Origin of the sequence: Trueperella sp. (assembly GCF_043424875.1) — a bacterium.
GTDB lineage: Bacteria > Actinomycetota > Actinomycetes > Actinomycetales > Actinomycetaceae > Trueperella.
In genome coordinates this window covers 1-84,102 of record NZ_JBHWPL010000015.1, presented here as the reverse complement: position 1 = coordinate 84,102, position 84,102 = coordinate 1, and the positions used below count along the sequence as shown (strand labels likewise).

Genomic DNA, 84,102 nt, shown 5'->3' with positions numbered 1-84,102 from the left:
GGAATTGCCGTGGGCAGGGTCTGGCGCGAGGTCGAAGGCGATCTTGCCGAGCTTCCTACGGAGCGTGCGGAGGACGACGGCGTCGTCGATGAGCTCGCCGCTCGCCGTGCACGACGCAACGTCATGTAACGAACTCTTTGATTGCCCCGCGAGGATCGACCTCGCGGGGTTTTTCGTGCCCTGCGCACCGGCGCCCATCTGCGCAGGCGGTGGTCAAGGCCGTATTCTAAAGGTATGACACGTCGACGAGATGCGCGCAGGAACCGCGAGAGGATCGTTCTCGCTGCCAAGCGGGTCTTCGCTCACCAGGGAGTGGAGGCGCCTCTCGAGCTCGTGTACTCAGAGGCGGGCGTCGGTCGAGCGACCTTCTACCGAAACTTCTCGGGCCGCAAGGAGCTCATCCACGGCATTTACGAGCAGCAGCTCGATCATCTGGAAGCCCTGGCGAGCGAGGAGGCGTTCGGCAGCCTGAGACGCGTGATCGAAGGCTACGCGGTTCAGGTCACGCAATCGCCCAACCTCATCAGGATCTTCGTCGAGGGACCCGAACAACTCGGAACCCTCGGACCGTTGCGTACCCGGTACCTTGAATTCGTGAGCGAGCTACTTGAGCAGTCCATCAGCAGGGGAGAGGTGCCGCCGAGCACGAGCATCGAGGATGTCCACGTGCTCCTCGCGATGGTCCAGGGTGCGATTCTCCTGCTCGAGACTCCGGGCGCGTGGTCCAGAACGCGGCTAGCCCTCAGGGTTGTGGACTCATATTTTGAATGGTCCTAACTGAGACTTTCAGCCCGCCGATTCTCACTTGACCGGGTTATCCGCGCTTGCCATAGATACGGCCAGCGACCTTCGACATAATGAACGAAACGATGACCTGGGAGGGTAATTTCGAATGGAACATACGTGGGACGAGAGCTACGACGTCGTCGTCGTCGGCTCGGGTACTGGTTTGATGGCCGCGATGACGGCGGCGAAGAATGGCCTTTCAACAATCGTTGTTGAAAAGACGGAAGTGTTTGGCGGGTCAACTGCGATGTCCGGCGGCGGCATGTGGATGCCGAACGCCTCGGTCATCGAGCGCAATGGGGCAGTGGACACGCCGCAGCGCGTTGAGACCTACCTTGATCACCTGTGCGGAGACGATTCGCCACGTGAGCGCCGTTCAGCGTTCGTCAAGTACGCGCCCGTCGTCGCTGACGCCATCGAGCGTTACACGCCGCTCGTGCTCAGCCACATGCCGGAGTACGCGGATTACTACTCGGACGTCGAGGGAGGCTCCGCCATTGGCCGTTCCGTAGAGGCGAAGCCGTTCGACGTCAAGAGTCTTGGCGACGACGCCGAACTCGTGCGTTCGGGGGAGATGGAAGCTCCCGTGCCGATGCCTGTGACGTCCGTGGACTACAAGTGGATGAACCTCATGAGGAGCAAGCCGGTGACGGCTTTCCCGAAGATCACCAAGCGCCTCGTGCAGGGCGTGGGCGGCATGGCTCTCAAACGCGAGTACGTTGCGGGCGGCCTGGCGCTCGCCGCTGGCCTGTACGCCGGAGCGAAGGCAGCGGGGGTCACCCTGCGCAACAATGCCGGCGTTACCGAGCTGATCAAGGACGGGGACCGCGTGGTCGGCGTCGTGGTGAACTCCAACGGCAAGGACGTGCGCATCAACGCAAAGAAGGCCGTCATCTTGGCCAACGGCGGTTTCGACCGCAACATGGAAATGCGCCACAAGTACCAGTCTGAACACCTCGAGGACGGCTGGCAGTTCGGCAATCCGGGCGCAACGGGCGAGGTGCACAAGATGGCCGAGTCCATCGGCGCAGAGCTCGTGCTCATGGATCAGACCTGGTGGTTCCCGGCCATTAAGCCCGTCAGCAAGGACGCCGGACCTGCAGTTCTGCTCGCTGAGCGCTCGCTGCCCGGCAGCCTAATCGTGGATAAGACGGGCCATCGGTTCATGAACGAATCAATCGACTACATGAGGGCGGGCAAGACCATCCTCGGCATGGACGACGGCGAGGAACCGCATCTTCCCGCGTGGCTCATTTTCGACAAGAAGTACCGCGATAGCTACGTGCTCGGCGGTGGAGTGATGCCGGGTATGCCGCTTCCCAAGGAGTGGTACGAGGCCGGCATTGCGTTCAAGGCGGACACGATTCAGGAGTTGGCCGCGAAGATGGGCGTGGACGGTCTTCCGGACGGAGTCAAGCACTTTAACGTGCTTGCGGCCCAAGCGAACGACGACGATTTCCAGCGTGGCAACACCCATTACGACCGCTACTACGGAGATCCGACCAACACGCCGAACCCGTGCCTGAGGCCACTGGGGAAGGGGCCGTACTACGCGATCGAGATCGTGCCGGGAGACCTTGGAACCTGTGGCGGTGTAAGTGCGGACGAATACGGCCGTGCGCTGACGCCGAGCGGAGAACCGATCGAGGGCCTGTATGCCATCGGCAACGCCGCCGGAAACGCGTTCGGCAAGGTGTACCCGGGCGCAGGCGCGACCATTGGCCAGGGCGTCGTCTTTGGATACATCGCAGCATTGCACGCAGCAGGAAAGCTGAACTAGAGCGTTTCCTCCAGCAGCGCCCCCGCCAGGAACGTCCACCTGGTGGGGGCGCCCTCTTTGTGGGAAGACCGCGAGAGGGGTAGGGGCACAATTGTCGAGTGGTAGATGCACAGAGACTATCGTCGGCACATCCCGCCCAATTTGACATAATGTACATTATCGGATCGGAGTGCCGAGCACGACCCTAACCGCGATAGCCACCTTTCGGTGACAGGCCACCGCTTCCGTCGTCGTCGGAATTTCTCAGGAGCGCTCCCCGTTAAAATGTAGACGGAAGCTATTGAAGGAGAATACATTGGCAGAACGTTCACTGCGCGGAATGAAAATCGGCGCGTACTCACTCGAATCTGATGTCGGCGTCGCTTTCGTGGAACGCCGTGAGGAAAGGTACGAGTGCTCCAACGGCCACACGTTCTACGTGACCTACGCCAAGGACGCCGAAACGCCCCAGTTTTGGGAGTGCAAGTGCGGACAGAAGGCTGAGCTCGTCCGCGGCGGTGGCACAGACGATTCCAAGCCCGCTAAGCCGCAGCGCACGCACTGGGACATGCTCCTCGAGCGTCGTGACATCGACGAGCTCCAGGTCCTCCTCGACGAGCGCCTCGAGCTTCTTCGCGCCGGCAAGCTCTACAAGCGCCGCCGCTGAAGGCTTGAGGGCTAGCGGCCGAGCACCTGTCGAATCTGCGCGCCACGACGCTTCATTCCGAGCTTCGTGGCGCGAATAAATGCTTCCTGGATGATGTTTCCAGACATCTTCGAGTCGCCAATCTCGCGCTCGACGAAGGAAATCGGCACTTCCACGATCTTCGCGCCCAGATCCCTCATCTTCAGAGTCATGTCCACCTGGAAAAAATAGCCCTTCGACTCGATAGTTGAAAAATCAAGTTTCTTCAGCGTGTCCGTGCGGAAGACCCTGAAACCGGCGGTTGCGTCTTTCGCGGGTAGGTCGAGCCACAGCTTGATGTATAAATTGCCTGCGCGCGACAGGACCTCGCGGTGCTTGGGCCAGTTCACCACTTCCCCACCGCCTACCCAGCGCGAGCCAATAACAAGGTCCGGTTTATCCGGTTCATCGGCGCGTTCGAGCAGTTCAGGCAGGTGTTCGGGACGATGAGATCCATCGGCGTCCATCTCGCACACGTGCGTGTATCCCCGATCAATCGCCCATTCGAAGCCGGCGAGGTAGGCCCGCCCGAGCCCTTCCTTGGCCGTGCGGTGCATGACGTGGATCTGCGAATCATCGGCCGCGCGCTCGTCGGCGTAGGCGCCGGTTCCGTCGGGCGAGTTATCGTCAATGACGAGGATATCCACCTCGGGAACAGCCGCTCTGGTGCGATCCAGCATGCCCGGAAGCGACTCTCGCTCGGTGTACGTGGGGATACAGATCAAAACCTTCATGAACGTCCTCGTTCGCGCGTTGACAATGCGGCCACACCTGCAACCATAGCGCTTAGCGCACCGAGAATGTAGATCGCCACCACGCGCACGCCAGCCGTTCGTGTGGCGAACGTCGTGTACTCGTGAATCCCCACGGGGATCACCCGGGCGTCCTGGGTAAACAATTCGGTCTGGTAGGCAATCTGGCCATGCGTGTTGACCACGCCAGTGATACCGGAGGTCGACACCTGCACCACCGTGCGCTGATGCTCGATCGCGCGAAAACGCGACATAGCAAATTGCTGCGAACTCAGGCCCGTGTATCCAAACGTGGCGTTATTCGTCGGTACGACGATGAGCTGTGCCCCCTCGTTGACGGATTCCGCCACGATCTCGTTGTAAGCGACCTCGAAGCAGATCGGCACCGCGAGGTTGATCGTCGAGTCAGCTACCGAGACGAGCACGTTTGCCGGGCCATCACCCGCGAACATGTCGGCTCCCACCCGATCAATTGCCTCTGAGAAGTTCCGGAAGAAGTCACGATGCGGCACGTATTCACCAAACGGCACGGGATGTTGCTTGGAATATCGGTCTGTCACTCCCACGTTCGGCTCGATCACGAGCACGTCGTTGTAGCGCCCGCCATCCACATACTCCTGCGTGCCCATGACGAGCGGTATCTGCGCCTCGTCGACGAGCCCGAAGACGATCTGCCCGGCCTGTTCATCTGCGCGCACGTCGCGATCTGACGACGATTCGGGCCACAGAATGATGTCCGGCGTAATCGTGGTCTCCTTGAGAAGCGCACGGGTTGCCTCGGCGTGGTTTTGGGTGACTACGAGCGCCCGGTTCTCCGTACCGGGTTCGGGAATATTGCCCTGCACAATGGCAACGTTTATCGTTCCCGAGGCGTGTGAGCCAATGGGAACGAACACAGGCACGATAACAAGCGCGAGCACGCTCACCACGGCGGTCATGGCCCCCAGGAACGTCATGCGCACGGCCATCGCTATGAGGAGCGCGACGACGATCGCCGCGGCTCCCACGAGCGTTGTCGAGCCGTAGGGCGCGAGGCGCACGAGGGGCGTATCCACGAGTGCGAAGCCGAGGGTTCCCCAGGGCATTCCCCCAAACGGCCACGCGGATCTTAGTTGTTCCATTGCGAGCCACGTGAAGACGGCCAACAGAATCTGCGCGGCGGTTCTCGCGGATGGGCGCAGGTTCTCCATGCGCTCGACGCGCGAAAAGAGTGACCAGGTCCCGCCTAGAACGCCGATGTACACGGCCTCGACCGCTGCGAGGGCAAACTGCGCGAGGAACGTGCCCGAGGCCGGCGTCGCCCACTGAAAGAGAGGCAGAAAGTACGCGAAGGCCCATATCCATGCATAGCCGAAACCGGCGGTCACTCCCCTGCCTCGCACGGCGGTCCACAACAGCGCGAGACCTGCAAATGCGAGGAACCACAAGCCCACGGGCTCGTTGGCGAGCCACATGGCGAGGCCGCCGCCCACGGCGGCGAGGAGCCGAACAATCACCGTTAGATCCTATGCCAAAAAATAGCGCAGACCCCGACCAAGTCCCTCGGACCGATCCGGTGGATCGTTTTCTATCGAACTTGCGGAGTCTGCGCTCACACTATTATCCGTGCGTCCCTTTAGACTAGGTAACCCCCACCGCGCTGGCAACTTCAATTGAAGACTGAGACGGGCCACCGCGACTTTGGCACGTGTTTACGTCAGTGCGATTGGCATCACATTAGCGTGTCTTGTTCATCGGCGTGTCGCACTTGCCTGTCGCCGACTAGAGCCATTCCCATCGGCGTACCAAATCACGGGCCTGACGTGCGGTTTCTCCCAGATACTCGGCGGGCGCGATGTCGATGATTTGCCCAAGGAGGTCGATGAGCCGCCGGTTTGCCGAAATGAAATCTCCGACGACGACGTCGCTCATGGCCAGCACAGACTCCAGATCCGCTCCCCCGGCCCACGCCATAAACGCGTCCATCCCACCCGGGTACGGCTGCGCTGTCCGGGCGATGCCGTGCGCAGCCTCCATGTCGAGGAGGAAGTCGAGATTGCGGTTGATCGCGGACCAGGCCGCTCGCAGGCGTGGGTGAGTCGGCACGTTGACGCCGAGTCGGCGGTCGCACAGGTAGGCCGAACATACGCCGGCAAACTCTGCCGGAGTGAGCTCGGCCAGCTGCTTCTCGCTCAGCGACTGAACGATGAGCAGATCGGCTTCGTTGTGGACGCCGCGAAGCATGGAGGCGCCGGCGGCAAGTTTGACCATGCCCGAATCCGTGCGTCCGGATTCGCCGGGTTGGAAATATCCCAGGCGGGCAAGAACGGCGGCCGTGGCGTCAAACTCCTTTGCCACCGATTCGTCAAAGCTCTCGGAGAGCTCCTCGAGTTCGCGCAGGCTCGCCTCAAGAGCGATGTATTCGGAGGCCTGCTCGATGTGCTCGGCCAGTTCCGGGCAATGATGCACCGGGTGCGCTTCGAGTTCGGGATTGGATCGCACGGCAAAGCGGTCCCACGATCCCATCAGGTCGCGATCTTGGCCCAGCTCCTCGCGCTCGGCGATCGCGGCGTACATGTCGTCCGCAATCTGTTCGCGCACCTCGGGCTTCTTCGGCGAGACGCCGAACGGCATCTCGATGGTTCCAAGATCTCGCAGTTCCGAGGAGAGCTCGTCGTGGGCCAGCCACACCATCTCTCCGTAGATGTTGATGAGCCGCAGCCGCCGCCCGAGTGAAAGCACGACGCCGTACTCAAGCTCTCCCTCGCGCGCATAGGCGTATAGGTGGCCCGTCTGCGCAGCATCCCACGAGTCCTGGATGCGCTCCCGGTAATTCTCCTTCGCGCGCTTGCGCTCACTCTTCGTTGCTCGATCAGCCGTGCGGCGAATGCGCAGGTACTCCACGAGGTCGCCGAGCAAGCAGGCCTCGCGGAGTTCCGTTTCCATCGACTCAAGCCGCGACCGGATACGAGTGATTCGGCCACGGATTTCACCGAGGTCAGCATTGCGCTGATACTGGGCGAACGAGGTGCCCATGATCGCCCGCGAGTCCTCATAGGTGTGGAACGCGAGCAAGTTGGCCACGGAGTTATACGAGGGGAAGAACGCCGATTCCAGCGGCTCAACCCTGCCCGATCCAAGATCGGCGAGCCGGCGAACGTCGAGCTCGTCGGTATGAAGAACGACAGCGTGCCCTACCGTATCCTTGCCGCGGCGTCCGGCCCGCCCGATCAGCTGGGTGTATTCCGTAGCCGAGAGCTCCACGAAATCGGCGCCATTCCAGCGCTGGAGGTCTTCGAGGACGACCGTGCGCACGGGCATATCGATACCCAGGGCGAGCGTGCCCGTCGCGTACACGAGTTTAAGCAGGCCATCTTCCATGAGGTCTTCGGCCAGTTCCTTCAGAGCGGGGAACATTCCGGCGTGATGCGCGGCAAAGCCGCGAGTCATCGCCTGGGACCAGAATCCGAACCGGACTGCTCGCTGGTCTTCCTCCGTCAGCTCCTCGCGTAACTCGCGCAGGCGCCGTCGGATCCTCGTGGCCTCCTCCTTGGAGGTCAGTGACACGCCGCCATCGAGTAAATCGCCGACCGCGCGATCACAACCCTTGCGGGAGAAGATGAAGTGAATCGCCGGAAGCAGGTCGCGCTCGGCAAGCTGGGTGAGCACGCGCTTACGCCGGGCAACGGACGTCGTGCGCCGGCGCCGGTATCCTCCGGACTCATTGCGCTCAGCCAGTTTGGCGTCCGCCTGCAGGAGCCGCTGGGAAATGTCTCCATCGGCGTCAAATAGCGGGTGGAGCTTGCGTGAGACGGCCACGTGCTGGAGAAGCGGAACCGGCCGGACGGTCGAGACGACGACGCCCGTCGGCCCGCGCACAGAGCGCAGCCACCCCGAAAACTCCTCGACGTTGGAAATCGTTGCCGAGAGCGAGACGAGGCGCGTGCGCTCGGGCAGCTGCAGGATGACTTCCTCCCACACGGGCCCACGGAATTCGTCGGCAAGGTAGTGTACCTCGTCGAGAACTACGTAGCCGACGTCGCGAATCATGTCATCGCGTTGGAAGAGCATATTGCGCAGCACTTCGGTGGTAACCACGAGGATGGGTGCGTCGCGATTGATCGTCTGGTCGCCGGTGAGGAGGCCGACCGTGTCCTCGCCTAAATCTTCGGCGAGGTCCCGGTACTTCTGGTTCGAGAGCGCTTTGATGGGCGCGGTATAGACACAGCGCGCCGAGCGAGCGAGTGCCAACTCCACGGCGTATTCGGCCACGACTGTTTTGCCGGCGCCCGTCGGCGCGCACACCAGCACGTCTTCGTCGCCGTTGAGGGCCTCGATCGCTTCCAGCTGGAACGCGTCCAGGTGAATCCCGCGGGCGGCGTACTCGTCGATGAAATGCGAGGCAACGAGATCCATTACATCACCATTCTGAGCGCGTGCGGGATCACGCGAATCGTCGCCGGCGCCCGGCAGATCTCCTCGCCGTCGGCCATGATGAGCGGTAGGTCAATCCCGTGCTCGGGGGCGGACTCGATCCGCACCTGCGCCGTGCGGAACACGTGCACCTGAGGATCCTTCGTGTGCCTGATCAGCAGCAGTTTCGGAATGAGATCCACGAGGTCGATGCGGCGGAAACCGGGAGTGACGACGACGTCGAGCAGGCCGTCGTCGGGAAGCGCACCCGGCGAAATGCAAAAGCCTCCGCCAAAGAACCGCGTGTTCGCGATTGATAGCAGGGTCATCGGGCCGGCGTGGCTGTGCCCGTCCATCGTCAGCCGCACGCCGTAGGGCTCGTACTCGCGCACGGAGGTCATCAGGCCGCGCACGTAGCGCAGGTTTCCCTTTGGCCACGTCAGTTTGTTTGTGCGATCGTTCGCGTCGGCGTCGATCCCGACGGACGCGATCGCCAGGGCGCGCTCGCTTCCGCCTTCCCATTCGATCTCGATAACGTCAACGTCCCGATAGCGCCGGGTGAGCAGCGAGGACGCGATCTGATGGATCGAATCGTGCACGGAATGAATCGGCAGGTCGAATTCGCGGGCGATATCGTTGCCCGATCCAGCGGCGATGATGCCAACGGGTATGTGCGAATCCCCCACCGCGTTCACCGCCGTGTGGATAAAGCCATCGCCGCCCACGAGCACAAGGGCGTCGATGAGCCCGTCCGCGATGCGATCGTGCATGACCTGTTTAGACTCGGCGGGATCGCCGACGGGAAGCCAGTCGATGTCGACGGGATACATGTCGAGGACTTCGCGTAGAACCTCGCGATACTTTTCTCCCCTTCCCTTGCCCGAGGCAGGGTTCAGCGCGACACCTATCCTCATGATCGGAACTCGTCCACGCGCTTGCGGGCCCGCTCGCGTTCCTCGGGGCCGATCGATGTGAAGCTGTCTTCCGTGATGTCTTCCCACCTGCCAGTTGCCTGATTGAGTCGACGACGACGCGCCTGGGCACGCACCTCGGAGATACGACGCCGGTCGCGGCGGGCTTCCTCAAGCCTGGCCGGGTCCTCGTACACGTCACCAATTGGCGTGATCTCGCGATCTGAGGACCCGGAAAAGCTGCTCACTGCCCGGCCAAATTCACCCGCTTGCCTGGTGAGCCGCTTGAGCGAGCGCCAAATGTCCCGGACGGTGAACCCGAGATAGATGGCTAGGGCGATCAGCCCGATGATGAGAACCCACACCCACACGTTAGTGTCCCGCTCCTGCCAGATACTGTTGCGCTTCCCGCGCGATGGCCTGCTGAACGCTTGGCGGCTCAACCGCGACCACGGCGTCGCCGATCTGGATCAGCAATGTACGTAGCCACGATATCGAAGACGCAGTCAGGTCGATAATCAGGCGGCCATCACGTTCAGTGACGGATTGAACGGGGATCGTCTCGACCACCCACCGAGCGCGCGACTCAACGGTGAGCGTGATGGCGTGACCAGCGAATTCGTTGCGGTCGAGGTACTGCGCGCGGATGTCCTTCTCGAGTGCGCGCGTGTACGTCTGATCGAGCACCTCAACCGATGCGATGCGATCGAGGCGGTAGGTGCGCAGGTCGGTGCCCTTACCCGCGATGAGTAGCGGGTGGAAGCCCGTGGTCACCGACACCGGGGCGACGACGGCCCGGTCGGTTCTCACGGTTAAGCCATCGCCCATCTTGATGTAGTCCACGGCGATGAGGCGCCGCTGATCGATGGCGCGCACGAGATCGTCGGCCACGCCCGTCTCGAGGTTGACCGTGGGCGCCGGCCACAGCGCGTCTTCGAAACCGGCGTCGGCGGCTGCCGCCGACATGCGCTCGCGCAGGCGCGTCAGTTGCGAGCGCGTCGCGGAATCGACGGATCCGTACATGTCATCGATGAGGGCGAGAAGGGAAATGATCTCGGCGAGCGTGAGCGCCGGAAACACGTCCGTCTGGTTATCGATGAGGAAGACCTCCTCGTCGAGGTCCTCGGGAATGTCCACATCCACCGGGGTCTCATAGTGGCCGCCCACGTCGTATTCGGTGGTAAACAGACCCATGAGTTCGTTTCGCATGCGCTCAGGCTGGGTCTTGAAGTGCTTGGCGAGCTCGCGCAGCGTGGGTGAATTGCTCGCCAGGTACGTCAGAATCGCGATTTTGCGCGTGAGCGATAGATCAGCCATGGCGCTCCCGTCCAAGCTCAGCCAGATGCCGTACGCGGCGTTCGAAGTCCTTCACCACGTGCGGCGGGCCGATGAGCTCGGCGTCGAGGCCGTAGAACATCAGCGTCGAATACAGATCGGAGCGGTCAATGTTGGTGAGCTCGATGTCGATGCCCTCGTCGTGGCGTGTCGAGCTCGTTGCCTGCGAGAGCAGCGGGAGCGGGCGGCGCAGCCGAACGGTCGCCGAGATCGGCGCGAGGTCGGTCGGGGTGCTCTCATCCCAAGCGCGCGTGATGTCGTCGTCGAGTACGCTGACCTTCCCCACGATCCGGTCAAGCTTATAGACCCGGTGGCCGTGAGAATCGCTGCCCTCGACCTTGACCTGATACCCGCGCAGGTAATAGACGTCGAAGTGCACTTCGAGCCGGAACGGTTCGACGGTGTAAACGGCGGGCGCGGCGCTACTGGCCGACTGATAGGTGAATCGAATGCGCTTGCCCAGTTGAATGGCGGCCGCGATGCGCACCGCCTCCTCACCGCGTGGCGTGTGGACCGTGAGGTTCGCGGCTTGGGTTGTCACGGCCCCGCTGGATAGGAGTTTCGTGACGCCCTGCTGGGCGGTGACGAACGGCGTCGTTTTACCTTTCGACCCCAAAAGCGACTGAAGAATTCCGAGCTCGATGCCCGTGCCATCTACGTGAATGTTCGTGGAGTCATCCAGCACGTAGCGCCCGAGATCGTCAACGGTGATGAGGTAGCCGGTCTCTCGCAGATCTTGAAGGTCACGCTCGACATACCGGCGCACGTTGTCCGGGTGGATTCCCTGATATGCGGGCATGGCGATAATCTGTTCCACCGTGGGCTTGGACCGGCGAATGTAGACGAGCAATGCGAAGCGCCGCTGATCCACGGGTCGAGAATCGTGCGTCATAGTTCCAACCCTAATGCACTAGGCTCGTAGTCGTGATGAAGTGGAGAAGCGCTCACATCGAGCGGGAACGAGCATCGTGGGGCAAGGCCGTTGAATACGACGCCACGCTGGCCGACGGCACGTCAGTTCGCGCCCTCGCCTACATTCCTCAGGTTGGCCGCCCGCAGGCCGGCGAGCGAGTGCTCGTGACAGCCGCCGCCCACGAGCGAGGCCTTGGCACGGGCGGGTACGTCATGATCGTCGCCATTCCTGACCGCCTGCCCGAGGATGGGCCGCACGCGCCCGGGCACATCGTGAAGGCGCGCTATACGCCCATGCAGTACATGGTGCTCGGTGTCGACGAGGAAGAATCCGCCCATCACGAGATCCTTCGCGACGCGGACTCGGTTGACGGCATGCCCGTCATCGCCGCGGATCTTCATTCAGCGCTTCCCGCGATCGTGGCCGGAATCCACCACGTGGCGCCCGGGGCGAAGATCGCCTACGTCATGACCGACGGCGGAGCGCTACCGGCGTGGTTCTCTCAGACGGCTCACCGACTGCGCGACGGCGGCCACATCCTTGGCACCATTTCGTCCGGACAGGCCTACGGCGGCGAACTAGAATCAGTCAACGTGTACACGGCTCTGCTCGCCGCTCGCTACGTCTGGAACGCCGATGTTGCCATCGTTGCTCAGGGGCCTGGCAACCTCGGCACGGACACCCGCTGGGGCTTTTCCGGAACCTCCACGGGAGAGGCGCTCAATGCGGCTCACGTGCTCGGTGGCAGGCCGATCGCAGCGCTCCGCGCGTCGCAGGCCGACCCGCGCGAACGCCACCGCGTCATCTCCCACCACACGATGCGCGTGCTCAGTGACATCGTGCGCGTGCCGTGCGCCGTCGTCGCGCCGGAACTGACGGATATCGACGACGAGGTTGCGGCAAAGATGGCCCGCCAGCTCGTGGAGTTGGCGGGCAACGACTCCCTCACGCTGGTCGGCGTGCCCGCAGACGACTTGGATGAGGTCTTGCGCACGCCGCCCGCACCCTTGAGCACGATGGGTCGCGGCTATCTGGACGATCCGCTCTCGTTCCTCGCGGTGGCGGCAGCAGGCGTCTACGCGGGACGGTTACTCAGCCACCGCTCCTGACGGCTCAGATACGCGAGGTGATAATTGGGGTCACGATGATGCCGCGCGCGCCGACGTCGTGAAGATCGTCCATCACTCGGTTCATCGTGGAGCGCTCGACCATCGCGCGCACGGCCACCCACTCCTCATCGTGGAGCGGTGAGACGGTTGGCGACTGGTAGCCGGGCGTGAGCTTGACGGCCGCGTCGAGGTGCTCGCGCTGGATGTCGTAATCCATGAGCACGTAGCTGCGGGCCATGATGACGCCCTCGAGGCGCCCGTCGAGGATGTGGATGTCACGCGTGACCTCCATGTCCGCGTTGCGAATGAGGATCGCTTCGGACCTGAGGAGCGGGTCTCCAAAGACGTCCATGCCTGCGGCGCGCAGCGTTGAACCCGTTTCGACGACGTCGGCGATCGCGTCCGCCACGCCGAGGCGAACCGAGCTCTCCACGGCGCCATCGAGGTGCACGACCTCCGCGTCGATGCCGCGCGTGGCCAGGTAGTTCGTCACGAGCGCGTCATAGGACGTGGCAATACGCTTGCCCGCGAGATCCTCGAGAGTCAGGTCCTGCCCGCCCGGCGCCGCGAACCGGAAGGTCGCGCGCGCGAATCCAAGGCCGCGGTGTTCCACCGCGTTCGCGCCCGAGTCCAGCAGCAGGTCGCGGCCAGTGATGCCGACGTCGACTGTTCCGGCCCCGACGTACACCGCCACGTCACGCGGGCGGATATAGAAGAACTCCACCTCGTTCTCCGCGTCCACGAGCACGAGCTCGCGGCTCTCACGGCGCTGGCGGTATCCGGCCTCGGCAAGCATGCGCGAAGCGGGTTCGGACAGGGATCCCTTGTTCGGGACGGCAATGCGAAGCATGGTTCTCCTAGAGGTATCGGTAGACGTCGGTGAGGGTCAGCCCGCGCTTAATCAGCATGAGCTGAAGGTGGTAGAGCAACTGGGAGGCCTCTTCCGCGAGAGCATCGTCCGACTCGTACTCGGCCGCGATCCACACCTCGCCCGCCTCTTCCAGAATCTTCTTCCCAATAAAATGGACGCCGGCGTCAAGCTCCTTGACCGAGCCAGACCCCTCGGGCCTCTCGACGGCCTTGATGGATAGTTCCTCAAAAAGTTCCTCAAAGGTTTTCACGGCTCTATCCTATCGAAGCCTCTCTACTCAGCGGATCCCGTCCGGTAGTCAAGAACGGAGGTCGTGTACGCATCCGCTGCGGGCACGGGGATCTCGAGCAGATCGGCGTCGGCCATGAACGTTGCCATCGCGTCCCACCGCTCGGCGTCCTGATAGCCGAACGTCTCGCCGCCCATGTAGAGCTCGAGCGTCGCTTCGAGCACCTGCGCCGAGACCTCGCGCTGCTCAGGCTCACTCAGAGCCGGCACGTACGTTTCGACGATGTCGAGCGTCGCCTGCGTATCCTCAGACGCCGCTGTGGCGCCGCGATCGATGGCCTCGAGGACTTTGGCCAGAGTCTCCGGATCGAGGTTGTCCGCCATGCTTCCGAGCCCGACGCCGATCAGCGGCAGATCGCCTTGGACGAGCGGGAGCTCAACCACGTCCATGCCAGCGTTCCTCATCGCGACGGCGTCGTTATTAGAAAAGCCAATAATGGAGTCCACAGAATCCGTGGCGAGCGCCGTGGTCTGCGTGTAGCCGATGTATTCGATCTGGACGTCGCTAAGGCCATAGTCCTCGATCATCGCCAGCAGGCCGAAGTAGTTCTCGCCGTAGGGCCCGGGCAGCCCCACGGACTTGCCCTCAAGGTCCGCCGCCGATTCGATGCCGGAGTCCGCCTTGACGATGAGGGTGACGGGGTAGGTCTGGTACATCGTTGCCCAGTTGACGATATCGACGCCGGTGGAGCGGGCTTGCATCATTTCGTCGCCGCCCGCGAACACGATGTCCTCCTCCCCACTCTGAATGGCTCCGAACAGAGATTCCTGCGCGCCGTGGTGTCGAATCGTCACGTCCACACCCGCCTCGTCGAAGTATCCATTCGCCTCGGCCACATAGATCGGCGCGAACTGCACGTCAGGGATGTAGGTCAGGCCGATGGTCACGGCCAGGCGCTCACCCTCGGATGCCGGCGGGGCCGTCGTCGCCGGTTCTCCCCCGCCACTGGAGCATGCTCCGAGAGCGAGAAGTGCGAGCACGGCACATAGTTTCTTCATTGCCTTACCTTTCCGAGACGGCCTCGTGGGCCTTGTTTTCAATGATCAAGATGACGACGTAGATGGAGATCGCCGTGACGGCGAGAATGCCGATGGCGGCGAACATTCCGGACGAATCGTTGAGCGACTGGGCGCTGCTGAGGAGGATGCCGAGGCCAGTTTGACCTCCGACCACCATTTCGCCGACGACGGCGCCGGTGATTGACAGCGTGAAGCCGTTGCGTAGCCCGGCTAGGATCAACGGGGCGGCGAGCGGTAGCTCGATGAAACCCAAGAGGGTGAGGGAGCCAGCGCCGTCGATGCGCGCGGCGCCGATGAGATCCGGATCGATCGAGCGCACGCCCACCGTCGTGTTAATGATGATCGGGAAAACGACCATGATCGTGCACAGCACCACGATCGGCGTCATTCCGTAGCCCACCCACACCACAAGAAGCGGTGCAATGGCGACGGCGGGGATGGCTTGGGACGCGGCTAGATACGGCTGCACCGACGCGGCCAGAGGCTTGAAATGGGCGATGGCAAATCCGAGTGGCACGCCGATAACGGTGCCGAACACGCAGCCAAGGAGTGCCTCGGTCATGGTTTGGGCGGTCGCATCGAGAAGGTAACCATTCGAAATACCGGAGACGATGCGCCTCCAGACGTGGCCAGGCGAAGGTAGCGCCCAGCTACCGACCATGCCCGTTTTAGTCGCAGTAACCCAGGCGATGAGGATGACAAGGCCAAGCACCAGCGGCGCAGCCCATTTCATCGTCGAGTTCATATGTCCTCTCCCCACGCGTCGGGGTTCGGACGCGCAGGCCAAAGGCCCGCGACATTAACGACGGCCATCGGCCGTCCATCCTGCTTCTCCCATCCGGACTTTAACCGTCGGTTGAGGAATTTCACCTCATCAACCGGCCGAAGGCCGGGTCGCGGACTATCACCGCCGGTTCAGATTTTCACTGACCCCGAAGCATGTGAGGCCAGTATATGCTGAAATTTCAATTAGTGGGAATGGCCGCTGACGAGCGAACGCAGGTGCTCGACTTCCGCGTAGGCATCTTCGGCCTTATACACCGCAGATCCAGCCACAAACGTGTCTGCACCAGCCTCGGCCGCGATCTCAATCGTGTCACGTGACACACCGCCGTCGACCTGGATCCACACGTCCAGACCGTGCTTGTCGATCGCCTCGCGCGTGCGCCGAACCTTGGGCATCATCGAGTGGATGAACGATTGGCCGCCAAACCCCGGCTCGACGGTCATGACGAGGATCATGTCGAACTCATCGAGGATATCCAGGTACGGCTCGATCGGTGTGGCGGGCTTGAGCCCCAGACCCGCGCGGACGCCCATGGCGCGTAGCTCGCGGGCTAGGCGCAGCGGCGCAGCTGCGGCCTCCACATGGAAGGTCACCGACTTCGCGCCCGCCTCCGCATACTGTGGCGCCCAGACGTCCGGGTTCTCGATCATGAGGTGCGTGTCGATCGGAATCTCGCTGGTTCCCACGATCGCTTCAACAATCGGAACACCCATCGTGAGGTTCGGGACGAAATGGTTGTCCATCACGTCCACGTGAGCCCAATCCGCATTGCGGATCTTATGAAGCTCACCTTTGAGATCGGAAAAATCGCAGTTCAAAATGGATGGGTTGATTCTCATGAGCCCAGCCTATCGCTTTTTGATGAGCGCCAAGAACATTGAGTCCGACTTATGCTGATCCGGCCACAGCTGCAGATACGGACCCTCGCCCTCGATGTCCATCACCGACTCGCCCGTTGCGATTTCGTTGGCGTCGAGCAAGATCGCGTCGTCCCTGCCCGCCAAGAACGTCTCCATCACCTGCGTGGTTTCAGCCAAGTATGGCGAGCACGTGGAGTACCCGAGCACTCCCCCGCTGCGCAGCGCGTCCCAGCCGGATTCAAGGAGCGAGAGCTGGAGTTTGACGAGGTCGAAGGCGTCCGCCGCTTCCTTGTTCCAGCGAGATTCCGGACGACGCCGGAGTGCGCCGATTCCCGTGCAGGGAGCGTCGATGAGAACGCGGTCATAGCGCTGCGGTTCCTCGGCGCCGATCTCTCGTCCGTCGCCAAGGCGAAGGTTCACCCGGTCCGACCACGGTCCCACTGAATTAGCCACGAGGTCGAGGCGATGTTCGTGCAGTTCATTGGCGAAGATCGTTGCCTTGGGGTTGAGCGCCGCGAGCGTGGCCGTCTTGCCGCCCGGGCCGGAACACATATCCAGCCAGGCGCCGTCTGGGCCGTCGATCGGCGCCGCGGCAAACGTGCGAGCCACGAGTTGCGACCCCTCGTCCTGCACCCCGGCGTAGCCATCCTTGACGGCAAAGACGCGGCCGGGATCGCCTCCTTCGAGGAGCACGGCGGTATCGACGAGGTGGCCGGGCGTGGAGTCCATGTGGCCCCTGCCTATATCGGCACGCAGTTCCTCAACCGGGATGTCGCGGGCCACAAGCGCGACCGCCGCCGGTTCGTTGTGTGCGCGCAGGACGGACAGAAGATCCTTGTGAGTGCGGCCGTGGGCTCTCAGCGACTCGGATAGGGCTCGAACAATCCACTTCGGGTGCGAGAACCAGTCGGAGAGGAATCCGACGGTGTTGACCTTACCGTGATCCTTCTTGAGCTGATCCTGCCACTGCTTGGGCGTGCGCTCGGATACCCGGCGCAAAACGGCGTTGATAAACCCGGACGAGCCCGTGCCGACCTCGTTGCGGGCGAGCATGACTGTCTCGTGAATGGCGGCGTGCGGCGGGGTGCGAAGCTCGAGGAGCTGGTGGGTTCCCATTCGCAGGAGCACGCGGACCTCGGGGTCGACGTCGGGGCGATCCATGCAGTGAGCAAGGATCGCATCCCAGCGGCCCTGCATGCGCAGGGTACCGTATGCAAGATTCGTGGCGTACGCGGCGTCCTGGCGGTTCAGTCTGGCCGAGCGGATTGCCCGTGGAAGAGCGATATTCGCATAGGCGCCGTTGACCTCCACGTCCATGAGCACCTCAAAGACGACGGTGCGTGCCGGATCCGAGGATTGGCGGCCTGGTCGCCAATTTCTGGGGCGCTCATGCATTGTTCTCTCCAAACGTTAGATGGTCAGTGTTCAGGCCTCGCGCCCAGTCTGCAGCATTCATCCACGCTTTGCCGGCGGGCCCGACGCGATCGAGCTCGACCGCCGTCGTCCCGGTGCCAACGAGCACGGTCGCCCCTGCGCGAATTTCCCCCACCGCAAGTCCCTCGACGTCCGTCACGGCAACGGGGCCGAGTTTGACCCTGGTTGTTCCGACGCTCGTCCACGCACCTGGCGCAGGCCACCATCCGCGGGTCTTTGCCGAGACGACCTCAGCAGGCTCGGACCAGTCGATGCGGGCATCCTTCGACGTCAGCCGGGGTGCGAACGTGGGCTCGCCCTCTTGGGGCCGCGATTCGCCCTCGCCGCGCTCGATGCGTGCAAGAACCTCGGACAGCTGGCGCGCGCCGCTGACGGCGAGTTCATCCAGCAAGCTTTCCGCCGTGTCTGCCGCGGACATCTCTCGTTCTTCGACGTCAAACACCGGACCCGTGTCCAAGCCCTCCTCGATCTGGAACACGGCGGTCCCCGTGGTGGAGTCTCCCGCCGCGATGGCGTACTGAACGGGAGCAGCTCCGCGCCACCGTGGGAGAAGCGAAAAGTGAAGGTTCAGCCATCCGTGCACGGGCACGGCGAGCAGCTCCGGTGGCACGAGCATTCCATAGGCGACGACGGCGATCGCCTCTGGCTCGTAAGCCGCGATTTCGGCGTGCACCTCGGCGTCGCGCAGCGAGGCCGGTGTCAGCACGGGCAGGCCGAGCTCCTCGGCGCGTTCGTGGACGGCCGACTTCGTCAGCACGCGCTTGCGCCCAACCGGCGCAGGCGCGCGTGTGAGCACCGCGAGCACCTCGTGGTCTCGCACTAACTCCTCGAGAGACGGGACAGCAGTATCTGGTGTTCCAGCAAAAATAATACGCACGGGAGTCAGTCTATAAGGTGGGTACGCTAGAGCTGAGGATCCACCACGATCCGTAATCCCGGAGACAGCCGATGAGCCGAGGCCGCTCGGTGTGCTGCATAGACGACGTCGGTCTTTTCGGCGCGTTCGGCTTCGGAATAACGCAGGTAGGCAACCATCTCGCCGCCAGCCGGATTGGGCCCGAGCACAGCCATCCCCGGGATCACGTCCTGCGCTCCGCCCGCGAACAGGGCATCGACTGGCACGCCTTCGGCGTCGTACCCGCGCTCGTGGGCAACCGATCGCAGCATGCCAAGATAGTCGCGAAGTGAGTGCTCGGGGCCTTTGAGTTCCACCCACACGGAGGTGGGTGGAAGCCCGATCTCCGAACGCTCGCGCAGGAGGTTATCCGTCCATCCCGCCATGTCCCACGTGTGGAGGGCCGAGATGAGTTCGTTGGACACGTCTCCCACCACGAGGAGGGTTCCGCCGACCGACCGGGCGCGAATGTGCGCTGCCGTGTGTGCGATGGTACGCAGGAACTGCACCTCCGATTCGAGCCGGGAGGAGCGCAACATGTAGCCCGCGTCGAGCACGATGCCGGCTGCGTATCCGCCGTCGACAATGGGAGCTACACCGGGGGTCGACACGACGATGCGCCGGGAGCCGTCCAGAGTTGATCGCGCCTCTCCCACGCCCGCCACGTGGATCGATTCGCCCTTGAACGCCCGCCCGATTTCTTGGGCTGTGCGCTGGGAGCCGATGCGCACCGCTCGAATTCGTGCTCCCCCGCAGTTGAGGCACCGGAAGTTGCGCACCACGAACGAACACCGGGTGCATACCGGCGGCGAATCGGGCTGCGGGATCGCTAGGGTGCCGGCGCACTGCGGACACTCGGCAATTTCCCTGCAGTTCTGGCAGGCAAGGAGTGGAATGTAGCCCGCGCGCGGGACGATGAAGAGCACGGGGCCGCGATCGAGCCCGGCGCTCGTCACCTGAAAGACCGAGGACGGCATGCGCGCCAGGTCTACGCCCTCGGTGCGGAAATCATTCGCGGACAGAATCTGGGCGACCCCATCTCGATGCTCGCTCACGGCCGGCGTGATCCAGCGGGCTCTGCCCTGAGCGACCATCTGCCCGAGCTCGGCCGACGGGCCGTAATTGAACGCCATAAACGAGGCGCCAGATTGGCTCGCCCGGACCGCGAGTACCTCGCGGGCATGAATGTATGGACTGCGAGGCTCGGCGAAGGCCGAATGATGGTCGTCAACGATCGCCACCAGGCCGAGATCTTTCACCGGCGCCCACACCGCAGACCGAGTGCCCACAACGATCCGGGTGCGGCCCGCGAGCACACCCAGGAACGTTTGGTAACGCGTGGCGTGGTCATCCTCGGAGACCATGAGAGCAACGTGCTCCCCCACCCGCTCAGACAGCGTGGCGGCAAGCGTACGCGCCATTGCGGGCGTAGGAACGACGACGATCGCGCCCTGATCCGCTTGGCGAACCGCGGCCAACAGGAATGGAAGAAGATGATGTGCTCGGTCACGAGCCCGCAGGTTTACGATGCCGCTTGGCCGCTGACCCGCACGAAACTCCGCGGTGAACTGAGAGCCGCCGATGTAGCGATCCCACTCCGCACCATCGTGGCTAATCAGTGCTGCGGGCGCGAGAGGAGGTAGCTCGAGGAACTCCTTTTCCGCCCGGGCGTGACGTTGCGGGACGGCGAGGCGGATCGCGGATGACACCGGGCTCGCCTGACGCCGGGCAACGTGCCGGCACAGCTCGAGGACCTCGGGAGTAAGCACGCCGATCCGGGATACAACGCGGCGGATCGGCCGGAGCTTGTGGTAATTCGTGGACTGAGCGCGCTCCACAACGAAGCCATCGACCCGGCGCGAACCGATATCGACCACGACCCGCGCGCCAACCTCCACGTCGGCCATCTTCGCCGGAATCTCGTAGTCAAACAGCCTGTCCATGTGCGGCTGCGGCATATCTGGAAGAACGCGAGCGACTGGCAACGCGACATCGGAATCGATATCGCGCGCGACGGGACTCAGGGAGAGCAACTCTTCCTGATATCCGTAGTCGGGGAGGTCGAACAGACCCTCGCTTTCACTCATGACATTATTCAATCACGAGTGTCCGACACTTTAGAGCGCTGCTCGCAGCTCCTCGACCTTCGTGGTCTTCTCCCACGTAAAGTCCTCCAAGGCGCGGCCAAAGTGACCGTATGCCGAGGTCTGGGCGTAAATCGGGCGCAGCAGATCAAGCTCGGCGATCAGCGCGGCAGGCCTGAGGTCGAACACTTTATCCACAGCCTTCTCGATCGCGGCAAGCTCGTGCTTCTCGGTCCCGAACGTATCGAGGCGCACCGAGACTGGCTGAGCCTTTCCGATCGCGTACGCGACCTGCACCTCGCACCGATCCGCAAGGCCAGCGGCGACAACGTTCTTGGCCACCCAACGCGCAGCGTACGCGGCCGAGCGATCCACCTTCGACGGATCCTTTCCGGAGAAGGCTCCGCCACCGTGACGAGCCATGCCGCCGTAGGTATCGACGATAACCTTACGGCCGGTCACGCCGGCATCTGCCTGCGGACCACCGAGGACGAAACGGCCTGACGGGTTCACGAAGACCCTCATCGTGGAGGTATCAACGTCGGTTTCCGCGGCCAGCACGGGATCAATGACGTGCTCGCGAATGGCGCGTTCCAGCCATTCGCAGGTGACGTCGTCGTCATGCTGAGTCGACACGACGACGGTGTTGATCGCAACCGGGCCGTTGTCGTCGTAGTCCACGGTCACCTGGGTCTTGCCGTCCGGGCGCAGGCCGGGCACGATGCCGCGCTTGCGCACCTCGGAAAGCCGCTCAGCGAGGCGGTGCGAGAGATGAATAGGCAGCGGCATGAGCTCGGGCGTTTCGTTCGTGGCGTAGCCGAACATCAGGCCCTGATCTCCCGCGCCCTGAAGGTCGAACGGATCCGTCTCGCCATCGGTGCGGGCCTCGTAGGATTCGTCCACACCACCGGCAATATCGGGCGACTGCTGGCCAATCGAGACCATGACGCCGCATGAATCGGCATCGAAGCCAATCTCCGATGACGTGTAGCCGATGTCCTTCACAGCCTTGCGAATGATCTCGGGAATTTCGACGTACGCCTTGGTCGTCACCTCGCCGGCCACGAGCACGAGGCCCGTGGACACGAGTGTTTCGATCGCTACGCGCGCCTGCGGGTCTTGCGCGAGCATCGCATCGAGAATCTCGTCGGAAATGCGGTCGCACACCTTATCGGGGTGCCCCTCGGTCACAGACTCCGAGGTAAAGGGCTGAAGAGTCACTTAGTTCGTCCTGTATGTCTTAATTGAATCAATAATCGCGGCGGCGGCATCGGCCTTCGAGCCGGCTGCCTCAGCCACGGTGCCGCCATTGCGGTCAACAATCGTCACTGCCGTATCCACGTCACCAAACCCGGCCTCCGTGCCCACTCGATTGATCACGAGCAGGTCAGCACCCTTGCGGCGCGCCTTCTGCCGGCCAAATTCGAGGTAGTCCGTCTCGGCGTCACCGGTCTCGGCCGCGAAGCCCACGATGGTTTGGCCCTCGCGCCGCTCGTGTGCAAGCCCAGCCAAGATATCCGGATTCTCAACGAGCATGAGTTGGAGATCGCCGTCGCGCTTCATCTTCGTGTCAGAGCTCGAGTCGACGCGAAAATCGGATACGGCCGCGCTCATGACGAGCACGTCCGCGTTCGCGGCAAGATCTTCCATCGCAGACTGCAGCTCGAGCGCGGATCCGACGGGAATCACTTGCACGGTGGGATCGAGATCGGCTAACACGGCAGTTTCGATATTCGCCGCGCCGAGGTGGACCTCGGCGCCGCGGGCTGCCGCCTCATTGGCAAGGGCCACGCCCATCCGGCCGGTCGAGCGGTTCGCGATGAACCGCACGGGATCGATGGGCTCGCGTGTGCCGCCGGCGCTGATGGCGATCCGCAGACCGGCGAGGTCGGCCTCACAGCGGGCGGGCGCACCGAGACGATCGAGGACCGCCGCCACAATCGTATCGGGCTCGCTCATGCGTCCAATACCGGAATCTTGACCTGTCAGGCGCCCCGATTCGGGACCGATGAATTCCACGCCGCGCTCGCGCAAGGTAGCCACGTTGGCCTGCGTGGCGGCGTTGTTCCACATTTCCGTGTGCATCGCTGGCGCGAGAACGACGGGCGCGGTCGCAACGAGCACCGAGGCGGTGAGCAGGTTATCCGCGATACCGGCGGCGATCTTCGCCATCGTATTTGCTGTGGCCGGAGCAATCAGAACGAGGTCGGCGTCCTGGCCCGTGTGCACGTGCACCACCTCGTCCGCGCCCTCGGGCGTATACACGTGAACGGGATTGCCAGAGATGGCCTCCCACGTCGTCTTACCCACGAAGTTCAGCGATTCGGGGGTCGGCGCCACGACGACGTCGATCCCCGCTTCGCGCAGACCCCGAACGACAGCGGGGACCTTATACGCGGCAATACCGCCCGTCACTCCGAGGAGGACGCGCGGCGTAGAAACAAAAGAGCCTCCCCGATGGGAGGCTCCCGAGCTATTAGTCATCAAGGGACATCGAGAGCTTGTCTTCGGCAATCTCTTCGAGAGCTACCGACAGAGGCTTGTCCTCGGGCGTCGCTGGAACCAGCGGTCCAATATTGGTGACGTTCTGATCGCCGGACTTCATTTCCTGACGGTAGGAGTTGATCTGGCGAGCACGCGCAGCGCTGAGCACTGCGAGCGTGTACTTCGAATCTACCTTGTCCAGCAATTCATCGATTGCCGGCGAGGTAATACCCTCAGGATTGGGGGTCGTTCCGAACATGTTTGCCTCTCCACGATGGTTTACCTTGGATAGCCAAGGTATCAGCCTTTAAGTCTAGTCGGCTCGGTCCATAATTTTAAGTAGGTCTGCGGTGGCTTGTGCCACTGTCGTATTGACGACGACGTGGTCAAACTCGGCTTCCGCAGCCAGTTCCACCCTCGCCGTCTCCAGTCTGCGGCGCTGCTCTTCTTCGGTTTCGGTGCCGCGCCCGCGCAGCCTCGCCTCAAGATCGTCCCACGAGGGTGGCGCGAGAAAGATCTGCTCGGCGCTCGGCATCGATTCGCGCACCTGCCGCGCACCGGCAAGATCGACTTCGAGGAGCACGGTGTTCCCCTCCTCCAGTGCCGCCTCGACAGGCCCGCGCGGCGTGCCGTACTTGGCCAGACCGTGAACAACCGCCCACTCGAGCATCTCGTCGTCGTGAACCATGCGGTCGAATTCCTCGTCCGACAGGAAATAGTAGTTCACGCCGTCCACCTCGGTGGGCCTGGGCGCGCGCGTCGTCGCTGAAATCGAAAACCAGATGTCCGGGCGCGCCGCGGTCAACTCCGCGATCACCGTGCCCTTGCCAACTGCGGTGGGACCAGTCAACACAAACGCTTTTGCCATGGACCCATCGTGCCAGAAATCGGCCCACCCGTGCCACACGCCGCACAAGAAAGCGGCACCCCGAAAGGTGCCGCCAGAGTGCGTCGAAGGCCTAATTAACCGAACAGGTCAATGAGGCGCTGAGCTTGGTGCTTGCCAAGACCACCGACGCGGCGCGAGGGAGAAATCTTCGCCGTCTCCATAATCGACGCGCTCTTAGCCGGCCCCACCCCAGGCATGGCCTGCAAGAGTGAGGTCACCTTGAGTTTGGCGACGACCGGATCGTCCTTAGCGAGTGCGAGAACGTCGGACAGCTTGGTTCCCCCAGTTTTCAACTCTTCTTTGATCGTTGCGCGACGCTTGCGAGCAACAGCCGCCTTCTCAAGCGCGGCTTTGCGCTCCTCGGGCGTAAGGGTTGGTAAAGCCATGATGTTCTCCTCACACTTGACTCTATTACCGTAAATATAGCGCTCAAAGGAGCAAATTACCGCCGTTTAATACCATTTGCCGTCGAACATTTTAGAGTTGTGTATTCGCACTGGTCACAGCCGCATTATGGCATGATCGCGCGACACGCGAGCCAAACATGCAAGCGATGTACCTGCTTATTTACCCGCGTTGTGTTCCTGGAGCGTCACGACCCTGAACTCCCGCTCACGCTGGTCTTTAATCGCCTGGACCGCCGCACCGAATTCCGCGATCGTCGTCATGATCGGAAGGTCGGCGGCCGTTGTCGCAGCGCGGATGGAGTAGCCGTCCGCGCGGCTGCCTTTGCTGTTCGGAGTATTGACCACCATGTCGATCTTGCCGGAGGTGATGAGGTGGACGACGTTGTGGTCTGGCTGCTCCGAAATCTTGTCCACGTGAGTCGACGTGATGCCATAGCGCCCAAGCACGCGCGAGGTTCCGGACGTCGCGTAGATCGTAAAGCCCATGTCCACCAGCTGCGAGACCGGGAAGATCATGCCGGACTTGTCGTCGTCAGACACCGAGACGAACACGCTTCCCGACGTCGGAAGGCCGCCATACGCGCCCGACTGGGCCTTGGCGAACGCCACCGGGAAGGTCGAGTCGATACCCATGACCTCGCCCGTTGAGCGCATCTCGGGGCCGAGCACGGTGTCCACAACCCGCCCGTCCGTCGTGACGAAGCGCTTGAACGGAAGCACGGCTTCCTTGACCGAAATTGGCCCGTCAAGATCGAGCACCCGGGCGTCCACCTCGGGTAGCGAGCCGTCGGCCTTGAGCTCGGCGATGGTCTCGCCCATCATGACGCGCGTGGCGGCCGGGGCGAGCGAGACGCCCGCCGCCTTCGATACGAAGGGAACCGTGCGCGAGGCGCGCGGGTTTGCCTCGATCACGTAGAGGATTCCCGAGCGGATCGCGTACTGAATGTTCAACAGGCCGATGACTCCGACGCCCTTGGCAATCGCCTCCGTGGCCTCGTAGATTGTGTCGATCAGCGCTTGGGAGATCGTCAGGGGCGGCATGACGCAGGCCGAGTCGCCCGAGTGGATGCCCGCTTCTTCGATGTGTTGCATGACGCCGCCGAGGAACAGTTCCTCGCCGTCGTACAGGGCGTCGACGTCGATCTCCACGGCGTCGTCGAGGAAGCGATCGATGAGCAGCGGGGAAGCCACGCGCGAGGCGTCGGTCTTCTCAGACTCGCGTCGCTCGAGGTACTCCTCCATCTCCGACCGGGAGAAGACGATCTGCATGCCGCGGCCACCGAGCACGTACGAGGGGCGAACCAGAACCGGATAGCCGATGGACTCTGCGACCTCGAGCGCCTGCGAGTCGTTCATCGCCGTGCCGAAATCGGGGGCCTGCAGGCCGGCGTCTTCGAGCACGGTGCCAAAGAGCGCGCGGTCCTCCGCCAGGTCGATCGCTTTTGGCGACGTGCCGACGATGGGCAGTCCCGCCGCCTCGAGATCCTTGGCGAGCGAGAGCGGCGTCTGGCCACCCAGCTGGACGATGACGCCTGCAATGGGACCTGCCTCCGACTCCGCGCGATAGATTTCCAGCACGTCCTCGAGCGTCAACGGTTCGAAGTAGAGCCGATCGGAAATGTCGTAATCGGTGGAGACGGTCTCGGGATTGCAGTTGATAATGATCGTCTCGTAGTCCTCGCCCAGCGCGAAGGTAGCCTGCACGCACGAATAGTCGAACTCGAGACCCTGACCGATGCGATTCGGCCCCGAACCAAGAATGAGAACGGCCGGCTTTTCACGCGGGAGAACCTCGGACTCCTGCTCGTAGGTCGAGTACAGGTAGGGGGTCGTGGATTCGCGCGTTCCGGCGCAGGTGTCGACCATCTTGTACACGGGATGAAGCCCATATGCCCACCGAACTTCGCGCACGGCAGCCTCGCCAATGCCGCGGATCTCGGCGATCTGCTGGTCGGAGAATCCGTGCCGCTTAGCCGTCTCCATGACCTCGCGCGTGAGCGCCTGTGCGCTCGCGATCTCCTCGGCCACGTCATTGATGAGCACGATCTGGTCGAGGAAGAGCGGATCGATTGCCGTCACCTCGTTGACCTGCTCGACGCTGGCCCCGCCGCGCAGCGCCTGCTGCACTTCGATGATCCGATCCTGCGTGGGCCGTGCCATCGACGCGAGGAGCGCATCGACGTCGGGCTCACCTCGCCAGTGGAACGTTGAGCCCTTCTTGTCGATCGAGCGCGTGGCTTTTTGAAGCGCCTCGGTGAAGTTGCGGCCGAGCGCCATGGCCTCGCCGACCGACTTCATCGTCGTCGTCAGCGTGTCGTCAGCCGCCGGGAACTTTTCGAACGCAAAGCGCGGGATTTTCACGACGACGTAGTCCACGGCCGGGTCGCCCGCCGAGAGAGGCTCGCCGGTCATGTCGTTGGTGATCTCATCGAGCGTGTAGCCCACCGCGAGCTTGGTGGTGACCTTGGCGATCGGGACGCCGGTAGCCTTCGAGGCGAGCGCGGATGAGCGCGAGACGCGCGGATTCATTTCGATGACGACCATGCGGCCGGTCTCCGGCTCGATCGCCATCTGGATGTTACATCCGCCTGCGGCGAGCCCCACTTCGCGGACGATGGCGATTCCCAGATCGCGTACCGCCGTGTACTCGGCGTCGGTTAGGGTCAGCGCGGGCGCCATCGTGATCGAATCGCCGGTGTGCACGCCAACGGGATCGAAATTCTCGATCGAGCACACGAGAATTGCCACGTCGTCGGCGTCGCGAATGACCTCGAGCTCGATTTCCTTCCAGCCAAGGATCGACTCCTCGAGTAGAACCTCGGCCGTGTGCGAATAGTGCAGGCCTCCCCCGACGATCCGCTCGAGCTCCTCGGGCGTATGTGCAAGGCCCGAGCCGAGCCCACCCATCGTGAAGGAGGGGCGCACGACGAGCGGATATCCAAGGTCCTGCGCCGCATCGAAGCACTCATCGAGGCTGTGTGCGATGTGCGAACGGGCGGATTCCCCGCCGCAGGCGTCAACGACCTCCTTGAACGCCTGCCGGTCCTCGCCCTTGCGGATCGCCTCCGCGTCCGCACCAAGGAACTCCACGCCATAGGTCTCAAACGTGCCGTTATCGGCCAGTGCCATCGCCGTGTTCAGCGCCGTCTGACCGCCAAGAGTCGCCAGAACGGCGTCGGGTCGCTCTCGCTCGATGATCGTTGCCACGACGTCTGGGGTGATCGGCTCAATGTAGGTGGCGTCCGCGAGATCCGGATCCGTCATGATCGTTGCCGGGTTGGAGTTGACGAGGACCACGCGGTAGCCCTCCTCCTTGAGCACGCGGCATGCTTGCGTGCCCGAGTAATCAAATTCGCACGCCTGGCCGATGACGATCGGGCCAGAGCCGATGACGAGGATGGACTCAATGTCTGTTCGCCGTGGCATTACATCTCGCTTTCGATCGTCACGTTGAGCTCGCGCCCGCGCGCGTGACGAGTGAGGGCTCGGGTATCGACATCGCGGATTCCAACGACGCCGTCCGCCTCCATCTGGGAAACCAGTTCGGCAGTTGCGTGGGTCGAGGAGGATCGCGGCACAGGATCGCGAGCGATGATGCCCGCCACCGCGATGCTAACGGCGCCGAACTCGCCGAGGTTCAGGCCGGTATTGCCAATGTGGGGCGTGGTGAACGCGGCGATGGCACCTGCGTTGGTGGCGTCGAGGATGACGTTCTCATAGCCAGTGGCCGTGGTGCTCACGATGAGCCGGCCAGAGGCCCGGCCTCGTGCTCCGAAGGCTCGTCCGGTGAAAACCGTTCCATCCTCGCACAAGATCCTTGCCTGACTGTCCATGGATGCTCCTTCTGGTTGGCTAGAGACCATCATAAAAACAAGACGCCGGCACAATGGCCGGCGTCCATATGGCGAGGAAAATGTGTCTCACTCCTCGTCCGCAGTAGTCTCATCCGAGTCTGGCTCGGTTGTCGGAACCGTCACGACGTCGTCGTTCAAGCCCGCCGTCTCAGCCGCGCGGATCTCCCCCACGCGATTGAGCACGCCCATCGTGAACCCGACCGAGGAATCGGATGACAGGTCGCGTGCGAGCGACTTGATTTCAGAGACGACGACGGGCACGTCCACGCCGAGGAACATGATCTCCGTAGCACCGATGCGCAACAGGTTGCGATCCACCGTGCTCATGCGAGCGAGCGACCACGTGGGCGACGCGGCCTCGATCATCGAGTCGACATCGCCGGCCGCATCCGCATAGGCGTCAACGATCGTGATGCCGTATTCCCCGATGGGCACCATGTTCGTGGAGATGGTCTTACGCTCTTCAAGCAGTTCGCGCAGATCGGTTGCGCGCGCATCAGCTTCGAAGAGGACGTCGAGTGCCTTTTGGCGCTGAAGTGACCGACCCTTCCGCTCCGGATTGACACGCTTCTTTGACTTAGACATTAGTCGCGGCCGAGGTACTCGCCGGAGCGGGTATCAACCTTGACCTTGGTGCCCTGATCAACGAACAGCGGCACCTGGATCTCGTAGCCGGTCTCCAGCGTGGCGGGCTTCGTTCCGGCGTTCGAGCGGTCGCCCTGCAGGCCGGGCTCGGTGAACGTGATCTCGAGGACCACGGACGCGGGGAGCTCCACGAAGAGCACCTGGCCGTCGTACATGGCGACAGTTGCGTTCTCGTTCTCAAGGAGGAAGTTCTTGGCGTCACCCATGGTCTCGGGCGTGACGTTGAGCTGCTCGTACGTCTGCAGGTCCATGAAGACGAAGTCTTCGCCGTCGTTGTACAGGTACTGCATGTCGCGGCGGTCAACCGTGGCCGTTTCGACCTTGACGCCAGCGTTCATCGTCTTGTCGACGTTCTTGCCAGACATCACATTGCGTAGCTTCGTACGAACGAAGGCTGGTCCCTTACCTGGTTTGACGTGCTGGAATTCGACAACCTGCCACAGCTGGTTATCGAGCTTGAGGATCATGCCATTCTTCAGATCATTCGTGGTTGCCACAGTTATCCATTCTTTGCCGGGCCGAGATTAACGGCGAGTTCACGCTCACAAGGATAGCGCGAACTCGCCGTCATCGCCCATTTCGTGGGGTGTCTATGAGGCGCTACACGATCACCGAGTCAGGGACCGCCGCCTGCGTATCGGCGAAGTGAGCGCTCAGCTGCTTCTCTTCCTTTGAGGGGCGCGCGGCCAGCAGTGCCCATAGGATGCACGCGAGATCGACGAGCTCCTGCATCCACGCGCCCACGAACGCGGGCATCACTCCGGTGGCGCCGATCAGCATGAGAACGACCGAGAATCCGACACCGATCGCAATGGCCTGCCAGGCAATGCGCATCGTGCGCTGACCGACCAGGAGCAGGCGCGGGATGCGCGTGAGGTCATCGAGCATGATGACGACGTCGGCCGACTCAACTGCCGCCGCGGAGCCGCGCGCTCCCATGGCCACGCCCACATCCGAGGCGGCGAGGACGGGTGCGTCATTGACGCCGTCGCCGACCATCATGACGGGGCCGGGCTTGACGTCGGTAATGGCGTTGACCTTGTCCTGCGGCAGGAGGCCAGCGCGAACGGTATCGATGCCGAGATCAGCCGCCACACGCTCGGCGGTCTCTTGAGAATCGCCCGTCAGGATGACGGTGTTGGTGATGCCGATGGCGTGGACGGCGTCGAGCGAGGCCGGGGTCTCGGGCCGGATCGGGTCGGACATCTCGAAGCGGCCGGCGAGCTCGCCATCCACGCTCACGTAGATCGACGATCGGCCAGCCTCCATGACGTGGGGTGCGGGCTCGTCCGTGCCGGTCACGAAGCCGTATTTGCCGACCTTGACGTGCCGGCCCTCGACGACTGCGTCCACACCCTGAGCGGGGATGTCCTTTGACTCCTCGGGCTGGGGAACGTCGCGCCCCGCCGCGGCCACGATCGCCTCGCCGAGCGGATGAGACGAGTAGAGCTCCGCACTTGCCGCGAGCCGCAGAATCTCTGACTCCGCCAGCTCGGAATCGACGACGTGGATCTCCGGCTCTCCGCGCGTGAGGGTGCCGGTCTTATCGAAGGCCACCGACTGCACCTTCGAGATCTGCTCGATCGTGCCCGCGTTCTTGACGATGAGGCCCGACCGTGCGGCTCGGGACATGCCGGCCATAAAGGCAACGGGCGCAGCGATGATAAGCGGACACGGCGTGGCGACCACGAGCACCTGAGCGAATCTCATCGGGTCTCCAGACAGCGCCCACGCGGTACCCGCGATGAGGAAAGCAACGAGCGTGAAGGGAACGGCAACGCGGTCGGCCAGGCGGACGAACGGCGCCTTGGACTCACGGGCCTCGTTCACGAGCGACACGATACGCTGGTACTGCGAATTTGCGGCGGTCGCTTCGGCAACGACCTCGATGGTCGAGCTGCCGTTCATCGCGCCCGACATGAGCGAATCGCCCTCGTGGTGTTCCACCGGGAGAGATTCGCCGGTCAACTGGCTCTCGTCGACGAGCGCCGACTCGGAGATCAGCTGGGAATCGACCGGGATCGTCTCGTGCGGCCGAACGACGAGACGATCGCCCACCTGAACGGCGTCGATATCGATTTCCTCAATCCCGGAGGCGCCCTGACGGTATGCAACGGTGGGCGCGCCCTCGAGCAGCGACGTCAGCTCAGCGCCGGCGCGGTTCTCGGCGTAATCTTCGAGCGCCTCGCCGCCGGTGAGCATGAGGCAGACGACGAGCGCCGCCCAATACTCCCCCACGGCAATCGTGGAGGCAATGGCCGTGACCGCGAGGATGTCGATGCCGAAGCTGCCATCGCGAAGCGTGTCGACCATGCCCTTGAACTGCAGCACGGCGATGAATCCCGCGACGCCGGAGACGAACCACCTGGCGGCATCGTTATTGCCCGTGAGCTCGAGGGCGACGCCGATGATCGCCGTGATCGCCACGAGCGCGACAAGCGGGTATCGAGAGAGAAATGTCTGAATTCGTTGCATGACTCCATCTTATTTTAGAGTCAGTCCACAAACAACGAAGGTTAGGCTCCCCTATCCTCGGTCGAAGCGGCTATTCCCCCTGATGAACGAAGGAGATGATCTCCTCGGCCGACTCGGCCGGAGTGCGGCCCGTTGTATCACAAACGTGAGTGGCCACCGAGTCATAAACTGGCTGGCGCGCCTCCATCATGATCCGGAATTCCTTGCGCGGCATGACCATCGCTCCCGAGCGTGGGCCAATGAGTCCGTTGCGGGTGACGAGCGTGGACAGATCCGCGCTCAGGCGAACGATCGTGGCCTGCGGCAGCGCCGCGAGGCGATCGCGGATGTCCTGGAAATCGTCGTCGAGGGAGGTACCAAGGCCTCCCGAGGGAATCGCCAGCGCCCACAGCTCGTCGGGCTCGGCCTCGATGTCGTCGAAGAACGCGTGGAGCTCCGCGCGGATCGCCTCGTTGCGCTCGCGTTCCTCCACAAGCACGTAAAAATCGTCAAGGGTCACGCCGTTGCGGCGGGCCACGGCGTCTTCCACGTCCGCGGCCGTCCAGCCGCGCTCCCCCAAGTCGGCGACGACGGCGCTCTTGCCCGTCCCCGATGGACCGATCAGAATAATCGCGCTCACAGCCCGACCTCCTCAAATGCAGCGTCAAGCTGCTCGCTCGTGGGCGCCACAAGAATCTCCGGCGCACCCAATTCACGCAGGACAACAAAGCGCAGTTTGCCATCCCGGACCTTCTTATCCGAGTGCATGATGGCAAGCACGTCCTCGCGGCTCACGCCCGAGTAGCTCGTTGGCAGATCAAGCCGGGCAAGAATCGCGCGGTGGTGGTCGGCCAGGCCAGCGGGCGCGACGCCGGCGGCTTCGGCGAGCGCGGCGGCAAAGACGCATCCGATTGACACCGCCTCGCCGTGGCGAACGCCGTAGTTCGAACTCAGCTCGATGGCGTGTGCGAGCGTGTGGCCGTAGTTAAGGAATTCGCGCTGACCCGATTCGCGCAGGTCTGCCGAGACAAGGTCGGCCTTGACCTGCACCGAGCGAGCGATGTGCTCGAAGAGCGCCGCGTCGCTCAACGGATCGTCGGATTCGGAAATGATCCGCGTGATCTCCGCGTCCGCGATGAACCCGCACTTGGCTACCTCGCCCATACCGGCTCGAATTTCCGCGGGGTCGAGCGTCGCAAGCGTATCGACGTCGGCGAAGACGCCGATGGGCGGATGGAACGAGCCCACGAGGTTCTTGCCGTGCGTGGAGTTGATGCCGGTCTTGCCGCCCACGGCGGCGTCGACCATCGCGAGCAACGTGGTGGGTACTTGGATGACGGAGACGCCGCGCAGCCACGTTGCGGCAAGGAAGCCGCCCATGTCCGTCGTCGCGCCACCTCCGATGGCGATCACCACGCCGTCGCGCCCGATACCGGCCTCGCCCGCCGCGGACCAGCCGTCGATGATGACGCGGGCCGTCTTGGCATCCTCGCCGCTCGGAACGACGAAGGTCGCCACCGGGATGTCGGCGATCGTCAGCTCGGTAATAATCGGCTCGGCGTACCGGCGCACGTCCTCGCTGAAAACAACGAGGCTGGCCGCCTTCGTGCTCGCCAGGCGCACGACCTCGTTGACGAGCTCGCGGCCAATCACGACGTCGTAGGGCTGGTCGCCGCCCACGGGAATTCGGGTATATGAACTGTTCAAATGGTCCACCACTTCGTTGACGATGCGCGCCACGGGACGCGCGTCGGAGAGCACAACGTAGCTTGCCACGCTGTGGTAAATCGTTGATCGTTGCCGGCGCAGGCGCTGGATGCCCTGGCGCGGATTGTGTTGGAGCAGCGGGCGCACCGTTCGAGAGCGGCTGACCCGGCGCGTCAGTTCTTCGTCCGTGGCCTCGATGAGGACCACGTGCTGGTCGGCCAGCATGGCGCGGGTGCGCTCGTGGGTGACGGCGCCGCCGCCGAGTGCGAGCACGCCGTCGAATTCGTTGATCGCCCACTCGATCGCGTCCGCTTCCGCCTCTCGGAATCCGCTCTCTCCCCGGGTGGAAAAGATGTCCTCGACACTCATTCCCTCGCGGGTGACGATGAGCTCGTCGGAATCTCGAAAGTCAAGGCCCAGAGTTTTTGCCACCCTGCGACCCACCGTCGACTTGCCCGCACCGGGCATGCCGATGAATATTGCGCGCGGCGCCATTATCTTCGCACCTCTGGCAGCGCCTGCCACCAACCTTCGATATTTCGCTGGATTTCTGCGAGCGAGTCCCCGCCGAATTTCTCGACGAGCGCTTCGGCGAGCACGATCGCCACCATCGCCTCCGCGATGACGGCTCCGGGAACGACGGCGGTCGTGTCGGACCGCTGATGAAGGGCGGTGGCTTCCTCTCCCGTGGCGACGTCGATCGTGCGAAGCGCGCGCGGAACAGTCGAGATCGGCTTATAGGCGACGCGCGCGACGACGGGCTCGCCGTTGGACATCCCGCCCTCGATCCCGCCGGCGCGGTTGGTTTCCCTGGCAATCGCTCCGTTTTCGCGCACGATCTCGTCGTGAGCAACCGAACCACGGCGGCGGGCGGTGGCAAATCCATCGCCGATCTCTATGCCCTTGACGGCCTGGATCGACATGAGTGCACCGGCAAGTCGGGCATCGAGTTTGTCCGAGCCGCGCACGTACGTGCCAAGACCCTGCGGAACGTTCCACGCGACGACTTCCACGACTCCACCGAGCGTGTCGGCGTCGCCTTTCGCCGCGTCGACCTCGGCGCGGAAGGCATCTGCGAGGTCCGAATCGAGTTGGCGCACGTCCGACTCGTCGAGAGCTGGCCCATCGCCTGGCTCGGCGAGTGCGTGGCCCTCGGGCGCGGCGACGGATCCTACCTCGACGACCTGCGAGACGATCTCAATCCCCGCCGCTTGGCGCAGAAGCTGCTTCGCCAGTTCGCCGACGGCGACCCGGGCGGCGGTTTCGCGCGCGGAGGCCCGCTCGAGGACTTCGCGCGCCGAGTCGAAGCCGTACTTGTTCATGCCGACGAGGTCAGCGTGCCCCGGACGCGGCCGGGTCAGCGGTTTGTTGCGCGAGACCTCTCGTTCATCGCCCGTCCCGGCGTCCACGAGCAAGGATTCGGCGGGGACGGGATCGGGACTCATGACGACCTCCCACTTGGGCCACTCCGAGTTTCCGATTTCGAGTGCGATCGGGGAACCGAGCGTGCGGCCGTGGCGGATGCCGGAGAGGATCGTCAGCTCATCTTGCTCGAACTTCTGGCGCGAACCGCGCCCGTATCCCAGGCGGCGACGCCACAGCGCGTGCGCGATGTCCTCACTCGTGATCTCAACACCTGCGGGCATTCCCTCAAACAGTGCAACGAGTGCTCGCCCGTGCGACTCTCCTGCTGTACTCCACCGAATCATGCCCCTATTGTGCCAGTTTCGCCGGGCAGGTGCGCCACCGGGTCAGGCCATGAGAGCCCAGACCAGCCACGAACCCAGCACGAGCGCGGGTCCCAAGGGGTGCCGATCGCGCAGTCTCACGCGCCGACGCAACGCCAGCACTAGAACAGCAAGGGCGTGAAGTCCGAAGCCGGCCACGAGCATGATCACCGCTCCCCACGGCGCCCACAGCCCATTCCATCCGGCCAACACCACGAGCAGGCGGGCATCGCCCATTCCGATCAGTCGGCCGCGAGAAAGCGCCGACACCGCCACAAACGGCGCACCGATCGCGATGGCCGAAACAATGGCGGCGATGCGGTGGTCGCCAACGGTGAGAGCAACCAGCCACGCCACCGCGGCAAGATGCGTCCAGTTCTTCAACAGGACGTGGCGGCGAGCGTCAATCCACGAATTGATCGCCAGCGGAATATAGAAGGCCACCGCACAGCCCGTTGCAAATACGCCAGTGAGCCACGAGCCCAGCGCGTCCGGCGCCGATCCCCCGGCGGCCACCGGAACGACGACGGCGAGAATCGTCATGAGGGCAACGCCCAGTGACAGAGCAGCGGCCTGCCGATTCGTCATTGAGTTGTAGAGCAAGGGATGATAAGCCATGCCCTGACGCTAGTGGGCGCCGCGCAAGTACCGCCCCGCTTATCCACAGCCGTTAGAGAACCGCCAACAGGTCGTCGAGCTGTGGACTCTTTCCGGTGAGCACGCGCACCTGATCCTGGCGCTGATGGGCTGTGATCAATTGCGGCGAGACGTACGACCCTGCGAATCCATCCCACGCGCCCGTCAAATCGCAGACCGCACGCGGCGTGGCCTCGACCTGCGTCTCCAGAGTATTTATCAGGAGGTCCACGGTCGCATCGCGCAGGGACGCGAGGCGAACCAGGTCGACGTCGAGATCCATCCGGTGGGCGGCGCCGACCGCCGGGCCGGGCACATCAGCGGCAACAACAATCGAGGAGAAACCGTGTTGAACAGCCGCGGCGATGGCACAGCCAGCGCTCTCCCCCGCACCGACGATCACGGCCGTCGTCGCCGATTCTCCCCGACCTGCGTGCTCGCCAAGCACATCGGTTATCGCCCGTCCCAACGCTCCAGGCAGGGCTGCGAAGCCGACGACGAGCTGCGAAGCACCCGCAGGCTGGAACGCGATCGTGTCGAGGGCCCCCACCCGCGTAGCAATTCCGTCGAGGAAATCGCATCCGGCTCTCAGCGCAGGATCGGCCGTGAGCTCGAGCGCGAAGCCGGACAGATCCGTTAGCTCCTTCAGAAAGCTCGCTGGCTCGCCGGCTGGATGGTGAACGACGTCGTCGCCGTTCACCTCAAACGGGGCCGGATCGAGCCCGACAACTCCGAACGTCAATTGCCTTCGTTCTCCGCTTCCTCCGCGGACTCGGCCTCCGCAGGGTTGGCCGCAACCCAGTCGCGCAGTTCGAGGACGTAGACGTTGTGCTCATCGAGAGTGGTGGAAAACTTCGTCTCGCCCGTTTCTAGGTTGGTGGTCACGAAGTAGAGCCAGTCGCCCTCCGGCGGATTGTACGAAGCCCCGATGACTTCGATGCCCGGATTCGAGATCGGAGCAGGAGGCAGCCCGGCGTGAATGTAAGTGTTGTACGGGTTGTCCGCCGCGAGGTCCTCTTGGGTGGGCACGCCGCCTGTCTTGCCGACGCCGTACAGCACGGTTGAATCCATCTGCAGGCGGCCCACAACCTGGGTGGTGTCCGTCAGTCGATTCTCGATGACGCGCGCGACCTGGCCGTAGTACTCGGGCCAGTTGACCTCGCGCTCCACGATCGAGGCCACGATGATGGTCCGCTCCCAGTCCTCCGGCGGAATGCCGAGGTTAGTGAGCTCGCTCGTACGCTGGCTGACCATTGTCGATAGCGCTTCTTGCGCGGTTGTATCCGGCGCGAAGGAGTACGTGACCGGCGAGAGCCATCCCTCGGGATTGCCTCCCGCTTCCTCGGGCAGGCCGAGCGCCGCGGGATCGGCGAGGACGGCCTCCACCTCGGCGGCGTCATAACCCATGACGTTGACGAGACGCGCGGCCACCTGATCCGTGGTGAAGCCCTCCGGAATCGTAATTCTGACCTCGGCGCGATTCGCCGGATCCAGCAGGCTCGCCACGGCGGCGGAGGCAGACATCTGATTCTTCATCGCGTAGCTACCGGCCTGAATCGAGGATGCCCGGCGATCCGCGTTGAACGCGTCGATGAACGCGGTCTCGGATGCCACCACGTCGTTCGCCACGAGGATCGCCGCGATGTCCGATCCCGTGGACCCTTCCGGAATCGTAATAACGACTTCGCCAGTTCCCTCGCCCGAGTAGTCGTCGGCGCTGGGCGCATCGAGGTCGAGCAACGTTTTCACGTGCGGCCACGCCAAGACGGCCGAAAAGACGAGGAGGAAGACGGCGATAAACAGCACGATCGTGGTGCGCGTGTGGCGCTTGCGCCGACTTTGCGTACGCGCGGAGTTCTTTCGCTTGGGTCTTCTCCTGTTATCAGGGAGTTGATCAAAAAGTTCAGACACTTTATCCCTCCGCGGATGGCCCGACTGGCTGGCCAGGTGCCTGACCGCTCGTTCGTTCGTATTCGAGTGCGTTCTCCAGAATGATCACGGCCGCCACCTGATCCACGACGGCGCGGTGGGCGATTTCCTTTCGCCCCGCCTCGTGCAACTGCCGGTGGGCTTGAACACTCGAGAGTCGTTCATCGAGCATTCTAACCGTAACCGGCTCAATTCTGCGGAATAAACGGCGAGCCCACTTGCGCGCCGCTTTCGCCGATGGGCCTTCGGTTCCGTCCATATTCAGAGGCAACCCCACGATGACCTCGAGAGCCTCAGTTTCGCGCACAAGCTTCGCGACCGAGTCGAGGTCTCCGCGACCCGCCTTCAACGTGGCATACGGAGTGGCGAGAATGCCCGCGGCGTCGCTTCGAGCGACCCCGACACGCACCTTGCCGACGTCTACGCCGATACGTACCCCGGGCCTCATCGCTAGTTGATCTGGCCGACGATCGCCTCGAGTGCTTCCCCGACCTTGCTAGCGTCGGTTCCGCCGCCCTGGGCCATGTCCGGCTTGCCGCCGCCACCGCCGCCGAGGATCTTCGCCGCGATCGACACGAGAGCTCCCGCGCTCACGCCGCGCTCACGCGCCGCCTCATTCGTAGCGACGACGATCGACGGGCGTCCCTTCGCGGTTGCGGTCACCGCGACGACGCTGGGCTCGGCGCCCAAACGTTCGCGCAACTGGGTGGCCATCTGGCGTGCCTCGTTGGCATCGGCGCCCGGGCCGAAATCGTGGGCGATCACCGACACGCCATTGATCTGGCGGCGGTTGTCCACGAGTGAGCCGAGGCTGGAGGTCAGCTTCTCACTGCGGAGGGAGGCGAGCTCCTTCTCTGCGTGCTTGATCTTGGCAAGGAGCGAATCGATCTGTTCGGGGAGCTCCTCCGGGCGCACGCGAAGCTTTCCGGTGAGCTGGTTGACCAGCGCGCGCTCCTTCGCGCCGGCGGCGTATGCACCGCGGCCTACGAGGGCCTCGACGCGGCGGATGCCCGAACCAATCGAAGATTCGCCCAGCAGGGTCACGAGGCCGATCTCGCCGGTCTCCTTGACGTGGGTGCCGGCACACAGCTCGAGGCTCCACGGGCCGCCAATCGACACGACGCGTACCTCGTTGCCGTATTTCTCGCCAAACAGCGCCTGGGCACCGAGCTTCTTCGCGGCATCGAGACTCATGATCTCGTCGGTCACAGCAAGGTTGTCCTGCAGCTTCGAGTTCACCTCCGCCTCGATGTCGTGCATCTGCTCGGCTGGAACCTGTGCGCCGTGGCGGAAATCGAATCGCAGTGCGGACGGCGAATTCTCCGAGCCAGCCTGCGTGGTTTGCTCGCCGAGCGTTTCTCGCAGAACCTGATGGACCATGTGGGTCGAGGTGTGTGCGCGGGCGATCTGCTCTCGGCGGTCGACGTCGATCTGCGAGTGGACTGCGTCGTCGAGTGCGACGCTTCCCTCGGTCAGGCGCGCCCGGTGGACGAAAAGTCCCTTGACGGGCATCTGGACGTCGTCGACCTCAAGCATGCCGCCGCCAGCGACTGAAATGGTGCCGTGGTCGGCCTGCTGGCCACCCTGCTCCGCCCAGAACGGCGTCTGGTCCAAGACGATGTCCACATCGGCCGGAGCCTCGGCGGCGGGCACGGGCTGACCGTCCTTGAGGATGGCGACGACGGTGCCGTCGGCGGAGTAGTCGGTGTAGCCGAGGAACTGGGTGGTGCCACCCGACTTGGCCTCAATCTCGTGGTAGACCGATGCGTCAACGTGGCCGGTCTTCTTTGCCAGCGCGTCGGCGCGGGCGCGATCCTTTTGCTCCTGCATGAGCGCGCGGAAGCCCTCTTCGTCCACCTCGACTCCGGCCTCGTGGGCCATCTCGAGCGTGAGGTCGATGGGGAATCCATACGTATCGTGCAGAGTAAAAGCGGTGTTGCCGGGAAGGCCCTTGCCTGCGTCCTTCGACTTTTGAACAGCGACGTCGAAGATCGCCGTTCCCGATTCGAGCGTGCGGCGGAAGGCGTTCTCCTCCGCGTAGGCGATCTGCGAGATCATCTCGAAGTTCGCCTCGAGCTCCGGGTAGGACTCCTTCATGACGTTCATGGATTCGGGCAGAAGATGCGGGAGTGCGACGTCGTCGTAGCCAAGGAGTCGCACCGAACGCACCGCACGGCGAATGAGGCGGCGCAGCACGTAGCCGCGGCCGTCGTTGCCGGGGCGAACGCCGTCGCTGATAAGCATGAGCGCCGAGCGAACGTGGTCGGCGATGATGCGCATGCGCACGTCATCTTCCTCGTCCTCGCCGTACGTCTTGCCCGTGAGCTTCTCGGTCGCCGCGATGACGGGATAGACCTCGTCGATCTCGTACATGTTGTTCTTGCCCTGGAGCAGGTAGGCGATGCGCTCGAGGCCAGCGCCGGTGTCGATCGAGGTCTGATCGAGCTTGCCGAGCAGCGGGTAGTCTTGGCCCTGGCCTTCGCCACGCAGGAACTCATCGAACACGAGGTTCCAGATCTCGAGGTAGCGATCGCCACCCGGATCCACGTTGCCGCCAACGGCCTCGGGGCCGTATTCGGGGCCGCGATCGTAGTGAATTTCGGCGCACGGGCCGGCCGGGCCCGGGGTGCCCGTTGACCAGAAGTTCTCTTCGCGTGGCAGCTTGACGATGTGGGCGGGATCCACGCCGACGACGTCGACGAGGTGGTTGTAGGCGACGTCGTCCTCTTCCCAGATCGTCACCCACAGGCGATCCTTCTCCAGGCCGTAGCCGCCGTCGTCGACGGAGGTGGTCAACAGGCCGAACGCAAGATCGATCGCGCCTTCCTTGAAGTAATCGCCGAACGAGAAGTTGCCGCACATCTGGAAGAACGTTCCGTGCCGTGTGGTGCGCCCGACGTTGTCGATGTCGTTCGTACGGATGCACTTTTGCACAGATGCCGCGCGCGGGAAGGGCGCCTCTTCGGTTCCCACAATGTAAGGAATGAACGGAACCATTCCGGCGATCGTGAACAGAATCGACGGATCTGGCGAGACGAGCGGAACGGAATCGACAATTTCGTGATCATTCTTGCGGAAATAATCGAGCCAACGCTTGCGAATCTCTGAGGTACGCATAGTGCTCCTGTGGTTGTTTCTGAGGCGTAGGCCCCAAGTCTATGACTAGTTAGACGTATCGAAAAAATCTGATTGATCGCCGGGCGCCTGCTGCGGCTTGTCCTGACCGAAGGCACCCCGAAGGCGAGATGCGCCCTTGCGGGCTGCGAGGAATGGCGCGCCCACGGTTGACGTCACGAGGGTGGTCATCGCCGAAATATCCTCGGATGTACGGGTTGCCGCTTCCGTGATCGCGTCGAGCTTCTTCACCTGGAAGTTCGCCTCGGCAACCGTCTGCGCTGCCTCGTCAATCGCCGGAAGTGTGTGCTCGGTGAGTTCGCGCAGCGATTCAGTCAACCGATCCAACACGCCCGAGAGCTTTCGCAGCGGCTTGATCGAAAAGTACACGAGAACGAGGAAGCCAAGTGCTGCCAGAAGGCCAGCAATCTGCCCAAGAGTAATATCTGCCATGTGGTAAGCCTACCCGGATATGACAACGCGCCACGGCTGGGCCGCGGCGCGTTGTTGTGAATAAGTCTTAGCGCGAGTAGTGCTCGACGACGAGCTGGACTTCGCAGGTGACCGGAACTTCCGCACGCTTGGGGCGGCGGACGAGCTCGGTACGCAGCTTCGTCAGATCAACGTTGAGGTACTCGGGAACGGCCGGCAGGACGTCGGCGTGCTGACCCTGAGCTGCCACCATGAACTGCGGCGAGGTCTGCGAGCGCGGCTTGACCTGAACGATCTGGCCCGGCTTCACGCGGTAGGACGGACGATCGACGATCTTGCCATCCACCATGACGTGACGGTGGACGACGACCTGACGAGCCTGCGCGATCGTACGAGCAAAGCCCGAACGAAGAACGAGGGCGTCCAGACGCATTTCCAGCAGTTCGATGAGGTTCTCACCGGCCATGCCTTCCATCTTGCGGGCCTCGTCCCAGGTCTTACGAAGCTGAGCCTCGCGAATGCCGTACTGGGCACGCAGGCGCTGCTTTTCCTTCAGACGAATCGAGTAATCGGATTCCTTGACGCGGCCACGGCCATGCTCACCGGGACGGTACGGGCGGCGCTGCATGAGGCGCTCCGCCTTTGGGGTCAGAGGAATACCAAGGGCGCGCGATTCGCGCACCGACTTACGAGAACGGTTTCCGGCCATGTATAAACTCTCCTGTCGACTCATGGCACGCACGGTGTGTGCGCGGGATCAACACAAACGGCTAAGATCCCAGGGGTTTACTCCAAATGGAGTGAGCTACTTCGGCGAAGCAACCGCTCTAGGTTAGCACTACTCCCCTTTAAGAATCGCCCTCACGCGTGCCATTCTTGACGTGATATTGGCCTCGTAGCCCCGATCAAGTGGCTCGTAGTAGACAGTGCCCTCCAGCTCATCGGGCAGATACTGCTGCGCGACCACGCCCGAGTCATAGTCGAAGGGATACTTGTAGTCCGGGTTCTTGCCCGTCTGCTCCGCCGCGATCTTCGACGCCTTGACGGACGTGTCACGCAAGTGCACGGGCACGGCGCCGATCTGCCCGGATCTGACGTCCGCAATCGCCTTGTTGATCGCGAGGTAGGCGCGGTTCGACTTCGGCGCGGTTGCAAGGTGGACGACGGCCTGCGCAAGGATGATGCGCGCTTCGGGCATACCCACGAGCGCCACCGACTGGGCGGCCGCCGTCGCCGTCTGCAACGCCGAAGGATCAGCCATACCGATATCCTCCGCGGCCGAGATCATGAGCCGGCGCGCCACAAAGCGCGGATCCTCGCCCGCCTCCAACATGCGGGCCAGATAGTGCATTGCCGCATCCACGTCGGAGCCACGAATCGACTTAATGAACGCCGAGATCACGTCATAGTGCTGGTCGCCGTCCCGGTCGTATCGCACCGCGTAGACGTCAACCGCCGCTTCGACGTCGTTGATCGTGAGCGTGTCCGACGTGACCGCAGCCTCCAAGATGGTCAGCGACCTGCGCCCGTCGTTTCCGGCGAGGCGGACGATTTCGGCCAGGGCGTCGTCGTCGGTGCTCACCGTGCCGCCGTACCCGCGCTCGTCTTCGAGGGCGCGGCGAAGCAGCTCGGCGATGTCCTCATCCGAGAGCGGGTGAAGCGTGAGCAGGAGCGAGCGCGAAAGCAGTGGCGAGATCACCGAAAATGACGGGTTCTCCGTGGTGGCGGCGATGAGGATGACCCAGCCGTTTTCGACGGCGGGCAGCAGCGCGTCTTGTTGAGTTTTCGAGAAGCGGTGGACTTCGTCGATAAAGAGCACGGTCTCTGTGCCGTAGGTGACGAGGTGGCCCTTGGCGTCCTCAATGACCGCGCGCAGTTCCTTCACACCCGCCGAGACCGCCGAGAGCTCGACGAAGCGGCGATTGCCGTGCCGCGCCACGAGGTACGCGAGGGTGGTTTTCCCGATACCGGGTGGCCCCCACAAGAACACCGACGACGGCGCCCCGGCCTTATCCGGCTCGATCAGCCTACGCAGTGGCTGCCCTGGGCCAAGGAGGTGTTGCTGACCCACGACCTCGTCAATCGTTTGCGGCCTCATGCGCACGGCAAGCGGGGCCTGTGCATCCACAGGCGTGCCATGTTCATTGACGAGCGCAGAATCGAAAAGGTCCATGTGTTCAGTCTAACCCCGCCCACCGACACCTCCACATGCACCCGATGTTTACTGGCACTGACCGAGATCGCCGAGTCATCCGTTGCCATGTTGTCGGTGCTCACTCTCACTTTCTGGGCCGGACCAAAAGGTGCTGAGGCATAATTGATGTATCTCAGGTGAAAGGTAAGCGAATGTTTGATCGCTTGGGCCACGCAATTGCGCGCCGGCCAAAGTTCTTCGTACTCGGATGGGTTCTCTTCCTCGTGCTCGGCGGCATGTCTGCCCTGTGGGGCTTCGGGCAGGGCAACCTTTTCCAGCGGATGGAATCGTCAGAATCGATGGTGCCCGGTTCGGAATCGGACGCCGTCATGGACAAGACGTCCGAGGAATCGTCGGTCGAGTCTGCCGTCATTGTGGTGACGGGCGTGCAGGCCAGCGACGTCGAGTCCCAGCTCGAGACCCTGCGCACGGAGCTCGAAGGTATCGACGGGGTTGAGCAAGTTGCCGATCCCGTCGTCATCGACGCCGAATTCACCCAGGCGACGAACGAAGCGGTGGAGGACGCCGTCGCTCAAGCACTCACCGACAACGAAGCCACCATTGAAGAGGCCGCCGACGGCGCCGTCGCCCAGGCCGAACCCCAGATCCAAGAAGCAATCGCTGGCGCCGTTGCTCAGGCCGAGCCGGAAATTCAGGCCGCCATCGAGGGCGCGGTCGCACAGGCGCATGCGGAAAACCCGGGGGTCCCCGCCGAGATTCTCATGCAGCAGGTCGAACCCGAGGTTCGGGCGCAGGCTACCGCGGACATCGAAGAGCAGGCTCGCGAAGCCGCCACCGCCGAGATTCGCGAACAGGCCCGTGACGCGGCGAGCACCGAAATTGAAACGCAGGTGCGCGAAGCTGCCGAGGACGAGGCGGCATCGACGCCTAACCCGGCCGACGACTTCCGATCGGAGGACGGCTTCGTCATTGCCGTCAACGTCCAAGGCCAAGACACGGAGGCAACCGAACCGATCCTCGCCGCCGCGGACGTGTTTGAGGCCGAGATCCAGAACGTCAACTCCGACGCTCAGGCCAACGTGAACTCGGGCGCGATCCTCGAGAACCTGATCCTTGACATGGTCAAGGTCGATCTCATCCGCGGCGAGGCTATCGGCCTGCCCATCGCACTGCTCCTGCTTGTCATCGTGTTCGGAGGTCTGCTCGCCGCGGGCCTTCCGATGATCGGCGCGCTGACCTCGATCGCGATCGGCATGGGTCTGCTGTGGGCGCTCACGTACGCCACGAACGTCGACACGTTCGTCCTCAACATCATTTCCGTGATCGGCCTCGCGCTATCCATCGACTACGGTCTGCTCATCGTCTCGCGTTACCGCGAAGAGGTTGCAGCCGCACTCGAGGCGCGCGAACTGGAATCGAACGGCGCGACTGTGCCCGACGACGTCGACGCGCTCGTCGACGACGCCGTGACGACCACCGTCGCCACCGCCGGCCGCACTGTGTCGTTCTCGGCGCTGACCATCGCATTCTCCATCGCCGGCCTCGCCATCATGGAAGCACCGATGCTCAAGATGATCGCAATCGGCGGCGTGATCGTGACGGTCTTCGCCGTCGCCACCGCCGTGACGATGGTTCCCGCGCTCATCAAGCTGCTCGGCGAGCGTCTGGTCAGCCCGTCCTGGCTCTCGCAGCGCAAGGGCTTTGGAAAGCTCGTTGAAAAGGTCGGCGATTCGGCCTCCGACGAGGGCTTCTTTTCGAAGCTCGCCAAGTGGGTGCACGATCGCCCGATTCCCATCCTGCTCGCCGTGACGGCGATCCTGCTGGTTATGGCCTCCCCCATCCGCGACCTCCAGATGCGCTCGAATTTCATCGAGTACGTCCCCGAGACCTCGGACGCGGCCGTTGCCTACGACGGGATGCAGGACTACAGCGCCTTCGCCACGCCATCTGGCACGATCGTGGCCGATGCGCTGCCCGAGGACACCGGTGAGTTCGTGGAGTTCATCGAAAGCGTCGACGGCGTTGAGTGGGTGTCTGAGCCCGTTGAGATCAATGGCGACGAAACCCAGATCGACTTCTACGTCCCTGCCGATGACCAGGTTGGCTCCGAGGTGACGGGCGTTGTGCAGGATATCCGCGACCACGATCCGGGCTTCGAGACCAAGGTGGGCGGTTCGGCCGCCCTACAGATGGACTTCAACCAGTCCGTCGTTGAGGGAGCACCGCTCGCGGCCGTCGTCGTGGTTCTTGCAGTACTGATCCTGCTGTTCCTCATGACGGGTTCGGTGATCGCTCCGCTCAAGGCGCTCGTCATCAACACGCTCTCGCTCCTTGCCGGCATGGGTGCGACTGTGTTCGTGTTCGAGAACGGGCTCTTCGGCATGCCGCAGACGAACGGGCTCGAGACCTTCGTCGTCGCTGCCGCGATCGCCTTCGGCTTTGGCCTCGCCATGGACTACGAGGTGTTCCTGCTCGCGCGCATCAAGGAATATTGGGACAACGGCGAGGATAACGACACGGCCGTTGAGAAGGGTCTGCAGCGCTCTGGTCGAATCATCACATCCGCCGCAGCGATCATTATTGCCGTGTTCATCGGCTTCGTTTTCGGCGACATGCTCGCGATCAAGCAGATCGGTGTGGCGCTTGCGCTCATCGTGATCGTCGATGCGACGCTCGTGCGCATGCTGCTGGTTCCGGCGACGATGACCCTGCTCGGCAAGTGGAACTGGTGGGCGCCTAAGCCGCTGAAGCGGGTCTACGAGAAGTTCAAGATCGTCCACTGACGCCGGGCGGCCACCTCACACCCGCAAACGGTGCAGGTTTCTACCAAACCGGGCAGGAACTTCCTGCACCATTTAGAGAGAACTTGCCCCAGTTGCGAAGTAAGACCCGCGCGAGGAGCGGCTAGAACGCCGTGATCTTCTCGAGGCGGTCCGGGGTGAAGCAGTACGTCGACCCATCGGTCCACTGGCACTTGGCGCCCTCAATCACGCGATCGCCGGTCGCCACGTCGAACGTTGCGGCGACCTCGCCGTCGGGGCCGTGCCCGAACACCGAGACGTACGGGTAGTCGACCACCCACAGGCCCTGGCTCTCTGGAGAGATCGGGTCGAATCCGAGCTTCTCCCCCGTGGACAGCTCAAAACCTTCGATGTTGGCGAAGGCGGGCGCAACGGAATCGCTGAAGATCCGCTCGAATCCGACTACCTCGCCGTCCGAGAACACGAACGCGTGGCTCGTCCCTAAGCCCGCAACCTCGTTGACGATCTCGCTCATGTCCGCCTGCGTCCACTCGGGATTGACCGACATGTGCAGCGACGTCTCGACCGTGATTTCCTCGGTCTCAGTTCCGTGGAGGTCGAAGATCGTCACGGTGGTCGGGTCCACCGACGTCAGCTGAACCGCCCCGCCGTCGATGATGACGTGCCCATCGGCAAGCGGCTGGCCAAGCTGCGCAATCGCAGGAGGATTGAGCCACGCCGAGTTGTGCCGGAGCACTCCCGCGTCCACGAGCTCTTGGATCTGCGCTGGGTAGCTGCCGTCCTCGCCGAGCTCGATGCGCGTACCTTCTGGCAGATTGGCGTAGCGGCCGTCGTATACCGCAACGGTCTCACCCGACGCGATGTCGTCGATCGACGCATCGGGATCGGCCTTGATGAGCTCCACGCGGTCCTCGTAGGCCTGCGCCACATAAACCCCGGCCGGGCCGCTATATTCCACAGCCAACCCGACGTGTTCAGCACTGTTGCCCTCGCGATCGAGGGCAACAGTCGTGTGAAGACCCGTCGCACACAGCACGTTCGATCCCGCAGGCAAGCACTGCGAGACCTCCTCCCCCAGCGTCACCGTCCACGCGAGTTCGTTTGAGGCCGCGTTGAAACCATAGACGGTATTGGACACAGGTACGACGACGGCGCCGTTCGCCTCGGCGATCGACAGCACGTTCGTCGTCGTGTATGAATCGCCGAGCTCGAGCGGAACGATCCACTCCGCCTCAGGGCCAGATGAGCATCCCGCAAGAGCCATCGTGGCCGCGGCCGCGAGCAGAGCGAATTTCTTCACGCCATGTCCTGGAGATTCTCGAAGGGTTCTTCGCGCCCGATGATCATTCCGCCGTCGTGGTGAATACCAAGCCTGCGATATAGGCGCATCGCGCCCTCGTTCCACGACCACACACCGAACTGAACGTGGCTGACGTGTTCGAGCGAGAGGTTGACGGCGCCGACCATCGTGGCGCCACCGTAGCCGTGACCGCGGTAATCCGGAATGGTGCCAAGGCCCTCGAAGCTCATGCCCTCTTCCTGGGTGGAGCCCATGACCGTGGCAATCTTGCCATCGTCGGCGCGCAGGATGAACCAGTCGAGCCTGTCGAAATGCTCGATCGCGCTCGTGATCGGATTCGATGCGAGAAGGGCCTCGCGAACCTCGTCCTCAACGGCCTTCAGTTCCTCGGATCCCGAGCGCAACAGCTCGACGCGATCGGAATTGTCAACGGCAGGCAGGGGCTCTTCCGTCCAGAAGAAGTCCCACGCGTTACCCCAGTTCGGACCGAAGTGGTTGCGCAGGTCTGCGTCCAGCGCGCCGTAGATCTCGCGATTCATCATCGTTCGGGCCGGAACGATGCCCTGCCCGAGGAGGTTTTGCAACGCGGGCACGCCGCGGGAAGGCTCGCCGTACATGACGAGGGTCTCACCACGCTCGCTGTCGACGAGCACGAGTCCGAGATCCGGATCATTGACGGCCTCGATCGGCGATCGGTCGAGGCGATACTTCCACGCGGATAACCGCCAATATGGTGATTGCGCGCCGAGCACTTATGCGCCCTCCGATTCAGCCTGTGCCTTCTCCGCCATTGCGGTGTCGGCATTCTCATCAGCCTGTTCGCCCTTCTTGGCTTCCTTGGGCTTGGCGTCCACGCCCGCTTCCTTACGCTGTTCGGGCGTGATGGGAGCCGGCGCGTTCGTCAGCGGATCCCAGCCGTTACCGATCTTCGGGAACGCGATGACGTCGCGAATCGACTTGGCCTTGACCAGGAGCGAGACGATGCGATCCCAGCCGAAGGCGATACCGCCATGCGGAGGTGCGCCGTACTTGAACGCCTCGAGCAGGAAGCCGAACTGCTTTTGCGCGGTCTCCTCGTCAATACCCATGATGTTGAAGACGCGCTGCTGGACGTCGCCGCGGTGGATACGAATGGAACCGCCGCCGATCTCGTTGCCGTTGCAGACGATGTCGTAGGCCGATGCGAGCGCGTTGCCTGGATCCTGATCGAAGGAGTCGACCCACTCGGGCTTGGGCGAGGTGAAGGCGTGGTGGACGGCCGTCCACTTTCCGCCGCCAACAGCGACGTCGCCCTCTTCCTCAGCTTCGGAGGTGGGCTTGAACAGAGGTGCGTCGACGATCCACACGAACGACCACGCGTCCTCGTCGATCAGATCGCAACGCTTGCCAATCTCAAGGCGCGCCGCGCCGAGCAGATCGCGCGAGGGCGCGGGCTTGCCGGCGGCGAAGAAGATCGCGTCTCCCGGGTTCGCGCCGGTGATCTCCGCGAGGCCGTCGCGCTCGGTGTCGGAAATGTTCTTGGACACGGGGCCGCCCATGGTGCCGTCCTCGGCAACTGTCACGTATGCCAGACCCTTGGCTCCGCGGGCCTTCGCCCACTCCTGCCACTTGTCGAAGGCTCGGCGTGGCTGCGAGGCACCACCGGGCATGACGACGGCGCCCACGTATTCGTTTTGGAACACCCTGAACGGGGTGTCCTTGAAGTAGTCAGTCAGATCCACAAGCTCTTGGCCAAAGCGCAGGTCGGGCTTGTCCGAGCCGAACCGCTCCATGGCCTCCTTGTATGGCATGTGCGGGATGGGGGTCTTAATCTCGTAGCCGATGAGCTTCCAGATCTCCTTGAGCACGTCCTCGGCAACAGCGATGACGTCCTTCTGCTCGACGAAGGACATTTCCACATCGAGCTGGGTGAACTCGGGCTGACGGTCTGCGCGGAAATCCTCATCGCGGTAGCACCGAGCAATCTGGTAGTACCGCTCCAGGCCGCCCACCATTAGCAGTTGCTTGAACAGCTGCGGCGATTGCGGCAGTGCGTACCACGAGCCGGGCGCCAGACGCGCCGGCACGATGAAATCACGAGCGCCCTCGGGCGTAGACCGGGTCAGAGTCGGAGTTTCAATCTCAACGAACTCGTGGCCATCGAGCACGCGGCGCGCAGCCTGGTTGACCTTGGCGCGCAGGCGCAGGGCGTTCTGCTGGAATGAGCGGCGAAGATCCAGGTAGCGGTACTTCAGGCGCACCTCTTCGTTCACGGAGCCTGAATCCTCGGCGTGGTCCGAGACCTGGAACGGCAGCGCCGCGGCCGAGTTCAGGACCTCAACCTCGGTGGCTTCCACCTCGATGTCGCCGGTGGGAATTGAGGCGTTCGCGTTGCCCTCGGGGCGCGCATTGACGGTTCCGGTGACTTTGATGACGAACTCGCTGCGGAGCTCGTGCGCCACCTCCTCGCGGATCGTGACCTGTGCGATTCCAGATGCGTCACGCAGATCGATGAAGGCGATACCTCCATGATCACGACGACGATCAACCCAGCCCGTCAACGTGACTGTCGAACCGATATCTTCCTTACGCAGGGAACCTGCCATGCGGGTGCGAAGCACTCTTACCTCTTTCTTCATCGTGACACCCGCGAGACGAGCGGGCGATGCCAACCGCGAGACGGGCGGCAGGCACGCAATTCACTCTACGTGTCACCCGCACAAAGATCACACTGCGCCATAGTTGCGTTTCCAACACTGTGTGGCAAGATTCTTGCGTGAGAGAACGTCGTCAAAAGAAGCAGCGCATCAGCAGGAGCCTCGAACAGTGGCTGACCATTCTCGCAGTGGCCCTCATCAGTCTGGTGGCGTTCGAAACGCTCGCTGTGGCCACAGCTATGCCGTTCGTCGTCGAATTCCTTGATGGCCAGCACCTGTATGCGCTCGCCGCTGGAGTGGCTCTGGCCACCCAGCTCATGACCACCGCACTTGCCGGACCGTGGACGGACGCCAAGGGCCCCAAGCCCTCTCTCTACACCGGACTCGGCCTGTTTGTGCTCGGACTGACGGTCGCGACGTTCGCGCCAAACATCGAGGTCATCGTGCTCGGCCGCGCCATTCAGGGCCTGGGCGGCGGTCTCATGATCGTCCCTCTTTACGTCTTCGTCGGCAATTACGTCGCACCAGAACGCCAGCCAAAGATCTTTGCTTGGTTCTCCGCCGCGTGGGTGGTCCCTTCCCTCATTGGACCGTTCGTGGCGGGCTTCTTCGTCGAGCACCTCAACTGGCGCCTCGTCTTTGGCATCGTGCCACTGCTCATTTTGCTCATCCTGCCGATGCTCATCGTCCAGTTCCGGAAGTTCCCAGATCTTCACCCGCCTCTGCCGTTCGGCCGCCACCGCCGCGTGGTCTTCTTTGGCGCGACGACGGGCGTGGCCGTGGCCGGCATTCAGGTTCTCTCGGGCATGCGCGGGGACAGCTTTGGTTGGCCGGTCGTCGCCGTCGTCGTCGCGCTCTCAGCTCTCGCATTCATCTTGGTTCGCCCGCTCCTTCCCGCCGGCACGCTGAGCTCCCGTCCCGGGCTTCCGGCGACGGTCCTTCTGCGCGGCATCGTCAACGGCGCGTTCATCGCCACCGAGATCTTCTTGCCGCTCATGCTCAAGGAAGTCCACGGCTGGTCCCCCACCCAGGCGGGCCTCATCATGACCACCGGCTCGATCACGTGGGCCGTGGGATCGTGGATTCAGGGCAAGGTGGAATCCCCCTCCGGGCGCACGCTCCTGCCGATCGTCGGCACCGCCGGTCAGCTCATTGGAACTGCGCTGACGATTCCCGCCGCGTTTCCCACCGTGCCCGGCGTCGTCGCCATCGCCGGCTGGCTCATCGCCGGCCTTGGTATTGGCATCGTCTACCCAGCACTGACCGTTCATGGGCTCGGCATCACCCCACCGGAGCGCCATGGCATGACCTCCTCGGCGCTCTCCCTCGCGGATACGATGGGCGGCGCCCTCCTCGTGGCGTGGGCGGGCATCCTGTTTGCCGCAGCATTCGCGCTTGACCACGTGGCCTTCGTCATCGTGATCGCGGCCATGAGCCTCGTGCTTGCCGCTGGCCTGTTGGTGACGAAGCGGGTGCTTGAAGTCACGCCAGAACACCTGCCCACCAGCGATTCCACACAGTAGACTTCCAGAGGCGCGCAAGGCGCCGGGCCCATGCCGTTTGTGTTGTGATGTGTTAAGCGGCGCACGGGCGCCATTCACTATCGCGGCCGAGAGCCGCCACACCACTTAGGTATTATGACTACTTTTTCTGGGCTCAGTCTGCCCGAAAACATTTTGTCCGCCATCTCAGCGATGGGCTACGAAACTCCAACACCCATTCAGGCAGAGGCCATTCCGCCGCTACTTGAGGGGCGCGACGTCGTGGGCGTCGCCCAAACTGGCACGGGAAAGACCGCCGCGTTCGCCCTGCCAATGATTACGCACGTGGATCCGGACCTCCAGCAGGTTCAGGCGCTCGTGCTCGCTCCGACCCGCGAACTTGCCGTTCAGGGCGCCGATGCGATTGACGAATTCGCGTCCCAGACCACGGGTCTGCGCGTTGTGGCCGTCTACGGCGGCTCGCCCTATGGCCCGCAGATTGGCAAGATTCGCGACGGCGCTCAGGTCGTCGTCGGAACCCCCGGCCGAATCATGGATCTCATAGACCGCGGGGCGCTCAAGCTCGGCGGCGTGCGTTACTTCGTTCTCGATGAGGCCGACGAGATGCTTCGTATGGGCTTTGCCGAGGACGTGGAGAAGATCGCCTCGGACCTTCCGAGCGAGCGCATCACCGCACTGTTTTCCGCCACGATGCCCAAGCAGATTCGCAACGTCGCGCGCAATCACATGACGGATCCGGTGGAGGTTACCGTGACACCTCCGGCATCGACGATCGGCACGATTACGCAGACGTTCGCCGTCGTCCCCTCGCGTCACAAGATCGGCGCGCTTGCCCGCGTTTTGGCGACGACGGCGGCCGACGCCGCGCTCGTGTTCGTGCGCACGCGCGCCACGGCCGAGGACCTGGCGATCGAACTGACCACGCGTGGCGTGCATGCCGCGACGCTCTCTGGCGACGTCCAGCAGCGTGATCGCGAAAAGCTCGTGGAGCGCCTGCGCTCTGGCACGCTCGACGTGCTCGTGGCCACCGACGTGGCCGCCCGCGGCCTCGACGTGGAACGCATCGGCCTCGTGGTCAACTACGATGTGCCGCGCGAAGCTGAGACCTACGTTCACCGCATTGGCCGTACCGGCCGCGCCGGACGCGAAGGAACATCGCTGACCTTCGTGACTCCGAAGGAGCGCTCGCGCCTACGCCGCATCGAGCAGATTACCGGCGCACACCTGAGCCAAGTGGAGCTCCCGACTCCCGCCGAGGTCTCCGGGCTGCGTGCTCGCAAACTCGTTGAGCAGGCGAAGGTTCGTTACGAGGCTGGCCGACTGTCCGTCTATCGCGAGGTCATCGACGAGTTCCGCACCGAGCAGCTCCAGGGCGAGAAGGGCATGTCTCCCGAAGACCTCATTGCCGCGCTCCTCGCGTTGGGCGTGCGCGATCCGGGTCCGCAGGCCGACGACGAGCCTGAACGCCTGACCGTGTCCTTCGAGGACCGGGGCGAGCGCCGCGGCAAGGGTGATCGCCGCGCGAAGAACAAGCCGCGCACCTTCGAGGGCGATGGCACGATGTACCGCGTTGAGGTGGGCCGCCGCGACGGCGTCTCCCCCGGCGCCATCGTCGGCGCACTGACCGGCGAGGGCGGGCTGACCGGCTCGCAGCTCGGCCGCATCGATATCTACCCGACCTTCTCGCTGGTCGAGATCGATCGAGAGATCGACGCCGGCACCCAGAAGAAGATCTCGAACGCTCGAGTCTCCGGCCGCAATCTCAACATTTCGCGTGACACGGGCCCGCGCCAATCCGACGACCGCGCCCACCGCAAGTACCGCGCGGACCGCAAGTTTGGCGACGAGCAGCGCTCTGGCCGCCGCTTTGGTGAGGGTCGCGGCGATCGCAGGTCTGGACGCCGTGGGAAGCCCGGCCGAAAGCCGCGCAACTTCCGCTAACGATCTATCACCTAACACAGCGGGCGGGCCATGCCCATGCATCGGCCCGCCCGTTCGTTGTGCTCGGCGATCTGGTCGGACTAGGACGCGGCGCGTGCCAGCGATCCGAGCAGGTCGAAGAACCTCGCATAGGTGGCGCGTTCCTCCTCTAGCGGAGTAAGGAGTTCCGCCCTCGCCTCATCGCCGATCGCCGTAGCGAGGCGCCGCCGCACCCTCTCGCGCGTCCGGTTCGCGCCGGCTCCTGCCAAAGCTCGCCCGATGGCCGCCAGTAGCCAGCCAAGTAACAGGCCGCCAACCAGCATGATCGTGGGCGCGGGGAAAATGCCCCACGCGGGAGGCTCGCCGAGCTGGAGCTTGAGCGTGTCAGCGAAGATGAGGAGCAGCAGCCACACGCCACCCACGATCGCCACGATGAGGGCGAGCCACTGCAAAAGATTGAACACGAACCACCACGCCGGCCGGCGCTTGGCTTCAACATCGACGCCGGTCACCACGCGGTCAATCCCGGTCAAGAAGCGTTCGGCCCGCTCGCCCATCTCGCTCTGCACATCTCGCGCCCACTCGCGCGGCATGTGCGCCGTCGATTCGTCGACGTAGTCTCGCACCCTGCCCTGCGCAGCAGTCGCCAGCGCGGGCGACACGTACTCACTCGTACCCGTCACCTGCGCTCGATCCCCGTCTAGGCGCAATCGCTTGAGCGGATCAATCTTGCGCTGCGCGAGCCAACGCGTGACCGGCCAGCCGCTCGCCGCCCGAGCCCGCTTCGTGTACGAGCCGGCGGCGGCATCAGCGACGACGTCGGCGCCCCCGGCCTTCGCCAGCGCGGCTGCCACGGGGGTGAAGTCCGGATCCGTCGCTTGGCCAGGCTTTTTGCCTCCGCGAGTGTGAATGCCGCCAACCATGTTGCGACCAGCGGTGCGAATATCGGCCGCCAGACGCTCATCGGCTGCGGACTTGTCTTCGACGATTCGGTCCAGGCGCTCCCACAGTTTCACGAGCCCGCGGCCAGTGACCGCCGACGTCGGGATGACATCGACCTCGAGGCCGTCCTCGCGCATGAGCCTCTCGGCGTCGCTCACAACGTTCGTCAGGGTCTCATCGTCCAAGCGGTCCGCCTGATTGAGCACCACGATCGTCGTGGCCGCGTGTTCGGCCAGATTCGATAGATAGTCCTCGTGCACCACGGCGTCGGCGTACTTTTGCGGATCAAGAACCCACACGACGACGTCCACGAGCGAGGTCAGCTTCTTCGCCGTCTCCCGGTGCACAAACTCCGTGGAATCGATATCGGGCAAGTCAATGAGCACCATCCCGCCCGCGGCGGTGAGGTCAGCCTCGTGGCGTTCGTGGATCTCAAGCCAGTCGAGCACGTCGGCCGCCTGGGTATTCGTCACGGCGAGCGCCTCCGACGTCGTCGGTCTAATCGCGCTCGTTCGCGCAATCTGCCGGCCCACCAACGCGTTGAGCAACGACGATTTGCCGGCGCCTGTCGATCCCGCAAGGGCCACGATCGTCACATCGGCGCCGAGCGATCGGCGCTCGACCGCCTTGTCCAAAATTGCGGTGGATTCGCCGAGGAGGTCTGGCATGCGCTTCGCGCCGATGTCCAGCGCGGCGTGCAGATCGCCAATGGCTTCGGTCAGACTCACAGTGACCTCCCATCTACATGTCTGGCATCGATCAGGTCGCTCAGCGCGTTCGCGTATTCGCCGCGCAATTCGTGGTTCACGCCCAAGCCATCAAGCGCTGTGAGCCACGCGTTCTTATCCTCAGCGAGGAACTGCGCGACGCGCTCTTGAAGGCCATCGCGTGCCTGCGCGGCCATCCGGCGCACGGCGTCGTCGCCGAAGACGGCTTCGAGCACGCGCTGTGCTACGACGGCCGTTCCGCCCGCAACCGCGACCTCGCCGCCCACGAGCCCGCCGGTTGAGGCGAACACAACGATGATGAGCGCCGTGCCCACGGCATTGACGCTGAACGCCAGAGCTCGGGCCGTCATCCGCTTGCCCTCGCCCTCGGCGCGGATCATCGAGATGAGATCGGTCTGCCACTCTCGCACAAGGCGCGCGGCTTCCTCGCTGCGCTCCTGGGTGGATCTGAGGTTCTCTCGCGCGCTGGCCACGAGGTCGGAGGCGATGCCGTGGCTCCACGCGTCTTTGACGCGCGCATTCGCCTGGTCCGCCTCTCCCATGATGAGCGTGTGCAGGTTGTCCTCGATGGCAACCTCGACCGGCGCGGTATCCACGGTGGCGCGGAAGAATCCGGAAATCTTGTCACGGATCGTGGAGACGCCCTGTTCGAGCTTTCGCGCCCACTCCCCTGTTCCGACGACGTCCTGCCAGCGAGCGAGCACCTCGCCGCGCAGCATCGTTCCGTCGGAGACGTCCCGCGCAACGTTGTCCAGCGCCTGTTCGAAGGCCGAGTAGATGTCCCAGCGCAGCGAATCGACGCCAGCGATCTGTTCGTCGTAGCTGGTCAGCATGTATTCGCCGTTGCTGACGAGTGCGTTGACGGTTCCGCTGAGCGTTTGCCGCGCCACCGAGGCTCGCACGGCAGCGTCCGCCGCCAGGCCCTCGAGCCAGCCCCGAATCGGCGCCACGTCGTCGGCCGCTACCCGCCCCTCGGCGTCGAGCTGCTGCTCGGACAGCATGAACAGCGGCGCGTGTTCGAGCCCGCGTTCGGCGAGCAGGCGATCGAGATCGGCCCGCACCTCGGCGCCGGTTCCCGCCGGCACCCGGTTGAGGATAATAGCGACGACGACGTTGCGCTCAGCCGCGTCATCGAGCATCGCCCACGGAATCGCGTCTCCGTAGCGGGCGGCGGTAGTGACGAATACCCACAGGTCGGCGGCTGCCAGGAACTGAGCGGCGAGCTGACGGTTCTCCACCACCACGGAATCGATGTCGGGTGAATCTAGCAGGGCGATGCCGCGTGGAACGAGGTCGGTTCCGCGAACCTCGAGCTCGTCTCCGGCTTGTCCGGTCGATCCAAGATCGCTTGGGCCGTGCGAGGTGACTCGCGCGAGGTTCGGGAAGATGCGCTGGTCGGTAAACCAGCCCTCGTCGGCGGGGTTGTAAAGAAGTAGCGGCCGGCGCGTCGTCGGCCTGATGGCAGAGGCAAGCGCCACGACCTCACCCACGATGGAGTTAATCAGCGTGGATTTACCGGCACCCGTCGATCCGCCGAAGACTGCCAACAGCGGGGCCTCGAGCGAGTCGTATCGCGGGATCACGTAGTCATCGAGCTGATTGAGGACGTCCTGATACGTCAGTGCCGCGTCCCCAGCACCGCTCACCTCAAGTGGGAAGCGAAGATTGGCCAGCGCTTGGCGAAAAGGCCGAAGCACTTGGCCAACTCGCGAGGTGGGCGTGCTCAGTTCCTCACTCATGGGCATCCCTTGAATGGTTTGGCTCGACGGGGGCGCGCAGCTCGGGCGTCAGATCCTCAGCCGGTGGCATCCACGCGCTCGGATCGGCCGCAACCTGGTCGCCAGAGCGGATGTCCTTGACCTGCTCCCCCTCGTCCATCGAGAACCAGACGTAGGGGATGCCGCGGCGGTCCGCGTATCGAATCTGCTTGCCAAACTTTGCCGAGTTCGGCGACACCTCTGCGCTAATGCCACGGCGCCGCAGGCTCTGAGCGGTCTTTTCCGCGTGGCGGCGTTCTCCCTCGTCGTTGACCGTCACGAGCACGGTGGTTGGAACCTTGCGCGACGGCGTGACGAGGTCCTGACCAATAACGCGCGCGAGAATGCGCGAGACGCCAATCGAAAGTCCGACGCCGGGGTACGTCTTACGACCATCTGAGACGAGCGAATCGTAACGCCCGCCCGAACACACCGAGCCCAGATCCTCGTGACCTTCGAGCGTGGATTCGTAGACCGAACCCGTGTAGTAGTCGAGACCGCGAGCAATTCGAAGATCGGCGCTCAGCGATCCAGGGATGAGCTCGTTGGCGCCCTCCACGAGAGCCACGAGCTCCTCAAGACCCTGGTCAAGCAGCTCCGAGCGGTGGCCGAGGGCGAGGACGCGATCGGCCACGCCGGCGTCGTCGCCTGAAATCTCCGCAAGCTCGAGCGCGAGGCGGGCCTGATCGTCACTGGCTCCCACGCCGTCGGACAGCATCTCGATGATGGCCTTAGGGCCGACCTTGTCGAGTTTGTCCATGATTCGCAGCGTTTCATCGACGTCCTCGATGCCGATTGCCTCGTAGAAACCTTGGGCGACCTTGCGGTTGGACGCCTGGATCGTCACTCGTGGGATGGGCAGCTTCGACAGGGCATCAACCATGACGAGCGGAAGTTCGATTTCGTGGTGGAATGCGAGCGTGTCCTGCCCGACGACGTCGACGTCCGCCTGCAAGAACTCGCGGAAGCGGCCATCTTGCGGGCGCTCACCGCGCCAGACCTTTTGAATCTGGTAGCGGCGGAACGGGAAGTCGAGGTGCCCGGAGTTTTCCAGCACGTAGCGCGCAAGCGGGACTGTCAGGTCGAAGTGGAGCCCGAGCTCGGAATCGGCGCCCGCCTCGTCTTGAAGGCGGCGCAGCAAGTAGATCTCTTTGGACGTCTCGCCCTTGGACAGGAGGCGCTCAACCGGTTCCACTGCGCGCGTTTCGATTCCGGAGAATCCGTTGAGCTCGAATGTCTCGCGAAGGAGATCAATCATGCGCTGTTCGACGATGCGTCCAGCAGGGAGCCATTCGGGAAATCCGGAGATAGGTGCAATTTTTGCCATGGGCCTATTGTTCCACCTCTGGCGGTAATCCGCCGAATCAGCGAGTGTTTAGCTCATCGCGTGGTGTAAAAACGCGTTGTGGCGCACCTCGTGGAACATGGTGGTGTGTGGGCCGTGCCCGGGGAATACGTACGTTTCGGGCTTGATGATCTGAACGAGGAGGCGCAAGGTCGCAGCCATCTTCTCCTCATCCCCTCCGGGAAGATCCGTGCGCCCCACGCCGTTGTTAAACAGGACGTCTCCCGCAAGCATGATCTGTTCCGCACGGCCGGTGCTCATCATGGCACCTTCCCGGTCCGGCGTTGGATCGCCCTCGAGCAGGAAGATGGTGGAGCCTTCCGTATGGCCGGGAGCGGGCACGGCGCGCATCGTGATGCCAGCGACGATTTCGAACGGCCCTGAAAGCATCTCGGCAGGTAGCTCACGCAGGTCATGAGGCTTGGACCACGGTTGGAATCCGAGACGAGAAAGAACGAGGTCCCGCGTGGGATCCGCGGGCGCCATGCCGATCGGGTTCTCCATTCGGTACATGTCAGGCGCCGGGAGATAGACGGGCGCATCCCCCGCAACCGTCGCAACGTCCCACACGTGATCGGCGTGCCCGTGGGTGAGGAGGACGGCGCCGAGGGTGAGTCCGCGCGATTCCAGTGCCTCCGGGATCCACGCGTGCGAGCCAGCACCCGTGTCGACGACGAGGGCTTCCTTCGCGTCGTCGTCGGCAAGAATATAGGTGTTCGCCTCGAGATACGTCTGTGAGTTGCGCAAGAAAATCATGGCTCTACGGTACCTGAAATGCGCTGGTGAGGGCCGGAGCAATCGAAGCACGGCGAACAACTGCAAAATATTGTGCCGAAGCGCGTAGACTACCCTGTGATAACGCGCACGGTGTGGCCACTGGCCAACCCCGTCTACTGAGGAGATAACTCATGACCGAGCCCACGAACCAGCCAACGAACACCGATGTTCCGAAGCAGCCAGAAGAAGCAACCGAAATCCCAGAGGTTGTCGAGACTGACACCGCCACAGATGCGGCTGACGTGAGCACCGATGAACAGCAGGTGGACCCGGCCCAAGAGCCAGAGGTGAACGAGGCCGAGGAGCCCGCGGCAGACGAGCCGCAGCAGGCAGACGAGGCTGAGCAGACGCCCCAGACCCCCGAGACCCCGGAGGCTGAGCAGACGCCGGAGACTGAGCAGACGCCAGAGACACCCGAGACCCCTGTCACCCCGGAGGCTGAGCAGACGCCCGAAACTCCGCAGACTGACGAGGCTCCGACCACCGAGCGCACTCCTACCCCGCCGCCGACCCCCAAGCGCCCGACGCCCGCGCGCGTTGCAGCGCCGTTGCCCGATATCGACGACGCCGCCGCTGCCGAAGCCGCGAAGTGGGGCCGCGTGGATGACGAGGGCAATGTCTGGCTTCGCGCCTCAGGCTCCGAGTCTGAGCGCGTCGTCGGCCAGTATGCCGTGGACGGCAACGAAAAGGATGCGCTGGGCCTCTACGTTCGCCGCTATCTCGATCTGGAAAATCAGGTGAGCCTGCTCGAGGCGCGCGTCGCGAACATCACCCCCGAGGAGATCAACGCGTCCATCAAGTCGCTTCAGGATCAGCTCAAGGAGCCGGCCGTCGTCGGCGATGTTGACGCGCTGCGCCAGCGTGTGGAAACCCTCGAGGGAACGGCCGATGAGCGCCGTCAGCAGGTTAAGGCCGAGCGCGAAGAGGCCAAGAAGCAATCGCTCGAGGAGCGCACGGCCATCGTGGAGGCTGCCGAGGCCGTTGCGGCGCAGGATCCCCAGCGCACGCATTGGAAGAACTCCCGCCAGGAACTCACGAACCTGCTCGACCAGTGGAAGTACGCGCAGCGACACTCCCCGCGCATCGATCGCCCCTCCGAAGAGGCACTGTGGAAGAGATTCTCCTCCGCGCGCACGACCTTCGATCGCCACCGCCGCCAGTTCTTCTCACGCAAGGACGCGGAGCGTAAGGAAGTCACGGCACGCAAGGAAGACCTCATCGCACGCGCCGAGGCGATTCAGGATTCGACGGATTGGGGCCCGACCTCGGGTCAGTTCCGCGATCTCATGTCTGAGTGGAAGCGCGCTGGTCGCACGAACAAGCGCGACGACGACGCGCTCTGGGAGCGGTTCTCGGCCGCGCAGAACCACTTCTACGAGGCCCGCAACGCGTTTAACAGTCAACTCGATGAGGAGTTCGCGGCCAACCGCGATCTCAAGCTCGAGCTGTTGGCCGAGGCGGAGAAGCTCGTCCCGGTGACGAACATTGATCACGCGAAGGCTCAGATCCGCGCGATCGGCGAGAAGTGGGATGCGATTGGCCGCGTGCCGCGCGCCGACATGCAGCGCACCGAGGGCCGCATGCGCGATATTGAGAACCAGATCCGCAACGCAGAATCCGAGCAGTGGAAGAAGTCCGATCCTGAAAAGGACGAGCGCTCCGCTGGTATGGCCGAGCAGCTCCAGAGCCTCATCGATGAGCTCGAAGAGCAGATCGCTGAGGCCAAGGCCGTAGCCGACGAGAAGAAGGTCAAGGAATACGAGGACGCGCTCCAGGCGCGCAAGGCCTGGCTCGCAGCAGTCCAGGACGACTAATATCCAGCTCGAATAGTTTCCAACTCGAAGCGGAGGCCGGCGACGGCCCCCGCTTCGTTGTCCACATGTGTGGGTAGAGCGCGCAGGACGCCTAGCTTGTGTGATGGTCTGGTCACATGAGCCTCCACGTGTTCGAACCCGTAAGCCTTGCCGACTGGCACGGCGGGCGTTGCCTCGCCCGCGAAGGCCTGATGGTCGAACTGGGAACCATCGGATTCGTGGGGATTGACCTCACCCGCTCCCCTGCCGATCGCGGGAGAATCCTCGCGATGCAGTATTCGGACGGCGTACTCCACCGCGAGAGCGCCCTGTGGGTCCATACAGGACTTCACACTCCACCGCTGGCCGAGCAGATCGACATTGCGCGGGAGGTGCCGCGCGAGGACCTCGTCGTGATCGGCGGCCAGCAGGTCACAAGCCTCGAACGAACCGCCCTCGACCTGCTCATTCACCGCGAGGATCACGCCATTGAGTACATCTGTGCGCTGGTGCGGGCCGGGACGAGCGTGGGGAACATCGAAAAGCTTGCCACGCGCCGATCGCTGGGCAGGATCGTGCGAGCGCGCGCGATCCTTAGCCAGTTGCCTCGCGATCTCGGCGTAGCGAGGCCTTCTCCGAGCCAGTGAGCCGATAGGCGTCGTACACGCCCTCGATCTTGCGGATCTCTCTGAGTACCTGCTGAAGGTGATGGGGATCGGCCATCTCAAACGTAAAGTTCAACCGCGCCACGCGCTCATTCGACGTATTCATCGAACCGGTGAGCATGTTGATGTCGTGTTCGGACAGCGCCCGCGTGATGTCGGCAAGGAGCCCCTTGCGATCGAGTGCTTCGATCTGAATCTGGACGAGGTAGACGTTGCCATCGGCGTCATCGGCCCACGCGATCTCGATGAACCGCTCCGGCTCTCGGCGCAGCGAACGCATGTTGCGGCAATCCTTGCGGTGCACGGAGATGCCGTTCCCGCGGGTGATGAACCCGACGATCTCGTCCGGCGGCACGGGCGTGCAGCACTTGGCGAGCTTGACGAGCACGTCCGTCTGTTCCATATCGGAGACGACGACGGCGGACGACGTCGCGCCGATCTGCTGGTGCTGAATACGCGTGGGCGTGACTGCCTCGGCCATCGTCTCTTCGACGCCGGCGCGCCCGCCCTGGCTCGATATGAGCCGCCGGACCACCGTCTCCGCCGAGATCGTCCCCTCACCGATCGCCGCGTAGAGCTCGGTGACGTCGGATCGCGAAAGGTCTTGGGCGACAGCCTTGAGCGTCTCGTGCGACATGAGGCGCTGAACGGGCTCGTTCTTGCGGCGGATTGCCTTCGCGAGCTTGTCCTTGCCCTGGTCGATCGCTTCTTCTCGGCGCGACTTAGTAAACCACGACTTGATCTTCGAGCGAGCACGCGGCGTGGCCACGAACTCCTGCCAGCCCTGAGAGGGGCCCGCATCCTCGGCCTTGGTGGTGATGATCTCGACGCTATCGCCAGATTCGAGGCGGTGATCGAGCGTCACGAGCTTATCGTTGACCTTCGCGCCGACCGTTCGATGCCCGACCTCGGTGTGAACGGCGTAGGCGAAGTCGACCGGCGTCGATCCGCTCGGCAACTCCATGACCTCGCCCATCGGGGTGAACACGTAGACCTGCGAGCCCGACATCTCGTAGCGCAGCGAATCGAGGAATTCCTTCGGGTCGGCGGTCTCTCGCTGCCAGTCAACGAGCTGGCGCAGCCACTCGAGCTGGGTGTCGGCCTGAGCGCTCTCGTCGAGCTTCGCAGCGCTCGGATTCTCCTTGTAACGCCAGTGCGCGGCCACGCCGAACTCGGCGCGCTTGTGCATATCGAAGGTGCGAATCTGAATCTCAACGGTCTTCGAACCCGGGCCCAACACGGTGGTGTGGATCGACTGGTACAGATTGAACTTGGGCGATGCGATGTAATCCTTAATGCGCCCCTGCACGGGCACGTACAGCGAGTTGGCAATGCCAAGCGCCGTATAGCAGTCCTGAATCTCCTCGACCAGCACGCGCACGCCGATCAGATCGTAAATATCTTCAAAATCGCGCCCGCGCAGAATCATCTTCTGATAGATCGAGTAATAGTGCTTCGGGCGCCCAGAGATCGTGCACTTGATCCGGGCCTTTTGAAGCTCACGCTCCAGCTCTGTCTTCATCTGCGCGATATAGCGCTCGCGCTCGGGCGCGCGATCTTGAACCATCCGCTCGATTTCTGAGTAGACGGCCGGATAGAGCTCCTTGAAGGAGCGATCCTCAAGCTCCCACTTGATCGAGTTCATTCCGAGGCGATGGGCCAGCGGAGCATAGATCTCGAGTGTTTCGCGCGCCTTCTTCTGAGCCGATCCCGACTCCACGTACTTCCACGTGCGCGCATTGTGCAGGCGATCGCCGAGTTTGATGAGCAGAACGCGGATGTCCTTGGCCATCGCAATGACCATCTTGCGAACCGTTTCCGCCTGAGCCGCCTCGCCGTACTCCACCTTGTCCAGCTTCGTCACGCCGTCGACGAGGAGCGCCACCGTATTGCCGTAGTCGCGCTGGAGCTGCTTGAGCGAATAGCTCGTATCCTCCACTGTGTCATGCAAGAGCGCCGCGACTAGCGTGTCCTCATCCATGCCGAGCTCGGCAAGAATCGTGGCGACCGCGACCGGGTGGGTAATGTACGGCTCGCCAGACTTCCTCGCCTGACCCTCGTGCGCGTTCTCGGCCGTGACGTAGGCGCGAATGATGCGCGCCTTATCGAGTTTGCGTGTGCCGATGGCGCGCATGAGCGGTTCGAGAAGCGCAGGAGTATCGCTCCTGCGCCCGAGCCACGATAGTCGCGAACGAATTCGCGGCTCTTGATCTTGAACCGATGGTGTTTCCATGTAGTGATTATACGCCAACGTGACCTGCAGTCACGCTGGTCAGCGCCCCTAGTAGGAAATAACGGACTCCACGGGGTATTCGTAGCGCTCGCCGAGGTAGCCGCGGCCGTTGAGCTCGGTGAGCTCGAGCAGCACGCACAGACCAGCGGGCTTGCCGCCGGCCTTCTCGATGAGGTGGAACGCCGCGCCCGCGGTGCCGCCGGTCGCAAGCACGTCGTCGATCACAAGAACGCGCATGCCGTCTTCGACCGTGAACGGCTGAAGCTCCATGCGAGCCGATCCGTACTCGAGGTCGTAGTCAACGCTGACGACCGGACCGGGCAGACGCCCAGCCTTACGCACCGTCAGCATTCCCACGCCAAGCTCGTGAGCGAGTGGAGCGCCGAGGATGAATCCACGTGACTCGAGGCCGGCGACGGCGTCGCACTTGCCACGGTATCGGTCAGCCAGGATCTGGATGAGCGAGGAGAATGCTTCGCCGTCTGCAATTAGTGGCGTGATATCACGGAAGAGCACCCCGCGTGCCGGGAAGTCATCGACTTCTCGCACGTGAGACTTCACAAGTTCAACGGTGTCTTCTGGAAAGATGGCGTCACTGCTCATCGTTTTTTCCTCTTTTTCTTCTGTCGCTTGGGCTGTGCGCCTTGGCCGCGATGGCCACCGGCTACACGTTCGGTCGATATGTTACCGGAGGGCTTCGTCGCCCTCTCAGTGGTATCAGGTAGTGGATCTGGGTTCTCACCGCGGCGGGCAAGAACCTCTTCGGTGTGGGCGCGGATCTCGGGGCTTCGCTCGGCGAGCGCAACCGCCAACGGCGCGGCCACGAAGATCGACGAGATGGCGGAGAGCAACATGCCCACGAACATGACGAGTGACAGATCGCGCAGCGTATCGGCTCCGAGGATCCACACGCCAATCACGAGCACGGCCAGGACGGGCAAAATGCCGGTGATCGAGGTGTTGAGCGAGCGAATCAACGTCTGGTTGATCGCGAGATTCGCCTCTTCGGCATAGGTTAACTCGTGCTGCTCGGTCAGCTCCGTCGTATTCTCACGAACCTTGTCGAACACCACCACCGTGTCGTAGAGCGAATAGCCCATGATCGTCAGCAGGCCGATGACCGTCGCCGGCGTAACCTCGAGGCCGAGCACCCAGTACACACCGAGCGTGACCACGAAGTCGTGAAGCAGAGCGCCGATCGCGCCCACGGCGATCGTCCACGATCGGAAGTAGGCCATGAGGACGATCGAGATCGCCACCATGAAGATGATCATTGCCCGGATCGCCTGCGCCAAGATGTCTTGACCCCACGAGGGGCCGATGAACGTGGAGGTCACTTCGCTTTCCTGGACGCCGTAGGCCTCGGCGAGTTCGCGGCGCACATCCTGCGTGGCCTGGTCGCCGAGCTCCTCGGTCTGGACGCGCACGGATTCTTGGCCAACGTTCGAGACACGCGGCACGGAGTCGGAGACCTCCGAGATCACGTCGTAGGCGGGCTGGTGTTCGGAGAGCTCGGTGCCCGAGACCGTGAACTGCGAACCGCCGCGGAACTCAATTCCGAGGTTCGGTTCGCGGATAAAGAATGATGCGAGCGAGGCGAGAACGAAGAAGATCGCCACGGAGAACCAGACCTTGCGGCGCCCGACGATGTTGAGCGAGCGGCGGCCCGTGTAAAGGGAATTACCCACAGAGTACATTGACATTATGCGTCCTCCCCGTCCTGCTGAGCCTTGCGCGCCTCACGGCGTTGCCGCGCGCGTTTCTTCGCCAGCGACTCCCCCGGTTTGAGGTCTGAATCGTCGGCCTGGAACCCGGGCGCTCCCGCGTCGGTGAACCGCGCGTCTGGCAGCTCGTAGTCGTGGATCTCCACGCCATCCGACGTCACCATCGACTTACTCTTCTTCGGCTTCGGCTTTTTCGCCGACGACGACGGCAGCGAGCGGCCTCGATAGCGCGGCGCGGCCTCCAGCTTGATGCGGTCCATGCCCGATCCGCGCTTGCCCTCGCCAAAGAACGACGTCTTGGCGATGAGGGTCATGAGCGGGTAGGTGAACATCGTGACGATGAACAAATCGAGCAGCGTCGTCACACCGAGTGTGAACGCGAATCCGCGCACCGAACCCACCGTAAGGAAGTACAGCACGACGGCCGCGACGAGGTTGACGAAATCGGAAATAATAATCGTTCGCTTGGCGCGGTTCCAGCCGCGCTCAACGGCTGCGGGGATCGATCGGCCATCTCGGATCTCGTCTCGGATTCGCTCGAAGTAGACGATGAACGAATCCGCCGTCACGCCGATCGAAATGATAATGCCGAGCACGCCCGCCATCGACAGGCGATACCCCATCGTCCACGAGAGCAGCGAAATGATGAGATACGAGGTGCCCGTTGAGAGCAGGATCGATCCCACGGCAATCGCGCCGAGGGCGTGGTACTGCCAGATCATGTAGAGGACGATCAGTAGCAGGCCGACCACGCCAGCGATGAGTCCGGAGGTCAACTGCTCGGAGCCGAGCGTTGCCGAGATCTGCTCTTCGGATTGGACTTCGAACTGGAGCGGCAGCGAGCCGAACTTCAGCTGGTTGGCAAGTGCCGCAGCCTGATCGGCGTTGAAGTTTCCAGAAATCTGTGCCTCGCCGCCCGCGATCGTGTAGCTGACGGTTGCAAAGGAAATGACGTTGCCATCGAGCACGGCCGCGAACGCGTTTTGCGGGTACTGCAAGGTGGCCAGCCGCGCGGTGACGTCCGCGAAGATCTGAGCGCCCTCGGAATCGAAGGACATGTTCACTGCCCACCCGCCGGTCGGCACACCCTGCTGGTTGGTCGCCGGCGAGGACGAGGCCGTCGTAAGATTCGAGCCGTCGAGCTCGGCCGGGCCAAGAACGTGCTTGGTCTGATCTTCGAGACTACAGGCGACGACGCCGGCGTTCGGGTTGTCCGTCTCCGAGGCGGGACGCGTATCGGGGACCGTGCAGTCGAGCGTGTACGCCTCGTAGAGCAGCTGCTCGGTGATCCACGCTTGGTCAGAGGGGTTGGCCGGTTCCTGCACGGGCTCGGTTGCCAGTTCGCCGTCGCCGTCGATATCTGCGAGCTGGCGGATAGCCGCATCGACCTCGTCGGGCGTCATCGTCGCCGGATCCATGCCCTCGCCGTCGGGGCCAAGTGTGCTGACCACGGAAGCGGCATCCAACGGAGCCGGGTCGAGGATCGTAAGCGAGGGCCGCATGCGAAGCACGGCCGACGTGCGAACGAGATCGAGCGTCTCCTGGCTCGGCTGGCCGGGCAGGGACACGATGATGTTCGAACCGCCCTGCGCCGTGATCTCTGCTTCGGCAACGCCCGTGGCATCCACGCGCTGGCGGATGATGTTGATCGCCTCGCGGATATCCTGGCTCGTCACCTCGGAGCCGTCGGTGGTCACGGGCGTGAGAATAATCTGCGTGCCGCCCTCGAGGTCCAAGGCCAGATCGGGCGTGAAGCGGGACTTGTCAGTGGTGAGAGTCCCTGCAATAAGCGAGCCGAGCAGGGCCGCAAGAACAATGGCGAGGACGATCAGCCGCCGAATCGGTTTGGGCTGATCGTCCTCTTCCTCATGAGATAGAGACACGGTCTTCCTTTGAACTGCGCCGAGAATTACTTCTGACTTGTGGGGTTACCGTCGTCGTCAACAAAGGGCGACGTGTTGGTAATCCGGCCGCTGCCAGGCTGCGGGAGGTCATCGGACTCGTCCGCAACGTAGCCGTCCGTGTCCTCACCGGAGTCGCCCAGTGGAATATCCATCTGCGCGACGATGGCCGTACGCAGCCAGACCGATTCTTCGCCCGAGGGCGACTCGAGGGTCACAGCATCGCCGTCGATATCCACCACGCGGCCGAGGAATCCGGCCTGGGTAACGACGTTATTTCCGACGACGAGCGCCTCGTTACGCTGTTCGATCTGCCTTTGCTGGGTCTTGCGTGCGCCGCGGCTCATAAACCAAAACAGCAACACCATCATGACGATCAAAATGATCATTTCCATGCTTGGTCTGCCTCTCTTTCCTTCTCACGTTAACTTGACGAGTCTACTCACAAAGACGAGGCGACTAAAGAATAAGCGCGGTGGAGCCAGTCACGAAACCGGCTTAAAAGAACAGCGTTGCGTCTGGCGGGGTGAGCCCAAGGTGCTTCCAGGCAAGATCGGTGGCCATACGCCCGCGCGGGGTGCGAACGATGAATCCCTCACGCACGAGGTACGGCTCCGCCACCACCTCCACCGTGTCTTTCTCTTCACCCACCGAGACGGCCAGCGTGCTCAGCCCGGCCGGGCCGCCGTTAAAGCGAGTGCACAGAGCATCGAGGATGGCGCGATCGAGGCGGTCGAGCCCCTTCTCATCCACTTCGAACACCTCGAGGGCGGACATCGCGGCCTCGATATCAAGAATTCCACTGCCGCGCACTTGCGCCCAGTCCTGAACGCGGCGCAGGAGGCGGTTCGCGATACGCGGCGTGCCGCGCGAACGCGAGGCGATTTCGCTGGCAGCCTCGGAAGTCAGCTCGGCGTCGAGTTTGATCGCGTTGCGCTCGACGATCGTGGCAAGCTCGGGCACCGAGTAGAAGTCGAGCTGAGCGGTGTATCCAAAGCGGTCGCGTAGCGGCGCCGGGAGCATGCCCGCGCGCGTCGTCGCGCCCACAACCGTGAACGGTGGCAGCGGCAACGGGATCGATGTGGCGCCCGGGCCCTTGCCTACCATGACGTCCACGCGGAAATCCTCCATCGCCAGATAGAGCATCTCCTCCGCCGTGCGGGCAAGGCGATGAATCTCGTCGATGAACAGCACATCGCCCCCTTGGAGCGAGGAAAGCACGGCGGCCAGATCGCCGGCGTGCTGGATGGCGGGGCCTGAGGTCAGGCGCAACGCGCCGTTCATCTCGGCGGCAATGATCATCGCGAGCGTCGTCTTGCCCAGTCCGGGCGGGCCCGCCAGGAGGACGTGGTCGGCCGGAGTGTCGCGGCGCACGGCCGCTTCGAGCACGAGCGAGAGCTGTTGGCGCACCACTTCCTGGCCGACGAACTCGGCGAGAACCTTGGGACGCAGCGCGGCCTCTTGCGCGCGCTCGATATCGCCGGCGTCTGAATTCGTGTATTCGTTCATCACTACCTACGCTGACCAAGAATTTGAAGGGCCCCGCGCAGGAGCTGCGCAACCGTGCCATCAGGGATCTTCTTGTGCGCTTCGGCGAGAGCCACGGACGCGTCGTGCTCCTTCCAGCCCATCTGTACCAGCGCGTCCAAGACGTCAGAATCCGTGTCCGACGACGGCGAGGACGCCGGCACATCGCCGACGACGGGGCCTAGCTTGCCCTCGAGTTCGAGGACCATGCGCTGCGCCGTCTTCTTGCCGATCCCGGGGACGCGCACGAGCGCCGCCTCGTCCTTGGTGGAAATTGCGCGGCGCAAATCGTTGGGTGGCAGGGCGGAGAGAATTTGGAGAGCAGACCTCGGGCCGATTCCGGAGACGGTCTTGAGCACCTCGAAGGCCTCCCGGGCGTCGTCGTCGGAAAACCCGAACAGGGTCTGCTCGTTCTCGCGAGAGATGACCATCGAGACGTGCACAAACGCCTCCTCGCCGATCCGAAGACCAGCGAGCGTATCGGGCGTCGCTAGAACAAGGTAGCCAACTCCCCCGGCTTCAATCACGGCGTCCTGTGCCGTGATCCGAATGACCGGTCCGCGCAAAGATGCAATCATCGTTCCTCCGATTCGAACACGTGTTTGATTGTAGTGGCTCGGCGCCCGCCCCGGTCAAGGCACGCCTAGAGACGAGAAACTACGGTTTCTTCGGCTCCACCGCTCCGTGCCTGCGCGAGAGGCGCTCGGCGTTCGCCCACATGCGCTGAGCGGGCGTGAGGTCTTCCCCCTCTGCGCGTGGCAGCATTCCCGCGCCGCCGTGCTGGGAACGGTCCGTGTCCTCCATATGGAGCGCGCCGCCTCGCCACGCGTGGCAAATCGCGATAGCCAACGCGTCCGCCGCATCCCTCGGGCGCGGCGGCTCATCAAGCGTGAGGATGCGCTGAACCATGAGCTGGACCTGCGCCTTTTCCGCGCGCCCGTTGCCCGTCACCGCAGCCTTAACCTCAGACGGCGTGTGCATGCCCAGCGGCAGACCCGACTGGGCCGCCGCGAGCATAACGATGCCGGCCACCTGGGCCGTGCCAGTCACCGAACGCACGTTTTCCTGCGCGAAGACGCGCTCGACGGCGAGCACGTCCGGCTTGTAGAACTTAATCGCGTGCTCGATCGCGTTCCAGATCATGAGCAATCGATGGTGCGGAGCCATCTCTGGTTTCGTGCGGGCAACATCGACGGCGACCATCGAAATTCGACGGCCGCCGTTCGATTCAACGATCCCGATGCCGCAGCGCGTCATGCCGGGATCGACGCCCATGATGCGCACTAGGCGTCTGCCTCCAGTTCGGCAGCCACCTCGGGCGAAATATCGACGTTGGAGAACACGTTCTGGATGTCGTCCACGTCCTCGAGCGCGTCGAGCAGGTCGATCACCTTGCGCGCCGTGGTCACGTCCACCTGAACCTTGACGGTGGGGACGAACTGGACTTCAGCAGAGTTGTAGTCGACGTCTGCTGCCTGCAGGGCCTTACGCACCTCGACGACGTCGTTGGGCTCCGAGATGATCTCGAAGACCTCGCCCTCGTCGTTGATTTCCTCGGCGCCGGCATCAAGGACGGCCATGAGGAGCTCGTCCTCATCGTTGCCATCCTTATCCACTTCCACAACGCCCTTGCGGTTAAACATGTAGGACACGGAGCCCGGCTCGGCGAGTGATCCACCGTTGCGGGTCAGACCCACGCGCACGTCAGTCGCGGCGCGATTGCGGTTATCCGTGAGCGCCTCCATGAGGATGGCGACACCGCCCGGGCCGTATCCCTCGTACATGATCGATTCGTAGTTGACGCCGCCGCCGTCTTCACCGGAACCGCGTTTGACGGCGCGGTTGATGTTGTCGTTCGGCACGGAGTTCTTCTTCGCCTTCTGAATGGCGTCGTACAGGGTGGGGTTTCCATCAGGGTCGCCGCCACCGGTGCGAGCTGCCACCTCGATGTTCTTCACGAGGCGTGCAAACAGCTTGCCGCGCTTGGCGTCAATGGCTGCCTTCTTATGCTTGGTGGTTGCCCACTTGGAATGTCCTGCCACAAAAGCTCCCTTCGAATGGTCTGGGGGTATTGTACCGCCCCCGCCGGGCTATTCCTCAATGCGGGTGAGCATCTGGCCGTCCCACCCATCGCGCCAGTGCCGTGCCATGTCGGCGAGCCCCACGGGAAAGACGTTGTCTCCGGCGCGCACGGCGGCCGCGAGATCGTCGAGGTCCCACCACGCCATGTCATCGAGCAACGTCTTTTCCTGATCGGTGAGGGTAACGTGCGCGCGCGAGTCGATCCGCGCCTGCTCGTCCTCGTCAATGCTCACGACGTAGAACAGCTCGTCTTGCTTGCGCGTGACGCGTAGGAAGTGGAACGTCGAGCGGCGGTCAAGGACGGGGCCGACGAGACGCTGAGGGTCGACGACGAGACCCGTTTCTTCGCTAAGCTCGCGTGCCGCCGCCTCGCGTTGGCTCTCCCCTGCTTCGGCGCCACCGCCCGGCGTGAACCACCAGCGGTAATTGGGGTCGTCGATGTCGTGCCCCAAGATGAGGAGGACCTCGCCGCGCGGGTTGAACACGACGCACCGGCCGGCGTCGCGGTGTGGGAAGCCATCGGCGTCAAGTGGCCATTCGTCAGTCACCAATCAGCGCTCACCGAAGACTAAAGCCCGTTCGCAGGTGGTTCATGTAGGCGAGCTTGTCGTTCGCGCTCGTCAGATACTCGACGGAGCCCACGTTCCTCAGGCGCTCGTGGCGCGTGCGTTCGTGCGCGAGCTGGACGAGCTCCATCTGGAAGCTCTTCATGGCTTTCCGGCCCATACCCGCCGGCGCGCCCTGCGCGCGCATCGTGCGTTCCGCCCAGGATTGCGCGTTGGCGCGCTCCCGCATCGAGAGCACCATGGTGGCTTCCTGCGCCGTCACCCAGCCCGAGTCCACGTAGGTGCGCAGGCCGTTGCGCACAGCCTGCACCTCTTGGCCGCGACTGTAAACCACGATGCCGATGATCAGGATGCCCAGCAGCACGTTGTTGACAAACTTGTACGTGTCATAACTCATCCAGTACAGGCCGTCGTTGTTCGTGAAGTGGAAGAACATGGAGCCTGCCATCGCGGGGATGATCCACAGGAACAGCGATGCCTTGGAGCGCGAATACACGACGAAGCCGATGAAGAAGCCGAATAGCGCCGTATAGGCGTCGTGACTGAGCGGGCCATCGAGGTATCGCAACTTGAAAATAGTTCCGACATTGTCGTAGTACGCCGTGAGGTACAGGATGTTCTCGGTAAAGGCGAAGCCGGCACCGATGATCGCGCCGTAAACGATGCCATCGACAGGTCCGTTAAAGTACCGGCGGAAGATCAAGAAGATCAAAATGATGCCGAGGCCCTTGACGAATTCTTCGACGATCGGAGCGCCAATCGACGCGGTGAAGCGGTTGATGTCGTTGTGCGAGGCATCCGAACCGAGAATGGCGGGAGCGAGCTCCGATTGCCACCACGTGTTGCCCGTGAGAGCAAGCACGATGGCGATGCCGCCACCCCACATCAACGCGGCGAGGTAGAGCCACTTCGGCTCCGGTTCGAACCGATCGATGTAGAACACGAAGAGGAACGTCACGACGAGCGGGATCGTTGCCAAGAGCGCCGACGTGAAGAAGCCTTCGCTTCCGGCAGGGCCCATGAGCATCGGCAACACGTTGAGGAACGCGAGCACGCCAATGACACTCACGGCGGTCACCACGGTGTAGAAAGTGGTGCCATGCTTGCGCGCCGTTTGCCACGTCGTCGGGACGTTTGCTCCGATGGATGCGCTGCGAGGCGGCGCGGCTGGCGGATAGGAATTACTCACCAGCACTCCGATCGTCGAGGTTGACGGTCACGGGTTCAGGCGCGTTGCCCTGAAGGCGAAGCGTACGCACGAGTGGAGACTTTCGAACTCTGCGCGCCTGCGAGACGTGGTTGTTGTGGAAACGGCGGGTCATCTGGACGGACACGCGCGCTTGGTGCAGGTGGTCAAGCTCGGGGCTCGTCGCCTCGAGTTCATCCACGCTGTGGCGCAGCGCCCGAGACAGTTCGGACTCGATGATGAGGCGATCGGGCGCCTCCTGGCCCACCGTGTGAAGCGTTTGCCCGGCGTCGTCCTCGATCGCGATGGCTTCCCATCCGTCGTCGACGATCGGATGCGCCGAGGCTTCGATCGCTTCGGTGGCGACGTTCGCGAGGACGACCGCGCTTGCAACATCGAGGACGCCCGAGCGAGCCACCTCCCGAGCGGCCTGCGCCCGATCGACGAGGGCGCGTTCGAGCGCGATGCGCGATTTCGTGACGTTCTTGTGCACGCGGTCGAGAGAGCGGGCCCTGAGCGTTGCGACGATGCCCGTCACAACGAGCAGGATTCCCAGAACGGGGAGAAGGATCTGCCACCAGGTCATTCGTCGTCCACCTCGATCTGGGCCGTACGGATCGCAGTTTCGTAAACCGACAGGATGTGGGAGGCCACCGTGCTCCAGTCGAAGCGCCATGCGGCTTCGGCGCCGGCGTGCGCGATCGCCTCGCGCCGCTGAGGATCGGCGAGTGCCTCGTTGACGACCCGCGCGAGATCCTCAGGATCTTCGTTGCGGAAGTGGACGCCGAACTCGCCGTCGGACAGGACCGCGCGGAACGCGGGGATGTCTGAGGCGACGACGAACGCGCCGGCACTCATGGCCTCGACGAGGATGATGCCAAACGACTCGCCGCCGGTATTCGGCGCGAGGTAGGCATCCGCGCTTCCGAGCAGGAGGGCCTTGTCTTCATCGGATACTCCCCCGAGGAATTCCACCGCCTCGGCGTGCTCGCCGAACATCGCGCGGGCGACGTCGAGGTCTCCCCGCCCTGCCACGAGTAGGCGAACCCCCGGGTTCCCCTTGCGGATCGCCGGGAAGGCTTTCGCGACGACGGGCAGGCCCTTGCGCGGTTCGTCGATGCGGCCAAGAAAAGCGAGTGTCGGGGCTTCGTTGGTTCCCGTGAAGCGCTCGTCCTTCGCCTGAATCTGCATGTCCTTGACGAACACGCCGTTCGGGATGATCCAGGCATCCCCGCCAAGGTGTTGGACGGCGGTGCGCCGGGCCTCTTCGGACACGGCGATGCGCGCCTGAATCTTGTCCAAAATGGGCACGACGAGCGGCGATGCCATCGCCAAAATGCGCGAGCGATCCATCGCGGTATGGAACGTTGAGACGACCGGGCAGGTGGAGCTCATCAGTGCGAGCATGGACACCGACGGGGTGAAGGGCTCGTGCACGTGCAACACGTCGAAATCGCCGTCAGCGAGCCACTTGCGCACCTCGCGATTGACCTTGGGGCCAAAGGACAGGCGCGCAACCGAGCCGTTGTATCGGATCGGAATGGCCGCCCCGACGGGATGGACGAAATCCTCGGCGGGCTCCTCCTGAGCAGGGGCGATGACGGAGACGTCGTGCCCGCGCCCGATGAGTTCCTCGGCTAGATCGCGGCAGTGGTATTGCACGCCTCCGGGCACATCCCAGGAATATCCGCAGGCTATTCCAATTCTCATATCTCTTCCTTTGGAGTTGCGCGGCGAGCACGTGCGAGTCGATCCGGATCGAGATCCTCGACGAATACCTTTTGGAGCATATGCCAATCGGTGAGGTGATCATGGAGGAGCGGCTCGATCTGGTCGAGCCATTCCTGGTTCATTCGAATGATATCGGCTTCTCGCTCGTCCGCCTCAGCCTCAGGCGGGACGTCGGCGTAGATGGGATCGCCAATGACGCACACGATTCCGTGGCGTGTACCGGCGCGGCGCGCCCGCTCGTCGTCGTCAATCCGCTCGTTGATGATCGTCACCGGGAACATCGGTTCGCCCGTGCGCTGAGCGAGAAGGGCCGCGCCCACGGCGACGCGCGCCCGATGACCGGCGAGGGTGACCTCCACGCCCGATGCGGACAGGTCCCGGTCGCACAGAAGTGGGACGAATGCGTTGCCGGCTCGCATGTCGCGGGTTAGTGCCGAGATCGCGCCGACGCCGCCGGTTTGATAGATCGTCAGGCCAAGGCGCCGGCGGAAGTCGAGGAATAGATCCGCGAGTTCAGGTGGCTCGAGCTTTTCGGCGATCGAAAACGTGGGCGCCAGTTCTTTCGTGGCCCACGCGCCGGCCATATCCCAATTGCCCATGTGCAGCAGGGAGCCTGAGGCGGACTTGCCCTGAGACAGGTGCTCTACGAGCTTGTCTCCGTTATGCAGCCGGACCCGGGCGACGATGCTGTCGATCGAGAGCGCTGGCAGGCGGAACGCCTCGTAGTAGTAGTCCATGTAGGAGCGCAGGGCCTTGGCCGATCGGCGCCGTTGCGCGAGTCCCGAGCGAAGCGGCGTCACGCGCTGGTAGTTTTTGCGAACCTGAACCGAGCCGGACATGTTTGACCAGCCAACCACCGTGCCGATAGCGCGGAAAATACCGCGCCCCACGGGCTCTGGCGTCACTTTGACGAGCCAGATCGCGCGGCGGAAGAGGCCAACGATATTCACGCGTCCGATGCTTCCTTCATCTGCTTATACACGAAGACCATGCGCTGGATGACCGTCACGAGCGCGAGCACACCGAGGATCCACAGGCCGATGCCCATCACCCAGTGGCTCGCCCCGAAGATGATCGCCAGGATCAAGATGAGCGCCATGATCAGCCGGTCAGCGCGCTCGGCAATGCCCACCGAGGCCGTGTAGCCCACGCCTTCGGCGCGTGCGCGCACGTAGGGCACGATCGATCCGAAGACGAGCGCTGCGAGGGCGCCGGTGACGACGGCGAACTTCGCGGCGTCGTCGGCGTGCAGGTATCCCCACAGCGCGAGTCCGACGAAGATGGCCGAGTCCGAGAACCTGTCCATCGTGGAATCGAGGAAAGCGCCCCACTTCGAGCTCGTGCCCGTCATCCGTGCCATCTGCCCATCGAGGTTGTCGAAGATGACGAGGATCGTGGTCACGATCGTTCCCGCGATGAGCATGTTGGTCGGGAAGAACACGAGCGCGGACGCGCTCGAGAGGAGCCCGCCGACCACAGTCACGGTGTTCGCGCTAACGCCGATCTTCACCAAGCCCCGCGCGATCGGGCCGAAGAGGAATTCGCCCAGCGGGCGTCCGCTACGAGAGAGCATCGCTACCTCACTGATTCACGTGCGCATCGATGTCGGCAACGATGCGCTCGATTGCCTCATCGACGGCAATGCCGTTGTCCTGCGAGCCATCTCGCATGCGGAAGCTGACGGCTCCGGCGTCGACGTCCTCGCCACCCGCAATGAGGGTGAACGGGATCTTGTCCTTGGACGCGTTGCGGATCTTCTTACCGAAGCGGTCGTCGGAGGTATCGACCTCCACGCGAACGCCGCGAGCGCGCAGCTTATCGGCCACGTCGAAGAGGTAGTCGTTGAACGCGTCGGCCACCGGCACGCAGCGCACCTGAACCGGCGCAAGCCACGCTGGGAACTGGCCACCGTAGTGCTCGGTGAGAACACCGAAGAACCGCTCGATCGATCCGAAGAGTGCGCGGTGAATCATGACCGGGCGCTGGCGCGAGCCATCCGAAGCGGTGTATTCGAGCTCGAAGCGCTCGGGCAGGTTGAAGTCGAGCTGGATCGTTGACATCTGCCAGGTGCGCCCGAGTGCGTCCTTGGCCTGCACGGAGACCTTCGGGCCGTAGAAGGCCGCGCCCTCGGGGTCCGGAACGAGGTCGAGTCCCGAGGCGGTACACACCTCGTTGAGGATGCGGGTCGCTTCCTCCCACGTCTCGTCGTCGCCGACGTACTTGTTCGGATCCTTCGTGGACAGCTCAAGGTAGAAGTCCTCCAGACCATAATCCTTGAGCAGCGACAGGACGAAATCGAGCAGCGTTGTGAGCTCGTCCTTCATCTGTTCGCGGGTGCAGTAAATGTGCGCGTCGTCCTGGGTGAAGCCGCGTGCGCGGGTCAGACCATGAACGACGCCGGAGGGCTCGTTGCGGTAGACGGTGCCGAACTCGAACAGGCGCAGCGGGAGCTCGCGGTATGAGCGGCCGCGTGAGCGGAAGATGAGGTTATGCATCGGGCAGTTCATCGGCTTGAGGTAGTAATCCTGACCCTGCTTGGTGATGTTGCCATCCGCGTCCTTGACCTCGTCCATGTGCATCGGCGGGTACATGCCGTCGGCGTAGAAGTCGAGGTGGCCGGAGATCTCAAAGAGGTTGGCCTTCGTGATGTGCGGGGTGTTGACGAACGAATAGCCCGCTTCCACGTGGCGCTTGCGCGAGTATTCCTCCATGATCATGCGGACCATGCCGCCCTTGGGGTGGAACACGGCGAGGCCAGAACCGATCTCGTCCGGGAACGAGAAGAGGTCAAGCTCGGTGCCGAGCTTGCGGTGGTCGCGCTTTTGGGCTTCTTCAATGCGCGTCTTATAGGCGGTGAGCTCGTCCTTGCTCGGCCAGGCGGTGCCGTAGATGCGCTGGAGAGAATCGTTGGCCTGGTCCCCGCGCCAGTAGGCCGCCGACGAGCGGGTTAGCGCGAAGCCGTTGCCGATGAGTCGGGTGGAGGGCAGATGAGGGCCGCGGCACAGGTCGGTCCACACCGCCTCATCCTTGCGATTGACGTTGTCGTACATGGTGAGCACGTCGCCACCCACCTCGATCGAGGCGCCCTCGGCAGCCTGATCGTTGTCAGAATCCGAGCCGCCCTTCATATCGACGAGCTCGAGCTTATATGGCTGATCCTTGAGCTCCACCCGGGCGTCGTCGTCGGAAATCACCCTGCGCACGAAGCGCTGGCCTTCCTTGACGATCCTCTTCATGTCCTTCTCGATGTCCTTGAGAAGTTCGGGCGTGACGGGATCGATGTTGCCAAAGTCGTAGTAGAAGCCGTCGGTGATGAACGGGCCGATGCCAAGGTTCACGTCCGGGAACTTGTTTTGTACGGCCTGTGCGAGCACATGCGTTGTCGAGTGGCGCAAGATATCCAAACCATCTTGCTCGTTGATTGAAACCCCCTCAACATTCGCCCCATCGGCGAGCGTTGTGAGATCACGATCCAGATCCATGAGTTCGCCATCCACGCGCAGCGCGATGATGTCGCGGTTGGCCTTGAAATGTTCGATGCCGGTGACGGGCTCGTTAATCTCGAGTTGTTCTCCGTCAATCACTAGGTTCGGCACTGGGGCTCCTTCCACATAGGTGTACGCACAGACAAGGTACGCACGCGCTCAAGCATACCCGCGCCATGTGACCTCCCCCGACTTAGCCCGTGTGAAGCACCACATAGGGCTGTACGATCGTCACATGAGTTTGAGCGTCTTTGACCTGTTCAAGATCGGCATCGGGCCGTCGTCGTCCCACACGGTCGGTCCGATGCTCGCCGCGCGCCTGTTCGCCACGAGCCTGCCCGCGGACGTCACGCGCGTGATGTGCACGCTCTACGGATCGCTCGGCGCTACCGGGATCGGCCACGGCACCGACAAGGCGGTCATGCTCGGCCTCATGGGCGCCGATCCCGCCACCGTGGATCCGATGGTTGTTGACGACGTCGTCCAGGCTACTCACGCCGACCACCAGCTCGATCTCATGACCGGCGAGGGGGCCGTGACGATCGCGTTCGATCCGGACGGGGACATCGCGCTCGTCGGGCGCTCCGAGCTTCCGGGGCATCCCAACGGGATGACCTTCGTTGCGCTGCGCGGCAGCGAAGAGATCTACACCGAGACCTACTACTCGATCGGCGGCGGCTTCGTGGTCAGCGCCGACGACGCGCACAAGGAAGTCACCCCGACCGACGACCTCCCCTACCCGTTCAAGACCGCCGCCGACCTGCTGGAGATCTGCCAACGCACCGGCATGTCGATCGCCGAGATAGCCATGGAAAACGAGCGCTCCATGCAACCCGAAGGGGAGATCTACGCCGGCTTGGATGCCATCTGGAGCGTCATGCAAGAATGCGTGCGCAACGGATACGCGCGCGAGGGCGTGCTTCCCGGTGGCCTGCAAGTCCTGCGCCGCGCCCCGGGCATGTATGCCTCGCTTCGCAAAGACCCCTCCTGCAAGAACGACCCGCTGCGCGCGATGGATTGGATCACGCTCTATGCGCTCGCGGTCAACGAGGAGAACGCCGGCGGCGGGCGCGTGGTGACGGCGCCGACCAACGGCGCGGCCGGCATCATTCCGGCCGTCATGCACTACTGCGCAGAGTTTCTTGATGATTTCGACACCGACGCAGTGCGCACGTACCTCCTGACAGCCGGCGCTATCGGCATGATCTTCAAGACCATGGCCTCAATCTCGGGGGCCGAAGTCGGCTGCCAGGGCGAGGTGGGCTCGGCCTGCTCGATGGCGGCCGCGGGACTGGCCGCCGTGCTTGGCGGCACGCCTCTGCAGGTGGAAAACGCGGCGGAGATTGCGATGGAGCACAACCTCGGGCTCACCTGCGATCCGATCGGCGGCCTCGTCCAAATCCCGTGCATTGAAAGGAACGCGATCGCGGCCATCAAAGCCGTGGCCGCTGCCCGCACCGCGATGCGCGGGGACGGTTCGCACATGGTCTCCCTCGACGACGTCATCACCACCATGCGCGAAACCGGCAAGGACATGAAGGCAAAGTACAAGGAGACCGCACTGGGCGGACTCGCGGTTCACGTGGGCGTCAACGTCATCGAGTGCTAGCGCTACTCAATTCTCGCGCTACTCAATACCGCGCGCGGCGGCCCAGCGCGATAGCTCCTTACGGTTTGATAGCTGGAGCTTGCGCAGGCACGCGGACACGTGCGTTTCAATCGTCTTCACCGAAATAAACAGTTCGGCCGCGGCCTCCTTGTAGGTGTAACCGCGCGCGATGAGGCGCATGACCTCCTGCTCGCGCGCCGAGAGCCGGTCGAGTTCCTCGTCCTGTTCGGCCACCGCTGACTCGCTCGTGCCAAACGCGTCGAGCACGAAACCCGCGAGCTTCGGTGAGAACGCGGCGTCGCCGCCCATCACGCGCTGGAGGGATTCGATGAGTTCCTCGCTGTTAATCGATTTCGTGACGTAGCCGCGGGCGCCGGCGCGAATGACGGAGACGACGTCGGCGGCCGCGTCCGAGACCGACAGCGCGAGAAACTTCGGCGTGTTTCCCGCGCCGGCCAGCGTACGCCGGATGACTTCGGCGCCTCCCCCGCCATCGCCGCCTGGCAGATGAACGTCAAGAAGCACGACGTCGGCCTCGGTCGTCGCGATCACGTCAACGGCTTGTCCCACGCTCGCGGCTTGGCCGACGACCTCGATGTCGTCGTGAGCGTCGATCTGGGCGATGATCCCGGCTCGGACGAGATCGTGGTCGTCCACAACGATGACTCTCATGATTCCTCCTTGGCGGGCAGATGCAGGTGGACTTCGGTGCCACCGGATTCCAGTGGCGTTCGAATGCGCGCCTCTCCCCCGGCGCGCTCCATACGCCCGTAGATCGAGTGGCGGATTCCCGCGCGATCCGACGTAATCGTACCGAGGTCGAAGCCGTGACCGCGGTCGCGAATCCACACATTGGCGTCGTTCCCAAGTTCCCCATAGACGGAAATCGGCCCGGCGCCGTGCTTACAGGCGTTCGTCATCGCCTCGCCGCTCGCCTCGATGAGCGACTGGCCTTCGGGGCTCATCGGCGCGTCGCCGGTAATAACGAGGTCGATCTCCTGACCGTACGCGGCTTCGATTTCCCGCGCCTTGTGCGTCAGCGCGGCTGCCAGCGATGTTTCTGCCTCTGGCCGGTCGGTGTAGAGATAGTCGCGCAGCTCCTGCTCCTGCTGGCGGGCGAGGAAGCGGACCTCCTCGGGGCTGTGCGCGCGGGATCGAATCAGCGCGAGCGTTTGAAGCACGGAATCGTGCAAGTGCGCGGCCATATCGGCGCGTGTCTCTTCCCGGATGCGCTTCGCATCGATCTCTTGAACAAGAATGGCGGAGCGGATCTGAGCGGGATAGAGCACGATTGCTGCGACCAGCAAGACGACGATCCCGGTTTGAATGGCAGTTGACAGCGGCGAGCTGGGCCCTGAATTGGCAACCAAAATGACTCCGCCGAACGACCCGGTGGCAAGGCCCACCATCAAAGAGATCGTCCCCCAGCGCCCATCCCGATACGTCCACGCGATACCCGCGCCGACCGCGACCATGGCGAGGGGGAAGATAAACGCACCGAGCGTGCCACTCGGAAGTATGCCGACGCCAATCACCGTGATGGCAAGGAGCGCAACGAGCGCGGCCACGGTGAGCTTGGACGAATCGACGCGGCGGGAGGCCAATGGCTTGGCGAGTCGTTGGTTTTCGGGGGCGACGGCGTCGTCGTGCTTGCTTAGAGTGAGGGCGAGCACCAGGTAAATCACCGGGACGATGACGGTCCACGAAAGTGCTAGGAAGCCGACCCGCCACATCCACGCCTCACCGCCGAGGTGGACGGACAGGCCGCGGCACACACCGGCAAGCACGCGCGGCTCGCGGCGGCCAAGGGGCGGACGCACGCTGGCCCATGGGGCGAGAAGATCTGAATAGGTGTTCACACCGTAAGGTTCTCACCGCCCGACGCTTTCTGGAAGAGGAATCGGGCGAAATCAGGGTAATTCGGGGAGGAATCAGGGGAAAATCAGGGGTGTTCGGGGTCGAAGGGCGCGCGGATTTGGCGAAGACTTAAGCCATGAACATTTACAACTCGATGAGATCAGCGCCTCTACGCCGCACTCCCGACAGGCTGCTTGGCGGCGTGTGCGCGGGCCTCGCCCATCGCTGGGGAATCGCCCCGGCGCTCGTCCGCATCCTCGCCGTCCTCCTCTTCCTGGTGTTTGGGCTCGGGCTGTTGCTGTACGGCCTCGCGTGGCTATTCATTCCCGAATACGAGACCGAGGACGTGCTCGCCGAGAGGGCGCAGCGCGATCCGGACGTGAGCGTCGCGACGGCGGTGGCAATGACCCTCATCGGTTTCGTCGGCGCGGTCCTCACTCTCGCGACCTTCTTTGGGAACATCTCGCGCACCTGGTGGCAGATTACGTTCAACTTCGTGGTTATCGGCGTCGTTCTCCTCCTTCTCTACGTCATCGTGAGGTGGATCAGGCGTAGGCGTGGCAAGCGCTCGGTTCACAGCGCGGTGGGCGAATCCAGCTACGGCGGCGAAACTGGGCCAGGTGGCGAAACTGGGTCGCGTACTGTTCCGGCAAGCCAACCGAGACGAGTTCGCAAGCCGCGAGTGAGCACGCCGGCAATATCGGGCCGCGCCGCTCGGCTCGTCGTCGCACTTGCGATTGCCGGACTCGCACTCGCTCTCGTTGTGGTCGATGGCCGACTCGCACGTATCCTCATGGCCCTGTCGATCGCGCTGGCAATTCTGTCGATCGGCGTGTTCGTTGCCGGGATCAAAGGCTTGCGCGCCACGTGGCTGACGGCCCTCACATGGCTGGTTGGTATTCCGACCGTGCTGGGACTCCTCGTGAGCCTTGCGCTTCCCTCGCGTTTTATCACCGCGGAGGACCTCAAGTTCTTGAATTTGGGCGGCAAAGACGGCGTGCCGTCGCTGATGTACGTCACCGAGCGAGAGCCTGCCGAGACTTTCGAAGAAACGCTGCCAACCGCCGTCGACACGTTCTTCCTTGGCACCGGTGCATCGCGCGTTCCCGAGGATGTAGCTGTTATCTATCGGCTCACGAGGGACTCGAACACCTTTGGTTACGCGAACGTCATGCACGCAGGGATCCGTGAGTGGAAAGTGGTTCAGGGCGGGGTTGAGACAGCCACTGCCGCAGCAGACCCAATTGTGACTGAAGAGGGTTACGATCTCGCCTATTTTACCGAGAGCTTTCACGTTCTACCGGGGCAAACCCTCGAGCTTCACTCCCCCGCGGCCATCGAGAATCCCGACGATGCCCGCGTTGTCGACATCCACTTCTACTACGGAGAGCTGACTGTGGTTGGCGCGAGCCCGCAAGGCGTGACCGACGAGGAGTGGGTCGAGGCCTCTGCGAGCTCTGGTGATGATGATCCATCCGACCAGGACGGGTCAGAAGCGACCCCGTCTCCGGCGGCATCCACCCCGGATGCGACACAACCTGATGAGACACAACCTGATGCAACACAAACCGAAGGAAATTAAATGCGTGTGACAACGAGTGCACTTGGCACATTGGGACTCATTACCGCGATAGCTGGAATTCTCAGGGCCTCCGGCGTCGACCTCGACGTTCGCGTGCTCATCGTGATGGCCCTACTCGCACTGTCTTTACTGCTGGCCGCTAGCGCGTTCGCGACGCCTCATCGCGCAGGCGAAGGCGCCTCGCCCGGGCATGATTTAGCTGACTTAGGGGCGGATCACACCGAGCCGTAGGGCGAGGCGCCCTAGTTGGAAGCGCACTAGTTGGAAGCGCACTAGTTGGAGGCGCTGCCTAGAGCCGCTTGGCCACCCGCGGGGCCACCGGCTCGCAATACTGGGACGAATCCCGCACCATGTTGCCCTATAGAGAAGATCGAGGCGGATCCGTCCCAAAATTGTCAGGAGATTGGCGAACTCCACTACACGAATCAGATTTCATAGACCAAATTGAGATTTCAGATATCGGATTGAGATTTCAGGGCCAAGAAGAACATCTCTGGCCCTCGGCGCCACTCGGCTGCGCGCTCGGCACCTCAGCAAACAGGGCAGTTATCACTCATACCGGGTACGTTAAACATGCCCCATGTGAGTGTTTAGTGCCCCGTTTGTGGGGAAAACCCTCCCACATGAGTGTTTAGTGACACGTTTGCCGGCACAACCCTCCCACATGAGTGTTAAGTGCCCCGTTTGTCAGCACAACCCTCCCACATGAGTGTTAAGTGCCCGGTTTGTGGGAGGGGACGGCGCCGAGGATGAGTCAACCAGCCAGGGCGCCAGCACACGGCTGAAACCGATAGGGCCGCAGCACGTACGTGGGCAACAAAAAAGCCCCGGCTTGCCGGGGCTTATGCGTGGGCGATACTGGATTCGAACCAGTGACCTCTTCCGTGTCGAGGAAGCGCGCTAACCAACTGCGCCAATCGCCCTGATGTGAGAGGTGGGTACGGGATTCGAACCCGTGTATACGGCTTTGCAGGCCGCTGCCTCGCCTCTCGGCCAACCCACCAGGAGGTTGAAGTAGTAAGACTACCACTTGGCCATCGAGCGGACGACGGGATTCGAACCCGCGACCCCCACCTTGGCAAGGTGGTGCTCTACCAGCTGAGCTACGTCCGCACATGTCAACGTCTCGTTGAGTGCTTGACTAATATAGCGAGTAAATCCTGAGGTTGTCTAATCCG

Annotated in this window: 72 protein-coding genes, 3 tRNA genes, 1 pseudogene and 1 riboswitch; of the genes and pseudogenes, 12 read left to right on the top strand and 64 right to left on the bottom strand. The window is 63.3% G+C overall.

Annotated elements, in window-relative coordinates:
* The 4 genes and pseudogenes from ACHFFR_RS01155 to ACHFFR_RS01140 all read left to right on the top strand — a co-directional run.
* Positions 1 to 129, top strand: a pseudogene (locus ACHFFR_RS01155) (transcriptional regulator); the annotation flags it as partial.
* Between the two features lie 105 nt (positions 130 to 234).
* On the top strand, positions 235 to 777 hold the full coding sequence (locus ACHFFR_RS01150; RefSeq protein ID WP_394262433.1) for a TetR/AcrR family transcriptional regulator: 543 nt from the start codon (positions 235 to 237) through the stop codon (positions 775 to 777).
* Between the two features lie 115 nt (positions 778 to 892).
* On the top strand, positions 893 to 2,566 hold the full coding sequence (locus ACHFFR_RS01145; protein WP_394262432.1) for an FAD-dependent oxidoreductase: 1,674 nt from the start codon (positions 893 to 895) through the stop codon (positions 2,564 to 2,566).
* A 295-nt stretch (positions 2,567 to 2,861) separates the two neighbouring features.
* On the top strand, positions 2,862 to 3,212 hold the full coding sequence (locus ACHFFR_RS01140) for an RNA polymerase-binding protein RbpA (RefSeq protein WP_394262431.1): 351 nt from the start codon (positions 2,862 to 2,864) through the stop codon (positions 3,210 to 3,212).
* Between the two features lie 11 nt (positions 3,213 to 3,223).
* On the opposite strand, the gene ACHFFR_RS01135 is transcribed toward ACHFFR_RS01140, so the two are convergent.
* From ACHFFR_RS01135 to ACHFFR_RS01105, 7 genes are all read right to left on the bottom strand, one after another.
* Positions 3,224 to 3,964 carry a polyprenol monophosphomannose synthase gene (locus ACHFFR_RS01135; protein WP_394262430.1) on the bottom strand — a complete coding sequence of 247 codons (741 nt, stop codon included), beginning with the start codon at positions 3,962 to 3,964 and terminating at the stop codon, positions 3,224 to 3,226.
* Positions 3,961 to 5,478: an apolipoprotein N-acyltransferase gene (gene lnt / locus ACHFFR_RS01130; protein WP_394262429.1), complete on the bottom strand. Its 1,518-nt coding sequence runs from the start codon at positions 5,476 to 5,478 to the stop codon at positions 3,961 to 3,963. The genes ACHFFR_RS01135 and lnt overlap by 4 nt, the downstream gene beginning before the upstream one ends.
* Before the next feature lie 265 nt (positions 5,479 to 5,743).
* A complete protein-coding gene (locus ACHFFR_RS01125; RefSeq protein ID WP_394262428.1) occupies positions 5,744 to 8,377 on the bottom strand; it encodes a DEAD/DEAH box helicase in 2,634 nt (877 codons plus the stop codon).
* Positions 8,377 to 9,288 carry a diacylglycerol/lipid kinase family protein gene (locus ACHFFR_RS01120; protein WP_394262427.1) on the bottom strand — a complete coding sequence of 304 codons (912 nt, stop codon included), beginning with the start codon at positions 9,286 to 9,288 and terminating at the stop codon, positions 8,377 to 8,379. The genes ACHFFR_RS01125 and ACHFFR_RS01120 overlap by 1 nt, the downstream gene beginning before the upstream one ends.
* Positions 9,285 to 9,656 carry a hypothetical protein gene (locus tag ACHFFR_RS01115; protein WP_394262426.1) on the bottom strand — a complete coding sequence of 124 codons (372 nt, stop codon included), beginning with the start codon at positions 9,654 to 9,656 and terminating at the stop codon, positions 9,285 to 9,287. The genes ACHFFR_RS01120 and ACHFFR_RS01115 overlap by 4 nt, the downstream gene beginning before the upstream one ends.
* Position 9,657: 1 nt before the next feature.
* Positions 9,658 to 10,602 carry a helix-turn-helix transcriptional regulator gene (locus ACHFFR_RS01110; protein WP_394262425.1) on the bottom strand — a complete coding sequence of 315 codons (945 nt, stop codon included), beginning with the start codon at positions 10,600 to 10,602 and terminating at the stop codon, positions 9,658 to 9,660.
* Positions 10,595 to 11,512 (bottom strand): helix-turn-helix transcriptional regulator, encoded by a 918-nt coding sequence (locus ACHFFR_RS01105; RefSeq protein ID WP_394262424.1) that lies wholly within the window; start codon positions 11,510 to 11,512, stop codon positions 10,595 to 10,597. The genes ACHFFR_RS01110 and ACHFFR_RS01105 overlap by 8 nt, the downstream gene beginning before the upstream one ends.
* A gap of 35 nt (positions 11,513 to 11,547) precedes the next feature.
* Between ACHFFR_RS01105 and ACHFFR_RS01100 the strand changes: the two genes are divergently transcribed.
* Complete coding sequence (locus ACHFFR_RS01100) at positions 11,548 to 12,642, top strand: DUF3866 family protein (RefSeq protein ID WP_394262434.1); 1,095 nt, start codon at positions 11,548 to 11,550, stop codon at positions 12,640 to 12,642.
* Positions 12,643 to 12,646: 4 nt separating this feature from the next.
* On the opposite strand, the gene hisG is transcribed toward ACHFFR_RS01100, so the two are convergent.
* The 29 genes from hisG to ACHFFR_RS00955 form a co-directional block, all read right to left on the bottom strand.
* Positions 12,647 to 13,492, bottom strand: coding sequence for an ATP phosphoribosyltransferase (gene hisG, locus ACHFFR_RS01095; protein WP_394262423.1), 846 nt, complete (start codon positions 13,490 to 13,492; stop codon positions 12,647 to 12,649).
* 7 nt (positions 13,493 to 13,499) lie between these two features.
* Entirely contained in the window at positions 13,500 to 13,763 is a 264-nt protein-coding gene (locus ACHFFR_RS01090; protein WP_394262422.1) for a phosphoribosyl-ATP diphosphatase, read from the bottom strand.
* A 23-nt stretch (positions 13,764 to 13,786) separates the two neighbouring features.
* Complete coding sequence (locus ACHFFR_RS01085; protein ID WP_394262421.1) at positions 13,787 to 14,800, bottom strand: ABC transporter substrate-binding protein; 1,014 nt, start codon at positions 14,798 to 14,800, stop codon at positions 13,787 to 13,789.
* Between the two features lie 4 nt (positions 14,801 to 14,804).
* Positions 14,805 to 15,566, bottom strand: a complete 762-nt coding sequence (locus tag ACHFFR_RS01080; protein WP_394262420.1) for an ABC transporter permease — start codon at positions 15,564 to 15,566, stop codon at positions 14,805 to 14,807.
* Between the two features lie 77 nt (positions 15,567 to 15,643).
* Positions 15,644 to 15,765: riboswitch (FMN riboswitch) on the bottom strand.
* A gap of 25 nt (positions 15,766 to 15,790) precedes the next feature.
* A complete protein-coding gene (gene rpe, locus ACHFFR_RS01075) occupies positions 15,791 to 16,447 on the bottom strand; it encodes a ribulose-phosphate 3-epimerase (protein ID WP_394262419.1) in 657 nt (218 codons plus the stop codon).
* Positions 16,448 to 16,456: 9 nt separating this feature from the next.
* Positions 16,457 to 17,863, bottom strand: coding sequence for a transcription antitermination factor NusB (locus ACHFFR_RS01070; protein ID WP_394262418.1), 1,407 nt, complete (start codon positions 17,861 to 17,863; stop codon positions 16,457 to 16,459).
* On the bottom strand, positions 17,856 to 18,779 hold the full coding sequence (gene fmt, locus ACHFFR_RS01065; RefSeq protein WP_394262417.1) for a methionyl-tRNA formyltransferase: 924 nt from the start codon (positions 18,777 to 18,779) through the stop codon (positions 17,856 to 17,858). Before fmt ends, ACHFFR_RS01070 begins: the two co-directional genes overlap by 8 nt.
* 26 nt (positions 18,780 to 18,805) lie before the next feature.
* Positions 18,806 to 20,884, bottom strand: a complete 2,079-nt coding sequence (locus tag ACHFFR_RS01060) for a hypothetical protein (RefSeq protein ID WP_394262416.1) — start codon at positions 20,882 to 20,884, stop codon at positions 18,806 to 18,808.
* Positions 20,885 to 20,914: 30 nt separating this feature from the next.
* Positions 20,915 to 22,102 (bottom strand): methionine adenosyltransferase, encoded by a 1,188-nt coding sequence (metK, locus tag ACHFFR_RS01055; RefSeq protein ID WP_394262415.1) that lies wholly within the window; start codon positions 22,100 to 22,102, stop codon positions 20,915 to 20,917.
* Positions 22,103 to 23,365: a bifunctional phosphopantothenoylcysteine decarboxylase/phosphopantothenate--cysteine ligase CoaBC gene (gene coaBC / locus ACHFFR_RS01050; RefSeq protein WP_394262414.1), complete on the bottom strand. Its 1,263-nt coding sequence runs from the start codon at positions 23,363 to 23,365 to the stop codon at positions 22,103 to 22,105.
* Complete coding sequence (gene rpoZ / locus ACHFFR_RS01045; protein WP_394262413.1) at positions 23,358 to 23,624, bottom strand: DNA-directed RNA polymerase subunit omega; 267 nt, start codon at positions 23,622 to 23,624, stop codon at positions 23,358 to 23,360. Before rpoZ ends, coaBC begins: the two co-directional genes overlap by 8 nt.
* A 54-nt stretch (positions 23,625 to 23,678) precedes the next feature.
* A complete protein-coding gene (gmk, locus tag ACHFFR_RS01040) occupies positions 23,679 to 24,233 on the bottom strand; it encodes a guanylate kinase (protein ID WP_394262412.1) in 555 nt (184 codons plus the stop codon).
* A gap of 95 nt (positions 24,234 to 24,328) precedes the next feature.
* Complete coding sequence (gene mihF, locus ACHFFR_RS01035; protein ID WP_394262411.1) at positions 24,329 to 24,640, bottom strand: integration host factor, actinobacterial type; 312 nt, start codon at positions 24,638 to 24,640, stop codon at positions 24,329 to 24,331.
* A gap of 177 nt (positions 24,641 to 24,817) precedes the next feature.
* Complete coding sequence (gene carB, locus ACHFFR_RS01030) at positions 24,818 to 28,087, bottom strand: carbamoyl-phosphate synthase large subunit (RefSeq protein WP_394262410.1); 3,270 nt, start codon at positions 28,085 to 28,087, stop codon at positions 24,818 to 24,820.
* Positions 28,087 to 28,494 carry a carbamoyl-phosphate synthase domain-containing protein gene (locus ACHFFR_RS01025; protein WP_394262409.1) on the bottom strand — a complete coding sequence of 136 codons (408 nt, stop codon included), beginning with the start codon at positions 28,492 to 28,494 and terminating at the stop codon, positions 28,087 to 28,089. The genes carB and ACHFFR_RS01025 overlap by 1 nt, the downstream gene beginning before the upstream one ends.
* Before the next feature lie 87 nt (positions 28,495 to 28,581).
* The gene (locus ACHFFR_RS01020) at positions 28,582 to 29,100 is read right to left on the bottom strand and encodes a transcription antitermination protein NusB (RefSeq protein ID WP_394262408.1); all 519 of its coding nucleotides are present in this window, start codon (positions 29,098 to 29,100) and stop codon (positions 28,582 to 28,584) included.
* A complete protein-coding gene (efp, locus tag ACHFFR_RS01015; RefSeq protein WP_394262407.1) occupies positions 29,100 to 29,657 on the bottom strand; it encodes an elongation factor P in 558 nt (185 codons plus the stop codon). The genes ACHFFR_RS01020 and efp overlap by 1 nt, the downstream gene beginning before the upstream one ends.
* Before the next feature lie 103 nt (positions 29,658 to 29,760).
* On the bottom strand, positions 29,761 to 31,635 hold the full coding sequence (locus ACHFFR_RS01010) for a heavy metal translocating P-type ATPase (RefSeq protein WP_394262406.1): 1,875 nt from the start codon (positions 31,633 to 31,635) through the stop codon (positions 29,761 to 29,763).
* Between the two features lie 70 nt (positions 31,636 to 31,705).
* Positions 31,706 to 32,254, bottom strand: a complete 549-nt coding sequence (locus ACHFFR_RS01005) for a shikimate kinase (RefSeq protein ID WP_394262405.1) — start codon at positions 32,252 to 32,254, stop codon at positions 31,706 to 31,708.
* Complete coding sequence (aroB, locus tag ACHFFR_RS01000; RefSeq protein WP_394262404.1) at positions 32,251 to 33,816, bottom strand: 3-dehydroquinate synthase; 1,566 nt, start codon at positions 33,814 to 33,816, stop codon at positions 32,251 to 32,253. Before aroB ends, ACHFFR_RS01005 begins: the two co-directional genes overlap by 4 nt.
* Entirely contained in the window at positions 33,816 to 35,030 is a 1,215-nt protein-coding gene (aroC, locus tag ACHFFR_RS00995; protein ID WP_394262403.1) for a chorismate synthase, read from the bottom strand. Before aroC ends, aroB begins: the two co-directional genes overlap by 1 nt.
* 42 nt (positions 35,031 to 35,072) lie before the next feature.
* Entirely contained in the window at positions 35,073 to 35,666 is a 594-nt protein-coding gene (locus tag ACHFFR_RS00990; RefSeq protein ID WP_394262402.1) for a hypothetical protein, read from the bottom strand.
* Positions 35,667 to 35,718: 52 nt separating this feature from the next.
* On the bottom strand, positions 35,719 to 36,426 hold the full coding sequence (locus ACHFFR_RS00985) for a hypothetical protein (protein WP_394262401.1): 708 nt from the start codon (positions 36,424 to 36,426) through the stop codon (positions 35,719 to 35,721).
* Entirely contained in the window at positions 36,423 to 37,595 is a 1,173-nt protein-coding gene (gene mltG / locus ACHFFR_RS00980) for an endolytic transglycosylase MltG (protein WP_394262400.1), read from the bottom strand. Before mltG ends, ACHFFR_RS00985 begins: the two co-directional genes overlap by 4 nt.
* Position 37,596: 1 nt before the next feature.
* On the bottom strand, positions 37,597 to 38,061 hold the full coding sequence (ruvX, locus tag ACHFFR_RS00975; RefSeq protein WP_394262399.1) for a Holliday junction resolvase RuvX: 465 nt from the start codon (positions 38,059 to 38,061) through the stop codon (positions 37,597 to 37,599).
* Positions 38,062 to 38,063: 2 nt separating this feature from the next.
* Complete coding sequence (gene alaS, locus ACHFFR_RS00970) at positions 38,064 to 40,730, bottom strand: alanine--tRNA ligase (RefSeq protein WP_394262398.1); 2,667 nt, start codon at positions 40,728 to 40,730, stop codon at positions 38,064 to 38,066.
* A 45-nt stretch (positions 40,731 to 40,775) separates the two neighbouring features.
* Positions 40,776 to 41,180 carry a DUF948 domain-containing protein gene (locus ACHFFR_RS00965; RefSeq protein WP_394262397.1) on the bottom strand — a complete coding sequence of 135 codons (405 nt, stop codon included), beginning with the start codon at positions 41,178 to 41,180 and terminating at the stop codon, positions 40,776 to 40,778.
* Positions 41,181 to 41,247: 67 nt separating this feature from the next.
* Positions 41,248 to 41,868, bottom strand: a complete 621-nt coding sequence (gene rpsD, locus ACHFFR_RS00960) for a 30S ribosomal protein S4 (RefSeq protein ID WP_394262396.1) — start codon at positions 41,866 to 41,868, stop codon at positions 41,248 to 41,250.
* 129 nt (positions 41,869 to 41,997) lie between these two features.
* Positions 41,998 to 43,332, bottom strand: a complete 1,335-nt coding sequence (locus ACHFFR_RS00955; protein ID WP_394262395.1) for a replication-associated recombination protein A — start codon at positions 43,330 to 43,332, stop codon at positions 41,998 to 42,000.
* A gap of 173 nt (positions 43,333 to 43,505) precedes the next feature.
* Between ACHFFR_RS00955 and ACHFFR_RS00950 the strand changes: the two genes are divergently transcribed.
* On the top strand, positions 43,506 to 46,097 hold the full coding sequence (locus ACHFFR_RS00950) for an MMPL family transporter (protein ID WP_394262394.1): 2,592 nt from the start codon (positions 43,506 to 43,508) through the stop codon (positions 46,095 to 46,097).
* Between the two features lie 121 nt (positions 46,098 to 46,218).
* Here ACHFFR_RS00950 and ACHFFR_RS00945 read toward each other — a convergent pair whose 3' ends face one another.
* Genes ACHFFR_RS00945 through aspS form a run of 3 tightly spaced genes read right to left on the bottom strand, consistent with a single transcriptional unit; the run spans position 46,219 to position 49,976 of the window.
* Positions 46,219 to 47,376 (bottom strand): hypothetical protein, encoded by a 1,158-nt coding sequence (locus tag ACHFFR_RS00945; protein WP_394262393.1) that lies wholly within the window; start codon positions 47,374 to 47,376, stop codon positions 46,219 to 46,221.
* Complete coding sequence (locus tag ACHFFR_RS00940) at positions 47,373 to 48,128, bottom strand: GNAT family N-acetyltransferase (RefSeq protein ID WP_394262392.1); 756 nt, start codon at positions 48,126 to 48,128, stop codon at positions 47,373 to 47,375. Before ACHFFR_RS00940 ends, ACHFFR_RS00945 begins: the two co-directional genes overlap by 4 nt.
* Positions 48,129 to 49,976 carry an aspartate--tRNA ligase gene (gene aspS, locus ACHFFR_RS00935; protein ID WP_394262391.1) on the bottom strand — a complete coding sequence of 616 codons (1,848 nt, stop codon included), beginning with the start codon at positions 49,974 to 49,976 and terminating at the stop codon, positions 48,129 to 48,131. It abuts the gene before it with no gap.
* 155 nt (positions 49,977 to 50,131) lie between these two features.
* On the opposite strand from aspS, the gene ACHFFR_RS00930 reads away from it, so the two are divergent.
* Positions 50,132 to 51,535 (top strand): MFS transporter, encoded by a 1,404-nt coding sequence (locus ACHFFR_RS00930; protein WP_394262390.1) that lies wholly within the window; start codon positions 50,132 to 50,134, stop codon positions 51,533 to 51,535.
* A 114-nt stretch (positions 51,536 to 51,649) separates the two neighbouring features.
* Complete coding sequence (locus ACHFFR_RS00925; protein WP_394262389.1) at positions 51,650 to 53,455, top strand: DEAD/DEAH box helicase; 1,806 nt, start codon at positions 51,650 to 51,652, stop codon at positions 53,453 to 53,455.
* An 80-nt stretch (positions 53,456 to 53,535) separates the two neighbouring features.
* Here ACHFFR_RS00925 and ACHFFR_RS00920 read toward each other — a convergent pair whose 3' ends face one another.
* The 4 genes from ACHFFR_RS00920 to ACHFFR_RS00905 are packed head-to-tail and all read right to left on the bottom strand — an operon-like array spanning position 53,536 to position 58,962.
* A complete protein-coding gene (locus tag ACHFFR_RS00920; RefSeq protein WP_394262388.1) occupies positions 53,536 to 55,104 on the bottom strand; it encodes a dynamin family protein in 1,569 nt (522 codons plus the stop codon).
* Complete coding sequence (locus tag ACHFFR_RS00915) at positions 55,101 to 56,843, bottom strand: dynamin family protein (protein ID WP_394262387.1); 1,743 nt, start codon at positions 56,841 to 56,843, stop codon at positions 55,101 to 55,103. Before ACHFFR_RS00915 ends, ACHFFR_RS00920 begins: the two co-directional genes overlap by 4 nt.
* A complete protein-coding gene (hisS, locus tag ACHFFR_RS00910) occupies positions 56,836 to 58,188 on the bottom strand; it encodes a histidine--tRNA ligase (protein ID WP_394262386.1) in 1,353 nt (450 codons plus the stop codon). The genes ACHFFR_RS00915 and hisS overlap by 8 nt, the downstream gene beginning before the upstream one ends.
* Positions 58,189 to 58,236: 48 nt before the next feature.
* The gene (locus ACHFFR_RS00905; protein ID WP_394262385.1) at positions 58,237 to 58,962 is read right to left on the bottom strand and encodes an MBL fold metallo-hydrolase; all 726 of its coding nucleotides are present in this window, start codon (positions 58,960 to 58,962) and stop codon (positions 58,237 to 58,239) included.
* A gap of 152 nt (positions 58,963 to 59,114) precedes the next feature.
* Between ACHFFR_RS00905 and ACHFFR_RS00900 the strand changes: the two genes are divergently transcribed.
* Together ACHFFR_RS00900 and ACHFFR_RS00895 are read left to right on the top strand one after the other, a co-directional pair.
* On the top strand, positions 59,115 to 60,797 hold the full coding sequence (locus ACHFFR_RS00900) for a DUF349 domain-containing protein (protein ID WP_394262384.1): 1,683 nt from the start codon (positions 59,115 to 59,117) through the stop codon (positions 60,795 to 60,797).
* Between the two features lie 116 nt (positions 60,798 to 60,913).
* Positions 60,914 to 61,423 (top strand): hypothetical protein, encoded by a 510-nt coding sequence (locus ACHFFR_RS00895; RefSeq protein WP_394262383.1) that lies wholly within the window; start codon positions 60,914 to 60,916, stop codon positions 61,421 to 61,423.
* Here ACHFFR_RS00895 and ACHFFR_RS00890 read toward each other — a convergent pair.
* The 16 genes from ACHFFR_RS00890 to thrS form a co-directional block, all read right to left on the bottom strand.
* A complete protein-coding gene (locus ACHFFR_RS00890; protein ID WP_394262382.1) occupies positions 61,371 to 63,674 on the bottom strand; it encodes a RelA/SpoT family protein in 2,304 nt (767 codons plus the stop codon). The two genes, ACHFFR_RS00895 and ACHFFR_RS00890, sit on opposite strands and share 53 nt — an antisense overlap.
* Before the next feature lie 48 nt (positions 63,675 to 63,722).
* Positions 63,723 to 64,277, bottom strand: a complete 555-nt coding sequence (locus tag ACHFFR_RS00885; protein WP_394262381.1) for an adenine phosphoribosyltransferase — start codon at positions 64,275 to 64,277, stop codon at positions 63,723 to 63,725.
* On the bottom strand, positions 64,274 to 65,377 hold the full coding sequence (secF, locus tag ACHFFR_RS00880; protein ID WP_394262380.1) for a protein translocase subunit SecF: 1,104 nt from the start codon (positions 65,375 to 65,377) through the stop codon (positions 64,274 to 64,276). The genes ACHFFR_RS00885 and secF overlap by 4 nt, the downstream gene beginning before the upstream one ends.
* Positions 65,377 to 67,281, bottom strand: coding sequence for a protein translocase subunit SecD (secD, locus tag ACHFFR_RS00875; protein ID WP_394262379.1), 1,905 nt, complete (start codon positions 67,279 to 67,281; stop codon positions 65,377 to 65,379). The genes secF and secD overlap by 1 nt, the downstream gene beginning before the upstream one ends.
* A gap of 26 nt (positions 67,282 to 67,307) precedes the next feature.
* Positions 67,308 to 67,694, bottom strand: a complete 387-nt coding sequence (yajC, locus tag ACHFFR_RS00870; protein ID WP_394262378.1) for a preprotein translocase subunit YajC — start codon at positions 67,692 to 67,694, stop codon at positions 67,308 to 67,310.
* Positions 67,695 to 67,797: 103 nt separating this feature from the next.
* A complete protein-coding gene (gene ruvB / locus ACHFFR_RS00865) occupies positions 67,798 to 68,808 on the bottom strand; it encodes a Holliday junction branch migration DNA helicase RuvB (protein WP_394262377.1) in 1,011 nt (336 codons plus the stop codon).
* Between the two features lie 2 nt (positions 68,809 to 68,810).
* Positions 68,811 to 69,404 carry a Holliday junction branch migration protein RuvA gene (gene ruvA / locus ACHFFR_RS00860; RefSeq protein ID WP_394262376.1) on the bottom strand — a complete coding sequence of 198 codons (594 nt, stop codon included), beginning with the start codon at positions 69,402 to 69,404 and terminating at the stop codon, positions 68,811 to 68,813.
* 79 nt (positions 69,405 to 69,483) lie between these two features.
* Positions 69,484 to 70,110 carry a crossover junction endodeoxyribonuclease RuvC gene (gene ruvC / locus ACHFFR_RS00855; RefSeq protein ID WP_394262375.1) on the bottom strand — a complete coding sequence of 209 codons (627 nt, stop codon included), beginning with the start codon at positions 70,108 to 70,110 and terminating at the stop codon, positions 69,484 to 69,486.
* Positions 70,110 to 70,868, bottom strand: coding sequence for a YebC/PmpR family DNA-binding transcriptional regulator (locus ACHFFR_RS00850; RefSeq protein ID WP_394262374.1), 759 nt, complete (start codon positions 70,866 to 70,868; stop codon positions 70,110 to 70,112). The genes ruvC and ACHFFR_RS00850 overlap by 1 nt, the downstream gene beginning before the upstream one ends.
* 48 nt (positions 70,869 to 70,916) lie before the next feature.
* Positions 70,917 to 71,456: an NUDIX hydrolase gene (locus tag ACHFFR_RS00845; RefSeq protein WP_394262373.1), complete on the bottom strand. Its 540-nt coding sequence runs from the start codon at positions 71,454 to 71,456 to the stop codon at positions 70,917 to 70,919.
* Positions 71,457 to 71,466: 10 nt separating this feature from the next.
* Positions 71,467 to 72,663, bottom strand: a complete 1,197-nt coding sequence (locus ACHFFR_RS00840; RefSeq protein WP_394262372.1) for a PrsW family intramembrane metalloprotease — start codon at positions 72,661 to 72,663, stop codon at positions 71,467 to 71,469.
* Positions 72,656 to 73,246, bottom strand: a complete 591-nt coding sequence (locus tag ACHFFR_RS00835) for a hypothetical protein (RefSeq protein WP_394262371.1) — start codon at positions 73,244 to 73,246, stop codon at positions 72,656 to 72,658. Before ACHFFR_RS00835 ends, ACHFFR_RS00840 begins: the two co-directional genes overlap by 8 nt.
* Complete coding sequence (locus ACHFFR_RS00830; protein WP_394262370.1) at positions 73,243 to 74,370, bottom strand: glycosyltransferase family 4 protein; 1,128 nt, start codon at positions 74,368 to 74,370, stop codon at positions 73,243 to 73,245. Before ACHFFR_RS00830 ends, ACHFFR_RS00835 begins: the two co-directional genes overlap by 4 nt.
* Complete coding sequence (locus tag ACHFFR_RS00825; protein WP_394262369.1) at positions 74,367 to 75,341, bottom strand: phosphatidylinositol mannoside acyltransferase; 975 nt, start codon at positions 75,339 to 75,341, stop codon at positions 74,367 to 74,369. Before ACHFFR_RS00825 ends, ACHFFR_RS00830 begins: the two co-directional genes overlap by 4 nt.
* Positions 75,338 to 75,964, bottom strand: a complete 627-nt coding sequence (pgsA, locus tag ACHFFR_RS00820; protein ID WP_394262368.1) for a phosphatidylinositol phosphate synthase — start codon at positions 75,962 to 75,964, stop codon at positions 75,338 to 75,340. The genes ACHFFR_RS00825 and pgsA overlap by 4 nt, the downstream gene beginning before the upstream one ends.
* A gap of 7 nt (positions 75,965 to 75,971) precedes the next feature.
* Complete coding sequence (gene thrS / locus ACHFFR_RS00815) at positions 75,972 to 77,987, bottom strand: threonine--tRNA ligase (RefSeq protein ID WP_394262367.1); 2,016 nt, start codon at positions 77,985 to 77,987, stop codon at positions 75,972 to 75,974.
* A 124-nt stretch (positions 77,988 to 78,111) separates the two neighbouring features.
* On the opposite strand from thrS, the gene ACHFFR_RS00810 reads away from it, so the two are divergent.
* Positions 78,112 to 79,485 carry an L-serine ammonia-lyase gene (locus ACHFFR_RS00810; protein ID WP_394262366.1) on the top strand — a complete coding sequence of 458 codons (1,374 nt, stop codon included), beginning with the start codon at positions 78,112 to 78,114 and terminating at the stop codon, positions 79,483 to 79,485.
* Positions 79,486 to 79,503: 18 nt separating this feature from the next.
* Here the strand turns inward: ACHFFR_RS00810 and ACHFFR_RS00805 are convergent, their stop codons facing one another.
* Together ACHFFR_RS00805 and ACHFFR_RS00800 are read right to left on the bottom strand one after the other, a co-directional pair.
* The gene (locus tag ACHFFR_RS00805; protein WP_394262365.1) at positions 79,504 to 80,157 is read right to left on the bottom strand and encodes a response regulator; all 654 of its coding nucleotides are present in this window, start codon (positions 80,155 to 80,157) and stop codon (positions 79,504 to 79,506) included.
* Positions 80,154 to 81,344, bottom strand: coding sequence for a PspC domain-containing protein (locus ACHFFR_RS00800; protein ID WP_394262364.1), 1,191 nt, complete (start codon positions 81,342 to 81,344; stop codon positions 80,154 to 80,156). The genes ACHFFR_RS00805 and ACHFFR_RS00800 overlap by 4 nt, the downstream gene beginning before the upstream one ends.
* Before the next feature lie 134 nt (positions 81,345 to 81,478).
* Here ACHFFR_RS00800 and ACHFFR_RS00795 point away from each other — a divergent pair, with 134 nt between their 5' ends.
* Entirely contained in the window at positions 81,479 to 82,924 is a 1,446-nt protein-coding gene (locus tag ACHFFR_RS00795) for a PspC domain-containing protein (protein WP_394262363.1), read from the top strand.
* 849 nt (positions 82,925 to 83,773) lie between these two features.
* Here ACHFFR_RS00795 and ACHFFR_RS00790 read toward each other — a convergent pair.
* The 3 genes from ACHFFR_RS00790 to ACHFFR_RS00780 all read right to left on the bottom strand — a co-directional run bounded on the left by ACHFFR_RS00790 (position 83,774) and on the right by ACHFFR_RS00780 (position 84,037).
* Positions 83,774 to 83,847 (bottom strand) — tRNA-Val (locus tag ACHFFR_RS00790).
* Positions 83,848 to 83,856: 9 nt separating this feature from the next.
* Positions 83,857 to 83,927, bottom strand: a tRNA-Cys gene (locus ACHFFR_RS00785).
* A 37-nt stretch (positions 83,928 to 83,964) separates the two neighbouring features.
* Positions 83,965 to 84,037: transfer RNA gene (locus tag ACHFFR_RS00780), tRNA-Gly, on the bottom strand.
* Positions 84,038 to 84,102 lie beyond the last annotated feature (65 nt).

Excerpts from the sequence above, each read along its gene's own strand:
- mihF (WP_394262411.1), bottom strand. The coding sequence starts at position 24,640 with ATGGCTTTACCAACCCTTACGCCCGAGGAGCGCAAAGCCGCGCTTGAG.
- gmk (WP_394262412.1), bottom strand. The coding sequence starts at position 24,233 with ATGGCAAAAGCGTTTGTGTTGACTGGTCCCACCGCAGTTGGCAAGGGC.
- ACHFFR_RS00830 (WP_394262370.1), bottom strand. The coding sequence starts at position 74,370 with ATGAGAATTGGAATAGCCTGCGGATATTCCTGGGATGTGCCCGGAGGC.
- ACHFFR_RS01060 (WP_394262416.1), bottom strand. The coding sequence starts at position 20,884 with ATGAGTGAAAGCGAGGGTCTGTTCGACCTCCCCGACTACGGATATCAG.
- ACHFFR_RS00925 (WP_394262389.1), top strand. The coding sequence starts at position 51,650 with ATGACTACTTTTTCTGGGCTCAGTCTGCCCGAAAACATTTTGTCCGCC.
- yajC (WP_394262378.1), bottom strand. The coding sequence starts at position 67,694 with ATGGAAATGATCATTTTGATCGTCATGATGGTGTTGCTGTTTTGGTTT.
- aroB (WP_394262404.1), bottom strand. The coding sequence starts at position 33,816 with ATGGCGCCGCGCGCAATATTCATCGGCATGCCCGGTGCGGGCAAGTCG.
- ACHFFR_RS01010 (WP_394262406.1), bottom strand. The coding sequence starts at position 31,635 with ATGCAACGAATTCAGACATTTCTCTCTCGATACCCGCTTGTCGCGCTC.
- hisS (WP_394262386.1), bottom strand. The coding sequence starts at position 58,188 with ATGGCAAAAATTGCACCTATCTCCGGATTTCCCGAATGGCTCCCTGCT.
- ACHFFR_RS01150 (WP_394262433.1), top strand. The coding sequence starts at position 235 with ATGACACGTCGACGAGATGCGCGCAGGAACCGCGAGAGGATCGTTCTC.
- ACHFFR_RS01105 (WP_394262424.1), bottom strand. The coding sequence starts at position 11,512 with ATGACGCACGATTCTCGACCCGTGGATCAGCGGCGCTTCGCATTGCTC.
- ACHFFR_RS01025 (WP_394262409.1), bottom strand. The coding sequence starts at position 28,494 with ATGGACAGTCAGGCAAGGATCTTGTGCGAGGATGGAACGGTTTTCACC.
- ACHFFR_RS00810 (WP_394262366.1), top strand. The coding sequence starts at position 78,112 with ATGAGTTTGAGCGTCTTTGACCTGTTCAAGATCGGCATCGGGCCGTCG.
- ruvA (WP_394262376.1), bottom strand. The coding sequence starts at position 69,404 with ATGATTGCATCTTTGCGCGGACCGGTCATTCGGATCACGGCACAGGAC.
- ACHFFR_RS01145 (WP_394262432.1), top strand. The coding sequence starts at position 893 with ATGGAACATACGTGGGACGAGAGCTACGACGTCGTCGTCGTCGGCTCG.
- ACHFFR_RS00890 (WP_394262382.1), bottom strand. The coding sequence starts at position 63,674 with ATGGAAACACCATCGGTTCAAGATCAAGAGCCGCGAATTCGTTCGCGA.
- rpoZ (WP_394262413.1), bottom strand. The coding sequence starts at position 23,624 with ATGTTCGGAACGACCCCCAATCCTGAGGGTATTACCTCGCCGGCAATC.
- alaS (WP_394262398.1), bottom strand. The coding sequence starts at position 40,730 with ATGCGTACCTCAGAGATTCGCAAGCGTTGGCTCGATTATTTCCGCAAG.
- coaBC (WP_394262414.1), bottom strand. The coding sequence starts at position 23,365 with ATGACTAATAGCTCGGGAGCCTCCCATCGGGGAGGCTCTTTTGTTTCT.
- ruvB (WP_394262377.1), bottom strand. The coding sequence starts at position 68,808 with ATGAACGAATACACGAATTCAGACGCCGGCGATATCGAGCGCGCGCAA.
- ACHFFR_RS00915 (WP_394262387.1), bottom strand. The coding sequence starts at position 56,843 with ATGAGTGAGGAACTGAGCACGCCCACCTCGCGAGTTGGCCAAGTGCTT.
- ACHFFR_RS01100 (WP_394262434.1), top strand. The coding sequence starts at position 11,548 with ATGAAGTGGAGAAGCGCTCACATCGAGCGGGAACGAGCATCGTGGGGC.
- ACHFFR_RS00965 (WP_394262397.1), bottom strand. The coding sequence starts at position 41,180 with ATGGCAGATATTACTCTTGGGCAGATTGCTGGCCTTCTGGCAGCACTT.
- ACHFFR_RS01020 (WP_394262408.1), bottom strand. The coding sequence starts at position 29,100 with ATGTCTAAGTCAAAGAAGCGTGTCAATCCGGAGCGGAAGGGTCGGTCA.
- ACHFFR_RS00795 (WP_394262363.1), top strand. The coding sequence starts at position 81,479 with ATGAACATTTACAACTCGATGAGATCAGCGCCTCTACGCCGCACTCCC.
- hisG (WP_394262423.1), bottom strand. The coding sequence starts at position 13,492 with ATGCTTCGCATTGCCGTCCCGAACAAGGGATCCCTGTCCGAACCCGCT.
- ACHFFR_RS00950 (WP_394262394.1), top strand. The coding sequence starts at position 43,506 with ATGTTTGATCGCTTGGGCCACGCAATTGCGCGCCGGCCAAAGTTCTTC.
- ACHFFR_RS00955 (WP_394262395.1), bottom strand. The coding sequence starts at position 43,332 with ATGGACCTTTTCGATTCTGCGCTCGTCAATGAACATGGCACGCCTGTG.
- ACHFFR_RS00835 (WP_394262371.1), bottom strand. The coding sequence starts at position 73,246 with ATGACCTGGTGGCAGATCCTTCTCCCCGTTCTGGGAATCCTGCTCGTT.
- ACHFFR_RS01070 (WP_394262418.1), bottom strand. The coding sequence starts at position 17,863 with ATGCATGAGCGCCCCAGAAATTGGCGACCAGGCCGCCAATCCTCGGAT.
- ACHFFR_RS01085 (WP_394262421.1), bottom strand. The coding sequence starts at position 14,800 with ATGAAGAAACTATGTGCCGTGCTCGCACTTCTCGCTCTCGGAGCATGC.
- ACHFFR_RS01120 (WP_394262427.1), bottom strand. The coding sequence starts at position 9,288 with ATGAGGATAGGTGTCGCGCTGAACCCTGCCTCGGGCAAGGGAAGGGGA.
- ruvX (WP_394262399.1), bottom strand. The coding sequence starts at position 38,061 with ATGAGGCCCGGGGTACGTATCGGCGTAGACGTCGGCAAGGTGCGTGTC.
- ACHFFR_RS00885 (WP_394262381.1), bottom strand. The coding sequence starts at position 64,277 with ATGAGCAGTGACGCCATCTTTCCAGAAGACACCGTTGAACTTGTGAAG.
- ACHFFR_RS01125 (WP_394262428.1), bottom strand. The coding sequence starts at position 8,377 with ATGGATCTCGTTGCCTCGCATTTCATCGACGAGTACGCCGCCCGCGGG.
- ACHFFR_RS00905 (WP_394262385.1), bottom strand. The coding sequence starts at position 58,962 with ATGATTTTCTTGCGCAACTCACAGACGTATCTCGAGGCGAACACCTAT.
- ACHFFR_RS01135 (WP_394262430.1), bottom strand. The coding sequence starts at position 3,964 with ATGAAGGTTTTGATCTGTATCCCCACGTACACCGAGCGAGAGTCGCTT.
- ACHFFR_RS00895 (WP_394262383.1), top strand. The coding sequence starts at position 60,914 with ATGAGCCTCCACGTGTTCGAACCCGTAAGCCTTGCCGACTGGCACGGC.
- rpsD (WP_394262396.1), bottom strand. The coding sequence starts at position 41,868 with ATGGCCGGAAACCGTTCTCGTAAGTCGGTGCGCGAATCGCGCGCCCTT.
- ACHFFR_RS00990 (WP_394262402.1), bottom strand. The coding sequence starts at position 35,666 with ATGGCTTATCATCCCTTGCTCTACAACTCAATGACGAATCGGCAGGCC.
- secF (WP_394262380.1), bottom strand. The coding sequence starts at position 65,377 with ATGTCAATGTACTCTGTGGGTAATTCCCTTTACACGGGCCGCCGCTCG.
- ACHFFR_RS00900 (WP_394262384.1), top strand. The coding sequence starts at position 59,115 with ATGACCGAGCCCACGAACCAGCCAACGAACACCGATGTTCCGAAGCAG.
- ACHFFR_RS00805 (WP_394262365.1), bottom strand. The coding sequence starts at position 80,157 with ATGAGAGTCATCGTTGTGGACGACCACGATCTCGTCCGAGCCGGGATC.
- rpe (WP_394262419.1), bottom strand. The coding sequence starts at position 16,447 with ATGAGAATCAACCCATCCATTTTGAACTGCGATTTTTCCGATCTCAAA.
- pgsA (WP_394262368.1), bottom strand. The coding sequence starts at position 75,964 with ATGCTCTCTCGTAGCGGACGCCCGCTGGGCGAATTCCTCTTCGGCCCG.
- aroC (WP_394262403.1), bottom strand. The coding sequence starts at position 35,030 with ATGATTCGGTGGAGTACAGCAGGAGAGTCGCACGGGCGAGCACTCGTT.
- ACHFFR_RS01080 (WP_394262420.1), bottom strand. The coding sequence starts at position 15,566 with ATGAACTCGACGATGAAATGGGCTGCGCCGCTGGTGCTTGGCCTTGTC.
- carB (WP_394262410.1), bottom strand. The coding sequence starts at position 28,087 with ATGCCACGGCGAACAGACATTGAGTCCATCCTCGTCATCGGCTCTGGC.
- ACHFFR_RS01110 (WP_394262425.1), bottom strand. The coding sequence starts at position 10,602 with ATGGCTGATCTATCGCTCACGCGCAAAATCGCGATTCTGACGTACCTG.